This is a genomic window from Streptomyces sp. NPDC087428, assembly GCF_044744085.1.
Taxonomy (GTDB): domain Bacteria; phylum Actinomycetota; class Actinomycetes; order Streptomycetales; family Streptomycetaceae; genus Streptomyces.
Genome location: NZ_JBIUXR010000001.1, coordinates 230,687 through 344,322, shown reverse-complemented (window position 1 = coordinate 344,322; position 113,636 = coordinate 230,687). Strand labels below are relative to the sequence as shown.

Sequence of the window (113,636 nt, the reverse complement as noted above, 5' to 3'; positions counted from 1 at the left end):
CTGTGCCACGGTGAGAGCGCCAGTCATTGGCCGGCCTCCGTGTCGCGGGAGGTGCGGTATCCGGTGGTCGGATACTCGGCCAGCTTCTTGCGGAGGTAGTCGACGTTCCACTGGATGTCGGCCGGGTTCTCGGCGAGGGCGCCGCGGGCGGTGAGGACGGCGAGGCTGGCTCGTCGGTCGAGGAGCGCGCGGAACTTGTCGAGGTCGGCGCCGGTCGCCGGGAACGGGATGTCGATCGCGTCGAGGACTGCGTCGAGGAGTGCGCGGAGGTCGTCGGCGTTGCTCATTCGGCGCTCACCCCCTGGGCGGCGATGAGTCGGAGGGTGGCCGCGTACTGGCCGCGGGTCTGGTCGGGGCCGACGGGCGGGGCAGCGGCGAGGAGGTCCTGCTCTGCGTCGTAGGCCTCCTCGGTGTCGCCGAGCAGCTGTTCGGCGAGGACGAGGCAGCGGGCGGCGCGGATCGCCTCGTGCATCGGGGCGTTGGCGCGCTGGGTCTGCAGGGTGTCGGCGAGTCGGCCGAGGAGCAGGCGGGTGGTGTCGGTGAGGGGTGCCGGGGTGTCGGTGGCGCGGATACGATCGCGCATGGGTCGGTCCTCCTGGTTGAGTCAGGTGGTCGGCTGGGTCCCGGTCGGAGGTGCGAACTCCGGCCGGGGCCGTGTATCGGCGGTGCGTAATGCTTGCCCGTGACTGTAGGGGCCCCATACAGTCACGGGCAAGTGGTACGCAGAAATCAGAGAGGTGCGGCTGTGAGCGAGGGCGAGGCGCGGCGGGTGTCGGACGCCATCGACGCCGTGGAACGCATCGCGGACCCAGAGGTACGGGTGCGGGCCAAGAGCCGGATCATGGCCGAGCAGGTCAAGCGGAACCGGGCGTGGTCCCAGGAACGCAGCGACCTGATCCGGAAGTTGTGGGCCGACGGGGGCGGGCTGTCCTACCGGGAGATCGCCGCCCGGCTGGACATCAAGCTGAGCACGGTCCAGGACGCGTTCCGGGAGTACAAGGGCTCCGGCGTACACCGTCCCCGCGCGGACAAGCCGCCGGCCGACCAGTGAGCACCGCTGCGCCCCGCCCGTGGCAGTCGGGCGGGGCGCAGCTGCATCTACTGGTCAGGCGGCGGTCAGGCGTTCCTTGGCGGTCGCCGCGTACGCCGCTGACTGCTCGATGCCGATGAAGCGCCGGCCCTCCTGGAGGGCGGCCACGCCGGTGGTACCGGACCCGGTGAAGGGGTCGAGGACCAGGCCGCCCGCGGGCGCGATGCGGACCAGCTGGCGCATGACGCTGACCGGCTTCTGTGTGATGTGGACCCGGGCCTGCCCGCGCGGCTGTGAGCCCTCCAACCACCCCGGCAGGTAGATGGTGGGGGCGTGTCGCAGGGGGTCGCCGCGGGAGCCCCACAGGACGTATTCGCACTCGCGGCGGAACCCGTTCGCCGTCGGCCTGGAGATGGGCTTGCGCCAGGGGATGATGCCGCGCCACGTCCACCCGGCGGCCTGCAGGGCGTCGCTGGTGGCGGGGAGCTGCGCCCAGTCTGTGAACGTAAGCAGCGAACCCCCGGGCAGGGTCAGACGGTAGGCGTCACCGAGCACCAGGCCGAGCCAGTACGTGTACGCCCGTTGGTCGCGGGTGTCGCCGTCGAAGTCCACCAGGGCGTGCTGCGCGTCGCCGCTCACGTACTTGTCGCGCGCGCCCTGCGCCCGGCGCTCGGCGTTGGTCCGGCCTCCGGAGTTGTACGGCGGATCGCAGATGACGGCGGTCACTGGGGTGTCGAGTGTGGGGAGAATGGTCAGGGCGTCGCCGTGGTGCAGGGTCCAATCACTCATCTGGGGCCTCCTATGCGGGTCGCATACGCCGGATGGCGAGCGAGTCAGTGCACGTGCCACTGATCATTAACGCACAAGTGTTCTATTTTGTGACGGAGGTATGTCAGGCCGCCGCGGCCTGCTGCGCGCCGATGCGCAGGGCCAGGGCGGCGAGGGCGGGCATGACGGCCGCCCGGTGCGCGGCGTACTCGTCGGGGGTGAGCCGGTGCCCGCAGGCGTCGCAGGAGATGTGGAGCTCGTCTTCCTTCTCCACCAGGGCGAATGCCTGACAGTCCGAGGCAGAGCACGGCGCATCCATGAGGCGGCGCCGCGGCCTGGTGTGGGTGATGCGCCGGATCCGCCGCAGGACGGCCTCGAGCTGTTCGTACAGGTCGGCCGACCACGGCCGGGTCACCGCGTACGGCAGGTACGCGTCCAGCCAGGAGCACCAGGCCGTAATGCTGCTCCCACCCCGGGCGACCGGTCCGGTGCACGGCTCGATCCGGACCGTTCCGTGCTCGTCGCGCCATACGGACGGGAGCTCGGCGGCGAGGTAGCGGGCCCACCCGTACAGCAGCGGCGCGAGGGGCACGTCGGCGCACTGGTCGCCGTGCGGGTCGGCGAGCGGGACGACGTGCCCGGGGCCGAGGAGGTCGAGAACCTCGACGCGGACGGGCAGCGGGGAGTGGGCGCGGCCACTGCCGCCACGCTGCGCCGGGCCGGTGTCCGGGCGCAGCAGGTCCTGCAGGAGCGGAAGATGCCGGGGGATCTCCCGCAGCCAGGTGTGCATCCGATACGCGCAGCCGTCGCACAGGTAGCAGCCGGCGGGGGCGTGGCGGTGGCAGATGTCGCAGGTGTTGTCCATGGCGTCTCCGTGCAGTCGGTGCGGTGATGCAGGTGCCCGGCCGGGTGGGATCCGGCCGGGCGGCGGGTCAGGTGGTGGGGCGGCGGGGCCCGGGGTGGTTGCGGCCGCAGCGGCAGGCGGGTTTCCGTCGACGGGCTCGGTCGGATCGGTGGTGGGTCCGGAGCCGGTACAAGATGGCGCTCAGCACGGCGTGGGCTGCTGCGCCTCGTCGGCCAGGCGGCGGAGGCGCTCGGCGCCGTACATCAGGCCGCGCTCATGCTCGGAGCGGTTCCCGAAGATGGGGGTGCCAATTTCGGTCAGGAGGTCGGCGGCCTCGTTCAGCGCGGCAGCCCGGATCTCCGTGTCGCCCCGCAGCTCGAACTCCGTGGCCCGGTCAACGGGTGCGGCCACAGCGGCGCGCAGTTCGTCGATGTCCGCACGGACCAGCCGACCCCACGGCCCCCGATCGGACTCATCGAGCACATCCGCGAAGCCCGCGGCGTGAGCGGCGAGGCGGTCGACAAGCACCCGCAGGTCGGCAGGCGCGGTCTCGGGCTGCTGGCCGGTGGTGCCGAGGACCAGCCGGGCCGGGGCGGTGGCTTCGAGTTCGACGATGCGGCACCAGGGGCAGGCGTGGGTGTGCTCGGAGTCGACAAGCCAGTCGGCGTGCAGCCCCTTCGGGCACTGCTGCGGGTTCATCACCTCGTACTCGGCGAGCTGCGCTTCAAGCTGGGCGACGCGGTCGGTGGTGGGTGTGATGTTGAGCACGTGGGTCTCCTCGATGGCGGCCCGGTCCTGCTGGGGGGTACCGGGAGTGGTGGCGGTGATGCGGCGGGGGTGGGCAATGTGGCTGGTGATGAGCGCGGTCGTGATGACGACAAGGGCAACGGCAGCGAAGACAGGGATCACTGACCTCGCCTGTCCTTCCTGGCCTGGTGCTGGGCTGCGCCGACCGTGCTGTGTTCCCGGCTACAGGTGTCGCACCGGCAGTCCCAGTTCCCGTACGCGTTCGCGCCGTGGGTGAACTGGGCGGTGCCCGCGGCCCGGCGGGCGTACCGGTCGGTCTTCGCCGCGTTCAGGCGGGCGACGTTCCCGGCACGGCACTTCTTGCACCTGCAGCCGCGCTTGTAGGCGCCCGGCGTCCCGCACCCGCTCACCGGCGGCCGCCAGGTGCTCGGAATGCCGTGCCGGGCCCGAGCCCGCAGCACGGTCCGCCACGACACCCCCAGCTCCTCGGCGATCAAACGGTCCTGCAGACCGGCCGCGGCCAGGACGCGAACCCGGTCCACACGCTCGGGAGACATCAGCGGGCACCGCCGGTCTGCGACGCACGCCACGCCTCGACGACCGGGCCCGGGATCGACCCGCGGTCGGCCACGCTGTACCCGTTCGCGCGGGCCCACGCCCGGACGGTGGTCTGGTCGTAGCCGGTCGGCGACGACTTCCGCCGGGGCCTCAGCTGCTCCTTGCGGGCCCGCACTTCCTCGAGCTGCTTGAGCAGGCGCTGCTCCTCGGCGTCGGCCTCGGCGCGCTCCTCGTCCTTGGCGTACAGGCCGCGGAGCTCGCGCAGGAGCAGCCGGGCCTGCTGGGCCTTGCGGACCACGAACTTGGTGTCGTGCGCCTCGGCCCAGGCGAGGAGCTGGCCGACGGGGAGCGACACGGTGGCGCCGGCAGACGGGAGGGTGGGCGGCTGGGGCATGGGCTTCCTCTTTCTGGCGGTGGTCTGAGGGGGCGGGGCGGGGCATTCGTCATCGATGAGGCGGCGCAGGGCGGCGATCGTCATGCCGGCCGCCACTGCGGGCGCTTGGCCCGGTCGCCGAGCCGCCATCCGTCCAGGCCCTCGAGGAGATCCCGGACGTGCTCGTCTGCCTGCGGGTCCGGGGTCGTGCGCCGGGGGCCGCCGTAGGTGCCGTCCGGGAATTCCTCGAGGGCGGCCACCGCGGCGGCCAGCGTCACGGCGTCCTCGCTGGTCACGGCTGCCGTCCCTGCCACGGGACCGGACGCACCCCGGAACGGGCCCGCTGAGCGCTGCTGCTGCGCCTGGGCGGCGGGCTGCTGCAGGTGGCGTGGTGGGGCATGGCCTGCCACTCGCCCGGACGGATCTCGGGCCGGGCCGCGGTGACGGAGCGGACGTACAGCACCCCGTCCGCCGCCTGCATCACGGCCAAGTTCCCGGCGGCGGTGGGCTCGGCGTCGATCGGCTGCCGGCGCCCGTTCGCGGTGGTGAGCGCCCAGCAGATCCGGGCGTTGCAGCGACGGCAGATGGTGATGAGAGAGGTGCTCGGTTTCATGCTGGATTCCCTCCGGGGTCGATCTCGACGAGGTGGGGCAGGACCAGGGCGTGGCCGTAGGCGTACGTGGCACCGGCCCGCCCGTACGCGGTGATGGCCTGGCGGACGGTCTCGGGGGTGGCGGCCGCACGGAGCTCGGCGCGCTCGGCCCCGTCCAGCTCCGGCCACGGGGCGGCGGCCGCGCCCCGGACGGGCAGCACCGCCACGGGCGGGGCAGCAGGTGGCGCGGCCGGTACGGGCTGCGCCACCTGGTCCACGAACTGCTGCTGCGCCCCGGCGGCGCCCTGTAGGGCGTGCATGGTGTTGTCGTGGCAGACGGGGCAGGCCTGGCCGGTGTGCCAGGTGGTGCGGGACTCGCAGGCCTCGAGGCCGCAGCCGCGGCGGACCAGGCCGGAGCCGAGGATCCAGCGGCCGACGTCGCCGCGGCGCGGGTCCTCGGTGCTGGCCCAGCGGATCGTCAGGCGGGCGGTGAGGCGCTCGGTGCCGACCCCGGCCGAGAGCTGGCGGCCGATCTCGTGAGCGATGCGGCGCAGCATGTACGAGCGGATCGCCGGGAGTTCGTGCCGTACCGGCTCGAGGACCTGCCACACCCGGGGCGACAGCTGCAGCCCGGGGCCGGTGTAAGCCGAATCCGTGGCCCCGCTGGTGTTGCTGCGCTCTTCGCCGTGACCCGCAGCGCGGGACGTCGGCCCCGCCGGGTTTTCCACAGGGCGAGGCGCCTTACTACCTGCATCTCGCCTACGGCGGATCCCACCACCCACGCCGCTCTTTCGTCCGAGTCGGTCAGTCCTGAGGTCTTCCCTAGACGGGGACCCGTCAGCTGTGCGGGGAGCCGATCCGTCATGTATGTCAGGGATCGCGGCGGCCGGTTCGTCGGCGGCCGCGGGCTCGTCGGCGACGTCGTCGAGGACGGGGTGCAGCGGGCGCTGGTGGGCCTCGTAGACGTGCCGGCCGCGCGGGCCCTGGCGGCGGTGGACGGTCACCCAGCCCAGGTCCTCGAGCGAGTCGACGAGGCGCATCACCTGCCGTTCGCCGAGGGGCTGGCCGGCGCTGTCGCCGTACTGATGGCGGACGACGTCCTGCAGGTCGGAGAGGGCCAGGGGGATGCGGCGGATCTGGGCGTAGCTGATCGCGGCGTACAGGCGCAGCTGGCGGGGCGTGAGGGACGTTGCGGCGCGGGCGGGGAGCCAGACGAACAGCTCGCGGTCCGTGTCGACGGGCCGCACCGAGCGTTCGGCGGACTCCCCGTCACCATCGCGGGAGGTCTTTCGGACCGTGACGACCTCGGCGACGCTGTCAGCCCCGGCGGTGTTGAGCTGCGTCAGCGCGCGCTCCACGGCCGATTTGGACAGCCCGAGGTACTCGGCGAGCGTCGCGACTCGAGCACGGCAGCCCTCGGGCCGCATGCCCAACGCTGCGATCTTGATGTAGACGCTCAGGGCGGCATCGCCGTACTGAGCACCTACAACCAGGCGCAGGGGAACACAGACACGAAGACCACCGCCGGTGCGCGGCCGCGCCGAAGCGGCCGCGCGGGGCGGCTGCAGGCACGGCGCCGCAGCAGCTGCTGCGTACGCGACGGCGGTGGTCAACGAATTCTCCAGGGTGGGTCAGGCGGTGGGCTGGGACTGCTGGGCGGCCCGAGCGACGGCGATCTCCCGCTCCCGGGCGCGGCGCGGCTCCAACAGCACGAAGTTGAGGGCGCGCTGAGCGAGGAGCCCGTAGGCGTACGCGACGTCCGCCAGGCCACCCGCGACCTCGCCCGCGCGGAACATCTCTCCGGCCTCGTGGTCACTGACGTAGTCCCGGCCGGCCAAGTCCTCGGCGGCCGCGGCGGCGTGCGTGCAGCGCAGGACCGAGTCGTATGCGGCGTCCAGGGCCGGTCCACCGGAGTAGGTGTCGAGGCCCGGGATGTTCATGCCGCCCGAGACGGGGCGGCCGTCCTCGGTCTGGAACCGGACGTGCGCGGGTGTCCCGCCGTCCAGCACCGTCCGGATTGCCCAGGCCGCGCCGGACGCGAACAGGCAGGCGGCCTCCTCATAGCGGCGGCCGACCTCCGACTCGAGGTCGCCATAGAGACGGCTCAGGCCGAACAGGGCGTCCACGTGCGCCTCGCGGGTCAGCGGGTTGTTGTAGGCGGTGACCCGGCCCTCGATCGTGATGCGGCCCTCGTGGGCCTTGCGCCGGTCGATGTTCACCGTTTCGACGGCGACCTGCGCGGCACGGTGGGCGAGCTGGTACTCGTGGGCCGTCTCGTACAGCGCGTACACGCTGTCGAACAGCGACTCGATCCAGTGCTGGTTCTCAGGCATCGGTGGTGGTCCGTTCCATGGTGGCGGGATGGGACTGCTGGGCGGCGCGGCGACGCAGGCGGGGTTCGAGCTGCGCCGGGATGGTGAGGCGGAGTTCGGCGTTCTCGTAGCGGTCGCTGCGGCGGGTCTGCCGGATCCATCCGCGCTGGCGCAGCGTTGTGAGGGCGACGGCGACCTGCCCGGCGTGGAGGCCGGTGTCGTGGACCAGGCCGATCAGGCGGGGCTGGTCCTGGGGCTGGATCTCCCCGTCCGCGTCCGCGTGGATCGCGAGGCCGTACGCGACGAGCTGGTGGTGGGCGTGGAGGCTGGAGCTGTCGATGCCGAACAGGTACAGCTCCCGGAACGTGGTGACGGGGGCGGCAGGGCGGCGGGTGGGCATGTTCGCCGGGCTGGGGCGGCGGGGGTCTGCGGCAGTGCTCACGACTGCTCCTGTTCTGCAGGCGGTTCGCGGTCGAGCTGGTTGAGGTAGGACCCGGCGGGCCAGCCGGGGCCCGGCGGGGGCTCCGGCCGGCCCGCGAGGGCGGACGGTGTGTGGCGGTCGCACTTCCACCCGGTGACGTACCGGCGGGCGTAAGTGAGGCCGTGCGGCGGCACATCGCCGCACGGCCGTGCGGAACCGCTCACAGGGCGGTCCGGCCGCAGTTGCGGCAGACGAGGCGCCCGGACTCGGTGGTGTCGTGCGGCCGCTCCAGGTGAGCGCACGTCAGCGAGTGGCACGCCAGGTAGAGGCAGCTGTCCGGCGGGGCGCCCGACGGGTCGCCGTCGGGGCCGGCCGTCGGGGCGCGGTGCCCGCGGGCGTAGGTGCTGACCAGGACCAGGGTCGCGGCGGCCAGGAGCACGGGCACCCAGAGGAGTACGTCCTCAAGTTCGAACACTGGCGGCCTCCTGCTGCTGCGGGGCCGGGGTCACGCGGACCTCGGCGAGCGCGATGCCGTACGTCGCGCACAGGCCGGAGCACCACACCCGGTCCGGGTCGGTGGAGCCGTAGACCCCGGCGCGCACCCACCCGTTCTGCAGGTCGGACTCGGGCGTCTCGTCCGCGACGGCCCCGCACAGGGGCGTCGTGCACGTGCCGGGGGCCACGGGGTGGGTGCCGAGCCGCGGCAAGTTCTCCAGCAGGCTGGTCGGCTCGTTCCTCTTCTTCTTGCCCGTGGGCCGGTTCTTCGGCGGGGAGTTGAATTCGGGCGGGGGCGGGGAGGTGATTCCGGGCATTTCTCAGCCCTCCTTGCGGTGGCGTGCGGTGCGGGTGATGTGGCGGTCTGCGATCCAGCCGATGACGATGGCGGCCAGGTCGAGGACGCCGAGAGCGATGAGCGCGAGGAGCAAGACGTCCTCGCTGGTCACCACTCGGCGTCCGGGTCGATGTCCGCCTCGATGCGCAGCGCCTGGACGACGTAGCCGGTGGGCTGCTCGTCGCCGCCGTCGACCTGGACGACGAGCTCCCACGGCTCCTCGGGGTCGTCCTCGTCGCCCATCCAGTCGAAGAGCAGCACCGCGTCGTCCGGGTGCTCGTCGCTCAGCCAGGTCTCGCAGCGGCGGCGGGCAACATCGGCGGTGGTGTAGCGGCCGATGGCGATCGAGTCGTGGGACGCCCGGTAGTACGTCAGGCCGGTGTCGGCCGCCGCCGGCAGCCCCGCCAGGAGGCTGATGCCGTCGACCCAGGACCGGACCTCGGCCAGGTCCTCACAGATCAGCGCCTCGCCGAGCTCGTCCAGGCCCTGCAGAATGCGCGCCCCGGTGGGCTGCTCGCGCAGCGTCCGAGCCAGCGCGGACAGGACGACCGTGCGGGCCACGGCGACCACTGAAGTGACCTCGGCCTCGGCGTCCGCCGCGGTGGTCTTCTCCAGCTCGGCCGGGACGGACGGCGCCGCCAGCAGCCCCGCCATCTCGAGGGCAGCCGCCAGGCTGTACGGCTCAGCGTTACCGGCCTTCATCGCGAGGCCGAGTGTCACCGCTGCCCGCTCGATTCGCGCCGGGTCGATGCTCGCGGCGCTCATGCCGTTCCCCCGATCCGCCGGCCGGGCAGGACGCCGTAGGTGATGGCAAGCGCGATGGCCTGGCCGGCGGACCGGGCCTTGAGCCGCCGGTATGCCGCCTGCCGGTGAGTGCGCACGGTGTTGCTGCTGATGCACATGCGGCGAGCCGTGTCCGTCGGGGTGTCCCCGCGGGCCAGCCCGTCCAGGACGCTGATCTGCTGGGCGGTCAGCTGGACAGGAGACTGGGCGCGCTTCGCGTCCAGGACCGCGCCGTGGACAGACTCGGCCAGCGCGGTCACGTCCGCGACGGTGAGGGGGAGCTCCCGCTCGTCCGCGAAGGTGAGGATCTGGGTGCGGATCGCGTCGTGCAGCTGGGTCCTCATGCCGACCGCCCGCGCAGCCGGAGCCGGGCGACGACCCGGGCGAAGGCGAGCGGCGTGGGCGTCGGCTCCTCGGCCCTGGCCTCGGCGGCCGCGCACACCGGGGTGGCGATGGCGGCCAGGGCCTCGGCCTTGGTGACGGGGCGCGGCGCGGGGGCGAGCGGCCCGGACGTCAAGTAGACGTGGGAGAGGCGCTGCGGGGTGTCGTCCCCGGTCTGCATCAGCGCCGTGCCGGTGATGTCTCTCTCACCGGTCCAGGTCCACCGGCAGCCGTACGCGTCGATCCACGTCAGGGACAGGTCGAAGACGAGACCAGCGGCTTCGGCGGTCGCCGGGATGGTGGTCGTCATGCCGCCACCTGCCCGGGGACCGAGGACGTGTCGATCAGGGTGTACGCCTCGAACTGGATGCCGTCCACGGCGCCGACCGCCGACACGTAGGTGGTGGTGCCATCGTCGCCATGGGGGCGCTCGGTCACCGGCATACCGAAGCGGTCGGCGACTGCCGCCACCGCGGCCGCGTCATGGTGGAACCGCCAGTAGATCAGCGGCCCATCGGACCACGGCGACAGCGGGATCCTGGCCTTGACCGGGAGAACGGGGGCGGCGCTCATCATCTGTTCACAGACAGACAGGGCGGCCAGGTAGCCGTCCTGGCGGGCCAGTTCCTGGACGACGCGAGCTCGGGAGGCCTCGGCGCGGCACGTGGCCTCGTCCATGTCGGCGAGCTGACGCAGGCCGGGGTTCCGCTCGAGAGCAAGGGCGCTCCGCACGCCGGTGTACGTCGTCGGGGCCTTGGTGAGGAGCAGCCGCCAGGGGCGCTCGCCCTCGGGCTGCTGCGCGGCGGCGAGCGCAGCCGCGATACGGGACTGGGTAAGGTGCTGCACGGTGTCCTCGATTTCTTTGGGGTTGAGAGGTGCCGTTGGGGTCGTCCGGACCTGATCCGTCCGGCGGCCCCGCTGCGCGTTGTGGGTCAGGCGGCGGTGCGGCCGGCCTCGTACTCGGCGAGCTCGGCCGCCCGTGCTTTGCGCTGGGCTTCCCTCTTCGCCTCGCCCTTGCTGCGGCGGGCCTGCGCGCTCTTGATCCCGAGCTCGGTGTAGAAAGCGCTGCGGAGCGACTCGGCCACCTTCTGGATCTGCTCCTCGGTGGCGTCCGGGAAAGCGGTTCGGGCCTTCTCCAGGAAGCGGGTGTGGTGGCTAGCGCGGCGGGCGGCTGCGGTACGGCTCGCCCTGTCGGGGGTGTTGCTCCAGCTCTTGTGCGCTGCGTACCGCATGCGCATCGAGCGGTCGCTGGTGTTCATGGGTGGGGTCCCTTCGGAGTTCGCCCACGCCCATGGGCGTGGGCGGTGGGTCAAAAAAGAGAGCGCCCTGGTGGACGCCAAGGATGTCCGCGATGCGGTGCGCTACCTCGGGTGTCACGGTCGTGCGCTCTCCGCACAGCATGGCGGAGACCTTCTGCTTCGAGATCCCCGCGCGGGCCGCCAGGTCCTGTCCGGTAACTCCGCGACCTCCGGGGGCCCACTGCATGAGGGCCCGCAGGATGTCGGGGTTGGTCAGGTGAAGTCTGGCAGGGGGCATGCGGTTCCTCCGTGGTGCTGTCCACGTTCGTGGACGACCCCACTAAAGCACACCGTTCGGGCGGTGTCCACGAACGTGGGCGACCTGGCTTTCGGTCAAGTTTCAGAACAGTTCTCACCCAACGCTCGCGCGGTGCCCTTGATCGTGGACAATGTTGTGGAACGGGGGAAGGGTTGTGCGTCCTGACCTGCGATGTTGTGGCTATATGCGGTTGAAAGGTGTGGACTGTGACGCCCAGAGAGGCGGTAGTGATGCCCGAGCAGCGAGACGCGCTGACCGAATTGGTTACGCAGTACGTCGGCGATGGCAAGCGCTGGTCCACCCGCGAGTTCGCGCAACGCGCCGTGGACCCGGACACTGGTTGGTCACCCAGTAAATCCCTAGTAGGGAAGATCATCAACGGGCAGGGGTACACCATCACCCCCCAGTTCGTTTCCGCCCTCGCCGTCGGATTCGACCTGCCCCGCGAGGTGGTTGCCGCTGCTGCGCACTTCCAGGTGATCGGCTACACCGAGTCCGAGCTGACCGGCGAGGCGCCGGCGCGGCTTGTCCACGAGATCGGTCGTCACCCTGGCGACGTCCCCAAGTCGCGTGCCGTAGCGGAGCGTTGGGCTGCCGACGGGTAGATGTGTTGTGTATTTGTCTCGCGAGCTGATCGCCCCCGCACTGTCACGATGTGAGCGATCTCGGTCCGTTTGGCCGCGCAGCCTGCATGAATAGTCTCTGTAGTCGTATGGTTACGTGACCTCGCGCGGTTCGAACGCGTGTGCGATCCGGCGTGTCCGGAGCATTGCGGGACAGGGGGTCATGTGACGGATGTACTGACGGAACGTGCAGAGCTGGACAGGGGGATTCCCATGATGTATAGGGACTACGGAGATCGAGTCCGCATGGCGTACGACCCCGCCCAGATCAACGAAGCCGCAGCACTCGCGCTGCTCTGCACGCGCGTGCCACGGCTCCTCGGTCATCTCGCGCTCGCCCAGCCCCCACGCTGAGCCCATTCGGGCGACCGGCTACCCCCCAAGCCGGTCGCCAGGGCTCAGCCGCTTGTGCGCCAGTCGCGCCCGCTCCGACCCCGCAGACGCCGCATACCGGCTGAGCATCTGCCGGCTCTTCCACCCCGTGATCCGCATCAGGTCATCCTCGTTGCCGCCGCCGACCTTCCACTGATGTGCGAACGTGTGCCGGAACTGGTGAGGGTGCAGCGGTGCGATGCCTGCCTCGGCGCAACGGCGCTTCAGCATGGTCCCCACGCCCCACAGGGTGATGCGCTGCCCCTTGTTCCGGTCGCCCCACCACAGCCACATGTCTTTCTCCAGCGGCTTGCCCTTATGCTTCGCCGCGGCCCGCAGGTACCGGTCCAGGGCGGTTGCCGTGGCCCGGCCGAAGGGGACGGACCGCCATCTGTCGTTCTTCCCGAGGACCTGCAACACCATCAGGTCCAGGTCGAGGTCCTCCACCCGCCGGTCCGTGCACTCCGACAACCGCACCCCGGTGTCGAGGAACAGCATCAGCAGCGCCGTGTCCCGGCGGTCCGCATACGTCTTTCCCTTGCACGCCCTGAACAGCTTCGTCAGGTTCTCGTCGGAGATGACCGGCACCTCCGTCTCCGTGACGGTCGGCGCCTTCATCGTGCGCATGGGGGAGCGGTCGAGTTCTTCCTCGTCGACGAGCCAGTTGAACATCGTCTTCAGCGAGCGGAAGTGCTGGTTCGCGTTGCTCGCCGACGTCCGGGCGATCGTGGCGGTGATGTACGCCTCCACGTGCTCCCGGTGGATGTCCTCGATCTCGGCCGGCGCCGAACGCCCCACTGTCCCGTCCTCGTTTGATGCGGGGCGGTATCCACGTTCCGCGTCGAGGAGGAAGGCAGCGAAACTCTTCGCTGCCTGGCCGTAGATGCGGATCGTGTTGTCGGACAGGTTTCGGGATTTCAAGGAACGCAGCCAGGACGCTGACATCGGAGCGAGGTTGTACCGCATGTCTGTCATGGCAGCACGATGCGCCCACTATCGTGGACAGTCAAGGCGCTTGGCCCGTAAGCGATGTGCATCGGGCCAACAAGAAGCCTCACCGGCGTTTCCGCAGGTGAGGCTATGTTTGCGCCCCCGGCAGGACTCGAACCTGCGGCCAAGCGCTTAGAAGGCGCCTGCTCTATCCACTGAGCTACGGGGGCCGGGTGGTGGCCTCGGTGACCTGGAGCCCTGGGACCCGGGCGGTCCGTGACCTGCCGGGACAAGGATAGGGCTCCGATCGCCTGGACCCGGTTGCTTCACCTGCGTGGCACGATGTGGAGGTTCGGTGAAGCGAAACGATAATCGCAGGTAGGTGCGATTCACGCATCGCTTTTGGCGCCTCGCGCCCCGGGTGTTGTGCACTCGTTATGCCTGCGCCCCACTCGTCCCCTCTGTCCTGAGGAGGAACCGCCGCGCAGAGGGGTCTATACGCTTCAAAAAGGCGCCAAAATTGGGCATTCTTCGCATGTGGTGACCTTGGACGTACGGCCTCAGCTCATCGACGCACTCTCCGCCCTGCGCGACCGTGTCGCTGCCGTGCGTCTTCCACTCCCGCTGCCGGGTGCTCCACGCGCCAGGCAGACCAGGATCGAGCTGCTCGCCCAGCTCGACGACTATCTGCTGCCCCGCCTCAAGGACCCCGAGGCACCCCTGCTCGCCGTCATCGGCGGGTCCACCGGCGCCGGCAAGTCGACGCTCGTCAACTCCCTTGTGGGGCGCCGGGTCAGCGAGGCCGGGGTGCTGCGGCCGACCACACGGACCCCGGTGCTCGTCTGCCATCCGGATGATCACCACTGGTTCGCGGACATCCGGGTGCTCCCGCAGCTGACCCGCGTCTGGCTGCCGCCCGAGGAGTCCGCGAACCCCGGCCAGTGCGACGACCTCGACGGACTCGACGGGAACGCGGCCGAGGACGGGACCGCGCTGCGCGTCGAGACCGCCGCCGGTCTGCCGCGCGGGCTCGCCCTGCTGGACGCCCCCGACATCGACTCGCTGGTCGTGCGCAACCGGGTACTGGCCGCCGAACTCGTCTGCGCGGCGGACGTCTGGGTGATGGTGACCACCGCCGCCCGGTACGCCGACGCCGTGCCCTGGCATCTGCTGCGCACCGCGAAGGAGTACGACGCCTCGCTCGTCACCGTCCTGGACCGGGTACCGCACCAGGTGATCGCCGAGGTGTCGCGGCAGTACGGGGCGCTCCTCGCCAAGGCCGGTCTCGGCGAGGTGCCCCGCTTCACCATCCCCGAACTGCCCGAGTCCGCGGGCGGCGGCAGCGGACTGCTGCCCACCACGGCGGTCGCCCCGCTGCGCGCCTGGCTCGCCCACCGTGCACAGGATCCGGCGGCCCGTCAGCAGGCGGTCGGACGTACGGCCGCCGGGGTCATCGACTCGCTCGACGTCCGGATGCCGGCCCTGGCCGGGGCCGTCGCGGCCCAGTACGCGGCCGCCGTACGGCTGACCGGCGTGGTCGAGGACGCGTACCGCAAGGAGGGCGCACGCGTCCGGCGGCGGCTGCGGAACGGCGGCGCGCTCGCCGGGGACGCCCGGACCCGGTGGCGCGGATACCCGCTGTACAGCACCTCGGAAGAGGTCCTGGAAACCCTGGTGGAGAGCCTCGCCGCCCTCCTGGAGTGCGCGGTGGCGGCCGCCGACGAACAGATCCGGACGACCTGGCAGCGGGAGCCGGCGGCCGCGGTGTTCGGCTTCGAGACGGTGGGCCGGGAGGAGGGGGGATGGGGGCCGGCGGAAGACATCCGGGGCCGGATCGCCATGACCGTACGGCGCTGGCGCAGGGTCCTGGAGGAGCTGGCCGAGGAGGAGGTGCGCCTCATGGAACGCAGCGCCGCGCCCGATCCGGAGACCGTCGCCGCCCTGCTGGCCGCCGCTCTGCTGGGCGGCCGCCGGGCCCGCACCGCGGGCGAACAGCTCGCCGAACGCATCGGCGTCCAGGGCGCGGTGCGGCTGCGCGACAAGGGCGGGGCACTGCTCAGCAGCTATCTCGACCAGGTGCTGGGCGGCGAACGCGACCGGCGGCTCGCCCCACTGGACGCACTCGACGTGGCACCCGAGCCGCAAGCCGAACTGATCGCCGCGCTGTCCGTACTGCAGAAGGAGAGGTGGCAGCGATGACTGCCGTCACTGACGAAGGTCCGGGCCGGGGACAGGGACACGGACCGGAACCGGAGCGGAGCCCGGACGAGGGCCCGGCGAAGGACCGGGACCGGCCGGCCAGGGGCTGGGACGACGGGCTCATCGCCCGCCGCGCCGCCGAGACCGTACCCCAGGAGACCCCCGAAGCCGCCCCGGAGGACGACGTACGCCCCCAGGTCGAGGCGTACGTCCCCTCCGGGAGCCCGCTCGGCCCCCGCCTGGACGCACTGCGCGAACTCGTCGGACTCTCCAGGGCCCGGCTCGACCGGACCGACCTCGCGGAGGCGGGCCGGGTGCTCGACGAGGCCGCCGCCCGCCAGCGGCTCTCCTCCCGGCACACCGTCGTCGCCGTCGCCGGAGCGAGCGGCAGCGGCAAGTCGACACTCTTCAACGCCCTCGCGGGCGCGCAGATCTCCGAAGCCGGGCTGCGCAGGCCGACCACCGCCGCGCCCCTCGCCTGTTCGTGGACGGACGGCGCCGCGGGGCTGCTGGACCGGCTGGCGATCCCGGGACGGCTCAGGCGCCGGCCGCAGCAGGGCGGCGGCACGGCGGCCGACGAGGCGCTTCAGGGGCTCGTCCTGGTCGACCTGCCCGACCACGACTCGGCGGCGGCCGGCCACCGCGAACAGGTGGACCGGGTACTGGCGCTGGTCGACGCCGTGGTCTGGGTCGTGGACCCGGAGAAGTACGCGGACGCCGCACTGCACGAGCGCTATCTGCGGCCGCTCGCCGGACACGCGGAGGTCACCTTCGTCGTCCTCAACCAGATCGACCGGCTGCCGGGCGAGGCCGCCGACCAGGTCCTGGACGATCTGCGCCGGCTGCTCGACGAGGACGGCATGGCCCTGGGCGAACACGGCGAACCGGGCGCCACCGTCCTGGCCCTGTCCGCGCTCACCGGCGAAGGGGTGGGCGAACTGCGCGAACTCCTGGGCCGGTTCGTCCAGGAGCGCACGGCCGCGACGCGCCGGCTCTCCGCCGACGTGGACGCCGCCGCGGCCAGACTCCGTCCGGTGTACGTCGCCGAGGGGCGGCCCGGACTGGGGGAGCGGGCCCGGGAGGAGTTCGCCGACCGGCTCGCGGAGGCTGTCGGCGCCGCCGCGGCCGGCGAGGCGGCGGAACGCGAATGGCGCCGCAACGCGGGCCGGGCCTGCGGGACGCCGTGGCTGCGGCTGTGGCGCTGGTACGAGTCCACCAGGCAGCCCCGGAGCCTGGACCGGGCGGCGCTCACCGCACCGCCCGAGGAACAGCTCACCGCCCGCCAGCGGGTCGAACAGGCGGTACGCACGGTCGCGGACGACGCCGTCGACGGGCTGCCGGGACCCTGGGCACAAGCGGTGCGCGAGGCAGCGGTGCACGGGGCGCAGGGGCTGCCGGAGGCGCTCGACGAACTGGCCGAGCGGGCCGGCGCGGCGCCGGTGCGGGGCGCGGACCCCGACAGCGGCGAGCCGGCGGAATCCGGCGGGCGGACGGGGACGCACCGGGGGCGCGGCGGCAGGCCCCCGCGACCGGCCTGGTGGCCCGCGGCCGTCCTGGCACAGGTGGCGATGACGCTGCTTCAGATCTTCGGCGGCCTGTGGCTGATCGGCCAGATCATCGGCGTGCTCGAACCGGGACTGCTGACGCCCGCGCTGGTGATGCTGGCGGGGATCATCGGCGGCCCGCTGGTGGAGTGGTCGTGCGCGGCGGCGGCCCGGGGACCCGCACGACGGTACGGCCAGGAGGCGGAGCGCCGGCTGCGCGAGGCCGCGGCGGCCTGCGGGCGGGCCAGGGTGCTCGATCCGGTGTCGGCGGAACTGGTGCGCTATCGCGAGGTGCGGGAGCGCTATGTGGCGGTGACGGAGTTTTCCACAACGGGCCGTTAGTCCACAGGCCCCAGCAGGAATTCCGCCTCCTCTTCACCATGGGATCAGTGACCGGACGCGAGGGCTTCGGGTCACTGAATCCAGACCGAAGGGGAGGCGGAGCCATGAACGAGACCTTGGTGACGCTGGTGGGCAATGCGGCCACCGGTGTGGAGTTCCGGGAGACCGCGAGCGGGGGAATGGCGCGATTCCGGTTCGCGGTGACGCCCCGGCGGTGGGACCGGGAGAAACAGCTCTGGGCGGACGGGCACACCAGCTTCTACACCGTGTGGGCATGGCGGACTCTGGCATCGAATCTGACGGGTTCCGTCTCCGTCGGGGAACCCCTGGTGGTGCACGGCAGGCTGAAGGTGCGTGAGGAGGAACGGGAGGGGCAGCGACGGACGTTCGTGGACATCGAGGCGACGGCGGTGGGCCATGACCTGACCCGGGGCACGTCGGCGTTCCGACGGGTACTCAGGGGTGAACCGGGGCTGATGTCGCGTAGGGGCGGCCCGGGGGCGGCCGAGCCGGACCGATGGGCTGTGCGCGAGGCGCCCGGCCGGGACCAGCCGCCACCACAGACGGCACCGGAACGGCCGGAACAGCCGGACCAACTGGATCTACTGGATGAGTCAGATCAGCCAGATCAGCCGGATCAGCCAGGCGGGCCGAATCAGCCGGCGCGGACAGTCGATTCGGATCAACCGGACCGGGCGGACCGGGCGGAACGCCCAACGGCCAGGCGGCGGGCGGTCCGCAGGAAAAGCGGCCCGGAACTCGTGTCCGCACCCTGACCGGACGGACGCAACGGCCTCTGGCTCAGAGCGTTACCGGGGATAACGATTCCGAGTCAGAATGGTTATCCGATGGTATGACGGGGGACTGTGCTTCGCTTCGTCCTTAGGATTCCCCAGTACTCACAGGGCACTTGAGTCGGCAGGCGGGACATTCCCCACACGCGCACCAGGCGCGAGGGTCTCGCCCGGAGGGGAATTCTGTGTTTTTTGCTTCTTCAGCGACCGCCTCGTCATCAAGGACGACGGTCAGTTCCCGGCGGATGCGGGGCATATCCCGCCTGACGGCGTCGGTGGTGGCAGCCGGTCTGGTCATGGCCGGCACCCTCGCCGGCGCGGGCGGTGCGGCCGCCGACGAGGCGCCTCAGCACCAGGGCGGCGCGAGCGCGGTACTGGACGGGTTGAAGACGTACGACGTCGCGGTGCTCCACGCGGACGGCAAGGATCAGAGACTGCCCGCCGGGCTCTTCGAGATGACCGTCGACGGCGGCGGCAAGCTCAAGACGTACTGCATCGACATTCACAACCCCACCCAGGACCAGGCGAAGTACCTGGAGACCCCCTGGGCCCAGACCTCGCTGGGCGGCAACAAGAACGCCGGCCGGATCCGATGGATCCTTGAGCACTCCTACCCGCAGATCGACGACCTCTCGGCACTCGCGGAGGCGGCGGGCACCGGGCCGCTCACCGAGAAGACCGCGGCGGCGGGTACCCAGGTCGCCATCTGGCGCTTCTCGGACGACGCCGACGTCGACGCGTCGGACGGTCAGGCGGAGAAGCTCGCCGACTGGCTGGAGAAGTCCGCCACCGACACGGCGGAGCCCAAGGCGTCCCTCGCCCTGGACCCCGCCGCCGTGTCCGGCCGGTCCGGTGAGCGGCTGGGGCCGGTCACCGTCCGCACGAACGCCGGTCAGGTCTCGGTGGCCCCGCCCGCCGACTCCGCCAGCGGAATCAAGGTCACCGACAAGAAGGGCAAGGCCGTCACCACGGCGGCCAACGGCTCCGAGCTCTACTTCGACGTCCCGGCCGCTTCCGCCGACGGTTCGGCCTCGCTGACCGTCCAGGCGACCACCTCGGTACCGGTCGGCCGGGCCTTCGCCGGAGTGACCAGGAGCCAGACCCAGATCCTGGCCGGCTCCAGCGAGTCCACGGTCTCGGCGAGCGCCACCGCGACCTGGGCCAAGAAGGGCGCGATGCCCGCGGTCTCCGCGAAGAAGAACTGCGCCAAGGGCGGTGTGGACGTCACCGCGAGCAACAAGGGCGACGAGGCGTTCACCTTCGAGCTGGCCGGAGCGGAGCACACCGTCGAGGCGGGCAAGTCCGAGACGGTGACCGTACCGGTCGCCGAGGACCAGGCCTACGACGTCACGGTCACCGGGCCGGGCGGGTTCACGAAGACGTTCAAGGGCGTGCTGGACTGCAAGACCAGCGGCAGCACCACCACCGGCGGCCTCGACACCCAGACCGCCGACCAGCCCAGCACGACCACCGCCACGGCCGGCGGCGGCTCCGCGGGCGCCGAGGGAGACCTCGCCGAGACCGGCAGCTCCAACGCCACCCCGGTCATCGCGGGAATCGCGATCGCCCTGGTCGTCATCGGCGGCGGCGCGGTCTTCTTCCTCCGCCGACGCAAGGGCCAGACCTCCGGCGAGTGATGAACCGTAGGCACACGGTCACGGTGTGCTGACGACGGCCCCGGTACGCAGCCGCGTACCGGGGCCGTCGCGTATCGCGGGGCCGGACTCCGGGATCCCGGTCGGCCGAGGTCGATGCCGGTGGATGCCCGGCAGACGCAGAAGCGGTTTCCCGCCGGGCGGCAGGTGGGCGGCAGGTGGCCGGCGGCGACAGGCAGGGACGGATCACCCGCGCGTACGGACGGGCAGAGGGCCAGGTCACGGCCGCCCGCTGATACGGGTTTCCGTCCAGGGGTGGCCGTCAGGCAAGATGGGGTGTATCTGCCCACTCATCGATTGCCGGACGGTTTCTCTTGGCTGAGTACATCTACACGATGCGCAAGACACGCAAGGCGCACGGCGACAAGGTCATCCTTGACGACGTGACGCTGAGCTTCCTGCCCGGCGCGAAGATCGGTGTGGTGGGTCCCAACGGTGCCGGTAAGTCCACGGTGCTGAAGATCATGGCGGGACTGGAACAGCCGTCCAACGGTGATGCCTTCCTGTCGCCCGGGTTCAGCGTCGGCATCCTCATGCAGGAGCCCAAGCTCGACGAGTCGAAGACCGTGCTGGAGAACGTGCAGGACGGCGCCGCCGAGATCATGGGCAAGCTGAAGCGCTTCAACGAGGTCGCCGAGGAAATGGCGACCGACTACACCGAAGCGCTCATGGACGAGATGGGCAAGCTCCAGGAGGACCTGGACCACGCCAACGCGTGGGACCTGGACGCGCAGCTGGAGCAGGCCATGGACGCCCTGGGCTGCCCGCCCGGCGACTGGCCCGTCGTCAACCTCTCCGGTGGCGAGAAGCGCCGTGTCGCGCTCTGCAAGCTGCTCATCGAGGCCCCCGACCTGCTGCTGCTCGACGAGCCCACCAACCACCTCGACGCCGAGTCGGTGAACTGGCTGGAGCAGCACCTCTCGAAGTACGCGGGCGCCGTGGTCGCCGTCACCCACGACCGGTACTTCCTGAACAACGTCGCCGAGTGGATCCTCGAACTCGACCGCGGCCGCGCCATCCCCTACGAGGGCAACTACTCCACGTACCTGGAGAAGAAGTCCACCCGCCTCAAGGTCGAGGGCCGCAAGGACGAGAAGCGGCAGAAGCGGCTCAAGGAAGAGCTGGAGTGGGTCCGCTCCAACGCCAAGGGCCGGCAGACCAAGTCCAAGGCCCGTCTCGCTCGTTACGAGGAGATGGCGGCCGAGGCGGACAAGATGCGGAAGCTGGACTTCGAGGAGATCCAGATCCCGCCGGGCCCGCGCCTCGGTTCCATCGTCGTCGAGGTCGAGCACCTCTCCAAGGCCTTCGGCGACAAGGTCCTCATCGACGACCTGTCGTTCACGCTGCCGCGCAACGGCATCGTCGGTGTCATCGGTCCGAACGGTGCGGGCAAGACCACGCTGTTCAAGATGATCCAGGGCCTGGAGACGCCGGACTCCGGCGCCATCAAGGTCGGCGACACGGTGAAGATCTCCTACGTCGACCAGTCCCGCTCCAACATCGACCCGAAGAAGTCCCTCTGGGCCGTCGTGTCGGACGAGCTGGACTACATCAACGTCGGCCAGGTCGAGATGCCGTCGCGGGCGTACGTCTCCGCGTTCGGCTTCAAGGGCCCGGACCAGCAGAAGCCGGCCGGTGTGCTCTCCGGTGGTGAGCGCAACCGCCTCAACCTGGCGCTGACGCTCAAGGAGGGCGGCAACCTGCTGCTCCTCGACGAGCCCACCAACGACCTCGACGTCGAGACCCTCTCCTCGCTGGAGAACGCACTCCTGGAGTTCCCGGGTGCGGCCGTGGTCATCTCCCACGACCGCTGGTTCCTGGACCGCGTCGCCACGCACATCCTGGCGTACGAGGGCGACTCCAAGTGGTACTGGTTCGAGGGCAACTTCGAGTCGTACGAGAAGAACAAGGTCGAGCGTCTCGGTGCGGACGCGGCCCGTCCGCACCGCGCCACCTACAAGAAGCTCACGCGAGGCTGATCGTCTTGGCTCGTCACATCTACAGCTGCCCGCTGCGCTGGTCGGACATGGATGCCTTCGGCCACGTCAACAACGTGGTCTTCCTCCGCTATCTGGAGGAGGCGCGCATCGACTTCATGTTCCGGCTGGCGCCGGGTGACGGCTCGCCGTCGTTCGCGGGCGGCTCCGTCGTGGCCCGGCACGAGATCGACTACGTCCGTCCGCTGGTCCACCGGCACTCGCCGGTGACCGTCGAGTCCTGGGTCACGAAGATCGGCGCCGCGTCGCTGACGATCGCCTACGAGATCAAGGATCCCGAGCAGGTGTACGTACGGGCGTCGACGATCGTCGTGCCGTACGACCTGGCCGAGGAACGCCCCCGGCGGATCTCCGCCGAGGAGAAGCTCTTCCTCCAGAAGTACCTGGCCGAGGAGCCCGCGGCGGCATGACCGCGCCCGTGCAGTCGCTGCTGTTCGCCGACGCGAGGGAGGCCGCGGATCTCGCGGGCTTCCTCGGTCGGCTGCTCCACTACGACCGGGCCGCCGCCGTACGCCTTCAGGCGGGCGGCGGGGCGCTGGCCGTGTTCGGCCGGCCGCCGTCGTTCGAGGTCCTGGCGATCCGGGCGGTACGGCTCGCGGACAGGCATGACTTCGATGCCACCGTGTCGGCCGGTGAGCTCCTCGAATCGCTGGACGTAGAGGGCCCGGAAGCCGGTGCGGGCGCATTGCCCTCGCCGGTGACCGGGCCGCCGTGGACGGGCGTGCTGCCCCCGCGCGGCGGCTGGCAGGAGTGCGAGGGCCTGCCGGATCCCGTCTCCCTGCGCGCGGCGCTGACCGCCGCCGTGGCGGAGTTCCGGGCGCGCGACGAGAGCCTGCCCGAGGACCGGCGTACGCGGGCGGAGCGGGACCTCATCGGGCGCGACATCTGGTCGCGGACCGTCGGTGGCACGGAGCTGCCGTTGCGGGCCGTGCACGCCGCGCAGGCGCTGGGCTTCCTCCGGTCCGCACCGGACTTTCCCGTCGCGCTGCTCGCCTCGGGGGCGTGGCTGCGGCTGCGCACCCCGTTCGGCGCGATCGCCTTGCGGCGGGCCGGTGCCGGGCTGGGGATGCTCGATGTCTCGGTGGGCGGGTAGGAGCTCCGTTCCAGACGCGGCCGACGCGCCTACGGGCGCCCGGACCGGCCCGCACACGCGCGGACCGGTCGCGTCACCAGCGCATGTGGACGTCCTCGGCCCAGCCCAGCAGCCCTTCCACCACGATCTCCTTGCCGTCGTCGGTGCGGATGCTGCCGTCGTAATGGCCGAAGCACTGGTCGGTGCGGTTGGCGATCAGGCCGGCCTCCGTATGCGCCGACCGGTTGTGGAACGGGGTGAACGTCAGGTCGACCTGGCCGGACGACGGCGTACGGATGGTCCAGGGGGCGAGGAGGTCGGCCGTCGACCACTGCCAGTCCAGCTCCTCGCCGATCTTGGTGAGCCGGCCGTCCACACAGAGCCCGTTCTCCGTGGAGCCGGTGCCCGCCGTCCAGCGTCCGCCGAACTGGAGGCCCACCGTGTGCCCGCCGGTGCGTCCGGAGGCGGCGCCCCAGTTCCAGTCGACCGTGCGCGGCCAGCGGCCGCGTCCGTGGTCCAGCACGGCCCAGGTGTCGTCCCCGTCGAACTCCAGGAACTCCGTGCCGATCCTGACCCGGCCGGACGCCGGGAGCGCGGTGTGCTTGGAGGTGTACTGGAAGCGCCGATCGCTCCACGGCACCACGACGGACAGCGATTCGTGCCCCGGCGGCCGGGCGACCAGCAGGTCCACCTCCAGCGGCACCCGGTCCGCGGTCAGACAACGGGCCCTCAGCCGGGTGCCGGCGTTCTCGTCGCGGATCTCGATGCGCACCTTGCCGCCGGACGGCCGCGCGGGTCCGACCACCACGTCCTCGGATCCGGGGGCACCGGCCACGGTGTCGGGGAGCCCGACGCCGAAGCCGCCGGGGATGATCGCGGTGCGTTCCGACTCCAGGCCGCCCGGGGCGTATTCGAGCAGATAGACCGTGTTCAGGGCGAGGAAGTCGAGGTCACTGACGGTCAGCGCCACCAGATGGGTGGGCGTCGTCACGCACCAGTACTCCCAGCGCTTCGTCCGGCCCCAGCCGGACAGATTGGCGCGGTGCAGCGGTACCCGGGACCAGCCGACCGCCGCCGGATCGAGGCTGCCGTCGGGCAGGCAGAGATCGACGGGCTCGGTGATCTCGTGCTCGTGTGTCGCCATGCGCGGATCCTATAGCGGGCTTGGTGAGGCACCCGGGCAGGCCCGCTCACTCCGGCTCCGGGGCGTCGGGCCACACCCCGATGTGGTCCTGTTCCAGTTCCAGCAGCACGCGGTGCTCCATGCCCAGCGACTCCGTGTAGTCCGCGGGCAGTTGCAGCCTGCCCGCGCGGTCGAGCATCGCGTACTCGCGTGCCACCTGGGACTCCTGGCCCGTCGCCGCGTCGACCTCGGTGCGGCGCAGCACCTCGAACGACGTACGGCCGTCGCGGATGGCGACCGTGCGGCGGACCTCGTTCGCGACCGCCTGGTCGTGCGTGACGATCACGATCGTCGTGCCGAGTTCCTCGTTGGCGCGGCGGAAGGCGGCGAAGACCTGCTCGCCGGTGGCCGAGTCCAGCTCGCCGGTCGGCTCGTCCGCGAGCAGGACCGAGGGGGAGTTGGCCAGTGAGACCGCGATGGCCACCCGCTGCTGCTGGCCGCCCGACATCTGCTGCGGGCGCCGGTCGCGGCACTCCGCCACGTCCAGCATCGCGAGCAACGACTCGGCGCGTGCGGCCCGTTCACGGTTGCGTCCGCCGCCGCGCAGTTGCATCGGCAGCGTGATGTTCTGGATCGCGGTGAGATAGGGCAGGAGGTTGCGGGCGGTCTGCTGCCAGACGAACCCGACGACGTCCCGGCGGTAGCGGAGCCGTTCCTTCTGCCCCATGGACAGCAGATCGCAGCCCGCCACCTTCGCCGCCCCCGCCGTCGCCACGTCGAGGCCCGCCAGAATGTTCATCAGCGTCGACTTGCCGCTGCCGGACGCGCCGACCAGCGCCAGCAACTCGCCCTCGGCGACCAGCAGATCGAGCCCCTGGAGGGCCTGTACCTCCACTCCGTCCGTGGTGAAGATGCGCACCAGCCGGTCGCAGGAGATCAGCGCGTCGTGCCCGTAAGAGGGCCGGTCGCGGCGTGCGGCGGCCCGCTGTTCGAGCTCCGCCAGCGTGGAATCGGTCGGCTGCGTCGTCATCGGGAGTCTCCTGCCCTGAGTTCGGTGATCGATCCGCGGCGGCCGGTCCACCAGGCCTGTACGCCGGCCACCGCGGCGGTCAGGACGATCACGCCCAGCGCCGGCAGGACCATCGACCACGGGTCCGCCCGCAGCGGTGCGTTGTACAGCAGACCGGAGCCGGGGCCGGTCGAGAGCGCGAGGTGCACCAGATCGACGCCCGGTGCCAGCAGCGCGATGGTCGCGCGGCCGACGAGCAGCCCGCCCACGGCGGCGAGCAGCGCCTGGGGCATGGCCTCGAAGCCGAGGAGGCGTCCGCCCTGCCGGGTGCCGATGCCCATGGTGCGCAGCCGCGCCAGCAGGGTGGTGCGTTCCGGAGCGGTGCGGAGCAGGGAGAGGAGGACGGCCAGCAGGGCGTAGCCCGCGCCGGCCGCGATCGACGCCGTGTAGATCCGCTCGGCCCCCACCTGCATCGGGGTGTCCACATAGGCGGCGCGCACTTCGGAGCGGAGCTGGACGGTGAGGTCCTTGCTCGCGTGGTGGGCCGCCGCGCGCAGTTCCTTCGCGTCCAGCCGGTCGCCGGTGAGCAGCAGCGCGGTGGTCTGCCGGTGGGTGAGGGCGGCGGCGTCGACGACCATGAAGGAGGTGTCGGTGACGGCGGGCGTGTGCGCCACCGTGCCCGCCACCCGGATCCTGAAGTCCCCGGCCATCGACTGGAGGTCGCGCGGCCGGTCCCCGAGCCGCTGGGCGACGGACGGCGAGGCGAGGACCGGCACCACCCGGTCCGGCGACGGCAGCGTGCCCTTCGGCGTCGCAGGGCCGGTGTACTTCAGCCGGTCGGCGGGGAAGGTGCCGATGCCGGTGGAACGCGCCAGCCGGGCGTAGGTGACCGGGTCGACTCCGATCAGGGTGGCGCCCCGAGCGTCCTCGAAACCGTCCTCGGGCGGCGGCAGCGAGACGCCGTACTCGATCTGGACGCGCGCCGTCTCCTGTACGCCGTCCGCCCCGGACACCGTACGGACCAGGCCGTCCGAGAGCGGTGCGGAGTCGGCCCCGCCGCTGATCCGGGCGTCCGCGCCGGTCGCGAGCACCGCCGCGGTGTCCCGGGCGTCCGCGACCCCCGCGAGCACCGAGCCGCCGAACGCCGCGGTCGTCAGCGCGACCAGCAGCGCGAGCAGGGGCAGTGTGCCGGCGGCCGAGGAGCGTCCGGCACGGGCCAGTGCCAGGAATCCGACCGCGCCGCGCAGCCGCGCCACGGAGCGCAGCGCGAGCCGCAGCGGCAGCGGGTAGAGCCGGACGAGGACCAGGGCCGCGATCAGCCCGACCAGCACGGGGGCCGCGCTGACCAGGAGGTCGGTGCCCCCCGCGCCGCCCGTACCGCGCCTGCGCAGGGCGACGACCGCGCCGACGGCCAGTACCAGCACGGTGAGTTCGGCGACGGTGCGCCGCCGGGACGGCCGGACGCTCACCAGGTCCTCGCGGCCGCCGTGCAGCCGCGGCCTGCGGTGCAGCAGCACGGTACGGACCGGGAGCGCGGCACAGACCAGCGCACCGACGGCGGCGGCGCCGACGGCGGAGGGCCACATCCGGGTCCCGTCGATCACCAGCACCGCGAGCAGCAGGCCCAGCGCCGCGGCGGGCACGGCGGTCACCGCGGTCTCGGCGAGCAGCCTGCCCCCGAGGGAGCGCAGGGACCCGCCGCGGGCCCGGAGCAGGGCGAGTTCGGTGTGGCGCCGGCCGGCGATCAGCCCGCCCGTCATCAGCAGGACGATGGCGGCGACGGCCCCGATGCCGACGGCGGCGACGGTGACGACCGGGCGGATCGCCTGCCGCATCCCGTCGTACGCGCTCACGATCTCGTCCAGGTCGGTCGTCACCGTCGCGGTCTCGCCGACGGCCGTGCGCACCTTCAGCAGCCCGGGGCCGCCCTCCAGGGAGGCCACGGACGAGCGGAGCAGGGGCACGTCCGGCGCGGTCAGCCGCGAGACGTCCGGCATGATCCGCCAGTACGCCTCGGGCTGGCCGGTGGTGGAGAGCAGCGCCGGTGCGGCGTCCGGGGGCAGCAGCAGAGCGGCGGTCCAGTAGTAATGCGGCTCGGGCTTCGTCGGTTTGGCGACCAGGGAGGGGGTGCGCAGCAGCGGCTCGGCCGACCAGTAGGCGGCCTCGGGGCGCAGCGGGGCGACGATGCCGGTGATCCGTACCGTGAACTGCCCTCCCCTGACGGCCGGGACGGAGACGGTCGCACCGGTTCTGATCCGCAGTGCCTTCGCGGTCTCCTCGGTGACCGCGGCCTCCACCTCCTCAGTGGCGGCTGTGACCTCGCCCCGGGCGGCCGGCCACCTGCCCTCACGCAGGGTGGAGTGATCCGGCAGCGCCGACTGCGTCGTGTACGTCAGCTCCGGGTCGATGCCGTAGGGGCGGGGGAACCAGGACTCCACGGCAGGGATCGGGGTCGTGGTCCGGAGTCCGTACGCGGACTGGCCGGTGTCCGCCCGCAGCGGATCGGGCAGCCCGGCCAGCAGCTTCCGGTGCACGGAGGCCACGGACGGCTCCCGCACCGCTTTCTCGCGTGCCGCCTGTGGCACCTGCAGACCCGGCGGGGGGCTGCTGACCTCCAGCATGCTGAGCCGGGGGGCGGCGGCAGCGAGATCGTGGCGCAGTCCCTCGTCCTCGTAACGGTCGACGGCGCGCGGGAAGGCGGCGGCCAGGAACGCCGTCAGCAGCACCAGCAGTCCGAGCGCGCAGGCCGCGCCCGGGGCGGTGCGCAGCCGGGTCCTCACCCAGGGCGCGCAGGCGGCCGTTCCGCGGGAGAACTTCGGACGCGGGCTCATGTCAGTTGTCCCCCTGGTGGCGCAGCGAGATCGCGGGGTCGGTGCGGCGCAGGGCGAGGACCGCGACGATCACCAGCGGCAGTGCGGCGAAGCAGGCGAGGAGCACCGCTACGTGCCCGGCGGGCAGTTCCACCAGCACGGCCGGCACGGGCCGGGCGGCCTGTCCGGTCAGCACGACGAGCGGCACCACCGCCCGGGTCAGTACGGCCCCGAGGACCGCCCCCACCAGCAGCCCGATGGTGATCAGCACCCCCTGCTCGGCGGCGATCATGCGGGCCAGCCGGCGGCGCGGCGCCCCCAGCGCCCGCAGTACGGCGAATTCCGCGGACCGTTCACGCCGCGAGCCGACGGCCGCCACGGCGAAGCCGACCCCGGCCAGCGCCGCCGCCACGACCGCCACCGCGAGCAGCGCGGACTGCGGGCCCGCACCCAGCGGATCGCCCACCAGTTCGTCGGCGACCTCGTCGCGGACCTGCACCTGCGCGGGATCGGTGTCGGGCCGGGCCCGGAGCGCGGCCGCGACCTCCGCGGTCCGGCCGGGAGCGGTGCTCAGCCACCACTCGGTCGCGGTGAGCACGGAGTTCGGGCGCTGCGCGAAGATCCCGCCGAGGGCCCTGAGGTCGAGGAGCAGGGCGCCGCCGTCCCGGGCCGCCCGCGTCTGCCCGGAGGACAGGGAGGCGGTGGAGCCGGGTCCGGTCGTCGGGAGGGCGTGGACGGACCGCACGATCTTCACCCGGACCGTCTCACCGGCCAGCGTCACGTCCACGCTCTGGCCGGTCCGCGCACCGGACGCCTTCAGATAGGCGTCCGTGGCCACGCCGTTCAGGCCGGCCGCCGGGGCGCGCGCCACGGTGACCCGCACGTTGAGGGCCGGTACCGCCTTCGCCGCGTCCTCCTCCGTGACGGATCCGGTCCGGTAGTCGAGGGTCAGCGGCTGCGCGGCCGAGCCGGCCGGGTGCAGCGGACCGCCCGGCCGGACCTGCCCGAACTCGTCGGTGGTCAGGGCCGCTTGCCAGCGGAATCCGCCGGGCACCGGGACCGGTCGTTCGGTGCCGTCGGCGGTCACGGTCCGCAGCCCGCTCACGGTGAGCCGGTGCGACTCGTCCCGCCCGACCGGCTGGCTGCTGTCCAGCTCGAACCCGGTCACCGCCAGCTCACCGGCCGCGGCGACCTTCAGCGAGAGGGGATGCGCCTTCCCGTCCACCGGCACGGAACCGGCGACCACCCGGTACGGAATGCCGTAACGGTCCTCCAGCAACACGGTGACCAGCGGGCTCATAACGGAACGCGAGGGCGTCCCGGCCGTCGGCCCGGACGATATGCGCAGATCGAGGCGGAGTTCGGTGCTGTCGCGCGGCAGCAGCAGTCCCGCCCGTGCGGAGTGGGGCGGTGCGAGGGAGTCGAACAGCCGGCCCTGCGCCCCGTCCGCGAGGTCGCCGCGCATCAGCATCCGCTCGTCGGCGTGCGCGGTGTCCAGGGCCAGCACCTCGGCGGTGCGGCCGCCCGAGAGCTCCAGCGTCGTACGGAACGCGGGCGCGGCCTCCCGTACCCCCGGCAGTCGCGCGTACGTGCCCGACCGGGCCGGATCCGCGTTGACGCCGCCCAGCATCCGGACCGGGGCGCCGGACCTGAAGTCCGCCTGGTCCTTCTGCGAACGGTCCCACGACGCGCTCTGGCCGATGGCCAGCATGCCCATCGCGACCGACAGGACCAGCAGCAGCACCGGACCCGCGCCGCGCAGTGGCCGGCGGCTGAACTGCCAGCCGGCCAGCGCCGTGGCCAGTCCCCGGCCGCCGGCCGCCCGGCGCTCCGCGAGCCTGGCTGCGGGCGGCAGCAGCCGCAGCGTCAGCACGGTGCCCGCGAGCAGGGCCAGGGCGGGTGCGACGACGAGCAGTGGGTCGATGCCGAGGCCGCCCGCGCGGTCGTCGCTGAGCGCACCGCTGCCCGTGCCCCCGGTCTGCCGGTCGAGCTGCCAGTACGCCACCCCGGCGACCGCCAGCAGCCCGATGTCCGCCCCCGCGCGCACCGGCGCGGGCAGCGTGGCGGCGCGGGTGGACCGGCGCCCGCCGGCGCTCGCGGCGAGCGCGGGGGCCACCACGGCGAGCGCGCAGGCCAGCGCGGTGACGGCGGCCACCAGCCACACCGTTCCGGTGGCGGTCCCGCCGAGCCGCAGCCCGATCCGGGACAGCTCGCTGCGGTCCGCCAGGAGCCGGGTCAGCGGTCCGGCGAGCAGCGGGGCGAGGACGGCGGCGGGCAGCGCCAGCAGCAGCGCCTCGATCGCGGCGAACGAGGTGATCCGGCCGCGCGATCCGCCGCGCGCACGCAGCAGTTCGGTCTCCCCGCCGCGCTCGCTGCTCAGCAGCCGGGCCACCATGAGCAGGGTGTACCCGGCCAGCAGCACCAGCTGGACGGCCACGATCATCATCGTCGAGCGGGAGACGAGCAGCCCCCGGTCGATCTGGTCGAGAACGGTGGGCAACTGGGTCTGCGCGTTCGCCCCGTTCTTGAACTCGGGGGCGGCGAGCAGCTGTTTCGGGCCCTCGGTCGCCGCCTGGCGCAGCGCGGCCATCCGGTCCGTGGTGAGGCCGCGGAAGTCGGCCGATGCCAGATAGGAGAGCTCGCCGGAACTGGTCCGGCCTGAGCCGAGCACCGCGGGGTCGGTGAGCAGCGGCCCGTACGTGGTGAAGACGACGCGGCGCCCGCCGCGCCCGCCGGCCGCGTCCAGCTGCCAGTACGGGTCGGCCTGGTCCGCCGCCTCGTAGAGGCCGGTGATCTCGATCTTCAGGCGCTTGCCGCCGAGCCGGTCGGTGAGCGTCAGCCGGGCGCCGGGCTTCAGTGCGAGGGCCTGCGCGGCGGTGCCCGGCAGCGCGACCTGGACCGGGTCGCCGCTCTTCCCCGCCCCGGCGGCGGGCATCCGGCCCGCGGTGAGCCGGACGCGGCTGAGGTCGAGCGAGGCGAAGTGGGTGAGGTCGGGGTCGCCGCGGCGGGCGGCCGGGGTCTGCAGACTGCGCGGCAGCGCGTACGGGCCCGAGGCCTCCAGCTTCCGCACGGTCACCGGGAGCCCGTCGAACGTGGCGTGGGCGGCCTTGCGCGCGGAGGCGTCGGCCGCGTCCCGCTGTTCGGGCGCGACCTGCGCCGATATGAGCAGGGACGCGGCGGCTGCGGACCGGTGGGTGAGGGTGTGGCGCAGTGCGGCGTCGCCGATGGAGCCGGAGAAGGCGGTGAGCGCGGCCAGGACGGACGTGGTGAGCAGTACGGCCAGCACGGCCGCCGCGAGGAGGAGCCGATGCGCCCTCACCCGCAGAAAGACGAACCCCGTCACCCCTGCCCCCACCCTCATCTCATGAACACGCCCCCCGGCGATGTATGGATGCTTTCAGAGTGCACCGGTCGCGGTATACCGCCCATGGCCACACCTTGATGGGATCGTGACCGTTATCCGGCGGCGGAGTACCGGATTCCGCACAGGTGGGGGCCGGAGGACTCAGCCCTCGGTGTTCACCATCGAGGCGGCCGCGTAGGTGAGGTAGTCCCACAGCTGGCGCTCGTGCTCGGGGGCCAGCCCGAGTTCGTCGAGCGCCACCCGCATGTGGCTCAGCCAGGCGTCGTGCGCGGCCCTGTCCACCCGGAACGGTGCGTGCCGCATCCGCAGCCGGGGATGTCCGCGCTGGTCACTGTAGGTGCGCGGGCCGCCCCAGTACTGGATCAGGAACAGCGTGAACCGCTCCTCGGCCGGGCCCAGATCCTCTTCCGGGTACATCGGCCGCAGCAGCGGGTCCCCGGCCACGCCCTCGTAGAAGCGGTGGACCAGGCGCCGGAAGGTCTCCTCGCCGCCGACCAGCTCGTAGAAGGTCAGCTCCTGCACCGTGTCGCGCGGGTTCTCAGTCACCCGTCCATCGTCGCAGACGCCGCGGCGGGCGACCGGGGGCCGGGTGTGCCGAGCACGCCGGCCCGCACCGCAATCCGCGGGAAGCGGATCCCCGACCGGGCGCACCCATTTACAGTTCGTGATGCGAACTAGTATGGTTCGTATCGCGAATGAGATATGTCATGCCGTGGGGAGTGGGGAATCATGAATCGTACGGTTGTGGTCATTGGCGGGGGATACGGTGGCGCCGCGGTCGCGAAAGCGCTCGACGAGGAGACCGATGTCGTCCTCATCGATCCCAAGGACGCGTTCGTCCATGCGGCCGGGGCGCTCCGGGCGCTGGTCGAGCCCGACTGGGCGGGCCATATCTTCTTCCCCTACGACACCCTGCTCCGGCGCGGCACCGTCCGCCGCGAGCGGGCCGTCGCGGTGGATCCGGGCGGTGTCACGCTGGCCTCTGGGGAGCGGATCGCGGCCGACTACCTGGTCCTCGCCACCGGTTCCTACTATCCGTTCCCGGCCAAGATGGACACCGACCTCTCGGCGCGGGCGCTGGAGCGGATCCGCGAGGCCCATGCGGAACTCGCGGCCGCCGGGCGGGTGCTGATCGTCGGCGCGGGCCCGGTGGGGCTGGAGCTGTCCGGCGAGATCAAGGCGGTCTGGCCGGACAAGCACGTGATCATCACCGACCCGGCGGACCACCTGGTACCGGGCTTCCTCCCGGAGCTCCGGGAGGACCTGCACCGCCAGCTGGACGGACTCGGTGTGGAACTGCGCCTGGGCACCACCCTCACCGAGCAGCCGCCGGCCGAACCGGGGCGCACGAAATCCTTCACGGTGGCCACCGACGGCGGCGAGCTCTCCGCCGACATCTGGTTCCGCTGCTACGGAGCGCGCGTCAACGGCGACTACCTCGCCGACGGACGGGTCACCGTCCGGACGCCGCAGGGCCAGGTCCGGGTCACGGAGGCGCTCAACGTCGAGGGGCACGAGCGTGTCTACGCGCTCGGCGACCTCACGGATCTCGCCGAGGCCAAGATGGCCGCGCACGCGATGAAGCACGCGGAGGTGGTCGCGCGGAACATCCTGGCCCAGGTCCGCGGCGAGCGGCCCACGGCCGCCTACCGGCCGTCCCCCGTGCCCTCGGTCCTGCTCCCGCTCGGCCCCGGCGGCGGGGTGGGGCAGATGTCCACGCCCGACGGGCCGGCCGTTCTGCCGGCGTCGGCGGTCAGCGAGTACAAGGGCGTCGACCTGTTCACCGGCCGGTTCGCCGCGCTCTTCGCGATCGCCGACAGCCGCTGAGCGCTGCCCGTGATCCGCCGGGCGGGCCTCACCGCGGGGCGGGGGGCGCCTCGTCCGGCTCCATGAAGACCACCGGCACCTTGTTCTCCAGCACCAGCCGGCCGAGCAGCCGCGCGAGCAGCTCCCGGTCGGTCTCGTCGAGGCCGTCCGACAGCCTCGCCACCCGTCGGCAGGTCTCCGCGTAGAACGCGTCGGCCAGCTCGTCGCCCGTCGCGGTCAGCGCGACGCGCACCGCGCGCCCGTCCTCGGGGTCGGCCTCGCGCCGCACCAGACCGCGCTGGACGCTGCGGTCCACCAGGCCGGTCAGGCTGGACTTCGCCAGCCCCAGCATCGCCCCGAGCTCACGCATCCCGTACGGCCGCACCATCAGCACGCAGAGCAGCTGGCCCTGCTGTGCGGTGATTCCGTGCTCGCGACCGGACTCGGCATATACGGCGTTCACCAGAAATGAGGATCGCACCAGTGCGGTGACGCATCCCATCTGTTCACCCTCGGCCTTTCGCATTCGGCCAGAATACGGCAGAAGGCGACCGTACGGACCTGGCGCGAGGGTGCCTATTCGTACTGCGAACTACATGACTCCAGCAGTCGGCGACCGACGAGAGGCGGCCCGGAACAGCAGTGCGCGGCCGGTGAGGACTGTCCCTCACCGGCCGCGCACCGTGCGGAGCCGTCAGCCCCGGCGGATCGTGATCGTCGTCCACGCCCCGACGTGCACCTGGTCGCCGTCCTGGAGCGGAACGGGGACATAGGGCTGGATCGGGTCCTCGGCGCCGTTGAGCGTGGTGCCGTTGGTGGAGTTCTGGTCGACCACGGCCCAGCTGCTGTCCGGCTGCTGCACCAGCACCGCGTGCTGGTGCGAGACGCCCGGGTCCTCCGGCGGCACCGACAGGTCGATGTCGGGGGACTCGCCCGTGCTGTGCCGGCGGCGGCCGATGGTGATCTGGCTGCCGGTCAGCGGAAGGTGCTGCTCCGGGGAGTACGCGGGCAGGTTGAGCCCGGTGGCCTCCGGGCCGCTGCGCTGCATCATCGCCAGGAAGTACTCACGGTCCGGAGCGACGACCGCCGTCCAGCTCGTGGACGCCGGGGCCTGGCCCTGGTCCTGGCCCATGCCGGGCCCCTGGTTCTGACCGGGGTACGGCTGCTGCTGCATCGGGGACTGCGGGCCCTGGGCCTGCGACGGCGGCGACAGCAGCCAGTCGTCGTTGCCCGGCTGCGGGGCCTGCGGCTGCGGCGGGGCCGGCGGACCGGGCTGCTCGAAGACCGGGGGAGCCGTCTGCTGGAACGCGGGCGCGGCACTCTGCTGCTGGAACGACGGCGGCGGGGGCGAGCCCTGCGACGAACCCTGGTGCTGGGCGTGCTGCTGCCCCTGCGGGAAGCCCTGCGGACCCTGACCCTGGCCCTGCGGGAACGACGGCGGAGGCGGCGGGCCCTGCTGCCCTTGCTGTCCCTGCTGGAACGGCGGCTGTCCCTGACCGGGAGGGCCGGGCTGTCCGGGCCCCGAGGAGAGCGGCTCGGCCGGCCGGTTCACCTGCGAGGGACGCGAACTCTGGTACTCGAACGGATCGCGGGGCTGCGGCGCGCCGGGCGGCTGCTGCGCCTGGAAGCCCGGCGGCAGATTGAGCCCGGGGATGGGGCCGGGGCCGCCACCCGGTCCGCCGGGACCGGGCGGACCACCCGGTCCGCCGTGCTGCGGGGCCAGCGGTGTGTACGAGGTCGCGGTGTTCGTGAGGAAGTTCCAGCGGCACTCCTCGCAGAACGGCGCCATCGCCTCCCGCGGGGTGCGGCACTGCGGGCAGATCTCGGCGTGGGCGGTCGCGTCCGGGCCGGGGCCCTGCGGGTATCCGTAGCCGGGCGCGGGCGGCGGGGGAGGCGGCGGGGGAACGGCACCCGCAGGCCCGCCGGCCCCGGCCATGCGGTGGCCGCAGACCTCGCACCAGTCCTCGGAACCCGACTGGTGTCCGTTCGGGCAGGTCGGCATGTCGGCGCTTCCCCCTCTCCTCGTCCGGCCGCGGGGGCCGTCATTTTTTCTTGCTTCGCCGCCCGGCGGACCTGTCCGGCCGGGCGGCTCATCAGTGCGGATATGTGGTTACTTCTTCACGCGGACGGTCTTCGTGGAGCGCGTTTCGAGTGTCATCTCGTCCGCATCCGCGACCTTCGCCTTCAGTCGCACAGTACCGGTCGCCGCGTCGACGACGTCTACCACCTTCGAAAGCAGTTTCGCAGTGTCCTCGTTCCCGGACGCCGATGCCAACTGCACCGCGCGGCCGAGTTTGGCCGTCGCGCCGTCGAAGTCTCCCGACTTGCGGGCATCGAGCCCCTGCTGAATGACTTGTGCCAGTTCCGCCTGACCCGTGTAGTGCGCGACCTGCGGATTGATCGAGGTCGACGCCACCATGTCATCCGTCCACACCGCCCGCACGAGGCCCTGCGAAAGGGTCTGGGGCGCCCCGCCCGACGGGTCGGGAAGGATCAGCGAGACCCGGGCCGCCAGCATCTCCTGCCCGACGCCGGCCTCCGGCACCTGCACGCACACGTGGTAGTCACGGGACTCGTCGCCCCAGGAGCCGGTGGGGTAGTCCCCGGCGCGCGGGCCCGCCTCGGTGCGGCGGTCGGTCAGCTCGGCGACCGTCGGCGCGACCTGCTTCACGTACTTGATCTCCACGCCGACCGGGGTCCAGAGCCGCAGCGCGACGTCCGCGACCTCCTTGCCCATCGCGTTCTCCATCATCTGCGTGAAGTCCGCGGCCAGCCCCGCGGGATCGGCGACGATATCGGCGGTGCCGAGCAGCGCGGAGGCGATCGCTGTGACCTCTTTCACTTCCCAGTCGGTGCCGACACCGCGGGCGTCACAGGTGAACCGGCCCGCGCAGGCGTCGAGCGCGGCCCGCAGATCCTCCGGCGCCTCGTGCTCGTTGCGCCCGTCGGTCAGCAGGATGCCGTGCCGGATGTTCACCTCGGCGCCGCCCAGCAGCCGGTCGGCCAGCCGCAGCCAGGTCCCGATCGCCGTACCGCCGCCCGCACTGAGCCGGCGCAGGGCCCCCTTCGCCTGGGCCCTGGTCTGCGGATCGGCGGTCGCGAGCCGCCCGTTGCCCGGGTAGACCTCCTTGGCGACGTGCGTCCCGCCGATCACGGCGAAGGAGGTGCCGTCGCGCAGGGTGTCGATGGCCGCCGCCGTCGCGTCGCGGGCGTTGCGCATCTTCGTCGGCGGGTAGTCCATCGAACCCGAGCAGTCCACCATGATCACCACGGCGGCGTTCGGCGCCTGTCCCGCAGTGTGCGAGGGCGCGTGAGCGGCACTCGCCAGCGGAACGCCACCCGTGGTGCCACCGCCGGTCGAGGTGACGGTGATGATGCCGTTGACCTCACGGCCGCCCTCGGGCAGAAACTCGTTCTGGTACACCTCGACGGAGAACTGCGGCACGTTCGACTTGGAGAAGTTGGCCATCTGATCGGCTCCTTGAGGCTCCACGTGTCAGATGAAGACAGATCCACGGAAGACAGATTTACGGACAAAGGCAACGGAGTGGCGAGGGGCGGGCGGAACGGGACTCACCCGCCGCTGTAGGCGGATCCTGCCCCTTGCACCGGTACGGCGAACGGCAGCAGAGCCACTGTTACGTTGTCGTGGCCCCCGCCGTCGAGGGCGTGGCCCACCAGCACCTGGGCGCCGTGCAGCGGCCGTTCGTACGCGTCCGCCGGCACCGCGGCGGCCATCTCGGCCGCGGACTCCGCGTAGTTCCACAAGCCGTCCGTGCAGACCACCACGACGCCCGGCCGGTCCGGTTTGAACGAGGCGGTGTGCGGCTCCAGTTCGTAGGAGTCGGCGCCCAGCCAGCCCGTGATGGCGTGGGCCCGCTCGTCCGCGTACGCCTCCGCCTCGTTCATCAGGCCCGCCGCGACCATCTGCGCGGCCCAGGAGTCGTCCTCGGTGAGCCGGGCCGGCGGGCTGCTCCGGTCCTCGGGCACCCAGTACACACGGCTGTCACCGACCCAGCCGACGACCAGCAGCCCATTGGCCATGATCGCGCCGACCAGGGTGCACGCCGGGGCGTTCTGATGGCGGTGCGGATCCTGCTCCGCGGCCCGATCGGGCTCCTGGGCCAGCCGGTTGACCGACTCGGCGGCCGCCACGATCGCCTCGTGCATCGCCTGCTGCGGATGCGTGCCGCGCGGCAGCGATTCGAGGAGCGACTCGTTGGCGGTGGCCGTGGCGGCGGCGGACGCCTCGTCGGGGCGGCTGGCCGACGACACCCCGTCGCAGACGATCGCCAGGACTGCCGGGGTGCCGTCCGGGAGCGCGGTCGTCGAGATCGCGAACGAGTCCTCGTTGCGGTGGTGGCGCAGGCCGCGGTCGGTGACCGCGGCGACCGAGCCGAGCTCCTGCTCCATGTGGTCCCGCTCGCGGGGCTGGGCGTGACCGCAGTTCTCGCAGTAGCCGTCGTCGTCGACACGGCCGGCCCGGCAGGCCACGCACACCTTGGTCCCGGCCGGCGGGGCCGCGACGGGGTCCGCGGCGGCCCGGGGATCGGGCGCCGCGCCGTCGGCGGCCGTCACCGGCGCCGCCAGCTCGAAGTCGCCGGACGCGCCCGGCTCCTGGGGACCTGCCCCCGCCGGGGCGCCCGCCGCGGTGGCGATGGCGATCGTCGGACGGTCCCGCGGCGGCTCGGGCACGGCCGACAGGTCGTACCCGCACGCACCGCAGAACAGATCCCCCGGCTCCAGCGGCTCCTCGCAGCCGGGACACCTCGACAAGGCAGTCTCCTGGTCGTTCTGCGACATCTTCACACCCACGTTCGGGGGCGGAAACGGTTGGCCCGCTCCACCAGTTCGATCCTCTCGTCGCCGGGCTCCGCAAGCCGGGCGAGCATCCGGTACGAGCGCTCCAGCCCGAAACGCAGGCCGCGCTCGTCCAACTCACTGCCGAGCAGCGTCTTCGGCCCCTGCGTCTCGCCGTGCGCGGACGACTGCGGGGCCGAGGGGCGAGCCGTGGGACTCCCGGAGAGTACCCAGTCCAGCGCCGTCCCCAGCACCTCCGTCGACAACTGCTCCCGGCGCACCGCGTCCAGACCGAGACCGGCCAGCCCGGAGACCTGGGCGGAGGCCGCCATCAGATCGACGATCAGCGGGTCGTCGGGGGCCCGGCCGCGCAGCCGTGCCCGTACCGCGGCGACCCGGGCCGCCGTGAAGTGGATCGACGCCTCCGGCACGGACTCCAGCGACCGGACGGCCCCGTTCCGGTCCCCGGCGGCGATCTGCACCCGGGCCAGGCCGAACGCGGCACTCACGAAGCTCGGGTCGGTCGCCCACACCAGCCGGTAGTACTCGGCGGCGTTGTCCAGCTGGCCCAGCACCTCCGCGCAGACACCCAGCGCCAGCTTGGGCGCGGGCTCCCCGGGAAAGGCGTCGTAGACCGCGTCGAAGGACAGCGCCGCGTTCTCGTTGTCACCCGTCACCAGGGAGGTGATGCCGCGGTACCAGACCACCCGCCAGTCGTCCGGATGCTTCAGCTCAAGGGTGGCCAGGGTCTCCTGCGCGGCACCGAGGTCGCTCATCTCCAGGAAGGCGCGCAGCTCACGCAGCCTGGTCTCCAGCGAGGCGGCCGGCACGGCCTGGAGCGCGGCGATCAGTTCGGCGGGTGCCGACGCCATCACCCCGGCCAGGAAACCCGCGTTGGGGTCGTTCGCGTCGACCCGGGGAACCGGCAGCGCGAGCGACGTCCCCCGCACGTCGAGCCCGGCCAGCCGGGGCCCGCCCGCGCTGTCCGGGGCGTACGGCCCGGACGGGGGAGCGGTGTCCGGGAGCGGCGAGCGGGGAGCCGGAACGGCCGCCTGCGGCGGGTACGCGGGCGCGGCGCCGTACCCGGAGCCGCCGTTCGCGCCGCCGCTGACATGCGTGGCGGACGAGGGCAGCGGACCGGCGCCCGCGGCGAACGCGGGAGGCGGTCCGGCGGGCAGCGCGCCCGGGACACCGCCCGGCGGGGCCACCGCGGCGGGCGGCGGCGGGGCCGGCGCGAGCGCGACGGCCGCGACGCCCTTGCGCCGGCCGAAGAGCCCGGACCCGCGAGGTGCTGGGTTCCGCGCCCCGAGGCGGGACACCTCACCGGTCAGGAGGGTGAACAGCTCCGTGTCCGTGACCCGTACCTCCGCACCGAACAGCGTCGAGAGCGCCGGACGCGGACGCCCCGTCTGGAGCGACACCACCTCCCGCAGCACACCCATCAGCTGCTCCGCCATCTCCGAGGCCGAGGAGAACCGCCGCGCCGGATCGGGGTCGGTGGCCCGCACCAGCAGCCGGTAGAACGACTCGTACGTCCGGAACACCTCGATGTTGTCCGGGTCCGGCAGCGAGTCCACGAAGACGTTCGTGTAGCCCTGGAAGTCGAAGGTGAGCACCGCGAGCGTCCGCGCGACCGTGTACAGGTCGGAGGCGACCGACGGGCCGACCTCCGCGACCTCCGGCGCCTGGTACCCCACCGTGCCGTAGATGGCCGACTCGTCGTCGTCCATCCTGCGGACCGCGCCCATGTCGATCAGCTTCAGCTGGTCCTCGGTCTGGATCGCGTTGTCCACCTTGAAGTCGCAGTACAGCAGGTTGCGGCTGTGCAGATGGCCCAGTGCCTCCAGCGCCTCGATGCCGAACGCGCACGCCTGCTCGACCGGCAGCGGGTCCCGCTTCCCGGCCGGGGTGCGACGCTCGTTGGCGATCTCCTTGAGCGCCTTGCCGCCGACGTACTCCATGACTATGTAGCCGTCGAGCGAACCGGTCCGCTGGTCGAGGTGCTCGACGAAGTTGTAGATGCGGACGATGTTGGAGTGCTCGATCTCGGCGAGGAAGCGGCGCTCGGAGATGGCGGCCGCCATGGCGTCCTGGTCACCGGTGTCGAGCAGGCCCTTGAGCACCACCCAGCGGTCGGAGACCGCGCGGTCCACCGCGAGATAGACCCAGCCGAGCCCGCCGTGCGCCAGACAGCCCGCGACCTCGTACTGGCCGTGGACGATGTCGCCCTCCTGGAGCTTGGGCATGAAGGAGTACGGGTGGCCGCACTTGGTGCAGAACCCCTCCGTGCGCCCCGGCCGCTCGCCCCTGGCCCGGCCCACCGGCGCCCCGCAGTCCGAACGCGAACAGAACCGCTTCCGCTCGGGCACCTCCGGGTTCTCCATCACCGCGGTGCGCGGGTCGGGACGCGGTACGTCCGGCACGAGCACCAGCCCGGCACCCAGCCGGTTCCGGCCCGAGACACCGGTGGACGTCCCCGAGGAGCGCACCGAGACCGAACGCGACGCCCCGCTGCCGGACAGCGCCCGCGAGAGCCGCCCCGACACCGACCGCCGCGAGGTCGAAGAGCGCGAGGACGCCCTCGACGACGCCCTGGACGACGCCCGCGAACTGCTCCGCGCCGAGGAGCTGTTGCTGCCCCTGCCGCCGCCCGCGACGCCGGTGGGCGGCGAGCTCACCATGCCGTCCCCCTGCTCGGACGGGGAGGAGCCCTTCGCCGAGACGACCGGAGCGAGACCGCAGGTGTCGCAGTACAGCTCACCGCCGCCCATGTCCTCGTAACTGCCCTCGCACGCGGGGCGCTGGCACTGCGTACTCATGGTCGTTCCCCCTGTTCGCCCCGCCGCCGCTGCGGCCCCGTCTCTCCGTCACTGCCTGTCCCGCCCGGCGGGTGCCCCGAGGACACCGGGCGCCTCACGGCCGCCCCTGCCGGTCTTCTGGTCCGGACGCGCGTTGCTGCCCCAATAGTTCCAGCGCCGCGTCCTGATAACGCTGCACCGTCAGCGCGGCGACCCTCAGATCGCAGGGCGCGCTCCACAGCATCCGGCGCGCCGCGTCGTAGCGCTCGATGAGGACCGGGTCCTCCGCCAGGCCGTGCCGGGCCACCTTCGCCTTGTACGCGTCCAGCCGGCCGCGCAGCTCCGCCCGCACGGCGAGCGGGGCGGTGACCGCCGTCAGCTGCTCCCTGGCCCGCAGCAACTCCTCCTCGGCCTGCCGCTCCAGGGTCTCCAGGAGCGGGGAGAGCCGGTGCCACTGCGCGTGCCTGCGGTACTCGGAGGCCGCGGCGAGACGCTCCTGGAGCGCGGTCGGCGGACCGTTGACCGCCGGCACCTCGGAGGCGGCGATCTTCGCCAGCACCTCACCGCGGGCGGACCGGGCCTCTGCCAGTGTGCGGTCCGCGCGGGACAGCACGTCGCGCAGGTGGACCAGCCGCTGCTCGGCGTCCTGCCGGACCGCGAGCACCGCCTCGATCTCCCGCCGCACCTCGTCCAGCGCGCGGGCCGCCCGGTCGTAGCGCGCGGTGTCGGGGCGCCCGCCGCCGGGCGCGGAGCTGCCGGGCCCCGGCAGCCAGAACGCCAGCGGATCGGAGATCACCTGCACCCGCAGCGTGGTCAGTTCCTGGGTGATCGACTCCAGGTCGTCCCCCGAGGGGTGCTCGCCGGGCCGTACCCCGACCGAGTGCGCGAGCGAGCTGGTACGGCGCAGCTCGGCGGCGAGCAGATCTATCCGGGCGGGCATCGCCGACCACACGGAGTCGGAGGCCACGACCATGTCCAGCGAGCGCGCGTACAGCTCGTTCATCCGGTTGACCAGCTCCGCCAGCGTGAACCGCTCGGAGAGCCTGGCCGGGCCGGTGATCGACGGATCGGGCCGGGCGGCGGCATGGGCCACCGTGACGCCCTCGCCGCGCAGCAGTTCGGTGAGGGCCACGAGGTCCTCCCGGTTCGGGTGGCGCCGCCGGGCCCGCACCTCACGGGCCTCGTTCAGCACCCCCGCGTACGCGTCGAAGTAGCTCCACAGCAGCGTGATCGACTGCTCGGTGGCGCTCCAGCGCTCCCTGGTGACACCGGTGAGCTCGGCGCCCTCCAGGAGCCGGCGCCCGGCGTGGTCCTGGAGGGCGAGGAGCGAGGTCTCGATCGCCTCGTGCTCCGCACCGAGCCGGGCCAGCGCACGGTCCGCCTCGTCCCGGTCCATGACCGGGCCGGGGGGCCGGGCCGCGTAGCTGGGGAAGGGGCCCGCGACGCCCATCGATCACCTCTCCGATCTCCCTGCCGGACGGGGCCCGGCAGGATCCGCCTGATCCGAAGGACAGGCCTCAGTTGCTGCGGTACTTGGGCACCGGCGGCGCCTTGATTCCGGGCAGACCGTCCTCCAGCCACCTGCGGTACGACCGCATCCAGGGGCTGTCGTCGCCCCCGGCCCGGTAGTCGACCAGCACCTGGTTGACCCGCGCCACCAGGTCGTCGGCGCCCTTCTTGGTGGCCACGCCGTAGTACTCCGTGGTGAACGGCTTGTCGCCCTTCAGCTCCACGGCCGGGTCCTGGGCGGCCTGGCCGGCCGCGAGGGCGTTGTCCGTGACGATCGCGTCGACCTCGCCCATCTGGAGCCGCACCAGGCAGTCCAGCTGGTTGGGGACGGTGAGCAGATCCTCGTCCGCGTCGGTGCCGTCGTGCCTGTCCTTGAACACCGAGCCGAACGACTGCTTCTCCAGCGCCTCGTACGCCGTGGACCCCTCGGCCGTGCAGACCCGCTTGCCGGCCAGCGAGGAGTTGTATCCGGTGATCGCGGACTCCTTCGGCGCGAGGACCTGCTGCCCGGCCTGGAAGTAGGCCGTGGAGAACGAGACCTGGTCGAGCCGGGCGCAGTTGATCGTCATCGTCCGGACGACGACGTCGACCTTGTCGTTCTCCAGGGCGGCGATGCGCTGGTTGGTGGGGATCGCCCGGAAGATCACGTCGTTCTCGTCGCCCAGGATGTCCTTGGCGATGGCCCGCACCAGATCGATGTCGAAGCCTTCGAGATCCCGGGACTCCGGATTGCGGTACCCCCACTGGAAGCTGTTCTGGTCGACGCCCGCGATCAGCTTTCCGCGCGCCTTGATGCGGTCGATCGTCCTGCCGCCCGCGACCGAGGGTTCCAGGCTGGCGTCGGGATCGGTGCAGTCGTCGGCCCGGGTCTGTACGCCGTGCGCGGCGCCCGCCCCCGAGACCTCCTGGCCGAAGACGTCGTCGCCGCTGTGGGAGAGCGGCAGCAGGGTCAGCGCCGCCGTCACCGCGCAGGCCGCGGCCATGGCGGTCACACCGCCCCAGCCGCGCAGCCTGCGCAGCGGGCCCGTGGGCCCCGTCCTGGGCTCGTCCTTCCCTGTCATCGCTCCCCCTGTCACCGGAACTCCGAGAGCCTGCGGTTGACCCCGACGATCGCGGCGACCGCGCCCAGCACGGCGAGTGCCGCCGCGCCGATCGGCAGCCCGCCCAGCGCACCGCGCCCGTCCTTGGCGGCCCGGGTGAATTCGTCCTGTTCATGGGCGAGCGCCTGCCGCAGCGCCTTGTCCACCCGGTTGAACGACTCACCGGTCGAGCCCTTGGTCGAGTCACCGGACCCGATGATCTGCTCCAGCGCGGTCTCGTAGTCGCCGCTGTCGTCGGTCTTGCGGGCGGTCCGGTGGCGGCTCTGCCACTCGGTGACACTCTTGATGGCCTTCGCCACCGGCTCGCTTCCCGCGGTGTCGTGGGTGTCGGCGGCGAGCTTCGCGGCCTGGCCCAGCTCCTTGACGAGTGCCTTCATGCCCGTGCCGTAGTCGGTCTCGTACTTGTCGTTCTTGCCGTCAGCGGTGAGCACCGCGCCCCGGGCGACGACCGTGAGGTTCTCGTTGGCGCGCGCCTTCAGCGAGTTGATGCGCGCCCGGTTGAGCACGTCCAGGGACTGCTGCCCGCGCGTATTGGCGTCGGACAGGTCGGAGCGGGCCACCGAATGCCCCACCGCCAGCCACAGCAGGACCACGACCGCGGCCGCGGTCGCCGCCAGCAGGCCGTGGTTGAGCACCCGGTTCGTCCGGTGGAAGTTGCGCCGCTGGGCCCAGAACAGCACGGCCAGCGCGATCACACCGATGCCGAGCGAGAAGAACGGCCAGGTCCGCGCGGAGTCGTAGTCCTGGCCGAGCCGGCCGGTCTCCGCCGTGTACAGCCGCTCCGCGGCCGGGAGCATGTCCTTGGCCATCTTCTGGTTCGCGTACCGGAGATAGGCGCCGCCCAGCGGCAGCCCCTGCCGGTTGCTCGCGCGGGCGCGCTCGATCAGCCCGGTGTAACGCGGGAGTTCCTCGTTGAGCTTGGTGATCTCGTGGCCGGACTTCGTCGAGGAGTCCGTGTTGGCCGCGGCCTTCACCAGCAGTCGGGAGGCCTCCTGGATGTCCGTCACGTACTGGTCGTGGACGGCGCGCGGCTCCTGCGGACCGGCCAGGAAGCCGCTCGCCGCCGCGGCGTCGGCATCGGCCAGCGAGCGGTAGATGTTCGCCGCGTCCGCGCTGAGCGGCTGGCTGCGCTTCACCACGTCGTCGGCGGAGGTCGCCCGGTCGGAGATCTCGAAGGCCGTCACGGCCCCGAACGCGACGACGAGCAGCGCCAGTACGGCCCCGATGATCTGGAGCCGGCCCGGTTCGGTCGTCGCCGCGGCACGCAGCCGGTCGGTCACCACCGCGCGGCCACCGCGCTGCGGCGGTACGGGTACGGGCGCAGGCAGTTGCTCCGGCGCGCGTTGCGGCGGCGCCGGGCGCACATTCGGCGGGTATGTCACTTGACCTCCCCCTCGGTCACTGACGGCGGCCCGCCCCCCGGCCGATCGGGGGACTGGTACCCGGCCAGAAGTATGGCCGCAGGGAACGGTGTCCATACAGCGAACGCCTGGATCCTGCACCGGTCCGTGAACGCAATCAACTGCAGTCAACAGCATTCGATCAAGGCCGGCACCGCCGATCAAGACGATCGGCGGCGCAATCCCCCGAAGGCGAACCGATCTCCCCCACCAGGAACACGTCCGGGGCGGCTGATCGGTTCCCTTGCGGAAGGGGCGCCCCGCGGCACGAAGACCACGGGACGCCCCTGATACCCACTGATGTCACAGCATGTCAGGCGTACTGCGCCCGCAGTCTGCCGTGCACCTCGGGAGCGGCGCCCGTGTGGTCCAGGCCCAGCAGCCCGGCGCCCAGCACCGGGGACTCCTTCACCACCCGGACCACCGCCTTCGGTGCCCGTACCGCGAGGAGTTCGGTGATCCGGTCGTCCAGCTGCGGGTGCCGCGCCGCCAGCACGCTGCCGCCCAGCACCACCGGAGCCTCCTCGCCGAGCAGACCGAGCCGGGACAGCGCGACCGAGGCCATGGCCACGACCTCCTCCGCCAGCCGGTCCACGAGGCCGTGCGCCACCGCGTCGCCGGCCGCGCCCGTCGCGAAGAGCACCGGCGTCAGCTCGTGCCGCCGCTCGGACTCGATCCGGCCCAGATGAAGCGCCTCTATCAGCGCGTACATCGAGTCGAGCCCGAAGTGAGCGGGCAGCGTACGGGCCAGTGCGGTCGGCTCACCGCGGCCGTCCTCCGCCCGGGAGGCGAACCACATCGCCTCCTCCGCCAGGCCCGAACCACCGCCCCAGTCGCCGGATATCCGGCCTATGGCGGGGAAGCGCGCGGTGCGCCCGTCCGGCACCATGCCGACGCAGTTGATCCCCGCACCGCACACGACGGCCACGCCGCGCGGTTCGTCGACCCCGGCCCGCAGGATCGCGAAGGTGTCGTTGCGCACCTCCACCGTGCGGCCCCAGCCGCGGGCGCCCAGGGCCTCGGTCAGCTGCTCCTCCTCGACGGGCAGATCGGCGTTGGCGAGACAGGCCGACACATGGGCGACGGTCTCCGCGCCCGCACCGGCCGTGGCCAGCGCCCGTTCCACCGCGGCGCCCAGCGCGTCCACGGCGGTGCCGATGCCGACCACGGGCGGCTGGAAGCCGCCGCCGCGGGCCGTGGACAGCACGGTGCCGTCCGCGCCTATCAGCGCCACATCGGTCTTGCTGTTCCCCGCGTCGATCGCGAGGACCGAACCGTTCACGCCCACGCCAGGTGCTCCCGGTTGTGCGCGATCAGCTTGTCGGTGAGCGCCTCCGCGTACTCGAACTGGCCGATCAGCGGGTGCGCGAGCAGGGCCTTGAACACCCGGTCGCGGCCACCGCGCAGCGCGGCCTCCAGCGCGAGGTCCTCGTACGCCGTCACATTGCCGATCAGCCCGGCGTAGAGCGGGTCGAGCTCCGGCACGGCGAGCGGCGTCGCGCCCGTACCGTCGACCTTCGCCTGTACCTCGATCACCGCGTCGTCCGGCAGGAACGGCAGCGTCCCGTTGTTGTACGTGTTGACCACCTGGTGCGGGGAACCGCCGCCGCCCAGCAGCGAGGCGGCCAGGTCCACGGCGGCCTCCGAGTAGAAGGCCCCGCCGCGCTTGGCGAGCAGCGCGGGCTTCTCGTCGAGCGCCGGATCGCCGTACATGGCGAGCAGTTCCTTCTCCATCGCGGCGACCTCGGCCGCCCGCGAGGGCTTGGTGCCGAGCTCCCGCACGACCTCGTCGTGCGCGTAGAAGTAGCGCAGGTAGTACGAGGGGACGACGCCGAGGCGGTCCACGATCGCCCGCGGCATGTGCAGGTCGTCCGCGATCGCGTCGCCGTGCTCGGCGATCAGCCGCGGCAGTACGTTCTCGCCCTCGGGGCCGCCGAGGCGCACCCCGAGCTCCCAGGTCAGGTGGTTCAGCCCGACGTGGTCGAGGTGCACCTCACCCGGGGTCACGTCGAGCAGCCGGGCGAACTTGCGCTGGAAGCCGATCGCCACGTTGCACAGGCCGACGGCCTTGTGACCGGCCTGGAGCAGCGCCCGGGTCACGATGCCGACGGGGTTGGTGAAGTCGATGATCCACGCGTTCGGGTTGGTGCGCCGGACGCGCTCGGCGATGTCCAGGACGACCGGGACGGTGCGCAGGGCCTTGGCGAGGCCGCCGGCGCCGGTGGTCTCCTGGCCGATGCAGCCGCACTCCAGCGGCCATGTCTCGTCCTTGCCGCGGGCGGTCTGGCCGCCCACGCGGAGCTGGAGCAGCACCGCGTCGGCGTCGGCGACGCCCGCGTCGATGTCCGTGGTGGTGACGATCCGCCCCGGGTGGCCCTGCTTGGCGAAGATCCGCCGTGCGAGGCCCCCGACGAGTTCGAGGCGGTCGGCCGCCGGGTCGACGAGCACCAGCTCCTCGACCGGCAGGGTGTCCCGCAGGCGTGCGAAACCGTCGATCAGTTCAGGTGTGTAGGTGGACCCGCCACCCACTACTGCGAGCTTCATGAATCAGCCCTTTACTCCGGTCAGTGTGACGCCTTCGACGAAAGCCTTCTGTGCGAAGAAGAAGACGACGATCACAGGGGCCATGACCAGAACGGTCGCGGCCATGGTCAGGTTCCAGTCGGTGTGGTGTGCGCCCTTGAAGGACTCCAGTCCATAACTCAGCGTCCACGCCCCCGGGTTCTCGGAGGCGTAGATCTGCGGTCCGAAGTAGTCGTTCCAGGCGTAGAAGAACTGGAAGAGTGCGACGGCGGCGATACCCGGCTTGGCCATCGGTATCACGACGCGGAGCAGGGTGCGGAACTCGCCGCAGCCGTCCACCTTCGCCGCGTCCAGGTACTCGTTCGGAATGGTCAGCAGGAACTGCCGCAGCAGGAAGATGGAGAACGCGTCGCCGAACGCCATCGGGATGATCAGCGGCCAGAGCGTGCCGGACATGTCCAGCTGCTTGGCCCAGAACAGGTACATCGGGATGACGACGACCTGCGGCGGCAGCATCATCATCGAGATGACGAGCATCAGCGACAGATGCCGGCCGCGGAAGCGGAACTTGGCGAGCGCGTACGCCACGGGCAGCGAGGACACCACCGTGAGGACGGTGCCCAGACCCGCGTACAGCAGGGTGTTCCTCCACCAGGTCAGGAAGCCCGGGGTGTGGAACACCTCCTTGTAGTTGCTCCACTCGAAGGGGTGCGGCCACAGGTCACGGGTCAGTGCCTGCTGGTCGCTCATCAGTGAGGTGAGGAGGAGGAAGACGAACGGCAGCACGAAGAAGAGCGCGGCCGCGACGCCGAGCGAGTGCACGCCGATCCAGTGCAGCAGCGCCTTGCGGCGCGCCACGCGCTCGGCCGGGGTGACCGGGTCGCTCACCGGCCCGCCGGCCTTCGGGGTGTCGAGAACCTGCGCCACGTCACTCACCTGCCTGGATCAGTCCGCTGCGGCGCCGCATCAGCAGTGCGGTGAACGCCATGGCGAGGACGAAGAGAACGAGCGCGACCACACAGGCGGAGCCGTAGTCGAAGCGCTGGAAACCGAGGTTGTACACGAGCTGCGGAAGCGTCAGTGTCGACTTGTCGGGATAACCCGGTTCGAACTGCTGCCCGGAGCCGCCCATGACACCCGAGGCGACTTTCCCCGCCACCAGTGGCTGGGTGTAGTACTGCATCGTCTGGATGATGCCGGTGACCACGGCGAACATGATGATCGGCGAGATGTTCGGCAGCGTGACGAAGCGGAACCGCTGGTACGAGGACGCCCCGTCCAGCTCCGCCGCCTCGTACTGCTCCTTGGGGACGTCCAGGAGCGCGGCCATGAAGATCACCATCAGGTCGCCCACCCCCCAGACCGCGAGCGCGGTCAGCGCGGGCTTGGACCAGGCGGCGTCGGTGAACCAGCCCGGGGTCGGCAGCCCGAGCTCGCCGAGGATCGAGTTGACCGGTCCGGTACCCGGGTTGAGCAGGAAGACGAAGCCCAGCGTGGCGGCGACCGGCGGCGCGAGGTAGGGCAGGTAGAAGAGCGTCCGGAAGACTCCGGTACCCGTCTTGATCTTGGTGATCAGCATGCCGATGCCGAGTCCGAACACCACCCGGCAGGTCACCATGACCAGGACCAGCCACAGCGTGTTGCGCAGGGCGGGCCAGAACAGCGGGTACTCGTTGAAGACGAACGACCAGTTCTTCAGCCCGCTGAACTCCGGGGCCGAGAAGCCGTCGTAGCTGGTGAAGGAGAAATAGAGCGTGGAGATCAGCGGGTAGGCGAAGAAGACGCAGAACCCGATCAGCCACGGCGACATGAAGGCCGCGGTCCGAAGCGCCGAACGGCGGCGCTTCGAGCGGAGTGTGTACGTGCTCATCGTGGTGCTACTTCGCCTGTGCGATCGCGGCGTCGATCTCCTTGGCGGTCTTTTCCAGACCCGCCTTGATGTCCTTCTGGTTGCCCTTCTCGATGTCGAAACCGAGGTTCTGAAGGGACACCAGGTACGCGCCGCCGTTCACCGAGGGCGGGGTGGTGGTGCTCTTCGGGTTGGCGGCGATGTCCAGGAAGGTCTTGAAGCGCGGGTCGTACTTCAGCTTCGGCGACTTCAGCGCGGCCAGCGTGGACGGCACGTTGTGAATGGCGTTGGCGAAGTTCACCACCGCGTCGGTGTCGGTCGTCATGAACTTCACCAGCTCCCAGGCGGCGTTCTGCTTGGACGAGGTGGCGGCGATACCGGCGATGGTCCCGGTCAGATAGCCCTTGCCGTACGTGTCGGCCTGGTCGTCCGCGACGGGCATCGGGGCCACGCCGATCTCGAACTTCGGCTTGGTCTCCTCGGCCATGCCCAGACGCCATTCGCCGTCCAGCTGCATGGCCACCTGGCCGGTGTGGAACGGGTGCTTGGCGCCCCACTCGTCACCGAAGCCGGTGCGGAACTTCTCCAGCTTCTGATAGCCGCCCAGCGAGTCGACCAGCTTCTTCTGGTTGCCGAGCATGGCGGCGAACGCCGGGTCCTCGGCGATGTTCGACTTGCCGTCCGCGTCGAAGTACTCCGGGTCCCAGCCGCCGAGGTAGTGCTCGGTGGTCGACTCGTAGCCGTGGTAGTTCGGCATGAAGCCGAGCTGCTCGTACGAGTCGCCCTTCGTCTTCGTCAGCGTCTTGGCGTCGGCGGCCAGCTCGGACCAGGTCTTGGGCGGGCTCGTGATGCCGGCCGCCTTGAACGCGTCCTTGTTGTAGTAGAGGCCGTACGCGTCACCGAGCAGCGGGACCGTGCAGCGCACGCCCTCGAACTGGGTGTACTCGTTCATCGCCTTGGGGAAGGTCGCGTCCGCGTCGATCCCGTCCTTCTTCAGGAACGGGTTGAGGTCGACGAAGGCCTTCGACTTGCAGAACTTGCCCACGTTGTTCGTGGTGAAGGACGAGACGACGTCCGGAGCCTTCGAACCGCCCGCGCGGAGCGCCTGGTTGATCTTGTCGTCGGTCATGTTGCCGACGACCTTCACATGGATGTTGGGGTGCGCCTTCTCGAAGGCGTCGACCGTGTCCTGAATTCCCTTGACCTCGTTCGGGGCACTCCAGCCGTGCCAGAAGTTGATGGTCGTCTCCTTGGACGCATCATCCTTGGCACCGGAGCTGCTCTGCCCGGTACAGGCGGAGGCGAACAGGGCTATCGCGGCGGTCGCGGCGAGTGCGACGGCCGGCTTCCGGCGGTTTCCGGACATGGTGGTGTCTCCCGATGAAGGGTTGGGACAGGGAAGGGAAGGCGGGGTACGTCAGGGGGGTGGCGGAGGGGGTCAGCGCGAGGTGTCGAACACTTCGTCGCGGGTGGTGGCGAGCGCGCTCTCCAGCGCGCCGCGCAGTACGGGCCGCTGGGTGACCTCACCGGCGATCAGCCGGGGCCGGGACGCCGCGAGCTCGGCGAGCTCGGCCGCCACCCGGCCGCGCAGCGGTTCCCCGCCGCGCGAGATCAGTTCTCCCGACAGCACGACGACCTCGGGGTCCAGCACGGCGAGCATGGAGGCGAGGCCGGTCGCCAGGCCGGTGGCGAACTGGTCGAGCAGCCGGCCGTACGGCCCGCCCTCGCCCCGCTCCACGGCCTCGGCCGCCCGGCCCACCAGCGCGGCGGCGATCTCGTGGTGGGTGCCGGGACCGCGGACCGCATCGTCGTCGATGCCCAGCTCACGGGCGAGCCTGGCGAGCACCTGGGCACCGGCCAGCTCCTGGAAGCCGCCCGAGTTGGCCTTGGTGACCTGCCGGACCAGTGGCGCGCCCGGCACCGGCAGGAACCCGACCTCACCGGCGCCACCGGTGAAGCCCCGGTGCAGCCGGCCGTTGATGACGAGGGCGGCGCCGAGGCCCTCCTCGTTCCACAGCAGGACGAAGTCGTCGTGGCCCCGGGCCGCGCCGAGCCGTTGTTCGGCCACCGCGACGAGGTTCACGTCGTTCTCGTACTCGACCGGCATCGGCAGGAAGGCGGCCAGTTCGTCCAGCAGGGTCGGGGAGTGCCAGCCGGGCAGGTGCGAGGCGTACCGCAGCCTGCCCGTGCCCGGGTCGAAGGCGCCCGGCGTGCCGATGACGAGCCGGTGCACGTCCGAGCGGGTCAGCCCGGCGTCCTTGACCGCCCCGTCCAGCGCGTCCGCCACCTGCCGCACCACGCTGTCGGCGCGCCGCCCCGGGGTCCGCAGCTCGAACTCCCCGACCGTCTCACCCGTCACATCGGCGACGGCGGCGACGATCCGCTGGGCGTTCACGTCGAGCCCCGCCACATGGGCGGCCGAGGCGTTGACGGCGTAGAGCTGTGCGTTGGGCCCCGGCCGCCCGGCCGCGGTCCCGGTGGCGACGACCAGACCGGCTGCCTCCAGTCGGGCCAGCAACTGGGAGGCGGTGGGCTTCGAGAGGCCCGTCAGCTTCCCGATCCGGGTCCGCGAGAGGGGGCCGTGCTCCAGCAGCAGGTCGAGGGCGGCCCGGTCGTTCATGGCCCGCAGAACGCGGGGGGTACCCGGCGTGGTTCCGGCCATGATCACTGCACCTGCCCTCTGTTAGGAAAGTTTCCTATTCGGTGAGAGGACCGTAGGGCGCACGTCACCTGGGCGTCAATGGTCTGCACCGCTGTGGCAACCAAAGCGTTACCTGGGCGGGGGCCGGTGGTGCGGGCGGCGGCCCGGCGCCCCGCGGGTGCCCTGTCGGAGTGCATTCCCAACAGGGCGGTCGGTGAACCGAGTTGGCCCGGATCCATCGCAGGCGGGCCGGTCGGCCGGGAACGGGTGAGGGGCGCCCCGCAGACCTCGCGGGACGCCCCTCACCCGTACGGCGTACGGTCGCCGGCTACTTGGATATGTTCGGCGGCGGGACGATCGGGGTCGCCGCCAGGGACTGGGGCGAGGTGGCGGAGGCGTACGCCGAGGGGGCGGCCATGGCGGCCGTCGGGTCGGCGGCCGAGGGCTCGTCGGGCGGGGCCGGGACGCCGCCGACCAGGCGGATGCCCGCCTCGTCGAAGGCGCGCTTGATCCGCCAGCGCAGCTCGCGCTCCACGCCCAGGGCCTTGCCCGGCATCGTCTTGGCGGTCACCTGGACGGTCATCGAGTCCAGCAGCACGCTGTCCAGGCCCAGGATCTCCACCGGACCCCACAGGCGCTCGGTCCACGGGTCCTCCTTGGCCATCTGCTGGGCGGCCTCCGTGATGACCGTACCGACCTGTTCGAGGTCCTCCGTGGGGCGCACCTGCACATCGACGCCCGCGGTGGACCAGCCCTGGCTGAGGTTGCCGATCCGTTTCACCTCGCCGTTGCGGACGTACCAGATCGCGCCGTTGTCGCCGCGCAGCTTGGTGACCCGCAGACCGACCTCGATGACCTCGCCGGAGGCGACGCCCGCGTCGATGGTGTCGCCGACGCCGTACTGGTCCTCCAGGATCATGAAGACGCCGGAGAGGAAGTCGGTGACCAGATTGCGCGCACCGAAGCCGAGCGCCACCCCGGCGACCCCGGCGGAGGCCAGCAGCGGGGCCAGATTGATCTGGAACGCGCCCAGGATCATCAGGGCCGCAGTGCCGAGGATCAGGAACGAGGCCACCGAACGGAGTACCGAACCGATCGCCTCCGAGCGCTGGCGGCGGCGCTCCGCGTTGACCAGCAGACCGCCCAGCGCGGTGCCCTCCACCGCCTGCGCGCTGCGGTTCATGCGTTCGATGAGCTTGGTCAGGGCACGGCGGACCGCTGTGCGCAACACGATCGCGATGGCGGCGATGAGCACGATCCGCAGACCGGTGTTCAGCCAGGTGGACCAGTTCTGCTCCACCCAGCCCGCGGCGTTGCCTGCCTGCTTCGCGGCTTCGTCCAGCGAGCCACCGGGCTCGGGCGACTGGGCCGCTGCCAACAGGGCGGACAGGGACACGGTGAAACCTCCAGTTGGGCGAGCGCTGACCAACCACACTAACGGGGCATCCGGCGTGCTCCGTTGTCGTGATCCCCGGGAGAGACGCGTCTCACCCGGGGATATGGAGCAGGTAAAGGACCAGGCCGGCAGCCCGCGTGTGGCCGATCGCACATCGGGCGCGGGGCCCCGGCGGCAGGGCCCCCGAAGGGCCTGTTCCGGCCCGTTCCCGTCGTTCGGACGGCACGGGCCGGGAGGAAAATCCTCCCGGCCCGTTACCCGGACGTGGTGGCGCTTCGACCAGGCCAGAGGGGAGACTGAAATCAGATCGTCCCGGCGCGAGCCACGCGTCGCCGGCGTACAAGGAGGCATCAACCGTGCCGCATGTCCTGGTTCTCAATGCGTCGTACGAGCCGCTCGGCGTCGTACCGCTCCGCCGCGCGCTCGTCCTCGTCCTGGAGAACAAGGCCATCTGCCTCGAGGAGTCCGGCGCCTTCATGCACAGTGCCACCCGTGCCGTCCCGGCACCCAGCGTCGTCCGCCTGAAGCGGTTCGTGCGCGTTCCCTACCGGGGCCCCGTCCCGCTGACCCGCCGGGCGCTCTTCGCCAGGGACGGCGGGCGCTGCATGTACTGCGGCGCCGCCGCGACCAGCGTCGACCACGTCATTCCGCGCAGCCGCGGCGGACAGCACGCCTGGGAGAACGTGGTGGCGGCCTGCCGCCGCTGCAACCACGTCAAGGCCGACCGGCACCTGCCGGAGCTCGGCTGGCGGCTCCACCAGCCGCCCGCCCCGCCGACCGGGCTCGCCTGGCGGATCATCGGCACGGGCCACCGCGACCCGCGCTGGCTGCCCTATCTGCAACCGTTCGGAGCGGACGACGCGATGGCCCGGATCGATGGCATCTCCGCCTGAGCCCCCGGCCCCTCGTGGTCCGGGAGGGTGCCTGCGCGCACCACCGCGCGGCCCTACGTGAAGCGCAGCTCCGCGGGGTTCGCCATGCGCCGCAGCAGCGGCAGTGACGTCGCGGCGGCCAGCAGGCAGGCGGCGTACACCCCCACGGGCACCAGGAGCGGGAGCATCGACGGAAAGCTGCCCGGGGCGACGAGTGCGGAGTACGCGAGGTGCACCGTCATGCCGCCGGTACCCGCCAGCAGCATCGCCGGGGCCAGCGGGAGCGCGGTCTCCAGGAGCAGCGCCCTGGTCAGCACCGCTCGCGGCACCCCTGCCGCGGCCTGGGCGGCGAGCCCCCGGCGGCGGGTGGCGAGGGACTCCGCGGCGCCCACGGCCAGACCGCAGAGGCCGACGAAGAGGGCCACCAGGACGGCTGCCCCGGTGAGGTCGAGACCGGTGGTGTAGAAGTCGAGGTCCACCGGTGCGTAGCCGCCCCGCACGCGCAGAACGGCGAGCATGACCTCCCGCACTCCCACGAAGCCCGTTCCGACGACGGTCACCAGCAGCAACGCGGAGTGGGTACGCACGGCCGCCCACGGGTCCTCCCGCAGGCGGCCGGCGGCGATCAGTACCGCGGGACTCCTCGCGCCGGCCGCCAGACGGCGGCCCATGAAGGCGGCCGAGGCCCCGGCCGCCCAGAGCGCGCCCGCCGAGGTGAGGAGCACCAGGGAGATCACCAGCGGCGGGAACGGGTTGGCGCCGGAGCCGTTGTCCGAGAGGAGGAGGGCCGCCGCGGCGAGCACGATCCCCGGAAGCAGGAGCGCGAACGCCGTCCGCCGGTCGGGCTCCGACCGCACCCGGCGCAACCGGCCGAGCGGCGCGGCGATCACCTTGCGCAGCGCGAACCCGCTCACCAGCGCGGCGACCACCGGTATGCCGAGCACGACCACCGCGAAGCCGGCCCAGGCCGGGGGCGGCGGCGTGCGGCCGGAGCCCGCGAGGACCGCGGCGAACACGGCGAAGCCGGCGAGGACACCCGCCAGGCACGCCGGCCCGGATTCCAGAGCGGCGATGCGCCGCACCTGCCGGGGTGACGCCCCGGCGAGCCGCAGCGCCGCCGTCCGCCGGTCCCGGTGGACGGCGCCGATCCGGGCGCACTGGCCCAGGAAGCCGAACACGGGGACGAGCAGGAGCAGGAGCGTGGCCACCACACCGGTGCGCTGACCGGGCTGGTTCAGCAGGCCGTGTCCGAACCCGATGGACACCTGCCCCGAGACCGCGGACACCGTGACCGCCGCGAGAGCCAGGCCGGTGGCGAGCAGTGCGCCGATCGCGGTGAGCGCGATCCGCCACCACTCACGGCGGTCCGAACCACGGATCAGGGTCCAGGCGATGCGTGCGTCAGTTCTCATGGCAGGCCGCCTCCTGGACGGTGAACCGCGTAGCGCCGGAGTGGACGGCCCCGTCACGCAGCCACACCTCCCGGTCCGCGTACGCCGCGATCTGGGCGTCGTGCGTGATGAGCAGCACCGCGGTGCCGGACTCGCGGGAGGCGTGCACCAGAGCGGTCATCACCTGTTCGCCGGCGAGGGAGTCGAGCGCGCCCGTCGGCTCGTCCGCGAAGACGGCCTTCGGCCCGGTGACCAAGGCCCTTGCCAGTGCGATCCGTTGGCTCTGCCCGCCGCTCAGCTCGCCCGGCCGCAGGTCGGCCTGCCCCCGTACGCCGAAGCGCTCCAGCCAGGAGTCCGCGCGCCGCTGCGCCTCGGCGCGCCCGGATCCGGCGAGCAGGAGGGGCAGGGCCACGTTGTCGAGCGCGGTGAGTTCGGGGATCAGCTGCCCGAACTGGAACACCATGCCGAAGTCGGTACGCCGCAGCTCGCTGAGGCGCGCCTCGGGCAGCAGGCCGAGTTGCTCGTCTCCGTAGGTGACCGCCCCCTCGTCGGGGCGGACGATGCCCGCGAGGCAGTGCAGCAGCGTGGACTTCCCGCTGCCGCTGGCACCGGTGACGGCGAGGATCTCGCCGGCGTGGAGGTCGACGGAGGCGCCGCGCAGCGCCTCCGTCCGCCCGTACCGTTTCGTCAGGCCGGTGGCGGTGATCAGCGGCGGCGATGACTGGGTGTGCTGATCGGCTTGCGTTCTCATAAGGGCTGGACCTCCGTGGTCAGGGTGGCGAGACGGGTCGCCGTGGTGGCCATCCACCGCACGTCGGCGTCCAGATGGTTCAGGGCGTAGTCGGCCGAGAGGACCGTGCTGAGGCCGGCCCCGGGCGTGGTCTTGAGCTGGGTCAGTTCGTGCATCCGCGCCATGTGCGCGGCGCGCTGGGCCCGGAGGTAGGCGGCCGCGTCCGTGGTGCGGTCACCGCCGGCGGCCGCCGCGACGAGGATCGAGGTGACGACCTTGGCGAAGATCTCGTTCGTCACGAAGGGCGCGGGCGGCGCGATCTCGCCGGCCCATCGGGCGAGTTCGCGTGCGCCTTCGTCCGTGGAGCGGTAGAGGGTGCGCTCGGGGCCGCCGTCGGAATCGGTGCCCTCGACCGCGGCCAGACCGTCCCGCACCAGGCGTTGCAGGGTCGTGTAGACCTGCGCGTACGCCAGGGGGCGGGCCTGCGGGAAGAGTTCGTCGTACCGCCCTTTCAGTTCGTAGCCATGGCTGGAGTCCCCGGCAAGCAGCCCGAGGAGGACGTGGCGGATACTCATGGACGCGACTATATACTCGGTATATGTACTGAGTGAATAGCGAAGTGCGGGAAGTGGTGGGGGAGAGCGCGGAAAGGGCGGACTTCCCCCTTCGGGGGCCTACGGAAGCGGCACCGGACCGGTGTCGCTACTCCGCCACGGCGTACGCCTGGACCGACCAGAGCGAGTAGCCGTACTCGGTGGCCCGCCCGTCGCCCTGGACCCTGATGAACCGGGTGTCCTTCGCGTCCATCCGGAGCGACTCGTGCCCGCCCCTGCCCTCCCGGACGGTGGCCGCCGTGCGCCAGGTGCGGCCGTCCGCGGAGACCTGTACGCGGTAGCGGGAGGCGTACGCGTCCTGCCAGTCCAGCACCACCTGCCCGAGCCGGACCGGCGCGGGCAGTTCGGCCTGCCACCAGGCGCCGTCCTCGGCCGGTGAGGACCAGCGGGTCTCCGGGTCGCCGTCCGACGCGGCGGACGCGGGGAAGTCCGCCGTCTCGTCGCCCGACGAGGACGCGGTGGCCGTGCGCAGCAGATCGGGGCCCGCGGTGCGCGGGAAGGCCCGGACGGTGAGGGTGGTCTCCTCCGCGCCGAAGGAGAACGGCACCTGGTACTCGCCCGCCGGGGTGTCCGCGGGGACGGTGATCTCCACGGGCACGTCGGTGCGGGAGCCGCGCTGGACGGTCGTCTCCTTGGGCACCCGCACCTTGATGCCCTTGGGGGCCTTCGCGGTGAGCGCGCCCCGTACCTCGGCCGGACGGCCGGCGGAGAGCCGTGCCTCGACCCGCTGCGGCTCGCCGCCGATCTCGGCGTCCGTCTCCCCGTGCGCGAGGTCGAGCCGGGCGGCGGGCTCGTCGCCGAACCACGGCACCAGCGAGCGCACCCGGGGCGCCGTTCCGGCGGACGGGGCCGCGCCCGCGAGCGGCGGGATGATCAGGGGCGGCGCACCGGTGACCGACGGGACGGCGGTCGGCCAGCTGATCCGGACCGCGTCGGCCCGCAGGCCCCGCCCTCCCGTCTGGGTCCAGCCGCTCGCAGACAGGGCGCCGAGGCTGTGCCAGCCCTCACCGGGGACATGGGCCTGGACCGTCGCGTCCGCCGCGGTGGCGCCGTCGCCCGGGACGGCCGTCGCGGTGACGGCCTCCAGCGGACGCGCCCGGTTCAGCCGCACCGTGTAGCTGCCCTGCGCCTCGGTCACCGTGCCGTTGTCGCGGTTCGTCCCGGTCCAGGTGTCGGCCTCCTTGCGCGCCCGGTCCAGGAACGGGCCGAGCACCCCCTTGCCGACCGTCGCGCCGCCCGCCTTCACGGCCCTGCGCACCGGCTCCAGGGCCAGCGACGCCTGCCAGGCGGCCGCCCCGTCACCGCGTGCCTGGGCCTGGAGCAGATCGACGGCCAGCTCACCCGCCCTGCCGTACCGGGACAACTGTTCCGTCCACGGGCGCACTTCGTCGTCGAGCCGCCCGTCCGCCAGTCCGGCCAGCCGCTGCGGGGTCTCGCGCATCACGGTGAACGCGGACCGCAGCCGGTCCGCCGCCTTGTCGCGCGCCGCGGCGTCCGTCCCCGCCCGGGACTTCCAGAACGAGTCGAGCAGCGGCCGCAGATACGCCGATTCGGCACCGCCCAGCACGGAGGCCGCGCTGTTGCCGGCCAGGGCGCGCAGCGCGTCCCGGCTGCCGGTGTCCCCGCCCGCGAGGTCGTCGATGGCCGCCTGCCAGGACTCCTGCGGCTGGTACCCCTTCGGGTTCCAGGCGAAGTCGGCGGCGGTGAACAGCGGGATCCGGGAGGCGGACGGCTGCTCCATCGCGTTGGCCAGCAGCGCCGCGGAGCCGATGGCGACCGCCGGATCGCGGCCGGTGTACGGACCGAGGAAGATCCGGTCCTGCGCGTAGTCGTTGACCGGGTAGTTGTCCATCGTGACCAGCGGATGGCGGAACGTGGCGCGCGCGCCGGCCAGCTCGCCGCCGGTGATGGTCCTCGGCACGACCCCGACGCCGGTCCAGGCGACCTGCACCCGGTCGTCGAGCTCCTTGGCGAGCGCCGTGCGGTAGGCGGTCGCCCCGTCCTGGTAGAACTCCGTCGGCATCATCGACAGCGGCTGCGCGCCCGGATGACGGTCCGCGAGGTGCTGGGCCACGCTGCTCACGACGCGGGCCTGCGCCCTGGCCGCCGCCTCCGGACCGTCACCGAAGGTGTCGGCGTCGGCCGAGCAGTGCCATTCGCTGTAGCTGACGTCCTGGAACTGCACCTGGAAGACCCGCACCCCCAGCGCCCACATCGCGTCGATCTTCTTCGTCAGCGCCTTCACGTCGCGGTCCGAGGACAGGCACATCGACTGGCCGGGTGCCACGGCCCAGCCGAGCGTCACGTGCTCCGCGGCGGCCCGTTCGGCCAGCGCGCGGAAGTCGGCGCGCCGCTCCGCGGGGTACGGATCGCGCCAGCGGGTCGTCCGGTAGGGGTCGTCGCCCGCCGCGTACAGATACCGGTTCTGCTTGGTGCGCCCCATGAAGCCGAGCTGGGAGAGCCGTTCCTCCTGCGTCCAGGGCTGCCCGTAGAACCCCTCGGTCATCCCGCGCACGGCGCTGGACGGCCAGTCCCGGACGGTGGCCCCGGCGACGCTGCCGCCCCGGATCAGCTGACGCAGCGTCTGCACCGCGTGGAACAGCCCGTCGTCGCCGAGGCCGTCCACGGCGACGGTGTCCCGGCCCGCGACCGGGCCGGCCGCGATCCGGTAGCCGCCGGCCGGGAGATCGTCACGGTCGGGGGCGCGCAGCGTGCGCAGCGCGTCCAGGGCCCCGTCGCCGCCGAGCCTGATGACGGGCCCGCGGCCCGGCAGGGCTTCGTGGACGGTCCGCACTCCCGCGGCGCGCAGGACCTCACGGAGCGCGGTGACGGCGTACGGGTCGGCCTGCGCGCCGACGAGGAGGGTGACCTCGCCGGAGAGGGGGACCGAGGCGCCGGACGCCTTGATGCTCTGCGGCCGGGGCCACACGGTGGGCAGCGCGCCGTCGTCCGTGCGGTCGGGGGTGCTGGCGGCGGGGTGACCGGGTACCTGGGGGGCGGCGAGGGCGGCCGGGGCTCCCGCGGAGAGCAGCCCGCCGAGCACGGCCACGGCGACCGCTGCCGCCTGCTTCCTGCGCCTGAGCTGCATGCCCGTTCTCCCTCGCTCCCACCGGTGGGCTCCGAGCCCACCACCCGCGCGCGAGGGTGTCAATGCGCGTGGTCGTTGTGGTGCAAATGCCCGATGTGGCGGATGGGGTGGGACGGGTGCGCCTGACGTCGTGTCACGCGAAAGATGACGCCGAATGGCCTAAAACAGCGGACGTCTTACGGGGAATCGGCCCCCGGGGAACGGATTGTGACCCAGAGCACGTTGAACTCGTTGTCATAACGTCTACGTCTGCGGACGCGTCCGCTGGGTAGGCCTGCTGTGTCCTGCTCTCGACGGCCAGGAGGCCACCATGCCCGCTGCCGCGCAGCTCCTGCTCTCCGCCCTGACCAAACCGGTGCCGGGGCCCGCCCCGCTGATCAGCGCGTGCCCCGCCACCACCCCCGGCCCGCTCACCAGCGAGGCCCCGCTGGCCGACGCCATACCTCTGACCAGTGAGCCCCCGCTCGCCGACGCCACGCCACTGACCAGCGAGCCCCCGCTCGCCGTTCTCGCCCCGCTGACCAGCGAGCCGGCCACCTCCGGCAGCGCGTGGGGCATGGAGTCCCCAGGAGTCTGAATGGGCTTGTCCCGGCTCGCCGCACTGCACGGCGTCGCCACCTCCTACTCCCCGTCCGCCGACGTCACGGTGCCCGTCCCCGACGGCACGGTCGTCGCGGTGCTCGCCGCGCTCGGTGTCGACGCCGCCACGCCGGAGGCGGTACGGGAGGCGCTCGCCGCCGCCGAGTCCGCGGCCGGCTCCCGGCTGCTCCCGCCCACCGTGGTCGTGTGGACGGGCGAGCCACTGCCCGCGGCCCTGGCCGCTCTGCCGCCCGGCACGGAGCTGACCGTCCGGCCCGAGGAGGCCGGTTCACCGCCGCCGCCCCCGATGCGGACCCCCGACGGGGATACGGATCCGGCCGTTTCCGGCCCAGCGGGCGGCTCGGCACGGGATACGGCACCCGGCTCAGTGCCCGGCTCAGTGCCCGGCCCGGTGCCCGGTGCGACGGACCCCGTGCCCGCGCCCGGCTGGTGGGCCGAACCCCCGCTCGGCGTGCACCGGCTGACCGTCCGGGCGCCGGAGCGGCCGGCCGAGTCCTGCACGCTCGTCGTCGCCCCGGCCCGCGTCCCGCAGCCGCCCGCCCGCAGCCACGGCTTCCTGGTACAGCTCTACTCGCTGCTCTCCGCCCGCTCCTGGGGCATGGGTGATCTCGGTGACCTCGCCGATCTCGCCTCCTGGTCCGGGCGGTGCCTCGGCGCCGGCTTTGTCCAGGTCAACCCGCTGCACGCGGCGGTCCTGGGCAGCCCCACCGACCCGTCGCCCTACCGTCCGTCCTCACGGCGCTTCCCCGACCCCGTGCACCTGCGCGTCGAGTCCGTCCCCGAGTACGGGCACGCGCCCGACCGGGCCGCACTGGACGCCCTGCGCCGCAGGGCCGCGGAGCTCAGCGACGGAGTCCTGAACAAGGGCGCCCTCATTGACCGCGACGCCGTCTGGGAGCTCAAGCGGCAGGCCCTCGCCGTCCTCGTCGACGTCCCCCTCACGCCCGGCCGCCGCGCCGCCTACTGCGACTTCCTCGCGGAACAGGGACAGGCCCTGGAGGACCACGCCCTGTGGTGCGCCCTCGCGGAGGTGCACGGCTCCGACTGGCACACCTGGCCGGCGGGCCTGCGCGACCCCCGCTCCCGGGAGACCGCCCGCGCCCGCGGCGAACTGCTCGACCGGGTCGACTTCCACTGCCGGCTCGCCTGGCTGACCGACACTCAGCTCGCCGACGCCCAGCGGGCCGCCCGGGACGCCGGGATGGCCGTCGGGATCGTCCACGACCTCGCCGTCGGCGTGCACCCCGGCGGCGCCGACACCTGGGCCCAGCAGGACGCCTTCGCGCACGGCATGTCCGTCGGCGCGCCCCCGGACGCCTTCAACGCACGCGGCCAGGACTGGGGGCTGCCGCCCTGGCGCCCCGACGCCCTCGCCGCGTCCGGCTACGCCCCGTTCCGCGGTCTGCTGCGCGGGATCCTCGGCCGGGCCGGCGCCCTGCGCATCGACCACGTCATGGGCCTGTTCCGCCTCTGGTGGGTGCCCGAGGGGCGCCCGCCCGATGAGGGCACCTATGTCAGCCAGGACGCGGAGGCGATGCTCGCCGTCCTCGTCCTGGAGGCCCACCGCGCGGGCGCCGTCGTCATGGGGGAGGACCTCGGCACCGTCGAACCCGGCGTCCGCGAGGCGCTCGCCCGCCGCGGCGTCCTCGGCACCTCCGTGCTCTGGTTCGAGCGGGACTGGTCGGGCACCGGCCGCCCGCTGGCCCCCGAGAAGTGGCGCGAGGGCTGCCTGGCGACCGCCACCACCCACGATCTGCCCTCCACCGCGGCCCGGCTGACCGGTGACCACGTGACGCTGCGCCACCGCCTCGGCCTGCTGACCCGCCCGCTCGACCAGGAGCGCACCGAGGACGGCGCCGACACCGCGGAGTGGCTCCGGCTGCTCTCCCGGCTCGGCCTGCTCCCGGAGGGCGGCGGCGACGAGGAGGCGGCCGTCCGCGCCGTCCACCGCTTCCTGCTGCGCACCCCCGCCCGGATGACCGGGGTCTGGCTGCCCGACACGATCGGCGACCGCCGCCCGCAGAACCTGCCGGGCACCTGGGACGAGTACCCCAACTGGCGGCTGCCCGTCGCCGATGCGGAGGGCCACCCGGTCACCCTGGAGGAGCTTGCCGCCTCGCCCCGGCTGCACCGGCTGATGGAGGTCCTCCACCCCCGTCAGGAGCCCCCGGGGGCCCGTACGGCACCCCCGGGCGCGCGGCCCTCGTAGCCGTTCGCTACGTTTGCACCGTGGACAAGAAGAACGCTATGCGCGCCGGCGCGGTCGCCGCCGGAACGACGCTGATGATGCTGCTCATGACGTCCCCCGCGCTCGCGCTCACCCGCGACGACGGCGACGACCCCGGTCCGGGCCTGAGCGTGATCGACACGATCGGCCTGTTCGTCGTGGCACCCCTGGTGCTGTTCGGGGTCATCGCCGGTCTGGTCATGGTCCTCGACAAGTCCAAGAAGCAGGCCTGACACCCGGCTGCGCGGCGCGCAGGGCCGCGCAGCTCCCGGTCCGTCCCAGGGCGTCCCGACGTGCGCGAGCACATCGGGACGCCCTGTCCGCGTCGGTGCGCCGGCCACCCGCCCCTCGTCGGCTTCTGCTTCAGAGGATCATCGGAAGTATTCGACGGACCGGAACGCTCTCCCGGCGTGACGCGACGGGTCCCCGGCCCCGCACCTCGCGCCCGGACGGCGGCTAATGTGCGGACATGACCGAGTGGGACATCAAGAAGCTCCGCATTCTGCGGGTGCTGAGCGAGCGCGGGACCGTCACGGCGACGGCCGAGGCGCTGCTGATGACCCCCTCCGCGGTGTCCCAGCAGCTGTCGAACCTGGGCCGGCAGCTCGGTGTGCCGCTGCTGGAGGCGCAGGGCAGGCGGGTCCGGCTCACCGACGCCGCCCACCTCGTACTCCGCCACGCGGAAGTGGTCTTCGCCCAGCTCGAACGCGCCGACGCCGAGCTGACCGGCTATCTGCGCGGTGAGGCGGGGGAGGTGCGGGTCGGGGCGTTCTCGACCGCCGTGCCCGCCCTCGTCGTACCGGCGGTCCAACTGCTGCGCGCCGACGGCCGGCCGGGGCCCGAGGTGCGGGTGCGGGAGGCGGAGGCCGCGGAGGCGTACGAACTCCTCGCGGCCGGTGACGTCGACCTCGCGCTCTCGCTCGCCGCGCACGCCCCGACGGTGCGCGACACCCGGTTCGCCCTGCGGCCACTGCTCGCCGACCCGCTCGACGTCGCCCTCCCCGTCGGGCACCGGCTCGCCGGCGCCCCCGGGCTCCGGCTGGCCGACCTCGCCGCCGAGCCCTGGATCTTCGGCGGCTCCGGACCGTGGTCGGAGATCACCACCGCCGCCTGCGAGGCCGCCGGGTTCGTCCCCGAGCAGGCCCACAGCGCCTCCGGATGGACCGCGATCCTGGCCATGGTGGAGGCCGGCATGGGCGTCGCGCTGATCCCCCGCATGGCGTCGGCGGAACGCCGCCAGGGTGTGGTCCTGCGCGTCCTCGACGCCGACCTGCCCCGCCGCCATGTCGTGGCGGCGGTGCGGCAGGGGGCCGAGGCGGGCCCGGCGGTGGCCCGGGTCCTGGCCGCGCTCAAGGAGGTCAGCGCCGTACGCGAGGAATCGTTCAGCTGAGCTGAAAGAAGTGTGCGAAAACTTTCGATGGACCTGATGGATGAGTCTGTACGACAGTGGGGCACATGACCTTCGACGCGAGCGAGACCCCCGCCCTGGACAACGACGCCCATGCCGACGACCCCCATGCCAATGACGCGGCCCCGTACGGCGGCGGCGACCCGTACGCCGACTACCGCACCACAGCGCTCCCCTTCACCGAACTGGTCGACCTCGCCGACCGGCGCCTCGGCGCGGGCGTGATCGCCGCCAACGACGAGTTCTTCGCCCAGCGCGAGAACCTCCTGCTCAGGGAGCGGGCGGTCTTCGACCCCGAGCACTTCGGCCACAAGGGCAAGATCATGGACGGCTGGGAGACCCGCCGCCGCCGCGGCGCGGACGCCGCCCATCCCTTCCCGGCCCCCGACGAGCACGACTGGGCCCTGATCCGCCTCGGCGCCCCCGGCATCATCCGCGGGCTCGTCGTCGACACCGCTCACTTCCGCGGCAACTACCCGCAGCGCGTCTCGGTCCAGGCCACCTCGGTCCAGGGCTCGCCCGGCCCCGAGGCACTCCTCGCCGACGACGTCACATGGGACGAGATCGTCCCGCCGACCCCCGTACGCGGCCACGCCGCCAACGGCTTCGAGATCACCGGCGGCCGCCGCTACACCCACCTCCGCCTCTGCCAGCACCCCGACGGCGGCATCGCCCGCCTCCGCGTGCACGGCGAGGTCGTCCCGGACCCGTCCTGGCTCGCGGCACTCGGCACCTTCGACCTGATCTCGGTCCTGAACGGCGGCAGCTACGAGGACGCCTCCGACCGCTTCTACTCCTCGCCGACCCAGATCATCCTGCCCGGCACCTCCCGCAAGATGGACGACGGCTGGGAGAACCGCCGCCGCCGGGTCCGCGACACCAACGACTGGGTGCGCTTCCGGCTGCCCGCCCAGGGCGCGGTCCGCGCCATCGAGATCGACACGGCCTACCTCAAGGGGAACGCGGCCGGCTGGATCGCCCTCCAGGGCCGCAACGGCGAGACGGGCGAGTGGTTCGAGATCATCCCCCGCACCCGGCTCCAGCCCGACACCCCGCACCGCTTCCCGCTCCGCGCCCAGGCCGTGGTCACCCACGTCCGCCTCGACGCCTTCCCCGACGGCGGCGTGGCGCGGATGCGCCTGCACGGCTCGCTGACGGAGTCCGGCACCGCCGAACTCGCCGCCCGCTACGAGGCGTCGGGCGCGTAGTTCCGCCCGGCACCCCCGGTTCCCGCCCGGCGGACGGCTGCGCCGCGGCGCCTGCCCGCCGGGCGGGTCTCCACGCCCCGGACGGCCGCGGGGGACGCCCGGGGCAGGCCTCGGAGGACGGACTAGTCTGCCCACGACCGGTCCCGTTGCTTCGCTCCCGTGGGGATGACAGATGGCAGAGCTCGTACTGTGCACCGGACTGAATCCGGACGATCCGGACTCCGTGACGCCCGTCGTGATCGTCGCCGAGGGAAGGGCCGCGGACGAGGACGCCGTAGCGAGGCTCGGACTGCACGGGCACGAGGGCGACGGCTGCCTCTACTTCGTCCGGACCGACGGCTGGGCCGAGCGCCGGCTGGAGGGCGGGCTGCTGACCGTGGACATCGTCGCGTACCCCGTCGTGCTGAAGGGGCTGGACGCTGCCGCGGACCGGTTCCCCGAACGGTCGGCGGCCGATCCGGAGGCGCTGCGGCTCCTGCGGGTGAGCGCACAGGTCGGCCCCGGTACGTACGCACGGGCCACGGACATCACCGCCGTGCTGACGGCACCCGCCGGGATGCCGGCCGAACAGGTCGTGGCCAAGGCCCGGTCGGGCGGGATCCTGCCGCTCGTCCTGGCGCCGCGGCCGGAGTGATCCGGCAGCCGGCCCGCACCGGGGCCCGAACGCGAAGGGGCGCCTCCCGAAGGAGGCGCCCCTCACGTGTGTGGCGAGCGGTTACGCGGTGGCCGCCGCCGCGTCGGCCGCGCGGGCCTTCAGCGCCCGCTCCACACCGGAACGGGACTCCGACATCAGCCGGCGCAGGGCCGCGCTCGGCTCGGCGGAGGCCAGCCAGGCGTCCGTGGCGTCCAGGGTCTCCTGCGAGACCTGGAGCGACGGGTACAGACCGACGGCGATCTGCTGGGCCATCTCGTGGCTGCGCGAGCCCCAGACGTCCTTCACCGCGCTGAAGAACCTCTCCGCGTACGGTGCCAGCAGCTCGTGCTGGTCGGTCTGGACGAAGCCGCTGATGACCGCCTCCTGGAGGGAGTTCGGCAGCTTGTCGGACTCGACGACCGAGGCCCACGCCTCCGCCTTCGCCTCCTCGGAGGGACGCGCCGCGCGGGCGGACGCCGCGTGGCGCTCGCCCGCCGCCGTCCGGTCGCGCTCGTACTCGGCGGCGATCTCGTCCTCGTCGAGCAGCCCCGTCGCGGCCAGCCGCTGGACGAAGGCCCAGCGCAGCTCGGTGTCGACGGCCAGGCCCTCGATCGCCTCGGTGCCGTCGAGCAGCGACTGGAGCAGATCGAGCTGCTGGGGGTTGCGGGCCGTGGCCGCGAAGGCACGGGCCCAGGCCAGCTGGTGGTCGCTGCCCGGCTCCGCCGCGCGCAGGTGCGCGAGCGTCGCCTCGGTCCACTGGGTCAGCCCCGCCTCGCGCCACTCCGGCGCCGCGTACAGGTCGAGCGCCATCTTCGCCTGGCGGTGCAGCGACTGGACGACGCCGATGTCCGACTCCTTGCTGACACCGGACAGCACGAGCGACAGGTAGTCCCGGGTGGCCAGCTCGCCGTCCCGGGTCATGTCCCAGGCGGCGGACCAGCACAGGGCGCGCGGGAGGGACTCGGTGAAGTCGCCCAGGTGCTCGGTGACGACCCGCAGCGACTCCTCGTCGAGCCGGACCTTCGCGTACGACAGGTCGTCGTCGTTGAGCAGGATCACGGCGGGACGGGCGGCGCCGGCCGGGAACGGCACGGTGGTGCGCTCCCCGTCGACGTCCAGCTCGATCCGGTCCGTCCGGACCAGCTTCCCGGCCTCGTCCAGGTCGTAGCACCCGATGGCGATCCGGTGCGGCCGCAGCGTCGGCTCGCCCTTCGCCCCCGCGGGCAGGGCGGGCGCCTCCTGGAGCACGGCGAATGAGGTGACACGGCCGTCGCCGTCCGTCTCGATCTCCGGGCGCAGGATGTTGATGCCGGCCGTCTCCAGCCACGCCGTGGACCAGGCCCGCAGATCGCGGCCGGAGGTCTTCTCCAGCGCGCCCAGCAGGTCGGAGAGCTGGGTGTTGCCGAAGGCGTGCGCCTTGAAGTAGGCCTGGACACCCTTGAAGAACTCGTCCTGGCCGACGTACGCCACCAGCTGCTTCAGGACCGAGGCGCCCTTGGCGTACGTGATGCCGTCGAAGTTGACCAGGACGTCGTCCAGGTCACGGATGTCGGCCATGATCGGGTGCGTCGAGGGCAGCTGGTCCTGCCGGTACGCCCAGGTCTTCTCCGAGTTGGCGAACGTGGTCCAGGAGTGCGGCCACCGCGAGCCCTCGGCGTACGCCAGGCAGGCGACCGAGGTGTAGGTGGCGAACGACTCGTTCAGCCACAGGTCGTTCCACCACTCCATGGTGACGAGGTCGCCGAACCACATGTGGGCCAGCTCGTGCAGAATCGTCTCGGCCCGCGTCTCGTACGCCGCGTCCGTGACCTTGGAGCGGAACACGTACTGGTCGCGGATGGTGACCGCGCCCGCGTTCTCCATCGCACCCGCGTTGAACTCCGGGACGAACAGCTGGTCGTACTTGGCGAAGGGGTACGCGTAGTCGAACTTCTCCTGGAACCAGTCGAAGCCCATCCGGGTCACGTCGAAGATCGCGTCGGCGTCGAGGTACTCCGCGAGCGACGGGCGGCAGTAGATGCCCAGCGGGACGGACTGGCCGTCCTTCTCGTAGCTGCTGTGCACCGAGTGGTACGGGCCGGCGATCAGCGCGGTGATGTACGTGGAGACCCGCGGCGTCGGCTCGAAGGACCAGACGTCGTCCCTGGGCTCCGGCGTCGGGGAGTTGGAGATCACGGTCCAGCCGGACGGGGCCTTCACGGTGAACCGGAACGTCGCCTTGAGGTCGGGCTGTTCGAAGCTCGCGAAGACCCGGCGCGCGTCCGGCACCTCGAACTGGGTGTAGAGGTACGCCTGCTGGTCGACCGGGTCGACGAACCGGTGCAGCCCCTCGCCCGTGTTGGTGTACGAGCAGTCGGCGACGACCCGCAGCTCGTTGGAGCCCGCCGCCAGGTGCGGCAGCGTGATCCGCGACTCGCGGAACACGGCGGCGACATCGAGGGCCTTACCGTTCAGCTCGACCTCGTGCACGGCCGGGGCGACCAGGTCGATGAAGGTCTCCGCACCGGCTTCGGCGGAGTCGAAGCGCACGGTGGTGACGGACCTGTAGGTCCCGCCCTCCTGCGCTCCGGAGAGGTCGAGATCGATCTCGTACGCGTCCACGGTCAGCAGGCGCGCCCGCTCCTGTGCCTCTTCGCGGGTCAGATTCGTGCCAGGCACGCGGTCATCTCCTTGGTATGTGATGTTTCCGGTCATCCTTCCACGTGACCCGCACCCAGGGCGATGTCCGTTTTCCGCCGGACCGCACGGGTGGGACGGGCCATCCTCGGCGTATGACCAGTTACCAGGCACGCGCGATCGACCCGGACGCGCTCAAGGAACTCCGGCAGACCGACGACGCGGGACGCCCCTGCGTCCCGTACACCGCCACGGACGCGGGCAGCCCGCTGCGCTGCTGCCTGCGGGGCGGCGAGGCGGGGGAGCGCATCGCGCTCGTCTCCTACGCGCCGCTGCGCCGCTGGGCGGCCGCGGCCTGGGCGAAGCCGGGGGCGTACGACGAGCAGGGCCCGGTCTTCATCCACGCCGAGGAGTGCGCGGGTCCGGACGCAGGGCGGACCGGTTACCCGTTCTCGCGGGCGGGGGCGCTGCGGACGGTGCGGCGCTACAACGGGGACGGGCACATCGTGGGCGGCCGGCTGCTTCAGATTCCGGCGGACGAGGAGCGGGGCTTCGACGAGGCCTTCGGGGAGGCGTTCGCGGATCCTGAGGTGGCGTTGGTGCACGTCAGGGCGGTGGAGTACGGCTGCCTGCACTTCGAGGTGCGGCGCGGCTGAGCCATCCCCGGGGCCAGGGCCCGGGGATGGCTCCTCAATCGCCGGAGGGGCTTGGTCTCTCAGCCCGCGAGCTCCGCCGCGACCAGCTCCGCGATCTGCACCGCGTTCAGCGCGGCGCCCTTGCGCAGGTTGTCGTTGGAGACGAACAGCGCGAGACCGTGCTCGACGGTCTCGTCGGCCCTGATCCGCCCGACGAAGGACGCGTCCTGGCCGGCCGCCTGGAGCGGGGTGGGGATCTCCGAGATCTCGACGCCCGGGGCGTCCTTCAGCAGCGCGTACGCGCGCTCCACGCCGATCGGACGCGCGAACCGGGCGTTGATCTGGAGGGAGTGGCCGGAGAAGACCGGGACCCGGACACAGGTGCCGGACACCTTCAGTTCCGGGATCTCCAGGATCTTGCGGGACTCGTTGCGGAGCTTCTGCTCCTCGTCCGTCTCGAAGGAGCCGTCGTCGACGATCGCGCCGGCCAGCGGCAGCACGTTGAAGGCGATCGGACGCTTGTAGACGTCCGGCTCGGGGAAGTCGACGGCGCCGCCGTCGTGGGTGAGCCTGTCGGCCTCGGCGACGACCTTGGACACCTGGCCGTGCAGCTCGGCGACGCCGGCCAGACCCGAGCCGGACACCGCCTGGTACGTGGCGACGGTCAGCGCCTCCAGGCCGGCCTCGTCGTGCAGCGGGCGCAGCACCGGCATGGCGGCCATCGTGGTGCAGTTCGGGTTGGCGATGATGCCCTTGGGGCGGTCCGCGATCGCGTGCGGGTTGACCTCGGAGACGACCAGCGGGACCAGGGGGTCCTTGCGCCAGGCGGAGGAGTTGTCGATCACGACGGCACCCTGGGCGGCGACCTTCTCGGCGAGCGCCTTCGACGTCGCGCCACCGGCCGAGAACAGCACGATGTCCAGGCCGCTGTAGTCGGCCGCCGAGGCGTCCTCGACGGTGATGTTCCGGCCCTGCCACTCGATCGTGGAGCCCGCGGAGCGCGCGGAGGCGAACAGCCGCAGCTCGTCGGCCGGGAACTTCCGCTCGGCCAGGATCCTGCGCATGACTGTGCCGACCTGACCGGTGGCGCCGACGATTCCGACCTTCACAGGAACTCCTTCAAGCGTACGAACGGCACGGTTGCCGCTCCATGATGCGTATGTCCACGGCTCCCTTGTCCAATCCATTGTCCGGGGAGCGGACAGCGCGCGCACAGCGCAGTGGGGCGGGCGCTCGGTGAGCACCCGCCCCACTGTCGTACGGATCACATGGCGGTTACGGCGCGACCTTCTCGATCACGACGCTGCCGGTGCCCGCGGCGGTGCCCCGCGCGTTCACCAGCTGGACCTCGCCGAAGAACTGCCGGCCCTCGGGGGCCGCCCCGGCGACCGCGACCTCGGCACCGACCTGCGCGGATGCGCCGGCGGCCAGGTTCACGGCCTTCGACTCGTCGACGGAGATCCTGCCGAGCGACGGCGAGTAGTACACGTCGCGGTAGGCGAACTCGGTGGTCCCGGCGGGGACGTCGTAGCCCTCGACGACGACCGTGTACGTGCCGGCCGCGGGCTTCACCAGACTGACCGACTCCTCGGAGCCGGCCGTGGTGGAGGAGCCCACCTGGGCGGCACCCTTGTAGACGTACAGGTCGAGGTCGGCGTTGGCGTCCGTGGTGGAGCCGATGGCGACGTCCAGCTTCTCGACGCCCTCACCGATGGTGACCTCCTGGGTGTACTCGCCACCCGTGGAGATCGACGGACGCTGGACGTCGGCCGAGCCCAGCGAGCCGCCCTTGAGCTTGCCCTCCAGGGGACCCGCGTTGTTGGTGACGGTCCAGTCCACCGCGGCCGGGGTGCCGATCTTCGCCTCGGCGATGGTCTGCACGGCCGGGTCGAAGGACACCCCGAGCAGCGAGACGTCCAGCTTGTACGGGTTGTCCAGCAGCGGCGACGTACGCCGGGCCTCGACCTCGATCTCCCAGACACCGGCCTGCGGGTCGGCGTACGAGCGCACGTCGGGGCGGCAGGTGTTGGCCGGGTTCTCGTAGTTCGGGTAGCAGAACGGCGTCCCGCTGTCCTCCACCGCGACCCCGTACGGGTGGATGGAGATGAAGCGGGTCTGGCTGCCCGAGCGCAGGGCGCTCATCGCGACCTCAAGGGTCTTGGCGCCCTCCGGCACGTTCACGAAGTACGACGTGGTGCTGTTGCGCTGCACCGAACCGGACGCCTTGAACGCGTAACCCGGCTTCACCAGGTCCTTGGCGACGACGACCGTGGTGAGGATCTGCTGGTCCACCCCGGAGGTCTTCGCGTCGTCGAGCTGGAGGATCGCGCTGTGCACGCCCGCGCTGCCCGGCTTCGCCTGGACCTTGACCGTCACCGGCTTGCCGAGCGGCAGCGAGACGGTCTTGTCGCCGGTCAGCTTGAAGGTGCCGTCGTTGTACTTCCACGACAGCTTGTGCTTGACGTTCTTGTCCGGGCCCGTGGTGCGGGTGACCGTGACGTCGTACGACTTCTTCTGGCCGGCCTTGAGGCCGCCCTCGCGGTCGTACAGACCGGTGCCGAAGCCCGGGGTCTTCAGCGCGAAGTCGATCGCGGTGTCGACCGGCGCCTTGACCGTGTACTCGTGCGCCGGGGCGCCCTTCTTCTGGATCTGCTTCCAGGCGGCGATGATGTCGATCAGACCGGCACCCTGGGCGTGCGCGGGCACTCCCTTGATCTGGGTGGCGGTGCTGGTCAGCGCGGTGCGCAGATCGGCCGGGGGCAGCTCGATGTGCTTCTGCTTCGCGGCGGAGAGCAGCAGCGCCGTCGCGCCGGCGGCCTGCGGGGAGGCCATCGACGTGCCCTGGAGCATGGAGTAACCGGCCGGAAGCGAGTAGCCCGCCTCGGCGACCGGCGAACCGGGCAGCCAGGTCTGCGTCGAGTTGATCGACGCACCGGGCGCCGTCAGCGTCGGCGTGAAGCCGCCGTCCTCACGCGGACCGCGCGAGGAGAACGGCAGCATGTCGTACTTCTTGGTGACGCCGGAGCCGTAGTTGGCGGCCCAGGTCTCCTTGGAGATGGACGCGCCGACCGAGATGACGTGGTCGGCCAGGCCGGGGTCACCGATGGTGTTGACGCCCGGACCGTCGTTGCCGGCCGAGATGACCAGCTGGACGCCGTAGATGTCGACGAGCCGCTTGTACAGCTCCGCGCGGGCGTTGTTGCCGTCGTTCAGCGGCGGCAGGCCGCCGATCGACATGTTGACGACATCGACACCGCGGTTCACGACGAGGTCGATCATGCCCTCGGTGAGCGCGATGTTGGTGCAGCCGCCGGACCAGGTGCAGGCGCGCGAGGAGACGATCTTCGCGCCGGGCGCGGCACCGTTCATCTTGCCGCCGAACAGGCCGTTCGCGGCGGTGATGCCCGCGACGTGCGTGCCGTGCTCGGACTCGATGACACCGATGCTGACGTAGTCGGAGGTGTCCCCGGCGGCGTTGTACACGACGCTCTTACGGGTCTCGACGACGAACGGGATGCGCTCGACGACATCGGTGCGCGGGTCGTCCTTGCCGAAGTAGGAGACCTGGTGCTTCTCCTTGTACGGCTTCAGGACGGTGTCGTCGGTGAAGTCGGCGTTGTTGTTCAGGTCCACCCGGGTGGTGCCGGTGACCGGGTCGTACAGCACGGCCCACACGTCGGTGGTGTCACCGTCGCGGTTCAGGTCGCCCGCCATGTCGCCGCCCTTGGTGGCGGCCTCGGCGAACAGGCTGATCCGGTACGAGCCCTTGGGCGCGGAGTAGGTGCGGCCCTTGTAGGTGAACGTCGGGCCGGACACGGCGTCCGTCATCCGCAGCCAGGTGCCGTCGCCGTCACTGACCGGGTCGGTGGCCGTCACCCAGTCGGTGACCTTGCGCTCGCCGGTGGTGGTCTTCTGGAGGGCGGGGTGACCGAGGTCGACGCCCGCGTCCAGGACGCCGATGGTGATGCCCCGGCCGTCGGCCTTCGGGTGCTGCTTGACGAAGTCGACCGCACCCGTCTCGAACGACGGGTTGTACGGGTTCTTCGCCGGAGTCTTCTTGTTCGGGGCCGCGTAGCTGCCCGTCGACTTCGCCTTGGCCTTGGTGCCGGTCGCCCGGTCGGCCGCGGGGGTCGGGTCGTCCAGCATGATCTCCTGCTTGAGATCGATGCCGTGGACGGAGCTGAGCTTCGACGCCGCCTTGATGGTGGCCTCGGCGCTCGCGGTCGGCACGGTCACCCGTACGTACCCGAGCTTGTCGTAGGCACGTCCCAGCACGGAGCCCTTGACGGCGTCCAGTTGCTTGGTGACCTGCTCGGTCGCACCGGGGGCGGTGGCGACCATCATCGTGATGTTCTTCTCGCCCTTGGCCCGCGCCTTGGCGAGCACGGCGGCGTCGGCGCTGCCGAGCTTGTCCGCCGTGGCGTTGCCGGCGGCGGCCTTGACGGGGGCGGTCGCCGGGTCGTCGGCGGCGAAGACGGGGGCGACACCGGTGGCGGCCAGTGCGGCCACCAGACCGGCGGCGGCCGCCACTCGGGCCGCGCGTCTCGCTCCGGGTATGTAACCGGGGGATTCGGAGGTCATCAGCATCCCTGTATGTGAAAGTGAAAGTCCGGAAATCGGTACCGGATGACCGCTCACCCTTTCGTAAATGACAGGGGTTTGTGGAGAGTTGTGGTGCGCAAGTTGTGAACATGGCGGACTTCCGCCACCGGTGCCGAAGTGCCACACGGGACGAAGCGGTGGTTACGTGGCGATCCCGCACCGGGAACCTCACCGGGGCAGGATCACCACGTGCGCGGCCGGCTCGCGGGCGGCCGCCGCCGTCAGCGCCGTCCGCACCACGACCGCCTGCTGCTCCAGGGCGTCGCGCAGCTTCCTCGGGGAGAGGTGGACGACGGTGACCCCGAGCCGTTCCAGGTGCTCGCGCCGGGCGGCGTACCCGGCCCACTCCGCGTCGTGCTCCTCCTGCCGGCGGTCGTCGCCGATCCGGCCGTACCGCGGGGCCCTGGTGTCCAGTTCGAGGGCGACCGCCTCCTCGGGCCAGTAGGCGTCGACCCCGCCCAGATGCGGACCGCCGGGCAGGCGCAGGTCCACGTTCCACAGCGGTTCCGGGAGCTCGTACCCCCGCACCAGGTCGTACAGCCGGCCCTCCGCCAGCGCCCGGCTCTCGGCGAGCAGCGACTCCACCGCGTTCACCACCTGGGGGCGGCCGAGGACCTTGGCGCGGTTCAGCTCACCCACCACGACGGCCGGTTCGCAGTGACCTTCACGGACCGCCTCGGTGAGCAGCCGGCGCACGACGAACGCGTCGGCGAGCCCGGCGACCGCGTCCGCCAGCGCGCGGGCCACCGGGGCCACCGGCAGCCCGTCCAGCAGCTCGGGCTCCGGCAGCTCGGACGTCCGCACCAGGCGGACGTACCGGACCGACCGCAGCCGCCGGACCCGCGGCACCAGCACGTCGATCCGGTCCAGGGAGACGGCGGGCGGCGCCGCGGCGAACCCGTGCAGCGAGAGCGCGGCGAGCCCGGTGACCATCGCCTCGCCGTACGCGGGATCGGTGCCGGCGGTCCGCTCCGGCACGGCCCGCCGGCCGGAGACCGCCGGGCGTCCCGCGTGCAGCAGCGCGGACCGCAGCCGCTCCGGGCCGGTGAGCGGCCCCGGGTGCAGCACATAGACACCGGGCAGCGGCTGCTGCCACGGGCCACCGGTACGGCACTGCCCGGTGGCCTGCGCGGCGGAGACGCCGCAGTCCTTCAACTGGGCGGCGGACAGCACGCGTTGCCGTACATCGGAGGTGGTACGGAGGTGGCAGGGAGGGAGCGGGGTGTTCTGGGTCATGCTCCGGGGTATCCCGCGCGCCGCCGGGGCCGTAACCCCTGTTACAGGCCCGTCGACATTCCAGGACAACGCCGTCCAGAAGTACGGGCGTTCGGCAGTCGAAAAGGCCCGTCCCGGCAGGGATTGCGAACCGTCCGCGGGGGCGCGCCCGCCCCCGCCGGGCGCCCCTCCCGCGCTCCTCCGCCCGTCCGGCGGCGGGGGTGCGAACCCCTCGCCGGACGGGCCGGGGAACCGTCAGGCCGTCGCGGCGTCGCACTCCTGCGCCCGCAGCCCCCGGGCGAGGTCGTCCCGGGCCTCCAGCACCAGCCGCCGCAGCGCGGGCGCCGCGTCCGCGTGCGCCGCCAGCCACGCGTCCGTCGCGTCCAGCGTCGAGGGATCGTCCTGGAGCGCCGGGAACAGGCCCTTCACCACGGCCATCCCGATCTGGATCGACCGCTCGGCCCACACCCGCTCGATCACCTCGAAGTACCGGGCCGCGTAGGGCGCCAGCAGCTCCCGCTGCGACGGCTGCGCGAAGCCCAGGATGGTGGCCTCCACCAGCGCGTTGGACAGCGCGTCCGACTCCACGACACCCGCCCAGGCCTGCGCCTTGACCGCGGCCGACGGCCGCGAGGCCAGGCACCGCACCTGGTGGCGCTTGCCGGACGCCGTGTCGTCGCGGGCCAGCTCGGCACCGATCACCGACTCGTCGGCCAGCCCGTGCGAGGCCAGCGGGGACAGGAACGCCCAGCGGAGCTCCTGGTCGACGTCGAGCCCGTCGATCCTGGCCGTCGCGCCGAGCAGCCCGGACAGCAGCTGGAAGTCCGTGTCCGACGCGGCGACCGCCGCGAAGAACCGGGCCCAGGCCAGCTGGTGCTCACTGCCCGGCACCGCGAGCCGCAGCTCGCGCAGCGCGCCCTCGGCCAGCGCCCGGCCGCCCTCCTCGCGCCACCCGGGCGCCGCGTAGTGCACCAGCGCGGTCCGGGTCCAGGCGTGCAGCATCTGCAGGACGCCGATGTCCGTCTCGCGGCCGGAGAAGTCCAGCACCAGCGAGAGGAAGTCGCGGGCCGGCATCAGCCCGTCCCGGGTCAGGTTCCACAGCGCGGACCAGCACAGCGCCCGCGCGAGCGGGTCCGTGATGTCACCGAGGTGCGAGCGGAGCGTGGTCAGCGACACCTCGTCGAAGCGGACCTTGCAGTACGTCAGGTCGTCGTCGTTGACGAGGATCAGCTCGGGACGCCCGGCCCCGGCCAGCTCCGCGATCACGGTGCGCGGCCCCGCCACGTCGACCTCGGCCCGCGCGTAACGCACCAGGGCGCCGTCCGTGTCGCGCCGGTACAGACCGACCGCGACGCGGTGCGGGCGCAGCTCCGGGTGCGAGTCGGCCGCCTCCTGGAGGACGGCGAGCTCGGTGATCCGGTCCGCGGCGTCGTACGTCACCAGCGGGGTGAGCGAGTTGACGCCCGCGGTCTGCAGCCAGGAGCGCGACCAGCCGGTCATGTCCCGCCCGGACGTCTCGGCCAGCACCGACAGCAGGTCGCCCAGCTGGGTGTTGCCGTACGCGTGCTTCTTGAAGTAGCGCCGGGCGCCCTCCAGGAACGCGTCCCGTCCGACGTAGGCCACCAGCTGCTTGAGCACCGAGGCGCCCTTGGCGTAGGTGATGCCGTCGAAGTTCAGCTTGGCGTCCTCCAGGTCACGGATGTCGGCCGTGATCGGGTGGGTGGACGGCAGCTGGTCGGCGCGGTAGGCCCAGGACTTGCGGTTGTTCGCGAAGGTGATCCAGCCGTCCTTGAACCGGGTCGACTCCACCATGGCGAAGACCCCCATGAAGTCGGCGAACGACTCCTTGAGCCACAGGTCGTCCCACCACTGCATGGTGACGAGGTCGCCGAACCACATGTGCGCCATCTCGTGCAGGATGACGTTGGCCCGGCCCTCGTACGCCGCCTGCGTCACCTTCCCGCGGAAGATGTACTCCTCGCGGAACGTGACACAGCCCGGGTTCTCCATCGCGCCGAGGTTGTACTCGGGCACGAACGCCTGGTCGTACTTCCCGAACGGGTACGGGTAGTCGAAGTTGTCGTGGAAGAAGTCCAGGCCCTGCTTGGTGATCAGGAAGACGTCGTCGGCGTCGAAGTGCCGGGCGAGCCCCTTGCGGCACAGCGCGCCGAGCGGGATCTCCAGCTTCGTGCCGTCGTCGAAGGTACGGGTGTAGGAGTCGGTCACGTAGTGGTACGGGCCGGCCACGACCGCCGTGATGTACGTCGAGATCGGCTTCGTCTCGGCGAACCGCCAGACCCCGCCCTCCCGCGACTCCTCGGCCCCGTTGCTCCAGACCGTCCACGCCTCCGGCGCCGTCACCCGGAAGCGGAAGGGCGCCTTGAGATCGGGCTGCTCGAAGTTGGCGAAGACGCGCCGCGAGTCCGCCGGCTCGTACTGCGTGTAGAGGTAGACCTCGCCGTCCTCCGGGTCGACGAAGCGGTGCATCCCCTCGCCGGTCCGGCTGTAGGCGCACCGCGCGTCCACCACCAGGACGTGGTCGCCCTCCGGCAGGTCCGTCAGCGCCACCCGGTTCCCGTCGAAGACGGCCGCCGGGTCCAGCGCCGTGCCGTTCAGCGTCACCGCGTCCACGGCCGGCGCGATCAGGTCGGCGAAGGTCGACGCACCGGCGCGCGCCGTGCGGAACCGGATCGTGGTCACCGAGCGGAATGTCCGCGGACCGGAGGCCGGGCCGCCGTCCCCGTCGGGCTCACCGACGGCGGAGCGGACGTCGAGCTCGACGTCGTAACCGTCGACGGTCAGCAGCTCGGCCCGCTCGCGGGCCTCGTCGCGGGACAGGTTTTCACCGGGCACGAGCACACTCCTTTGTGTCACGTTCGAATACTTTGATCCTCCCATGCCGCTTCCCGCCCCGGCATGCGGGAATGGCCGGAGCGTCCCGCGGTGTTCTCGCGCACAGATGGAGATCGGTCCGCCTGAGGAGAGACATGTCTGAGAACAGCACGGCAACCCGCAAGATCCCCGCCGATTTCTGGTTCGACCCGCTCTGCCCCTGGGCCTGGATGACCTCCCGCTGGATGCTGGAGGTGGAGAAGGTCCGCGACGTCGAGGTCCGCTGGCACGTGATGAGCCTGGCCGTACTCAACGAGGACCGGATCGACGAACTGCCCGAGGAGTACCGCGACCTCCTGGAGAACAAGGCCTGGGGCCCGGTCCGCGTGGTGATCGCCGCCCAGCAGAAGCACGGCGACGACGTCGTCGGCCCCCTCTACACGGCGCTCGGCACCCGCTTCCACAACCAGGGCGAGGGCCCGACCCGCGAGGCGATCGTGGGCGCCCTGGAAGACGTCGGCCTGCCCGCCGAGCTCGCGGACCACGCGGACTCCGACGCGTACGACACCGAGCTGCGCGCCTCCCACAAGGAGGGCATCGACAAGGTCGGCCAGGACGTCGGCACCCCGGTCATCGCCGTGCCCGGCTCCGACGGCGAGCAGATCGCCTTCTTCGGCCCGGTCGTCACCCCCGCCCCGAAGGGTGAGGAGGCGGCGAAGCTGTGGGACGGCACGCTGCTGGTCGCGTCGATCCCCGGCTTCTACGAGATCAAGCGGACCCGGACGGCCGGGCCCGACTTCAGCTGATCCCCGGGGGTGCGGGCACCGTGCGTCACGGAGCCCGCACCCTGCTGTCCCACCCGGACGGCGCGTCCTCACCCGTACAGCGCGTCCAGCTTCGGCAGCCGCCCCGCCATCTCCTCCTCGTCGTCGAAGTCGAAGTCCCACTCCGGGTCCAGGGCGGGGAACTCGACCGTGAACGAGCCCGGGGGCAGCTCCTCGCCCGTCACCCGGCGGTACGCGGCCCACGCGACCCCGAGCATCCGCTCGCACTCCAGCTCCTCGAAATCGGCCGCGACCTCCTTGACCGACGGCAGCTCCGCCAGCGTGTCCGGATCCGCGACCACCCGCTCGAACACGTCACGGCCCTGGCCGATCAGCCAGCCCCGGAAGTAGTCGAACCCGTCGTCGGAGCATCCGCCGTTTATCGTGTACGCCGCGGCCCAGAGCGGGGCCCGGTAGGAGGCGGCCATCAGACCCCACAGCAGTTGCTGAGCGGCGACGATGCCGTGCGCCGGCCGTTGGGCGAGCAGGTCCGAGATCCGCTCGGCCACGGCCTCCGTGTCCGCCGGGTCCGTGACCAGGGCGCGGGCGTCGTCGATCAGCTTCCAGAAGTCCTTGGTGTCCATGGAGGTGAAGCATGCCGGAGGGGTCTGACAGCGCACCCGCCGAGCGAACGGAGAACCGTATGAGGGTCCGTCCCGGACGCCCGTCGGAGGCCGCGGAACTGACCGCGCTCGCCCTGCGCTCCAAGGCGCACTGGGGTTACGACGAGGCGTTCATCGCCGCCTGCCGCGACGAACTGACCATGGTTCCCGCCGACATCGGCCCCCGCCGGACCGCGGTCGCGGAGGAGGACGGCCGGGTCCTCGGCTTCACCACCCTGGAGGGGAATCCGCCCGTCGGCGTGCTCGGCATGATGTTCGCCGAACCGGACGCGCTGGGGCGCGGGGTGGGCCGCCTGCTCTTCGGACACGTCGTCGAGGAGGCCGGGCGGATCGGCCTCGCACGCTTCACGATCGACGCCGATCCGAACGCAGAGGGGTTCTACCTCGGCATGGGCGCGGTCCGCGTCGGAGTGACACCGTCCGGCTCGGTCCCGGGCCGCGAGCTGCCACTGCTGGAGTTCACCCTCACGTCGCGCTGAGCCCTTGCCGGGGGCTCGAACTCTCGTTCATGATCGGCGGCATGGCAGCCGACGTCCGTACGGACGTGACTCCGGAACCGGACTGACCCCGCTCCACCTCCCAGGAAGAGCCCGCCATGCCGAACGAGCCCGCACCCGCCGTCCCCGCCGCCGACGTACTCGCCGAACTCGGCGCCCTGCGCGGCGCCGACGCCCCCACCCGGGGCGGCCGGACCTTCGCCTACGTCTACGACGCGGGGCTGGAGGGCCTCGACGAGCTGGCGGCCGCCGCGTACTCGGCGTACGCGACCGTCAACGGCCTGGACCCCACGGTCTTCCCGAGCGTCGCCCGGCTGGAGAACGACGTGGTGGGCGCGGCGGCCGCGCTGCTCGGCGGGCCCGGCGCGCAGGGCACGTTCACCAGCGGCGGTACGGAGTCGATCCTGCTGGCGGTGAAGACCGCCCGTGACCACGCGAAAGCCGAACGCGGTGTGACCGAGCCCCAGTTGGTCCTGCCGTCCACCGCCCACGCGGCCTTCCACAAGGCCGCCGCCTACCTGGGCCTGGAACCCGTCGTGGTGCCCGTGGACCGCTCGACGTACCGGGCCGACGCCACCGCCGTGGCCGCCGCGATCACCCCGCGCACCGCTCTCGTGGTCGCCTCGGCACCCTCGTACGCCCACGGCGTGATCGACCCGGTCCCCGAGATCGCCGCGGCCGCGGCGGAACGGGGCGTCCTGTGCCATGTGGACGCCTGCATCGGCGGCTGGCTGCTGCCCCATCTGCGGCGCGCGGGACAGGAGATACCGCCGTTCGACCTCTCCGTCCCCGGCGTCACCTCGCTCTCCGTGGACCTGCACAAGTACGGCTACGCGGACAAGGGCGCCTCCGTGGTGCTCTACCGGGACGCCGGACTCCGCCGCCACCAGTACTTCGCCCACGCGGGCTGGCCCGGCTACCCGGTCGTCAACCCGACCGTCCAGGGCACCAAGTCGGCGGGGCTGCTGGCCCAGGCGTGGGCGGTCCTCCGGTACGTCGGCGAGGACGGCTACACCGCACTGGCCGCCCGGGTCGCCGAGGCGTCGGGCCGGCTGCTCGCGGGGCTGCGCGCGACGGCGGACGTACGGGTGCTCGGCGACCCCTCTGCGGGGCTCGTCGCCTTCACGGTCGTGGACGGGCCGGACGGCGAGCCCGGACTGAGCCTGCTGCTGCACCTCGCGGACGAGATGCGCGAGCGAGGCTGGTACCTCCAGCCGCAGCTCTCCTTCGACGGACTGCCGCCCAACCTCCACCTCACCCTGACCCCGGCCACGGTCGGCCAGGTGGACGCCCTGCTCACCGACCTCCACACGGCACTGGACGCGGCCCGCGCCCTGCCCCCGGTCGAGGTGGACCCCGCCCTCGCCGAACTGGCCGCCGGGCTGGACCCGTCGAGGCTCGGCCCGGACGAGATCGAAGCGGTCCTGGCCTTCGCGGGCCTCACCGGCGACGGCGGCCTGCCCGCCCGGATGGCCCCGGTCCTGATCCTGCTGGACGCCCTGCCCGGCCCGCTGAAGGAACGGCTGCTCGCGGAGTTCGTGGGGTCGGTGTTCCGGATCTGACGGGCGGATCCGGAACACCGGAATCCGGAACGCCGGGACCGGCCGGACGGCTCAGGCGTAGAAGTTCCGCTCCCACCGGTGCCCGGCCAGCACACCGAGCTGGTCCGCGGTGAGCGGGCGCCCGTCGCTCAGCGCGGTGTTCCGCTCCACGTTGCGCACGCTGCGCATTCCGGGGATGACGGTGGAGACCGCGGGCGAACTCAGTACGAACCGCAGCGCGTGCTCCGCCACGGCGTCCGGCCCGATGCCCAGGTCCGCGACGATCGCCGCCACCCGCCGCTCGACCTGGGCCGGGCGGTCGTCACGGAAGTAGCGGTTGCGCCAGTCGCCCTCGGGGAACGTCGTGCCGGCGGTGATCCGGCCGGTCAGCCCGCCCTCGTCCAGGGCGACCCGGACGATGACCCCGACGCCGTGCTCCTCGCAGGCCGGCAGCAGTTCGTCGGCCGGTGACTGGTCGAACACGTTGTAGATGACCTGGACGCTGTCCACCGCGCCGCTGCGGACCAGCGCGAGCGCGCTCTCGGGCCGGTGGTCGTTGACCGAGACCCCGAACAGGCGGATCTTCCCCTCGCGCTTCAGCTCGGCGACCGTCTCCAGCCAGTCCCCGCGCCCCACCCACTCGTCGTGCCAGACGTGGAACTGGAGCACGTCGAAGTGGTCCAGGCCGGAGGCGCGCAGACTGGTCTCCAGGCTCGTCCGGATGTACTCGCCCGGGAACGCCTCCGCCGGGTCCGTGCCGTCCGCCGGGGGCCACACCCCGTTCTTCGGCGGCACCTTGGTCGCGACCAGTACGTCGTCACCGGTCCGCTCCCGCACGACCCGACCGACGATGCGCTCGCTCTCGCCGTAGCCGCGCGCCGTGTCGATGAAGTTCACGCCGAGGTCGACGGCCCGGTGGAGGGCGCGCACGGATTCGTCCTCCGTCGCGCCCACCCAGCTGGACTCGCCGATGCCCCACGCGCCGTAGCCGATCTCGGACACCCGCAGTCCACTGCGTCCCAGCTCGCGGTAGCGCACAATCAACCTCCACGTCATCGTCCCCGGCCGGCGGCGCATCAGGCTACGCACCGGCAAATGACGTTGACGATAGGTGACGCGCGCGCCGGGGTCAGGTGGTTTTCGGCGCACCGGCCGAGGGGGCGGGCGCGCTCACCGGCCGACCAGGCCCTGGACCGTGACCGGGTCGCCGACGCTCACCACGCCCTCGCGGACCACCGCGTTCTTCACGCCGAAACTGACCCGGTTCCCGTACTCCGCCTCGCGCCGGTACGTCGCCAGGGTCCTGACCGGTTCCGGACCCCTGCGGAGGCCGGTGAGCTGGTCGACGAGCGGGACGCTGCACCGCGTCGCCCGTACCGAGTGGGCGAGCTCGACGGAGCCCAGGGTCATCCGGCGCACCCGGTCCTCGAAGTGCGGTTCGTCCTTGCCGGTCAGGACGATGTTGGGGCGGAAGCGGTCCATCGGGACGGCGTCGGCGTCGCCCCGCGCGGCGATCCGGGCGTTCAGGTCGTCCAGGGAGGCCGTCGAGGTCACGAGCACCGCGTGCGCGTCCGCGAAGTTGACCTTGCCGGGGGTGTCGCCCCAGCCGTCCCGGTCGAAGCCGGGGACGGCCCGCACCAGGCGGGACTTGGCGCCCAGCACGTCGGAGAACCATTCGGCGACCGCGTCCCCCTGGTCGACGGCCGCGCCGAGGGGGCGGTCGAACATGCTGACGTCGCGGCGCGGGCCGTCCGGGGCGACGTCCAGGCGCAGGGGTTCGACGCCCTCGGCGGAGAGCGCCAGCACCGCCCCGGACCGCAGGATCCCGACCTTGACCGCGGCCATCGCGGGGTGTGTGCGCTGACTGCGGAAGGCGCCCTCCGCGGCGTCCACCACCATGAAGGTCCGGTCGTGTTCGAGGCCGGTCCCGATGACCCGCGCGGAGTCGGCGGAGGTCCCCGCACAGCCCTTGACCGGGTAGTACACCAGCTCTCGCACGGTGATCGTCATGATGTCCTCTCCGGAGAATACGCTGAGGCCGCCATCATCCCATTTACCTCGTATCAGGTAAGTTCCTTTAAGGAACTCAATCGGTGCCGAGAGGGGAACATGCCATGACGCAGGCGCGGTGGGCCGAGGTCGACGACTACTTCAACGCTCTGCTGCTGGGCCCGGACGATGCCCTGGAAGCGGCCGTGGAGGCCAGTGACAGGGCCGGGCTGCCGGCGATCCAGGTCGCGGCCAACCAGGGGAAGCTGCTGCATCTGCTGGCCCGGCTCCAGGGGGCGCGCACGGTTCTGGAGATCGGCACCCTGGGCGGGTACAGCACCATCTGGCTGGCCCGCGCGCTGCCCGCGGGCGGCAGGGTCGTCACGCTCGAAGCCGATCCGGAGTGCGCCGAGGTGGCGCGCCGGAACATCGAGCGCGCCGGCCTGGCGGATGTCGTGGAGATCCGGGTCGGCCCGGCCCTCGACACGCTGCCGGGGCTCGCGGAGCAGGGGTACGGGCCGTTCGACGTCGTCTTCATCGACGCCGACAAGCCGAGCAACCCCGAGTACCTGGCCTGGTCGCTGAAGCTGACCCGGCCCGGGAGCCTGATCGTCGCCGACAACGTCGTGCGCGACGGCGAGGTGGCCGACGCCGGGAGCCAGGACCCGAAGGTGCGGGGGGTGCGCCGGTTCACCGAACTCGTCGCGGCCGAGCCGACCCTGACCGCGACCGCTCTGCAGACCGTCGGCAGCAAGGGGTACGACGGGCTGCTGATGGCGCTGGTCACCGAGTAGGCGGCGCCGGCCCGGTGCGCGGGCATGGAAGGGCCCCCGCGAGTCATGTCCTCGCGGGGGCCCTTCGTTCATCCGCCTGCCCGGCGAAGGCTGAGAAGACGATCACGAGGCAGGACGTTCACGGCGCTCCTCGGTCAGGGGGCGAGCAGCAGTACGTTCGCGCGCTCCTTGGCGGCCGCGTACCGCTTCGCCACGTCCTGCCAGTTGACGACGCGCCACATCGCCTCGATGAAGTCGACCTTCTGGTTCTTGTACTGAAGGTAGAAGGCGTGCTCCCAGGCGTCGAAGACGAGGACCGGGACCGAGCCCTGGCCCACGTTGCCCTGGTGGTCGTAGACCTGCTCGACGATCAGCCTGCCGCTGACCGGCTCGTACGCGAGGACGCCCCAGCCGGAGCCCTGCGTGGTGGCCGCGGCCTTCGTCAGCTGGGACTTGAAGCCCGCGAAGGAGCCGAAGGATTCGGTGATCGCGTCCGCGAGGCCGCCGACACCGTCCGCGGCCAGCGGCTCGCCGCCGCCGTCGCCGGTCATGTTGTGCCAGTAGATCGAGTGCAGGATGTGGCCGGAGAGGTGGAACGCGAGGTTCTTCTGGAGCCCGTTGATCGCTCCCCAGGCCTCCTTGTCGCGCGCCTCCTCCAGCTGCTCCAGGGTGTCGTTCGCGCCCTTCACGTACGCGGCGTGGTGCTTGTCGTGGTGGAGCTCGACGATCTGCGGATTGATGACCGGTTCGAGCGCCGCGTAGTCGTACGGGAGTTCCGGGAGCGTGTACGTGGCCATGGTTCGAACCCTCCAGCTGCTGTCCTGTTGTTATTGCAACCTATATGCAAGAGCAGGCTAACAGCAGCAGTGGCTGAGGGGAGGTCAGCCCTTCGGCGTAGGACCCGGGTCTCCCGCGGCCGATTCCGGCGCACGCTCCGGCATACGGAAAACGCCGGGCGGGCCGGAGTGATCCGGCCCGCCCGGCGTTTTCGTGTACCGGGGTCACGCGTCCGCGGCTCCCGGGGGCGGGGCCGCGGAGCGCCGCTGGCGCACGACGCCGATGGCGATCAGGACCGCAGTCAGCCCGCCCGTCGCCAGTAGCTGGTCACGGGTGTCGGGCTGGCGGAGCATCAGGAAGAAGATGCCGGCCATGCCCGCCAGGGCCACCACGGTCAAGCCCGGGAACAGCCACATCCGGACCACCAGTTTCTGCGGCTCCTCGCGCTCCAGCCGGGCGCGCAGGATCAGCTGGGAGACGGCGATGAAGATCCAGACGACCAGGATCACCGCGCCGGTCATGTTGAGCAGCCAGGGGAAGACGTCGTCCGGGCGCCAGTAGCTCAGCAGCACGCACAGGAAGCCGAACACCGACGAGACCAGGACCGCGCGGCGCGGCACGCCGGACGAGACCCTGCCGAGCCGCTTCGGGCCCTGGCCGCGGGCGACCAGGGAGCAGGCCATGCGCGAGGCGCCGTAGATGTTGGCGTTCATCGCGGAGAGCAGCGCCACCAGGATGACCACGTTCATGATCTCGGCGGCGCCGCTGATGCCGAGGTGGTCCAGGGCCGCGTAGAAGGGGCCGACCCCCACGACCTCCGGGTCGTCCCACGGGACCAGCGTGACGATGACCGCCATCGAGCCGACGTAGAAGAGCGCGATCCGCCACATCGCCGTCCGCACGGCCTTCGCGACCCCGCGCACCGGGTTCTCGGACTCGGCCGCGGCGATGGTCACGGTCTCCAGACCGCCGTACGCGAAGACGGAGGCGAGCAGCCCGATGACCAGCCCCTCGGAGCCGTTCGGCATGAAGCCGCCCTCGCCACTGAGGTTGGCGGTGCCGGGGGCGTCCGTGTCCGGGAGCACGCCGAGGATCGCCAGCACGCCGAGCACCAGGAACAGCGTGATCGCGACGACCTTGAGCGCGGCGAACCAGAACTCGAACTCGCCGAACTTCGTCACCGAGGCCAGGTTCGTCCCCAGGAACACCACCATGAACAGCGCCACCCAGGCCCACTCCGGAGTTCCGGGCAGCCAGCCGGTGACGATCTTCGCCGCACCGATCCCTTCGAGGCCCACGGCGACACAGAGCAGCACCCAGAACGCCCAGCCCGCCGTGAACCCCGCCCACGGCCCGATCGCCCGCTCGGCGTGCACGGAGAAGGAGCCGGACGCCGGATTGGCCGCCGACATCTCGCCGAGCATCCGCATCACGAGCATGACCAGCAGTCCGGAGCAGGCGTACGCGATGACGATCGAGGGGCCGGCCGCGGCGATTCCCGCGCCGGAGCCGACGAACAGCCCGGCGCCGATGACACCGCCGAGGGCGATCATCGAGAGGTGGCGCTGCTTGAGTCCGTGGGTGAGGGCCGAGTCGGCCCCGTGGTCGGAGGTGGTGGCCGGGGTGCCGGTGGGGGGAGGCACGGAGGTCCGAGGCATGGACGAACTCTGTTCGTTCGGTGAGGTGGGGGGACGTGTTCCAGTCTGGACGCGGGCACCGTTCAGGTGGAACGGATGTCCGCTGTACGGGCACCATGCTCACACAGGGCGCACACCCCGCTCCGTGGAGCGGGTCTCCGGCACGGGCCGGCCGTTTGGAGGGAGTCAACAGTCGACTCCCCGCGCCCTTCCTGGTCCACCGGGAGTTGATCCGCTCCCACCTCCGTGATGAGCATCACGTCCAGGGATGATTGTGTGCCGCACTTTGTGCGAATCCCACCAATCCCTCAACCACCCCTTTGTGGGCCGCTGATGGTGATCGGGCATGGCCGGTCGGATAGCGTCGGGCTCAGCCCTGTCCCCACCTGCCCTCACCTCGCGGAGTCCCGATGAGCATTGCTGCCGCCGCCCCCGTCCGCACCGGAGCGGTCCTCGCCGACCTGCTGCCCGCCGCCCGGCACCGTTACGCCGTGGACACCGCCCTGGTGCTCGGCGGCGCCGCGCTCACCGGCATAGCCGCCCAGATCGCCGTGCCGGTCCCCGGCTCCCCGGTCCCGGTCACCGGCCAGACCTTCGCCGCGCTCCTGGTCGGCACCGCGCTCGGCGCCCGCCGCGGCTTCCTCGCCCTCGCCGTGTACGCGCTCGTCGGCATGGCGGGCATGCCGTGGTTCTCGGCCGGCAGCTCCGGTCCGGGCGGTGCCTCGTTCGGCTACGTGCTCGGGATGCTGCTCGCCGCGACCGTGGTCGGCGGCCTCGCCCGCCGCGGCGGCGACCGCTCCGTGCTGCGGACGGCGGGCACCATGGTGCTCGGTTCCGCGCTCATCTACGCGGTCGGCGTGCCCTATCTGGCGCTGTCCACCGGCATGTCGGCGAGCGCCGCGATCGCGGCCGGCCTGACGCCGTTCCTGCTCGGCGACGCGCTCAAGGCGGCGCTCGCGATGGGCGCGCTGCCCGCGTCCTGGAAGCTCATCGGCCGTCGCGGCTGATGCCGTAACTCCCTCCGAAGAGGCTCGCCGGGTCGTACCGCGACACCAGACCGGCGAGCCTCTTCTGTGTCCGCGCGTCGTGGAAGCCGCCGGTGCGGTCCCCGCCGCCGAAGGAGAAGTTCAGCGAACGGCCCAGGGCGAGCGGCGCGACGACGGCGCCCACCTCCTCGTACAGGGCCCGGACGGAGGCCACGTCCGTACCGTCGAGCGGTGACAGCAGCCGCAACAGGAATCCGGCCTCGCGGAACGGCACCGCGTTCTCCGCCGCCGGGCCGGTGGCCAGCGCGCCGCCCAGGTGGTTGAGCTGGACCACCGTCATCATCGGGGCCTTCCGGCCGGTCAGCTCCAGCACCCGCAGCGCGCGCCCGGCGTCCAGCCCGCTCAGCATCAGCCCGTCCCCGTAGTACGCGTGCGGGAACGGCGGATCGTTGTGGATGGTGGGGCTGTCGGCGTACGGCATCTCCCGCAGCGAGTCCGCCGACGCGGGCCCGATCGCCCGCAGCGGCGCGACGAGGCGTTCGCCTTCGGCCGCACTGCCGGTGTACGCGACGCGCACGGAGATGACGTACCGGCCCCGCATCGCCTCCGGCATCTGCGGCACGTCCGGGTACCCGAGCGCGGACAGCGACGACGTCAGCGCGTCGGGCACGGTCCTGGTCCACTCCAGCCAGCGCCGGAGCACCCGCGCGCCGGCCTCCCCGTCCCCGTCGAAGGCGAGCGAGCCGCCGTACAGCCGGGCCACCGGGACGAGGCCGGTCTCCAGCCCCGTCACCACGCCCAGCCGGTGCCCGCCGCCGCGCAGCCCCCAGAACAGCTCGGGCTCGTCCTCGGGGCTGACATGGCGCCGCACCCCGTCGCCCGTCACCACGTCGAGTGAGCGCACCCGGTCGGCGGCGTACCCGAACTCCCGGGCCAGGATGCCCAGCCCGCCGCCCAGCGTGTAGGAGACGGCGCCCACTCCGGGGGCGGAGCCGTTCAGCGGGGCGAGCCCGTGCGGCGCCGCCGCCTCGATCACCTGCCCCCAGGTGGTGCCCGCCCCGACGGCGGCGGTGCGGCGCACCGGGTCGATCCGTACGGAGTCCATCCGGGCGGTACTGATCAGGACCCCGCCGTCGACGGCGCCCGGCAGCCCGTGCCCGGTGGCGTGGACGGCGACCCGGAGCCCGTCCGCGGCGGCGCGTGCGACGGCGTCACGTACGTCGTCGGGCCCGACGGCCTCGACGACGAGGTCCGGGCGGATCGGGAAGCCGGTCTGGAAGCCGGCCGGGAAGTCGTTCACGGATCCGGCGGGGTCGGCAGTCATGGGGGAGGCTCTCCGGTCGCTCGCTCGATGGGCTGACGAAGGAGAGCCTCCCCGGTATACCTGACAGGGGCCGTCAGGTATGGGTGATCAGTTGTCGACGGTCTCCGCCGGGGCCTCCGCGCGGCGCCGGCGCGCCTCACGCACCAGGGAGAAGGCCACCACCAGGACCGCGACCAGCAGCGAGAGCAGCACCTGCTCGCGGCCCGCGTCATCGGTCAGCATGTAGACCAGCACGAACGAGATCATCGCGATGGTCGCCCAGGTCAGATACGGGAAGAGCCACATCCGTACGACCAGCTTCTCGGGCGACTCGCGCAGGATGATGCCGCGCATCCGCAGCTGGGTGAAGCAGATGACCAGCCAGACGAACAGGGCGACCGCGCCCGAGGAGTTCAGCAGGAACGCGAAGACGGTGTCCGGCCACTGGTAGTTGAAGAAGACGGCGACGAACCCGAAGACGACCGACGACAGGATGGCCGCCTGCGGCACACCCCGCTTGTTGGTCCGGGCGAACGCCTTCGGGGCGTCACCGCGGCCGCCGAGCGAGAAGGCCATCCGGGAGGCCGTGTAGAGGCCGGAGTTGAGGCAGGACAGCACGGCCGTCAGCACGATGACGTCCATCACCTGGCCGGCGTGCGGGATGCCGATCGAGTCGAGCGCGGCGACGTAGCTGCCCTTCTCCATGATCGAGGCGTCGTTCCACGGCAGCAGGGTCAGCACGACGAAGATCGAGCCCAGGTAGAAGACCGCGATCCGCCAGATGACGCTGTTGGTGGCCTTCTGGACGGCGCGCTGCGGGTTCTCCGACTCGCCGGCCGCCAGCGTCACGATCTCACTGCCCATGAAGGAGAAGACCACCATCAGCACCCCGGTGAGGATGGCGCCCGGCCCCTTGGGGAAGAAACCGCCGGCGTCGGTGAGATGGGCCAGCCCCGAGCCGGCGTTGTCCGACCCCGGCAGTACGCCGAAGACGGCGAGCAGGCCGACGATCACGAAGGCGCCGATCGCCACCACCTTGATCCCGGCGAACCAGAACTCGAACTCGCCGTACGAACCGACCGAGACCAGGTTCGTCGCGGTCAGCACCAGCATCACGATCAGCGCCCAGGCCCACTGCGGGACGCCCGGCACCCAGTTCTCCAGGATCTTGGCACCCGCCGTGGCCTCGACGGCGAGCACCACGACCCAGAAGAACCAGTAGAGCCAGCCGATCGAGAAACCGGCCCAGCGGCCCAGCGCCTGGTCGGCGTAGGCGGAGAAGGAGCCCGACGCCGGACGGGCGGCGGCCATCTCGCCGAGCATCCGCATCACGAACACGACCATCAGGCCGACCAGCGCGTACGACAGCAGGATGGCCGGTCCGGCGGCGGCGATGCCCGCGCTCGAACCCACGAAGAGGCCCGCGCCGATCACCCCGCCGATCGCGATCATCGAGAGGTGACGGTTCTTGAGACCGGCCTGGAGCCCGCCCTCGGGGCCCTTGCCGTCCGAAGGGTCCGGCCCCTCCGGCTGCTGGCCCGGTCCGGCCAGAGTCGTCTGCGACGTCATGGATCGAATCCTTACGTTTTCGGATCACTCGGTTGCGCGCCCGCCGCGGCACGGTGGTGAGCGGCGAGCGTTGCATTCAAGCCCGGTGAACCCTGAAAGCGGAACCCCCACATCCGCATCGTTGACACGATCATCGCTTCAGTGGCTGCGCGCACACAGGGTCCGCACATCAGGGCCACACCGCACCCCGTCGTCGGTTACCCGGCGAAGCTCGTGTCACACTCCTCCCATGCGCGTGTACCTCGGCTCCGACCATGCCGGTTTCGAACTCAAGAACCACCTCGTCGAGTGGCTCAAGGCCCAAGGCCACGAGGCCGTCGACTGTGGTCCCCACATCTACGACGCCCAGGACGACTATCCGCCGTTCTGCCTGCGTGCCGCCGAGAAGACGGCCGCGGACCCGGACAGCCTCGGGATCGTCATCGGCGGCTCCGGCAACGGCGAGCAGATGGCCGCGAACAAGGTCAAGGGCGTCCGCGCCGCACTCGCCTGGAGCGAGCAGACCGCCGCGCTGGGCCGCGAGCACAACGACGCCAACGTGATCTCCATCGGCGGCCGGATGCACACCGAGGAGGAGTGCACGAAGTTCGTCGAGATCTTCCTCACCACCCCGTACTCCGGCGAGGAGCGGCACAGCCGCCGCATCGCGATGCTCACGGCGTACGAGAACACCGGCGAGCTCCCCCCGGTCCCGGCCCACCACCCGCAGCAGGGCTGACCGCCTCACACCCTCCCGCTGTGCCGCCGGCGCCCCCGGCGGCACAGCCATGTCCGCACCCCACCGCCCCGACCAGGAGAGCCGCCGTGCCCGAGGGACACACGATCCACCGCCTCGCGGCGGACCACCGGGACAGGTTCGCCGGCCGGCCGGTGCGGGTGAGCAGCCCGCAGGGCAAGTTCTCCGACAGCGCCGCCCTGCTCGACGGCCGGGTGCTCGGCGAGGTGGACGCGCACGGCAAGCACCTCTTCCTCGGCTTCGAGGGAACCGGCTGGGTCCATATCCACCTCGGCCTGTTCGGCAAGCTCGGATTCGGCACGGCCCCGGCCCCGCCGCCCACCGACACGGTCCGGCTCCGCCTGCTGACCGAGGAGCACCACGCGGATCTGCGCGGCCCCACCACCTGCGCCCTGGTCACCGACGCGGAGAAGCAGGCGATACACGACCGTCTCGGGCCCGACCCGCTGCGCTCCGACGAGGACGGCGAGCGCGCGTGGCTGCGGATCTCCCGGAGCCGGATCACCGTGGCCGCCCTGCTGCTGGACCAGAAGGTCATCGCGGGCGTGGGCAACGTGTACCGCGCGGAGGTGCTGTTCCGGCACGGCATCGACCCGTACCGGCCCGGCAGGGACCTCACCCGCCGCGAGTGGGACGCGATCTGGGCGGACCTGGGCGAGCTGATGCGCGAGGGCGTACGCAACAACCGCATCGACACGGTCCGTCCCGCGCACCTGCCCGAGGCCATGGGACGCCCGCCGCGGGTGGACGACCACGGCGGCGAGGTGTACGTCTACCGGCGCGCCCGTCAGGCGTGCCACATCTGCGGCACGGAGATCCGCACGGCGGACCTGTCCGCCCGGAACCTCTTCTGGTGCCCGGGATGCCAGTCCCGCTGACCGGCCGAACCCGTCCGGCGGTCGGCGACCGAGGACAAGGCCCGGCGCCGACGGACCCGATACAGGCCCTAGAACCCCCGGGGCAGCCACGGCGCCACGTCGGACAGGAATGCCGACGACACCTCCGCCACCGCCCCCGCCCGCGACTCCCGTACCCGACCGGCCAGGGCCAGCGACCCCAGCGACTCGCCGCCCAGGTACACCGTCCCCAACTCCCGTACCGACAGCTCCAGATCCGCCGCGTCATCCGTGCGCTTGCACGACGCGCCCCCCTTCGCGTCGGCCGTCAGCCGCCAACGCCCCGCGTTCCAGGGGCAGAACGCGTCCTCGACCTCGAACACCACGTCCACCGGCGCCCGGTAGCTCCGCGCCTCCAGCGCCGCGCCCACGTCCACCAGCCGCACATGGAGCGAATCGCGGACCCGGACCTCGCACCGCCGCACGTCCGACACCAGATGCAGCACCGCGTCGTCCACCGGCCGGTTCCGCGCCTCGACCGTCGACGTCAGGTCGATCCCGAAGAGGAACCGCCACAGCGCCGCGTACGCCGCCGGGTCCAGCGCCGCCAGATCGCTCACCGAGACCCGGCCCCTGGGTCCCGACATGGTCCAGTCCGGCTTGATGTAGTACGTCGTGTAACCCACCACCTCGCCGTCCCGCTCGGCCAGCAGGCACTGCAACGCCGAACCGCCCTGCCGCGCACTCGCCGGATCGGTGAGCGACTTGCGCTCCCAGCCCGGACCGTGGGCCGGAGTGCCGGGCCGGCCCGCCACCAGGCGCGCGTACACGCTCTCGCACGCCGCGACCGCCTCGTCCCCCTTCGCGTACCGCAGCCGGATCGCGTCCGTACCCTCGGGGACGTCCAGCCGCACCCGGTCCGTGTCGATCTCCAGGGACATCTGGCGGGTCGCCGCCCCGTACCCGTACCGGCCGTAGATCACCGGCTCCGACGCCGTGAGCACGGCGATCGGCTCACCCAGTGCCCGTACGTCGTCGAGCTGGCGGCGCATCATCGAGGTCAGCAGCCCACGCCTGCGGTGGGTGGCCGCGACGCTCACCATCGTCACACCCGCGGCCGGCACCAGCGCCCCGCCAGGAACGGCGAGCCGGAAGCTGAACGCCCCTGCCGTGGCGACCACATCGCTGCCGTCCCAGATCCCGACCGAGCGCTCGTGCTCGGTCAGCGCCTCCTCCAGCTCGCGCTGCTCCGGCGACTCGGGGACTCCTCCGAAGGCGAGCTCCAGGCACTCGAACCATTCGTTCCATTCCGACGGCCGCAATACGCGGAGCTCTGTAGTCATATGCCATGACTACCAGGGGGGACGGCGGACGGGCGACCCGATTTCGAACGCATTGTCACAGGGGTCCCCCTGCACCGGAGGCCGTCGGGTGGATAAGGTCCCCGCAATGGCCCGACGCGCAGGAGCAGAGACCTACCCGGCCCGATTGAGGAAATCGGCGCACCGGGTACGCAGCACGCTGCGCAGATCCGGCGTCGACTACTTCCGCGGTGACGGCTCCGACTGGATCGCCCTGGCCGCCCTGCTGCTGGTCATCCCGGCCATCACCTGCGGCACCCTCCTGAACCCCGTGTGGTGCTCACCGACCGCCCTCGTCCTGCCGATCGTCGCGGGCGGCCTGCTGCTGCGGCCCGCCAGTCTGCTCGGCCTGTACGCGGCGGCGGCCGCCGCCCTGATCGTCGAGTCCATCTCGCTCGGCCCGTTCAAGGACGGCACGATCGGGGTCACCCCCGGAACCGTGCTGACGGTCGCGGCCTGCGGTTTCTTCGGGCTGGTGCTCGCCCAGTTCCGGGCCAGGGTCGGCGTGCCGTGGCGGCGCGGCGGCACCATGCTCTTCGACCTGCGCGAACGCATCCGGGTCCAGAGCGCGCTGCCCCGCCTCCCGCAGGGCTGGCACCGCGAGATGTCGCTGCGCCCGGCGGGCGGGCAGTCCTTCTCCGGCGACTTCGTCGTCGCGGCCCGCACCAACGGCGGCCGCACCCTGGAGGCCGTCCTCACCGACGTCTCCGGCAAGGGCATGGACGCGGGCTCCCGCGCCCTGCTGCTGTCCGGCGCGTTCGGCGGGCTCCTCGGATCGCTGCCGCCGCACGGCTTCCTGCCCGCCGCCAACGGCTATCTGCTGCGCCAGGACTGGGACGAGGGCTTCGCCACGTCGATCCATCTGGTCCTGGACCTGGAATCGGGCGACTACGAACTCCTCTCGGCGGGCCATCCGCCCGCCCTCCAGCTCCACGCCGGCAGCGGCCGGTGGGAGGAGAAGGCCGCGGAGGGCCCCCTGCTCGGGGTGTACGACGGGGCGGAGTTCGACGCCGTGAAGGGCTCGCTGGCCCCCGGGGACGTACTGATGCTGTTCACCGACGGACTGGTGGAGACGTCCGAACGGGACATGGCGGAGGGCATCGACCGGCTGACCGGCGAGGCCGACCGCTATGTCTCGACGGGCTTCGAGGGCGCTGCCTGGCACCTCATCGAGGCGTGCGCCAAGGACGTCAACGACGACCGGGCGCTGCTGCTTCTCTCACGTAAATCCTGAACCGTACGCAACCGTCCCGAACCGGACATACGTCAACGGCTTTCCGCCCGTCACTGGATCGGGGCGAGTGTGCCTCCGCGTCCGCCCGGAAGGATCCGGGCCAGCCAGTGCGAGCGTCCGGCCACCAGGGGTGCGAGGACCGCGAGGACGAGTACGTATCCGGCGATGAACGGCGCCAGCCGCTCGTCGAGTCCCGCGCCCGCCGCCATGGTGGCGAGGATGAGCGCGAACTCGCCGCGCGCCACCAGGGTGGTGGAGATGTTCGCCGTGGCCTGTGGGCCGAACCCGTAGAGCTTGGCGGTGGCTATTCCCGCGAGGACGTTCATGGCGAGCGTCACGGCGACGGCGGCCAGTACCGCCCACAGCACGACCGGCAGATCGCCGGGGTTGATGGAGAGGCCGAAGGCGAAGAAGAAGATCGCGCCGAAGGCGTCACGCAGCGGGTGGACCAGCTTGAGGATGCGTTCCCCCGAGGTGGTGCTGCCGAGCATCAGGCCGACCATGAAGGCGCCGATGGCGTCCGCGACCCCGAACCACTCCGAGATGCCGGCCACCAGGACCGCGGCACCGAGGAAGGAGATGACGAGGAGTTCGTCGTCCCGGGTGTTGATCAGCTTGCTGATGAGCTTGGTGCCGAACCGGGCGGCCAGGGCCAGCACCAGCAGGAAGCCGAAGGCCTTGCCGCCGTCGACCGCCGCCGCCGCGAGGCTGTCGGCGCCCGAGAGGATCGGCTGGAGGGCGGCCAGGTACAGCGCGAGGAACACGTCCTCGACGACGATGATGCCCAGGATCGGCTTGGTCTCCGGATTGCCGATCCGCCCCAGGTCGACCAGGACCTTGGTGACGATGGCCGACGACGAGATGCCGAGCACCCCGGCGAGCACCAGCGCCTCCGACGTGCCCCAGCCCAGCGCGAAGCCGAATCCGAGCCCGGCGCCGACGTTCAGGACGAGATAGGCGCCCCCGGCGAGCGCCATCTTGCGCCCGCCCGCCTTGAGGTCGTCGAGGTGGAACTCCAGGCCGAGGTAGAAGAGCAGCAGCACCAGGCCGAGCGCGGAGAGCATCTCCAGGTCGTGCGGGTCGGCGACGAGGACGATGCCGGGGGTGTGCGGGCCGAGCAGGATTCCGGCCAGGATGAACAGGGGGATGGTCGGCAGTCCGATACGGCTGCCGACGCGGGCGAGAACGGCGGCGGCGAGGAAGGCGCCGCCCATGGCGATGAGCGTGTCTGCGTGTCCGATGAGCCCAGTCCTTCGCTTGGTCAAGATAGCGTCAAGAAATCGTCAGTAATTAGTTTACCGAATGATTGACGTTGCAAGTATCGCCGCTCCGGCGGGCGCCCCCGAGAGCCCTCGGCCGCACCCTGGTCGGCAGCCCCGCCGGACCCCCCGGAAGGCACCCCCGGAGGGCACCCCCGGGAGCACCCTGGGGTTTCCCCCACCCCCGATCCGCCAGCAGCCGCCATGGCCCCGGACCAGGGCCGATCCGTAACTTCGGGGTATCGATCACGGATGGCTACGGAAGGCGGACACCATGGGGCTTCGGCGCACCGGAAAAGGCGCGCGGGAGAGCGTGCGGACAGCACGTGAGGCCCGGACGGCGCAGCCTCACGGGGGGCCCGACCCCGCGGGCCCGGCCGTCGAACTGCGCGGTGTCCGCAGGCAGTACGGCCGAGGCGGCGCCGCCGTCCACGCCCTGCGCGGCATCGACCTCACCCTGCCGCGCGGCAGCTTCACCGCCGTGATGGGACCCTCCGGCTCCGGCAAGTCGACCTTCCTCCAGTGCGCGGCCGGACTCGACCGGCCCACGGCGGGATCGGTCGGCCTCGGCGGCACGGAGATCACCGGCATGAGCGAGAACAAGCTCACGGAACTGCGCCGGACCAGGCTCGGCTTCGTCTTCCAGGCGTTCAACCTGCTCCCGTCCCTCACGGTCGAGCAGAACGTCGTCCTGCCCATGCGCCTGGCCGGACAGCGCACCGGCTCCGCCCGCGGCCGCCGCGAGGCCGCCGAGATGCTCGACCGGGTCGGCCTCGGCGACAAGGGGAAGCGGCGCCCCGGCGAGCTCTCCGGCGGACAGCAGCAACGCGTCGCCGTGGCCCGCGCCCTGGTCACCCGGCCCGACGTGATCTTCGCCGACGAACCGACCGGCGCCCTCGACACCACCACCGCCGGCGAGATCCTCCAACTGCTCCGGCACGCGGTCGACACCCTCGGCGCGACCGTCGTGATGGTCACCCACGACCCGGCGGCCGCCGCCTACGCGGACCACGTGCTCTTCCTCGCCGACGGTGAGATCGCGGACAGCCTGCCCCGCGCCGGCGCCGACCGGATCGCCGCCCGGATGACCGCCCTGACCGCCCCCGCCCACGCGAGGGCCGCCGCCTGATGTTCACGCCACACCTGCCGAACGGCCTCGCCCGCGCGGCCGTCCGCTTCAAACCCTCCTCTTTCGTGGGCACCTTCGTCGCCCTCCTGCTCGCCGCGGCCATCGTCTCCGCCTGCGGCATCCTGCTGGAGACCGGCCTGCGCGCGTCCGTACCGCCCGACCGCTACGCGAAGGCGCCGGTGATCGTCGCCGCCGACCAGCGGGCCCGGCTGACCGTCGGCAGCGGGGAGGACCGGCACGAGGAGGCCAGTGCGCTGCCGGACACCGCCCGGCTGCCCGCCGCACTGGTCGCGAAGGCCGCCGCCGCTCCCGGCGCCGCGGCCGCGATCGGTGACGTCGGCTACCCGGTGCACCAGGGCTCCGCCCCGCTCACCGCGCACGGCTGGGGCTCCACCGCCCTCACCGGCACCCGGCTCGCGTCCGGCCACGCCCCGCGCACCGGCGAGGCCGTCGTCCCGGCCGGCGGCCGGGCCCGGACCGGTGACCGCGTCACCCTGGACACCCCGGCGGGCGCGAAGGAGTTCCGGGTCTCCGGCACCACCACCGCCGACGCCACCGTCTGGTTCACCGACCGCCAGGCCGTGGCGCTCTCCGGCCACCCCGGCCGGGTCGACGCCATCGCCGTGCTCGCCGCCGACGGCACCGCCACGGACACCCTCGCCCGCCGGGTCACCGACGCCGTCGGCCACCCCTCCGGGATCAGGGTCAGCACCGGGAACGACCGCGGCGCGGTCGAGGACCCGGGCCTCGCGGAGGCCAGGGAACTCCTGACCGGGCTCGGCGGCTCCTTCGGCGGCGTCGCCACGATGGTCGCCGTCTTCACCGCCGCCGGTACCGTCGCACTCTCCGTCGGCCAGCGCAGCCGCGAATTCGCGCTGCTGCGCGCGATCGGCGCCACCCCGCGCCAACTGCGCCGCACCGTCGCCACCGAGTCCCTGCTCGTCGCCCCGCTCGCCGGGGCGATCGGCTGCCTGCCCGGAATCGCCCTGGCCTCCTGGTGGTTCGGCCAGCTCAAGGAGAAGGGCGCCGTCCCCGAGGCCGTGGCGCTGCGGGTCTCCTGGCTGCCGCTGACGATCGCCGTCGCCGCCACGATGCTCACCGCACTGGCCGCCGGCTACACCGCCGCACGCCGCCCGGCGAGGACGAAGCCGGGCCTCGCCCTCGCCCAGTCCGCCGTGGAACGCCCCCCGTTCGGCTGGATCCGTACGCCGCTGGGGATCGCCGCACTGGCCGGCGGCGGCGTGTTCGCGGGCGTCGCCGCCTCGCAGACCGGCGAGGACGCGGCCAACGCCGCGCTCGGTGTCGTCATGCTCTTCATGCTCGCGGTCGGCCTGCTCGGCCCGCTCATCGCCCGGATCTGCGCCGCGGTCCTCGGACTCCCGCTGCGGGCCGGCGGCGCGTCGGCCTCACTGGCCGCGGCCAACTCCCGCGCCAACTCCCGGCGGATGGCATCCGCGATCACGCCGATCGTCCTCGCCATGGCCTTCTCCTCGACCCTCGTCTTCATGCACACCAGCGAGGACCGGGCGATCGAGCACCAGCAGCGCGACGGCATCACCGCCGACCACATCGTCTCCGCGCCGGCCGGTCTCGCCTCCGACGCCACCGAGCGCGCCGCCGCGACCCCCGGCGTCTCCACCGCCGTCGGCCTGCTCCGCACCTCCGTCCTGGTGCCCGCCGGATCGGGCGGCGACAGGTGGCTGGAGAGCGCCCCCGCGCAGGGAGTCATCGGCTCCGGCCGTGAACTGGCCGAGGTCCAGGACCTCGACGTGCGTACGGGATCGCTCGACGCCCTCGCCCCCGGCACCGTCGCGATCGACACCACGCTCGCCGGCTCGGTGGGGCTGCGCACCGGTGACCGCCTCGCGCTGCACCTGCCGGACGGCACAGAGGCGTCCCCGAGGATCGTCGCCGTCTACGGCCGGGGCCTGGGCACCGGACTCGTCACCCTGCCCGCCACCGATCTGCGGGGCCACGTCACCTCGCCGTACGCCTCCGACGTGCTCGTACGGGCCACCCCGGCGGCCGCGGAACGGCTCGCCGTACTCGGCACCGTCACCGACGCGTCCGGCTACGCCACCGCGCAGAGCCGGGACCGTGAGCTCAACGCCTGGGCCAACACCGTCATGGCCGCGGTCCTCGGCGGATTCGCCGCCGTCGCGGCGGTCAACACACTGGTGATGACCGTCCTGGACCGGCGCAGGGAACTGACCATGCTCCGGCTCGTCGGCTCCACCCGCCGCCAGGTCATGGGCATGATCCGCTGGGAGGCACTGCTGGTCACCGTGGCCGGGGCCGCACTCGGCACGGCCATCGCGCTGGCCACCCTCACCCCGATGATGCGCGGCCTGACCGGCGAATCCCCGTACATCCCTCCGGTGCTGTACGGATCGTTCCTGGCCGCGACCGTGGGCCTCGGCCTCACCGCCGCCCTCGTGCCGGCCCGCGCCGCCCTGAGCCGGGCCGCGGCCCGTCCGTAGAGTCGGCCCATGACAGCACCCCGCGCACAGCTGACCCTGGCCGAAGTCGAGCGCGTCGCCCGCGAGGCCCACGCGGGACAACGGGACAAGGCGGGCCGGCCGTACGCCGAACATCTCGCGGCCGTCGCGGAGGGCGTACGGGCCAGGGGCGGCAGCGACGACCAGATCGCCGCGGCCTGGCTGCACGACGCGGTCGAGGACGACGCGCTGTCGGCGCGGTGGCTGGCCGGGGCCGCGCTGCCGCAGGAGGTCAAGGACATGGTCCTCGCCGTCAGCAAGCGGGATGGCGAGGACCTGCCGTCGTACACCCGCCGCATCCTGGCCACCCCGGGCGCGCTGCTGGTCAAGGAGGCCGATCTCGCGCACAACGCGGACCCGGCCCGCCTCGCGGTGCTGGAACCGGCCACCCGTACCCGGCTGGCCGAGAAGTATGCGCAGGTACGGAGCCTGCTCGGGATCACCGCACCGAAATCGCCCACCGAACAGCAGATTTGAGCCAACACGGCGAGGCCCGGCCCGGACGCGGGCCGGGCCTCGCCGGATTCAGATCTTGGCGGCGTCCCGCCGGAACGCCCAGTTCATGTCCGGCTCGGTCACACAGCGCATGACCCGCCGCACCGGAGGCGTGCACAGCAGGGTCACGCCGGCCGCCGCGGCCAGGGTGACGAGCACCAGACCGGTCGGCGAGATCAGCCAGTCGTAGCGGTCGAAGAGGCCCGCGTAGTCGGCGCCCTTCACCAGGAACCCGTGCAGCAGATAGCCGCAGATCGTCCCGGTGCCCAGCACCGTGAACCACATGTGACGGCGCGGGACCAACGCCAGGAACCCGATGGTGAGCAGCGTCGCGCAGCCGAACAGCGCGAGGGTCATCACCGCGCCGGACCACCACGGGGCGTTCATGTCCTGGGCGCTGGAGTCCCGCAGGAACCAGCCCAGCTGCATCCGGGGCGCCGCCCAGTAGGCGAAGACGGCCGCACCGGCGAACAGCGGCAGGGTCAGCAGCTGCACCTCACGGCGCTTGACCATCCGGAAGTGCTCGGGCCTGAGCTGGAGCCCGAGCACGAAGAACGGCAGGAACTGCAGGACGCGCGGCAGGTCGAGATCGTCGCCGATGCTGGGCGCGAACGAGGCGAGGACGGCGATCACGAGCGAGACCGCCAGCGGGTGCCGCAGGTTCTGCCAGATCGGTGTGGTGAGCCGCCAGATGAACAGGGCGGCCAGGAACCAGGTGAGGTACCAGGGCTCCAGCAGGCTGATCGCCGTATCGGGTGAGTCGTTCGCGTACCGCCGGAACAGCGAGTACGCCGTCTCGAACACCACATACGGCACGGCGACCCCCGTGACCAGGCGCTTCACCTTGGCGGGGGTCATGCTGAACGAACGGGAGAAATAGCCGGAAATGATGATGAAGGCCGGCATGTGGAACGTGTACGTCACCATGTACAGCGCGCGGGCCGCCCGGCTTCCCTCCATGACCGGCACCCATGAGTGCGCCACCGCGACCAGCACGATGGCGAGGTACTTGGCGTTGTCGAAGTAGGCGTCACGCTTCTTGGCGGGTGCGCTCCGCGCGGGCCGTTCGGCCACCGCCACCGCGGAGGGGGAGTCCGGGGTGCTCGCGGGCGTTTGGGGTCTGGGCTCCGACTCCCGGGTCGCCGGGGGGTGCGGGGCCCTCTGGAATACGTTCGGAGCGTGGAACATCTCAAGCACCCTAGACGTCTCGATTGCATTTCGTAAAACCGCCATCGGATATCGCGTGTGCCCGATCGATCAAAAGCCAAACCTTCGATTTTTGACCGGTTTGGGAGTGTTAATCCTCCTTAAATGGTGCATAACGGGCGGCAGTTGGGGAGGGTGAATTACGTCGCATTCGGCCCGCGGAATTCCATGTGAATAAACTGTGTGGGTAAGGAAACGATCACCGTTGCAGATCATTCCCGGCCATCCTTCACTGCCGCCCGCGCCGCCCCGCGCCGCCGTGCGGCTGCTGGGTCGGCGGCCGCGCCCGGCTGCCGGGCACCGGCGCGCGACCGGCGCAAGATGGCGCGATACCGACCGGTCCAAGCGTCACCTGGCAGCGACCACAGGGGAGTTGGTGGCACGATGGACGCCAACGGAGGTGTGCGCGGACGCACACTTCTGGGCCGGCAAGGCGGACCGACCGAGGGTGTGATCAGTCGTGGCCATTTCACTGTCTGTGGTGCTTCTTTTTGCGATCATCCTGGTGGTCCTGATCCGAGGCGGCTCCATCAAGGCCGGACCCGCGATCGTCGCGGTGCTCTTCGGCTTCTTCCTGGCATCGACCGGCATGGCGCCGTCGATCCAGAAGTTCATGGACTCCATAGCGCAGAGCATCAACCAGATCAGCTTCTGATCAGGGGCCGCGGATGAGCAGTTGATCCGCGGCAGCTCCGTACCCCGGGAACGCGGAAGGCCCGGTCCGGCAGCCATCCGGGAAGGATGTCGCCGGGCCGGGCCCGAGGCATGGAGCGGGCGACGGGAATCGAACCCGCGTAGCTAGTTTGGAAGACTAGTGCTCTACCATTGAGCTACGCCCGCATGCAACGCACCGCAGGTCACGGGGACCGCGGCACGAGAAGCATCGTAGCGGGTCGAGGGCGCTGCCCGCACACCCGATCGCCGCACCCGGTGTCGCGTTGCGCGACGCCGGAGGAAAAGCGGCCGATGCACCGCCGCTCTGCATGTACCCTACGTGTCGCACCGACGGGGTGTGGCGCAGCTTGGTAGCGCGTCCGCTTTGGGAGCGGAAGGTCGTCGGTTCGAATCCGGCCACCCCGACCACCGGCAGGCTCGCATTGTGGGAGTTCTACCCCTTGCCGTTACTATGCAAAATGCGTGCCCGTGTGTCTGATGTACCGGGCTCGGTCCGCGAAGCCGCCACGTGTGCGGTGGAGCAGAACCCCAAGAAGTCAGCCACAAGGAGACCGAACCGTGAAGAGCGCCGTGGAGACCCTGAACCCGACCCGGGTTCGGCTCAGCATTGAGGTGCCCTTCGAGGAGCTCAAGGACAGCCTCGACGCGGCGTACAAGAAGATCAACCAGCAGGTCACGGTGAAGGGGTTCCGCAAGGGCAAGATCCCCAACCGGGTCATCGACCAGCGGTTCGGCCGTGGTGCTGTGCTGGAGGAGGCCGTCAACGACGCGCTCCCGAAGTTCTACACCGAGGCCGTCAACGAGGGAGAGCTCAACGTCCTCGGACAGCCTGAGGTCGACATCACGGAGCTGAAGGACGGCGAACTGCTGGCCTTCACCGCCGAGGTTGACGTACGCCCCGAGATCGAGATCCCGGACTACTCCGGCATCGAGGTCACCGTCGACGCCCTCGAGGTCAGCGACGAGGACGTCGAGAAGGCCGTGGAGCAGCTCCGCGAGCGCTTCGCCTCGACCAACCCGGTCGAGCGCGCCGCCGCCGACGGCGACGTCGTGACGATCGACCTGACCGCCAAGGTCGAGGGCGAGGTCCTGGAGGACGGCGTGGCCGAGGGTGTCTCGTACACCATCGGTTCCGGCGAACTCCTCGAAGGCATCGACGACGCCGTCACCGGCCTGGAGGCGGGTGGCGAGACCACCTTCACCTCCGAGCTGAAGGGCGGCTCCGCCGAGGGCAAGGAGGCCGAGGTCACCGTCAAGGTCACCGCGGTCGCCGCCCGTGAGCTTCCCGAGCTGGACGACGAGTTCGCCCAGATGGCGAGCGAGTTCGACACGCTCGACGAGCTCAAGGCCGACAGCCGCAAGCGGCTGGAGAGCACCAAGCAGTACGACCAGGCCACCCAGGCCCAGGAGCGGGTCCTGGAGGAGCTGCTCAAGCTCGCCGAGGTCCCGATCCCCGAGAAGCTGCTCGCGGACGAGGTCCAGACCCGCAAGCACAACCTGGAGCACCACCAGCTCGGCCAGATGGGTCTCGACCTGGAGAAGTACCTGGAGATCCAGGGCAAGACCCTTGAGGAGTTCGAGGCGGAGACGTCCGAGCAGGCCGTCAAGGGCATCAAGACCCAGTTCATCCTTGACGAGCTCGTCAACAAGGAGAAGCTGAACGTCAACCAGGAGGAGCTCACCGAGCACCTCATGCGGCGCGCGCAGTCCTCCGGCATGAGCCCCGACCAGTTTGCCCAGGCCGTCGTCGAGGGTGGCCAGGTGCCGATGCTCGTCGGCGAGGTCGCCCGCGGCAAGGCGCTGGCCGTGGTCGTCGAGGCCGCCAAGGTCGTCGACACCAACGGTGAGGTCGTCGACCTGGAGGACGACGAGGACGTGGCGGAGGAGGCCACCGAGGCGGTCGAGGCCGCCGAGGGCACCACCGAGGCCGTGGCCGACGCGGCCGAGGAGAAGACCGAGGCCTGAGCCCCGCTCTGAACCCGTACGACGGGCTCCGGACGCAACCGCGTCCGGAGCCCGTCGTCGTATCCGCCGGCGTCCCCCACAACCCGTGTGCGGACTGCGGAGCTTGCGCTCCCAGCGAACAGTTGCGGAAGCGGGATGGCGTTGTCCCACCTGCGCGTTAGGGTCCATGAATAGGAAGGGTCGGGGAGTCCCGGCCCACCCGGTACGAAGACGCTGAGACGGCCGGAGCCGTCAGAGACGAGCAGGTGGATACGTGACGAATCTGATGCCCTACGCCGCCGGAGAGCCGTCCCTCGGTGGAGGCCTCGGTGACCAGGTCTACAGCCGACTGCTCGGCGAGCGCATCATCTTCCTCGGTCAGCAGGTCGACGATGACATCGCCAACAAGATCACCGCGCAGCTGCTTCTCCTTGCCGCCGACCCGGACAAGGACATCTACCTCTACATCAACAGCCCCGGCGGCTCGGTGACGGCCGGCATGGCGGTCTACGACACCATGCAGTACATCCCGAACGACGTGGTCACCATCGGTATGGGCATGGCCGCCTCGATGGGCCAGTTCCTGCTCACCGGCGGCAGCGCCGGCAAGCGCTTCGCGCTCCCGAACACCGACATCCTCATGCACCAGGGTTCGGCCGGCATCGGCGGTACGGCCTCGGACATCAAGATCCAGGCCCAGTACCTGCTGCGCACCAAGCAGCGGATGGCGGAGATCACCGCCCGCCACTCCGGCCAGACCGTGGAGACGATCATCCGCGACGGCGACCGCGACCGCTGGTACACCGCGGAGGAGGCCAAGGACTACGGCCTCATCGACGAGATCATCACGATCGCGTCGGGCGTTCCGGGCGGCGGCGGCACCGGCGCCTGATCCGGTACCCACCGGACCGCGTCGCACCGCACCGCATCTCTCGTACGCCGAGACACCCAGGGCCTGCTCCGAGCCGGCCCGCGGCGTCGCGGCGCCCGGCACGCACGCTCGCCGCACCGGACGAACGTCCGAGTGGCTCCGCTACGAGAACACTCGTCCGGCGCGCAGATCGCACGCACCGAACGCCGCTCCTTCTTCCACGGGCCGACTCAGAACAGGCCCTGGCCCACAGAACGCCACCAGGATGGTGAACACCCACATGAACAACTTCCCCGGCGCCTCCGCGAGCGGCCTCTACACCGGCCCGCAGGTGGACAACCGTTACATCGTGCCGCGCTTCGTGGAGCGCACCTCGCAGGGCGTGCGTGAGTACGACCCGTACGCGAAGCTCTTCGAGGAGCGCGTGATCTTCCTCGGGGTGCAGATCGACGACGCCTCCGCCAACGACGTCATGGCGCAGCTGCTGTGCCTGGAGTCGATGGACCCGGACCGGGACATCTCGATCTACATCAACAGCCCCGGCGGCTCGTTCACCGCGCTCACCGCGATCTACGACACGATGCAGTTCGTGAAGCCGGACATCCAGACGGTCTGCATGGGCCAGGCGGCCTCCGCCGCGGCCGTGCTGCTCGCCGCGGGCACGCCGGGCAAGCGCCTGGCGCTGCCGAACGCGCGTATCCTGATCCACCAGCCGTCCTCGCAGACCGGCCGTGAGCAGCTCTCCGACCTGGAGATCGCGGCCAACGAGATCCTGCGGATGCGGAGTCAGCTGGAGGAGCTGCTGGCCAAGCACTCCACCACGCCGATCGAGAAGATCCGTGACGACATCGAGCGGGACAAGATCCTGACCGCCGATGACGCCCTGGCCTACGGCCTGGTCGACCAGATCGTCGCGACCCGCAAGACCGCGGCCGGAGCGGCCGCCTGACGTCGGCCTTTACCCCTTGGTACGGCAGGGTCACCCGGCCCCGGCCGTGTGAACCGTGCCAAGGGGGGCCCGAACGGGGGGCCAGGCAAGGTACCGTCGGATAGAGGCACCAGGAGCCGCTGAACCAGGCGTCTCCCAGGCGAAGGGGAAGCACCTCGTGGCACGCATCGGTGATGGCGGCGACCTGCTCAAGTGCTCGTTCTGCGGAAAGAGCCAGAAGCAGGTGAAGAAGCTCATTGCGGGACCCGGTGTGTACATCTGCGACGAGTGCATCGATCTCTGCAACGAGATCATCGAGGAGGAGCTCGCGGAGACCTCCGAGGTGCGGTGGGAGGAACTTCCCAAGCCGCGCGAGATCTACGAGTTCCTCGAGGGGTACGTCGTAGGGCAGGAGCCCGCGAAGAAGGCTCTCTCGGTCGCTGTGTACAACCACTACAAGCGGGTCCAGGCCGGGGAGAACGGCGGCGGTACGAGCCGTGACGACGCGATCGAGCTCGCCAAGTCGAACATCCTGCTGCTGGGCCCCACGGGCTCGGGCAAGACCCTCCTCGCGCAGACACTGGCCCGCATGCTCAACGTCCCGTTCGCCATCGCCGACGCGACGGCGCTGACGGAGGCCGGCTATGTCGGCGAGGACGTCGAGAACATCCTGCTGAAGCTGATCCAGGCCGCTGACTACGACGTCAAGAAGGCCGAGACCGGGATCATCTACATCGACGAGATCGACAAGGTCGCCCGCAAGAGCGAGAACCCGTCGATCACCCGCGATGTCTCCGGCGAGGGCGTCCAGCAGGCCCTGCTGAAGATCCTGGAGGGCACCACCGCCTCCGTACCGCCGCAGGGCGGCCGGAAGCACCCGCACCAGGAGTTCATCCAGATCGACACGACGAACGTGCTGTTCATCGTGGGCGGCGCGTTCTCCGGCCTGGAGAAGATCATCGAGTCCCGGGCCGGCGCGAAGGGCATCGGCTTCGGCGCCACGATCCGCTCCAAGCTGGAGATCCAGGCGAGCGACCAGTTCCAGGAAGTCATGCCGGAGGACCTGGTGAAGTTCGGGATGATCCCCGAGTTCATCGGCCGCCTCCCGGTCCTGACCTCGGTCCACAACCTGGACCGCGAGGCCCTGCTCCAGATTCTCATCGAGCCGCGCAACGCCCTGGTGAAGCAGTACCAGCGGCTGTTCGAACTCGACGGTGTGGAGCTGGACTTCGAGCGCGAGGCGCTGGAGGCCATCGCCGACCAGGCGATCCTGCGCCAGACCGGTGCGCGTGGTCTGCGCGCGATCATGGAAGAGGTCCTCCAGTCGGTGATGTACGAGGTGCCGTCCCGCAAGGACGTCGCCCGGGTCGTCATCACCTCGGACGTGGTCCGCAACAACGTCAACCCGACCTTGGTCCCGCGCGAGCCGCGGACGATCGGGAAGAACGACGACGGCCGCCACGAGAAGTCCGCGTAGCGGTGGCGTAGAGACGTACGCGAAGGGGCGCCCGGCCAGGTGAACTGGCTGGGCGCCCCTTCGCGTTGCGGTGTGCCGGGTCAGATCTTGGTGCGGGAGGTGTTGTAGAGCTTGGCGGCGAGCGCGGCCACGTCCTCCTGCGGCATGGGCTTGTTGGTCATGGCGAGTCCCATGTCGATGCCCGTGACGATGCCCACCGTGCTGTAGTCGGCCCAGATGCAGATGGGGGCCTCGATTGTGTCGGGGCCGTTCTTCGCCGTCCCGTCCGCTTCGCTGTTCTTCACCTTGACGTTCTGGCACTTCATCAGGGCGCCCTTGAAGCCCGGCGGGGTGACTGCCTTCGGTGAGCCGACCAGCTCAGCCTTGGAATCGCTCTCACCCTTGGTCATGTTCAGCTTGGCCCGGTCGAAGGAGTTGTTGAGCACCGCGGCCGGGTCGCTGACCTCTCCCCAGAAGCCCTGCAGGTTCAAGACCTTCAGGCTCATGTCCTCCTGGGAGCCGCCCTGATAGTTGGCACCGGCTCCGTTGGGGTTCTTGATACCGCTGGCTTCGGCCTTCGTCTTGTCCGAGCCGCTCAGCGGTCCGCTGCTGTCGCCGGAGGACGCGGCCCCCTTCTTGTAGCTGTCCACCGAATCGGCCGGCGTCAGCTTGTAGCCCTTGGTGCTTTCCGCGACATCGCTGTTACTGACCTTGTCGCCGCCCGACGTCAGCGCGTACACCCCGCCACCGATGACCACCAGCGCCACGATCACGCCGCCGATGATCAGGCCGGTCTTCTTCTTTTTCGGCTCGCCGGCCGGGGGGAACGGGGGCTGCTGGCCGTAGACCGGCTGGCCGCCGTACGGGGGAGTGGGGGGCTGCTGTCCGTACGGGCCGGGCTGCTGGGCCTGCGGGTAGCCGTAGCCCGGCTGCGGGGGCTGCTGCGGCGGGACGCCCTGGGGGGCCTGCTGCGGGTACCCGTAACCGGGCTGGCCCTGCGGCTGGCCCTGCGGCGGCGGGCCGCCGTAGGGGCCCGGCTGCTGTCCGTACGGTCCGGGCTGGCCCTGGGGCTGCTGTCCGTCGTACGGGCCCGGCTGGTTGAAGCTCATCTGCGGTTTCCCCTGTTCGTCATACTTACGCGTTCCGAACATCCTGACGGAAGGCCCGCGGGGGTGGGGCACCGGGAGGCACACCGTTACTCAACAAACCGGTTTCAGTGCATGACTGTGACGGCCCTAAACTGTGGGGCGTGACCGAGAACGCAGCGCCGCAGCCAGCCAGCAACCCCGAACTGCCGACCCAGTACACGCCGGCCGAGGTAGAGGGGAAGCTGTACGAGCGCTGGGTGGAGCGCGGCTACTTCGAGGCCGACGAGCACAGCGAGAAGCCCCCGTACTCCATCGTCATCCCGCCGCCCAACGTCACCGGCTCCCTGCACCTCGGGCACGCCTTCGAGCACACGCTGATCGACGCGCTGGTCCGCCGCAAGCGGATGCAGGGCTTCGAGGCGCTGTACCAGCCCGGTATGGACCACGCCGGCATCGCCACCCAGAACGTCGTCGAGCGCGAGCTCGCCAAGGAGGGCAAGTCCCGCCACGACCTGGGCCGCGAGGCCTTCGTCGAGCGCGTCTGGCAGTGGAAGAACGAGTCCGGCGGCCAGATCTCCGGCCAGATGCGCCGCCTCGGCGAGGGCGTCGACTGGTCCCGCGAGCGGTTCACCATGGACGAGGGCCTGTCCAAGGCCGTCCAGACCGTCTTCAAGCGGATGTACGACGACGGGCTGATCTACCGCGCCGAGCGCATCATCAACTGGTGCCCGCGCTGTCTCACCGCGATCTCCGACATCGAGGTCGAGTACCAGGAGGACGACGGCGAGCTCGTCTCCATGACGTACGGGGAGGGTGACGAGACCATCGTCGTCGCCACCACCCGCGCCGAGACGATGCTCGGTGACACCGCCGTCGCCGTCCACCCCGACGACGAGCGCTACCGGCACCTGGTCGGCAAGCAGATCAAGCTGCCGCTGACCGACCGCACGATCCCGGTCGTCGCCGACCACCACGTCGACCCCGAGTTCGGCACCGGCGCCGTCAAGGTGACCCCGGCGCACGACCCGAACGACTTCGAGATCGGCAAGCGCCACGACCTGCCCTTCCTCACCGTCCTGGACGAGCGGGCCGTCATCACCGTCCCCGGCCCCTTCCAGGGCCTGGACCGGCTGGAAGCCCGCTCCGCGATCGTCGCCGCCCTGCGCGCCGAGGGCCGGATCGTGGCCGAGAAGCGTCCGTACGTCCACTCCGTCGGGCACTGCTCGCGCTGCAAGACCACCATCGAGCCGCGCCTCTCCCTCCAGTGGTGGGTCAAGGTCGAGCCGCTCGCCAAGGCGGCCGGTGACGCCGTCCGCGACGGCAAGGTCAAGATCCATCCGCAGGAGATGGAGAAGCGGTACTTCGACTGGGTCGACAACCTCCACGACTGGACGATCTCGCGCCAGCTCTGGTGGGGCCACCGCATCCCCGTCTGGTACGGCCCGAACGGCGAGGTCGTCTGCGTCGGACCGGACGACGAGGCGCCCACCGGCGAGGGCTGGACGCAGGACAGCGATGTCCTGGACACCTGGTTCTCCTCCGGCCTGTGGCCCTTCTCCACGCTCGGCTGGCCCGAACAGACCGACAGCCTCGCGAAGTTCTACCCGAACTCCGTCCTGGTCACCGGCTACGACATCCTCTTCTTCTGGGTCGCCCGGATGATGATGTTCGGCCTGTACGTCAACGACGGCGTTCCGCCGTTCGAGACGATCGTGCTGCACGGCATGGTCCGCGACGAGCACGGCAAGAAGATGTCGAAGTCCTTCGGGAACGTGGTCAACCCGCTGGACTGGATGGACAAGTACGGCTCCGACGCGCTCCGTTTCACCCTGGCGCGCGGCGCCAACCCCGGTGTCGACGTCCCGATCGGCGAGGAGTGGGTCCAGGGTTCCGCCAAGTTCTCCAACAAGATCTGGAACGCCACCCGCTTCGCCCTGATGAACGGCGCCACCATCGAGGGCGAGCTGCCTGCCGCCGACGAGATGTCGGTCACCGACCGCTGGATTCTGTCCCGGCTGGGCAAAACCGTCGCCGAAGTCGACGCGTACTACGACGACTTCCAGTTCTCCAAGCTCAGTGAGGCGCTCCGGCACTTCGCCTGGGACGAGGTCTTCGACTGGTACGTCGAGCTGTCCAAGACCACGTTCTTCGGCGGCGGCCGGCCGGCCGAGGTCTCGGGCCGGGTCCTGGGCGAGGTCCTCGACGTGATGCTGCGCCTCCTGCACCCGGTCGTCCCGTTCGTCACGGAGACGCTGTGGACCGCGCTCACCGGCCGCGAGTCCGTCGTCATCGCGGACTGGCCGCAGGACAGCGGCTTCCGGGACGACGCGGCCGAGAAGGAGATCGAGCTCGTCCAGCAGGTCGTCACCGAGGTCCGCCGCTTCCGCTCCGACCAGGGCCTCCAGCCCGGCCAGAAGGTCCCGGCCGAGCTGGACCTGACCGGTACGCCGCTCGCCGCGCACGAGGCGGCCATCCGCCAGCTGCTGCGCCTGCAGCCCGCCGGCGACGGCTTCCACGCCACCGCGTCGCTGCCGGTCGCGGGCGCCACGGTCGCGCTCGACCTGTCCGGCACGATCGACATCGAGGCCGAGCGCAAGCGCCTGACGAAGGACCTGGGCGCCGCCGAGAAGGAGAAGGCGCAGGCCAACGGCAAGCTGAACAACGAGGCGTTCCTCGGCAAGGCCCCGGACAACGTGGTCGACAAGATCCGTGGCCGGCTCGCCAAGGCCGAGACCGACATCGAGCGCATCACCAGCCAGCTGGCGGCCCTGCCGCAGGCCTGACCAGGCCCGCCGCACGGAGCCCCCGTACCCCTCGGCCGAGGGGTACGGGGGCTCCGTCGTACCCCTGCCGCCGGGCGCTGCGCGCGATGTCGGTGCTCATCCGTAGACTGGTCCTGTGAGTGAGCCCCGCCCTTCCGACCGGCACGACGCGTCCGACTCCGACGAGACCTTCGCGGAGATCGTCGACGAAGCGACCCAGCGCGACCCCGACCTGGCGGTGATCGAGGCCGGGAGCCGGACGCTGCGCGCCGCCTCCGGGCGCCCCCAGGCCGACGAGGTCCCCGCCCGCCCCGCCGATCCGGAGGTGGACAGGGCGCTGCGCGCGGTGGAGCGCGAGCTCGCCGGGCGCTGGGGGGAGACCAAGCTGGAGCCGTCCGTGGCGCGCATCGCCGCGCTGATGGACGTCCTCGGTGACCCGCAGCGCGCGTACCCCTCCATCCACATCACCGGTACCAACGGCAAGACGAGCACGGCCCGCATGATCGAGGGCCTGCTCGGCGCGTTCGACCTGCGTACCGGCCGCTACACCTCGCCGCACGTCCAGTCGATCACCGAGCGGATCAGCCTGGACGGCGCCCCGATGGACGCCGAGCGGTTCGTCGAGGCGTACCAGGACATCAAGCCGTACATCGAGATGGTCGACGAGCAGCAGCCCTACCGGCTCTCCTTCTTCGAGGTGCTCACCGGCATGGCGTACGCGGCGTTCGCCGACACGCCGGTCGATGTCGCCGTCGTCGAGGTCGGCATGGGCGGCAGCTGGGACGCGACCAACGTCATCGACTCCACGGTCGCGGTCGTCACCCCGATCTCCCTGGACCACACCGACCGGCTGGGCTCCACGCCCGGCGAGATCGCGGTGGAGAAGGCCGGGATCATCAAGCAGGGTGCGACGGTCATCCTGGCCCAGCAGCCGGTCGATGCGGCCCAGGTGATGCTGAAGAAGGCCGTCGCGGCCGACGCGACGGTGGCCCGTGAGGGCATGGAGTTCGGTGTCGTCTCCCGGGAGGTCGCGGTCGGCGGGCAGCTGCTGACGCTGCGCGGTCTCGGCGGCGAGTACGACAACATCTTCCTTCCGCTGTACGGGGCCCACCAGGCGCACAACGCCGTGGTGGCGCTCTGTGCCGTGGAGGCGTTCTTCGGGATCGGCGCCGAGCAGGCCGGATCGCTCGACGCCGACATCGTCCGCAAGGCCTTCGCCGCGGTGCTCTCGCCCGGCCGTCTCGAAGTCGTCCGCTCCAGCCCGACCGTCGTCCTGGACGCCGCCCACAACCCGGCCGGCGCCCGCGCCGCCTCCGAGGGGATCTCCGAGGCGTTCGGCTTCTCCCGGCTGATCGGTGTGGTCGGTGCCAGCGCCGACAAGGACGTCCGGGGGCTCCTGGAGGCCTTCGAGCCGATCTTCGCGGAGGTCGTGATCACCCAGAACTCCAGCGGCCGCGCGATGGACGCGGACGCCCTGGCGACCGTCGCCGTCGAGGTCTTCGGCAATGAGCGGGTCCAGGTCGAACCCCGTCTCGACGACGCGCTGGAGGCGGCGATCACCCTCGCGGAGGAAGAGGACGAGTACGCGGGCGCCGGGGTGCTGGTGACCGGATCCGTGATCACGGTCGGCGAGGCCCGGCTGCTTCTGGGAAGGAGCTGACCCACGTGCGTACGCTCTGTGCATCGACCCTGATCGGTGAGTTCTTCGTGATCGGCTTCGCCGGACTCGTCGCGATGAAGTCCGACGACCTGTCGTCCGCGACGGTGTGGACGGTCTGCGGCATCGGCATGCTGCTCTCCGTGCTGCTCTGCGGGGTGATCACCCGCCCCGGCGGGGTACAGCTCGGCTGGGCGCTCCAGGTCGTGCTGGTCGCCAGTGGCTTCGTGGTGCCGACGATGTTCATCCTCGGTCTGGTCTTCGGCGGCCTGTGGTGGGCCTCGGTGCACTACGGCCGCAAGATCGACGAGGCGAAGGCCCGCTGGGCCGCGCAGGAGGCGGCGCAGGCCCCCGCCGCGGGCTGACCCGGCGCGCGGCCGGTGCACGCCCCCTTGCCCGGCGGGCAAACCCGGCCGCCGGGCCGTCAAGGCACCCCTGTAATCTCGCTTCACCGCACCCGTATGCCTGCAAGGAGCCGCACATGACTCAGCGCACCCTCGTTCTTCTCAAGCCCGACGCCGTCCGTCGCGGTCTGGTCGGCGAGATCGTCGGCCGCATCGAGCGCAAGGCCGGCTGGAAGATCACCGCGCTGGAGCTGCGTACCCTCGACCGGGCGACGCTGGAGCAGCACTACGCCGAGCACGTCGGCCGCCCGTTCTACGAGCCGCTCGTCGAGTTCATGCTGTCCGGTCCGATCGTCGCCCTGGTGGCCGAGGGCGAGCGGGTGATCGAGGGCGTCCGTGCCCTGGCGGGCCCCACCGACCCGATCGCCGCCGCGCCCGGATCGATCCGTGGCGATCTCGGCACGATCACCCGGGAGAACCTCATCCACGCCTCGGACTCCGAGGAGTCCGCAGAGCGAGAAATGAAGCTGTTCTTCCCGGGACTTTCCTGACCTCCGCTCCGCCAAACAGCGCTCATGACCTGGGGCGACCGAAGTAATTCGGTCGCCCTTCGGCATAGGGTCACCGATCGCGGGAACGCATCCCTCCGACGTAACGTCACCATGAGTGGGACGGCCACCCGTTCTGCTCAACAAGGCGAAGGACCCTCGCGCTGTGTCGGTGTATCCGGCACTACGATGGAAGCTTCCACGCCCGCAGCGCTCATCTCGCCTACCAAAACAAGCCATCACCGCTTTCGCTTGGGAAGGCCCGACGCATCCTCATGGGGAACAAGGGGAACTCAATGTCGTTCATCGGCCGTGACATGGCTATCGACCTCGGGACTGCCAACACGCTGGTGTACGTCAGGGGGCGCGGCATCGTTCTGAACGAGCCGTCCGTCGTGGCCATCAACACCAACACCGGCGGCATCCTGGCGGTCGGCGCCGAGGCCAAGAAGATGATCGGCCGTACACCGGGCAACATCGTTGCCGTACGGCCACTGAAGGACGGCGTGATCGCCGACTTCGAGATCACGGAGCGGATGCTCCGCTACTTCATCCTGAAGATCC

At 71.6% G+C, this 113,636-nt stretch carries 101 protein-coding genes, 3 tRNA genes and 1 pseudogene (2 of these 105 running past the window's edge); 40 read left to right on the top strand and 65 right to left on the bottom strand.

Annotation, left to right across the window (positions count from 1 at the left end; genetic code table 11):
• The 3 genes in view from ACIO3R_RS01540 to ACIO3R_RS01530 are tightly spaced (each overlapping or abutting the next) and all read right to left on the bottom strand, a layout consistent with a single transcriptional unit that may run on beyond the window.
• Nucleotides 1-27 carry the 5' portion of a hypothetical protein gene (locus tag ACIO3R_RS01540; RefSeq protein ID WP_402102125.1) on the bottom strand. 390 nt of this gene lie to the left of the window's left edge, so the window shows 27 of its 417 coding nt (coding positions 1-27); its start codon is at nt 25-27; the stop codon falls past the left edge of the window.
• Nucleotides 24-287, bottom strand: a complete 264-nt coding sequence (locus ACIO3R_RS01535) for a hypothetical protein (protein ID WP_402102122.1) — start codon at nt 285-287, stop codon at nt 24-26. The genes ACIO3R_RS01540 and ACIO3R_RS01535 overlap by 4 nt, the downstream gene beginning before the upstream one ends.
• The gene (locus ACIO3R_RS01530; protein WP_402102119.1) at nt 284-583 is read right to left on the bottom strand and encodes a hypothetical protein; all 300 of its coding nucleotides are present in this window, start codon (nt 581-583) and stop codon (nt 284-286) included. Before ACIO3R_RS01530 ends, ACIO3R_RS01535 begins: the two co-directional genes overlap by 4 nt.
• Nucleotides 584-745: 162 nt before the next feature.
• Between ACIO3R_RS01530 and ACIO3R_RS01525 the strand changes: the two genes are divergently transcribed.
• Nucleotides 746-1,051: a helix-turn-helix domain-containing protein gene (locus tag ACIO3R_RS01525; protein WP_402102116.1), complete on the top strand. Its 306-nt coding sequence runs from the start codon at nt 746-748 to the stop codon at nt 1,049-1,051.
• A 54-nt stretch (nt 1,052-1,105) separates the two neighbouring features.
• Here the strand turns inward: ACIO3R_RS01525 and ACIO3R_RS01520 are convergent, their stop codons facing one another.
• From ACIO3R_RS01520 to ACIO3R_RS01430, 19 genes are all read right to left on the bottom strand, one after another.
• The gene (locus tag ACIO3R_RS01520; protein ID WP_402102113.1) at nt 1,106-1,819 is read right to left on the bottom strand and encodes a DNA-methyltransferase; all 714 of its coding nucleotides are present in this window, start codon (nt 1,817-1,819) and stop codon (nt 1,106-1,108) included.
• Between the two features lie 103 nt (nt 1,820-1,922).
• Nucleotides 1,923-2,663: a hypothetical protein gene (locus ACIO3R_RS01515; protein ID WP_402102110.1), complete on the bottom strand. Its 741-nt coding sequence runs from the start codon at nt 2,661-2,663 to the stop codon at nt 1,923-1,925.
• A gap of 180 nt (nt 2,664-2,843) precedes the next feature.
• Entirely contained in the window at nt 2,844-3,551 is a 708-nt protein-coding gene (locus tag ACIO3R_RS01510; RefSeq protein ID WP_402102107.1) for a hypothetical protein, read from the bottom strand.
• Complete coding sequence (locus ACIO3R_RS01505) at nt 3,548-3,946, bottom strand: hypothetical protein (protein WP_402102104.1); 399 nt, start codon at nt 3,944-3,946, stop codon at nt 3,548-3,550. The genes ACIO3R_RS01510 and ACIO3R_RS01505 overlap by 4 nt, the downstream gene beginning before the upstream one ends.
• On the bottom strand, nt 3,946-4,341 hold the full coding sequence (locus tag ACIO3R_RS01500; protein ID WP_402102101.1) for a histone-like nucleoid-structuring protein Lsr2: 396 nt from the start codon (nt 4,339-4,341) through the stop codon (nt 3,946-3,948). Before ACIO3R_RS01500 ends, ACIO3R_RS01505 begins: the two co-directional genes overlap by 1 nt.
• A gap of 80 nt (nt 4,342-4,421) precedes the next feature.
• Entirely contained in the window at nt 4,422-4,616 is a 195-nt protein-coding gene (locus ACIO3R_RS01495; RefSeq protein WP_402102098.1) for a hypothetical protein, read from the bottom strand.
• The gene (locus ACIO3R_RS01490; protein WP_402102095.1) at nt 4,613-4,933 is read right to left on the bottom strand and encodes a hypothetical protein; all 321 of its coding nucleotides are present in this window, start codon (nt 4,931-4,933) and stop codon (nt 4,613-4,615) included. Before ACIO3R_RS01490 ends, ACIO3R_RS01495 begins: the two co-directional genes overlap by 4 nt.
• The gene (locus ACIO3R_RS01485; RefSeq protein WP_402102092.1) at nt 4,930-6,345 is read right to left on the bottom strand and encodes a hypothetical protein; all 1,416 of its coding nucleotides are present in this window, start codon (nt 6,343-6,345) and stop codon (nt 4,930-4,932) included. The genes ACIO3R_RS01490 and ACIO3R_RS01485 overlap by 4 nt, the downstream gene beginning before the upstream one ends.
• Before the next feature lie 198 nt (nt 6,346-6,543).
• The gene (locus ACIO3R_RS01480; protein ID WP_402102089.1) at nt 6,544-7,245 is read right to left on the bottom strand and encodes a hypothetical protein; all 702 of its coding nucleotides are present in this window, start codon (nt 7,243-7,245) and stop codon (nt 6,544-6,546) included.
• Nucleotides 7,238-7,666 carry a hypothetical protein gene (locus ACIO3R_RS01475; RefSeq protein ID WP_402102086.1) on the bottom strand — a complete coding sequence of 143 codons (429 nt, stop codon included), beginning with the start codon at nt 7,664-7,666 and terminating at the stop codon, nt 7,238-7,240. The genes ACIO3R_RS01480 and ACIO3R_RS01475 overlap by 8 nt, the downstream gene beginning before the upstream one ends.
• Before the next feature lie 199 nt (nt 7,667-7,865).
• The gene (locus tag ACIO3R_RS01470; protein WP_402102083.1) at nt 7,866-8,120 is read right to left on the bottom strand and encodes a hypothetical protein; all 255 of its coding nucleotides are present in this window, start codon (nt 8,118-8,120) and stop codon (nt 7,866-7,868) included.
• Nucleotides 8,107-8,457 (bottom strand): hypothetical protein, encoded by a 351-nt coding sequence (locus tag ACIO3R_RS01465; RefSeq protein WP_402102080.1) that lies wholly within the window; start codon nt 8,455-8,457, stop codon nt 8,107-8,109. Before ACIO3R_RS01465 ends, ACIO3R_RS01470 begins: the two co-directional genes overlap by 14 nt.
• Before the next feature lie 3 nt (nt 8,458-8,460).
• Complete coding sequence (locus ACIO3R_RS01460; protein ID WP_402102077.1) at nt 8,461-8,589, bottom strand: hypothetical protein; 129 nt, start codon at nt 8,587-8,589, stop codon at nt 8,461-8,463.
• Nucleotides 8,586-9,242, bottom strand: a complete 657-nt coding sequence (locus ACIO3R_RS01455; RefSeq protein WP_402102074.1) for a hypothetical protein — start codon at nt 9,240-9,242, stop codon at nt 8,586-8,588. The genes ACIO3R_RS01460 and ACIO3R_RS01455 overlap by 4 nt, the downstream gene beginning before the upstream one ends.
• Nucleotides 9,239-9,604: a response regulator transcription factor gene (locus ACIO3R_RS01450; protein ID WP_402102071.1), complete on the bottom strand. Its 366-nt coding sequence runs from the start codon at nt 9,602-9,604 to the stop codon at nt 9,239-9,241. The genes ACIO3R_RS01455 and ACIO3R_RS01450 overlap by 4 nt, the downstream gene beginning before the upstream one ends.
• A complete protein-coding gene (locus ACIO3R_RS01445) occupies nt 9,601-9,951 on the bottom strand; it encodes a phiSA1p31-related protein (protein WP_402102068.1) in 351 nt (116 codons plus the stop codon). Before ACIO3R_RS01445 ends, ACIO3R_RS01450 begins: the two co-directional genes overlap by 4 nt.
• Complete coding sequence (locus ACIO3R_RS01440; RefSeq protein WP_402102065.1) at nt 9,948-10,487, bottom strand: hypothetical protein; 540 nt, start codon at nt 10,485-10,487, stop codon at nt 9,948-9,950. The genes ACIO3R_RS01445 and ACIO3R_RS01440 overlap by 4 nt, the downstream gene beginning before the upstream one ends.
• Nucleotides 10,488-10,573: 86 nt before the next feature.
• The gene (locus tag ACIO3R_RS01435; protein WP_402102062.1) at nt 10,574-10,900 is read right to left on the bottom strand and encodes a hypothetical protein; all 327 of its coding nucleotides are present in this window, start codon (nt 10,898-10,900) and stop codon (nt 10,574-10,576) included.
• Complete coding sequence (locus ACIO3R_RS01430) at nt 10,797-11,126, bottom strand: helix-turn-helix domain-containing protein (protein ID WP_402102936.1); 330 nt, start codon at nt 11,124-11,126, stop codon at nt 10,797-10,799. The genes ACIO3R_RS01435 and ACIO3R_RS01430 overlap by 104 nt, the downstream gene beginning before the upstream one ends.
• Nucleotides 11,127-11,428: 302 nt before the next feature.
• Here ACIO3R_RS01430 and ACIO3R_RS01425 point away from each other — a divergent pair, with 302 nt between their 5' ends.
• Nucleotides 11,429-11,803: a hypothetical protein gene (locus ACIO3R_RS01425; protein WP_402102059.1), complete on the top strand. Its 375-nt coding sequence runs from the start codon at nt 11,429-11,431 to the stop codon at nt 11,801-11,803.
• Nucleotides 11,804-12,193: 390 nt separating this feature from the next.
• Here ACIO3R_RS01425 and ACIO3R_RS01420 read toward each other — a convergent pair whose 3' ends face one another.
• Both ACIO3R_RS01420 and ACIO3R_RS01415 read right to left on the bottom strand, forming a co-directional pair.
• Nucleotides 12,194-13,168 carry a tyrosine-type recombinase/integrase gene (locus ACIO3R_RS01420; RefSeq protein ID WP_402102056.1) on the bottom strand — a complete coding sequence of 325 codons (975 nt, stop codon included), beginning with the start codon at nt 13,166-13,168 and terminating at the stop codon, nt 12,194-12,196.
• 112 nt (nt 13,169-13,280) lie between these two features.
• A tRNA-Arg gene (locus tag ACIO3R_RS01415) sits at nt 13,281-13,353 on the bottom strand.
• A gap of 316 nt (nt 13,354-13,669) precedes the next feature.
• Between ACIO3R_RS01415 and ACIO3R_RS01410 the strand changes: the two genes are divergently transcribed.
• From ACIO3R_RS01410 to ACIO3R_RS01380, 7 genes and pseudogenes are all read left to right on the top strand, one after another.
• Nucleotides 13,670-15,322 carry a dynamin family protein gene (locus tag ACIO3R_RS01410; protein ID WP_402102934.1) on the top strand — a complete coding sequence of 551 codons (1,653 nt, stop codon included), beginning with the start codon at nt 13,670-13,672 and terminating at the stop codon, nt 15,320-15,322.
• On the top strand, nt 15,319-17,208 hold the full coding sequence (locus ACIO3R_RS01405) for a GTP-binding protein (protein ID WP_385032306.1): 1,890 nt from the start codon (nt 15,319-15,321) through the stop codon (nt 17,206-17,208). Before ACIO3R_RS01410 ends, ACIO3R_RS01405 begins: the two co-directional genes overlap by 4 nt.
• Before the next feature lie 104 nt (nt 17,209-17,312).
• Nucleotides 17,313-17,693: pseudogene (locus tag ACIO3R_RS01400) on the top strand (single-stranded DNA-binding protein); the annotation flags it as partial.
• A gap of 494 nt (nt 17,694-18,187) precedes the next feature.
• Nucleotides 18,188-19,639: an LAETG motif-containing sortase-dependent surface protein gene (locus tag ACIO3R_RS01395; RefSeq protein WP_402102053.1), complete on the top strand. Its 1,452-nt coding sequence runs from the start codon at nt 18,188-18,190 to the stop codon at nt 19,637-19,639.
• A gap of 332 nt (nt 19,640-19,971) precedes the next feature.
• Nucleotides 19,972-21,636 carry an energy-dependent translational throttle protein EttA gene (ettA, locus tag ACIO3R_RS01390; RefSeq protein ID WP_385039624.1) on the top strand — a complete coding sequence of 555 codons (1,665 nt, stop codon included), beginning with the start codon at nt 19,972-19,974 and terminating at the stop codon, nt 21,634-21,636.
• A 5-nt stretch (nt 21,637-21,641) separates the two neighbouring features.
• Nucleotides 21,642-22,064: a thioesterase family protein gene (locus tag ACIO3R_RS01385; protein WP_207317066.1), complete on the top strand. Its 423-nt coding sequence runs from the start codon at nt 21,642-21,644 to the stop codon at nt 22,062-22,064.
• Nucleotides 22,061-22,747: a hypothetical protein gene (locus ACIO3R_RS01380; RefSeq protein WP_402102050.1), complete on the top strand. Its 687-nt coding sequence runs from the start codon at nt 22,061-22,063 to the stop codon at nt 22,745-22,747. The genes ACIO3R_RS01385 and ACIO3R_RS01380 overlap by 4 nt, the downstream gene beginning before the upstream one ends.
• Before the next feature lie 73 nt (nt 22,748-22,820).
• Here ACIO3R_RS01380 and ACIO3R_RS01375 read toward each other — a convergent pair whose 3' ends face one another.
• From ACIO3R_RS01375 to ACIO3R_RS01355, 5 genes are all read right to left on the bottom strand, one after another.
• Nucleotides 22,821-23,870: a DUF2804 domain-containing protein gene (locus tag ACIO3R_RS01375; RefSeq protein WP_385039630.1), complete on the bottom strand. Its 1,050-nt coding sequence runs from the start codon at nt 23,868-23,870 to the stop codon at nt 22,821-22,823.
• Nucleotides 23,871-23,916: 46 nt separating this feature from the next.
• Entirely contained in the window at nt 23,917-24,879 is a 963-nt protein-coding gene (locus tag ACIO3R_RS01370; RefSeq protein ID WP_402102047.1) for an ABC transporter ATP-binding protein, read from the bottom strand.
• The gene (locus ACIO3R_RS01365; RefSeq protein WP_402102044.1) at nt 24,876-27,689 is read right to left on the bottom strand and encodes an ABC transporter permease; all 2,814 of its coding nucleotides are present in this window, start codon (nt 27,687-27,689) and stop codon (nt 24,876-24,878) included. The genes ACIO3R_RS01370 and ACIO3R_RS01365 overlap by 4 nt, the downstream gene beginning before the upstream one ends.
• 1 nt (nt 27,690) lies before the next feature.
• Nucleotides 27,691-31,011 carry an ABC transporter permease gene (locus ACIO3R_RS01360; protein ID WP_402102041.1) on the bottom strand — a complete coding sequence of 1,107 codons (3,321 nt, stop codon included), beginning with the start codon at nt 31,009-31,011 and terminating at the stop codon, nt 27,691-27,693.
• Between the two features lie 162 nt (nt 31,012-31,173).
• Complete coding sequence (locus tag ACIO3R_RS01355) at nt 31,174-31,578, bottom strand: globin (RefSeq protein WP_363029710.1); 405 nt, start codon at nt 31,576-31,578, stop codon at nt 31,174-31,176.
• 183 nt (nt 31,579-31,761) lie between these two features.
• Between ACIO3R_RS01355 and ACIO3R_RS01350 the strand changes: the two genes are divergently transcribed.
• Entirely contained in the window at nt 31,762-32,859 is a 1,098-nt protein-coding gene (locus ACIO3R_RS01350; RefSeq protein ID WP_385039642.1) for an NAD(P)/FAD-dependent oxidoreductase, read from the top strand.
• Nucleotides 32,860-32,887: 28 nt separating this feature from the next.
• Here ACIO3R_RS01350 and ACIO3R_RS01345 read toward each other — a convergent pair whose 3' ends face one another.
• From ACIO3R_RS01345 to ACIO3R_RS01275, 15 genes are all read right to left on the bottom strand, one after another.
• On the bottom strand, nt 32,888-33,340 hold the full coding sequence (locus ACIO3R_RS01345) for a MarR family winged helix-turn-helix transcriptional regulator (RefSeq protein ID WP_385039645.1): 453 nt from the start codon (nt 33,338-33,340) through the stop codon (nt 32,888-32,890).
• Between the two features lie 192 nt (nt 33,341-33,532).
• Entirely contained in the window at nt 33,533-34,840 is a 1,308-nt protein-coding gene (locus tag ACIO3R_RS01340) for an FHA domain-containing protein (RefSeq protein WP_385031663.1), read from the bottom strand.
• Nucleotides 34,841-34,948: 108 nt separating this feature from the next.
• The gene (locus ACIO3R_RS01335) at nt 34,949-36,307 is read right to left on the bottom strand and encodes a VWA domain-containing protein (protein WP_402102036.1); all 1,359 of its coding nucleotides are present in this window, start codon (nt 36,305-36,307) and stop codon (nt 34,949-34,951) included.
• A gap of 104 nt (nt 36,308-36,411) precedes the next feature.
• Entirely contained in the window at nt 36,412-37,641 is a 1,230-nt protein-coding gene (locus ACIO3R_RS01330) for a PP2C family serine/threonine-protein phosphatase (protein ID WP_402102033.1), read from the bottom strand.
• 2 nt (nt 37,642-37,643) lie between these two features.
• Nucleotides 37,644-40,457: a tetratricopeptide repeat protein gene (locus ACIO3R_RS01325; RefSeq protein ID WP_402102030.1), complete on the bottom strand. Its 2,814-nt coding sequence runs from the start codon at nt 40,455-40,457 to the stop codon at nt 37,644-37,646.
• Nucleotides 40,458-40,551: 94 nt separating this feature from the next.
• On the bottom strand, nt 40,552-41,886 hold the full coding sequence (locus ACIO3R_RS01320; protein WP_385031675.1) for a hypothetical protein: 1,335 nt from the start codon (nt 41,884-41,886) through the stop codon (nt 40,552-40,554).
• A gap of 67 nt (nt 41,887-41,953) precedes the next feature.
• On the bottom strand, nt 41,954-43,006 hold the full coding sequence (locus tag ACIO3R_RS01315) for a glutamate ABC transporter substrate-binding protein (protein WP_385031678.1): 1,053 nt from the start codon (nt 43,004-43,006) through the stop codon (nt 41,954-41,956).
• An 11-nt stretch (nt 43,007-43,017) separates the two neighbouring features.
• On the bottom strand, nt 43,018-44,427 hold the full coding sequence (locus tag ACIO3R_RS01310) for a hypothetical protein (RefSeq protein ID WP_385031681.1): 1,410 nt from the start codon (nt 44,425-44,427) through the stop codon (nt 43,018-43,020).
• Nucleotides 44,428-44,758: 331 nt separating this feature from the next.
• Complete coding sequence (locus ACIO3R_RS01305; RefSeq protein ID WP_385031683.1) at nt 44,759-45,733, bottom strand: N-acetylglucosamine kinase; 975 nt, start codon at nt 45,731-45,733, stop codon at nt 44,759-44,761.
• Nucleotides 45,724-46,989, bottom strand: a complete 1,266-nt coding sequence (locus tag ACIO3R_RS01300) for a 6-phospho-beta-glucosidase (RefSeq protein WP_385344887.1) — start codon at nt 46,987-46,989, stop codon at nt 45,724-45,726. Before ACIO3R_RS01300 ends, ACIO3R_RS01305 begins: the two co-directional genes overlap by 10 nt.
• Before the next feature lie 3 nt (nt 46,990-46,992).
• Entirely contained in the window at nt 46,993-47,895 is a 903-nt protein-coding gene (locus tag ACIO3R_RS01295; protein ID WP_385031689.1) for a carbohydrate ABC transporter permease, read from the bottom strand.
• A gap of 1 nt (nt 47,896) precedes the next feature.
• On the bottom strand, nt 47,897-48,838 hold the full coding sequence (locus ACIO3R_RS01290) for a carbohydrate ABC transporter permease (RefSeq protein WP_123471115.1): 942 nt from the start codon (nt 48,836-48,838) through the stop codon (nt 47,897-47,899).
• 7 nt (nt 48,839-48,845) lie between these two features.
• The gene (locus tag ACIO3R_RS01285) at nt 48,846-50,183 is read right to left on the bottom strand and encodes an ABC transporter substrate-binding protein (RefSeq protein ID WP_385031692.1); all 1,338 of its coding nucleotides are present in this window, start codon (nt 50,181-50,183) and stop codon (nt 48,846-48,848) included.
• 72 nt (nt 50,184-50,255) lie between these two features.
• On the bottom strand, nt 50,256-51,479 hold the full coding sequence (locus ACIO3R_RS01280; RefSeq protein WP_385031695.1) for an ROK family protein: 1,224 nt from the start codon (nt 51,477-51,479) through the stop codon (nt 50,256-50,258).
• Nucleotides 51,480-51,786: 307 nt separating this feature from the next.
• The gene (locus ACIO3R_RS01275; RefSeq protein WP_402102021.1) at nt 51,787-52,854 is read right to left on the bottom strand and encodes a mechanosensitive ion channel family protein; all 1,068 of its coding nucleotides are present in this window, start codon (nt 52,852-52,854) and stop codon (nt 51,787-51,789) included.
• A gap of 356 nt (nt 52,855-53,210) precedes the next feature.
• Between ACIO3R_RS01275 and ACIO3R_RS01270 the strand changes: the two genes are divergently transcribed.
• Nucleotides 53,211-53,747, top strand: a complete 537-nt coding sequence (locus ACIO3R_RS01270; protein WP_123471109.1) for an HNH endonuclease — start codon at nt 53,211-53,213, stop codon at nt 53,745-53,747.
• Between the two features lie 53 nt (nt 53,748-53,800).
• Here ACIO3R_RS01270 and ACIO3R_RS01265 read toward each other — a convergent pair whose 3' ends face one another.
• From ACIO3R_RS01265 to ACIO3R_RS01250, 4 genes are all read right to left on the bottom strand, one after another.
• Nucleotides 53,801-55,138, bottom strand: coding sequence for an FtsX-like permease family protein (locus tag ACIO3R_RS01265; protein ID WP_385031701.1), 1,338 nt, complete (start codon nt 55,136-55,138; stop codon nt 53,801-53,803).
• Complete coding sequence (locus ACIO3R_RS01260; protein ID WP_385031704.1) at nt 55,128-55,868, bottom strand: ABC transporter ATP-binding protein; 741 nt, start codon at nt 55,866-55,868, stop codon at nt 55,128-55,130. The genes ACIO3R_RS01265 and ACIO3R_RS01260 overlap by 11 nt, the downstream gene beginning before the upstream one ends.
• Complete coding sequence (locus ACIO3R_RS01255) at nt 55,865-56,422, bottom strand: PadR family transcriptional regulator (RefSeq protein WP_385031707.1); 558 nt, start codon at nt 56,420-56,422, stop codon at nt 55,865-55,867. Before ACIO3R_RS01255 ends, ACIO3R_RS01260 begins: the two co-directional genes overlap by 4 nt.
• Before the next feature lie 127 nt (nt 56,423-56,549).
• Nucleotides 56,550-59,549 carry a beta-N-acetylglucosaminidase domain-containing protein gene (locus tag ACIO3R_RS01250; RefSeq protein WP_402102013.1) on the bottom strand — a complete coding sequence of 1,000 codons (3,000 nt, stop codon included), beginning with the start codon at nt 59,547-59,549 and terminating at the stop codon, nt 56,550-56,552.
• A gap of 310 nt (nt 59,550-59,859) precedes the next feature.
• On the opposite strand from ACIO3R_RS01250, the gene ACIO3R_RS01245 reads away from it, so the two are divergent.
• The 6 genes from ACIO3R_RS01245 (at nt 59,860) to ACIO3R_RS01220 (ending at nt 65,626) form a co-directional block, all read left to right on the top strand.
• Nucleotides 59,860-60,126 carry a hypothetical protein gene (locus ACIO3R_RS01245; RefSeq protein WP_385031713.1) on the top strand — a complete coding sequence of 89 codons (267 nt, stop codon included), beginning with the start codon at nt 59,860-59,862 and terminating at the stop codon, nt 60,124-60,126.
• On the top strand, nt 60,127-62,358 hold the full coding sequence (malQ, locus tag ACIO3R_RS01240; protein ID WP_402102010.1) for a 4-alpha-glucanotransferase: 2,232 nt from the start codon (nt 60,127-60,129) through the stop codon (nt 62,356-62,358).
• A gap of 38 nt (nt 62,359-62,396) precedes the next feature.
• Nucleotides 62,397-62,609: a hypothetical protein gene (locus ACIO3R_RS01235; RefSeq protein WP_363029758.1), complete on the top strand. Its 213-nt coding sequence runs from the start codon at nt 62,397-62,399 to the stop codon at nt 62,607-62,609.
• A gap of 236 nt (nt 62,610-62,845) precedes the next feature.
• Nucleotides 62,846-63,766, top strand: a complete 921-nt coding sequence (locus ACIO3R_RS01230; RefSeq protein WP_385031719.1) for a LysR substrate-binding domain-containing protein — start codon at nt 62,846-62,848, stop codon at nt 63,764-63,766.
• Between the two features lie 65 nt (nt 63,767-63,831).
• The gene (gene alc / locus ACIO3R_RS01225) at nt 63,832-64,992 is read left to right on the top strand and encodes an allantoicase (protein WP_402102006.1); all 1,161 of its coding nucleotides are present in this window, start codon (nt 63,832-63,834) and stop codon (nt 64,990-64,992) included.
• Nucleotides 64,993-65,164: 172 nt separating this feature from the next.
• Nucleotides 65,165-65,626 (top strand): hypothetical protein, encoded by a 462-nt coding sequence (locus tag ACIO3R_RS01220; RefSeq protein WP_385031725.1) that lies wholly within the window; start codon nt 65,165-65,167, stop codon nt 65,624-65,626.
• An 81-nt stretch (nt 65,627-65,707) separates the two neighbouring features.
• Here ACIO3R_RS01220 and pepN (ACIO3R_RS01215) read toward each other — a convergent pair whose 3' ends face one another.
• Nucleotides 65,708-68,284 (bottom strand): aminopeptidase N, encoded by a 2,577-nt coding sequence (gene pepN, locus ACIO3R_RS01215; RefSeq protein ID WP_402102002.1) that lies wholly within the window; start codon nt 68,282-68,284, stop codon nt 65,708-65,710.
• 113 nt (nt 68,285-68,397) lie between these two features.
• Here pepN (ACIO3R_RS01215) and ACIO3R_RS01210 point away from each other — a divergent pair, with 113 nt between their 5' ends.
• Nucleotides 68,398-68,898, top strand: a complete 501-nt coding sequence (locus ACIO3R_RS01210) for a DUF1203 domain-containing protein (RefSeq protein ID WP_402101999.1) — start codon at nt 68,398-68,400, stop codon at nt 68,896-68,898.
• A gap of 59 nt (nt 68,899-68,957) precedes the next feature.
• Here the strand turns inward: ACIO3R_RS01210 and ACIO3R_RS01205 are convergent, their stop codons facing one another.
• From ACIO3R_RS01205 to pepN (ACIO3R_RS01190), 4 genes are all read right to left on the bottom strand, one after another.
• Nucleotides 68,958-69,986, bottom strand: a complete 1,029-nt coding sequence (locus tag ACIO3R_RS01205; protein WP_402101997.1) for an aspartate-semialdehyde dehydrogenase — start codon at nt 69,984-69,986, stop codon at nt 68,958-68,960.
• A gap of 166 nt (nt 69,987-70,152) precedes the next feature.
• Nucleotides 70,153-73,464 carry a S8 family serine peptidase gene (locus tag ACIO3R_RS01200; RefSeq protein WP_402101995.1) on the bottom strand — a complete coding sequence of 1,104 codons (3,312 nt, stop codon included), beginning with the start codon at nt 73,462-73,464 and terminating at the stop codon, nt 70,153-70,155.
• A gap of 183 nt (nt 73,465-73,647) precedes the next feature.
• Nucleotides 73,648-74,715, bottom strand: a complete 1,068-nt coding sequence (locus ACIO3R_RS01195; RefSeq protein ID WP_385031741.1) for a hypothetical protein — start codon at nt 74,713-74,715, stop codon at nt 73,648-73,650.
• 234 nt (nt 74,716-74,949) lie between these two features.
• A complete protein-coding gene (gene pepN / locus ACIO3R_RS01190; protein ID WP_402101993.1) occupies nt 74,950-77,547 on the bottom strand; it encodes an aminopeptidase N in 2,598 nt (865 codons plus the stop codon).
• A gap of 134 nt (nt 77,548-77,681) precedes the next feature.
• On the opposite strand from pepN (ACIO3R_RS01190), the gene ACIO3R_RS01185 reads away from it, so the two are divergent.
• The gene (locus ACIO3R_RS01185; RefSeq protein ID WP_385344916.1) at nt 77,682-78,332 is read left to right on the top strand and encodes a DsbA family protein; all 651 of its coding nucleotides are present in this window, start codon (nt 77,682-77,684) and stop codon (nt 78,330-78,332) included.
• Nucleotides 78,333-78,400: 68 nt separating this feature from the next.
• Here ACIO3R_RS01185 and ACIO3R_RS01180 read toward each other — a convergent pair whose 3' ends face one another.
• On the bottom strand, nt 78,401-78,934 hold the full coding sequence (locus tag ACIO3R_RS01180) for a DUF4240 domain-containing protein (RefSeq protein WP_402101990.1): 534 nt from the start codon (nt 78,932-78,934) through the stop codon (nt 78,401-78,403).
• A gap of 59 nt (nt 78,935-78,993) precedes the next feature.
• Between ACIO3R_RS01180 and ACIO3R_RS01175 the strand changes: the two genes are divergently transcribed.
• Nucleotides 78,994-79,452: a GNAT family N-acetyltransferase gene (locus tag ACIO3R_RS01175; RefSeq protein ID WP_402101988.1), complete on the top strand. Its 459-nt coding sequence runs from the start codon at nt 78,994-78,996 to the stop codon at nt 79,450-79,452.
• A 116-nt stretch (nt 79,453-79,568) separates the two neighbouring features.
• Nucleotides 79,569-81,032 carry a pyridoxal phosphate-dependent decarboxylase family protein gene (locus ACIO3R_RS01170; protein ID WP_402101986.1) on the top strand — a complete coding sequence of 488 codons (1,464 nt, stop codon included), beginning with the start codon at nt 79,569-79,571 and terminating at the stop codon, nt 81,030-81,032.
• A gap of 51 nt (nt 81,033-81,083) precedes the next feature.
• Here the strand turns inward: ACIO3R_RS01170 and ACIO3R_RS01165 are convergent, their stop codons facing one another.
• Nucleotides 81,084-82,049, bottom strand: a complete 966-nt coding sequence (locus tag ACIO3R_RS01165) for an aldo/keto reductase (RefSeq protein WP_402101985.1) — start codon at nt 82,047-82,049, stop codon at nt 81,084-81,086.
• Between the two features lie 132 nt (nt 82,050-82,181).
• On the bottom strand, nt 82,182-83,021 hold the full coding sequence (locus ACIO3R_RS01160) for an MOSC domain-containing protein (RefSeq protein ID WP_385344927.1): 840 nt from the start codon (nt 83,019-83,021) through the stop codon (nt 82,182-82,184).
• Nucleotides 83,022-83,125: 104 nt separating this feature from the next.
• Between ACIO3R_RS01160 and ACIO3R_RS01155 the strand changes: the two genes are divergently transcribed.
• On the top strand, nt 83,126-83,794 hold the full coding sequence (locus tag ACIO3R_RS01155) for an O-methyltransferase (protein ID WP_402101982.1): 669 nt from the start codon (nt 83,126-83,128) through the stop codon (nt 83,792-83,794).
• A 134-nt stretch (nt 83,795-83,928) separates the two neighbouring features.
• On the opposite strand, the gene ACIO3R_RS01150 is transcribed toward ACIO3R_RS01155, so the two are convergent.
• Entirely contained in the window at nt 83,929-84,570 is a 642-nt protein-coding gene (locus tag ACIO3R_RS01150; RefSeq protein WP_385031766.1) for a superoxide dismutase, read from the bottom strand.
• Between the two features lie 204 nt (nt 84,571-84,774).
• Nucleotides 84,775-86,208 (bottom strand): amino acid permease, encoded by a 1,434-nt coding sequence (locus tag ACIO3R_RS01145; RefSeq protein WP_385037851.1) that lies wholly within the window; start codon nt 86,206-86,208, stop codon nt 84,775-84,777.
• Between the two features lie 389 nt (nt 86,209-86,597).
• Here ACIO3R_RS01145 and ACIO3R_RS01140 point away from each other — a divergent pair, with 389 nt between their 5' ends.
• The gene (locus ACIO3R_RS01140) at nt 86,598-87,194 is read left to right on the top strand and encodes a biotin transporter BioY (protein WP_385037854.1); all 597 of its coding nucleotides are present in this window, start codon (nt 86,598-86,600) and stop codon (nt 87,192-87,194) included.
• Here ACIO3R_RS01140 and ACIO3R_RS01135 read toward each other — a convergent pair.
• Both ACIO3R_RS01135 and ACIO3R_RS01130 read right to left on the bottom strand, forming a co-directional pair.
• Nucleotides 87,175-88,497: an FAD-binding oxidoreductase gene (locus ACIO3R_RS01135; protein ID WP_402101980.1), complete on the bottom strand. Its 1,323-nt coding sequence runs from the start codon at nt 88,495-88,497 to the stop codon at nt 87,175-87,177. The two genes, ACIO3R_RS01140 and ACIO3R_RS01135, sit on opposite strands and share 20 nt — an antisense overlap.
• A gap of 87 nt (nt 88,498-88,584) precedes the next feature.
• Nucleotides 88,585-90,045 (bottom strand): amino acid permease, encoded by a 1,461-nt coding sequence (locus ACIO3R_RS01130; RefSeq protein ID WP_385037860.1) that lies wholly within the window; start codon nt 90,043-90,045, stop codon nt 88,585-88,587.
• Between the two features lie 229 nt (nt 90,046-90,274).
• Here ACIO3R_RS01130 and ACIO3R_RS01125 point away from each other — a divergent pair, with 229 nt between their 5' ends.
• Nucleotides 90,275-90,763, top strand: coding sequence for a ribose-5-phosphate isomerase (locus ACIO3R_RS01125; protein WP_363030866.1), 489 nt, complete (start codon nt 90,275-90,277; stop codon nt 90,761-90,763).
• Between the two features lie 86 nt (nt 90,764-90,849).
• The gene (locus ACIO3R_RS01120) at nt 90,850-91,659 is read left to right on the top strand and encodes an Fpg/Nei family DNA glycosylase (protein WP_402101977.1); all 810 of its coding nucleotides are present in this window, start codon (nt 90,850-90,852) and stop codon (nt 91,657-91,659) included.
• Between the two features lie 68 nt (nt 91,660-91,727).
• Here the strand turns inward: ACIO3R_RS01120 and ACIO3R_RS01115 are convergent, their stop codons facing one another.
• Complete coding sequence (locus ACIO3R_RS01115) at nt 91,728-92,960, bottom strand: GNAT family N-acetyltransferase (protein WP_402101975.1); 1,233 nt, start codon at nt 92,958-92,960, stop codon at nt 91,728-91,730.
• A 106-nt stretch (nt 92,961-93,066) separates the two neighbouring features.
• On the opposite strand from ACIO3R_RS01115, the gene ACIO3R_RS01110 reads away from it, so the two are divergent.
• Nucleotides 93,067-94,212, top strand: coding sequence for a PP2C family protein-serine/threonine phosphatase (locus ACIO3R_RS01110; protein WP_363073958.1), 1,146 nt, complete (start codon nt 93,067-93,069; stop codon nt 94,210-94,212).
• A 50-nt stretch (nt 94,213-94,262) separates the two neighbouring features.
• Here ACIO3R_RS01110 and ACIO3R_RS01105 read toward each other — a convergent pair whose 3' ends face one another.
• Nucleotides 94,263-95,426, bottom strand: a complete 1,164-nt coding sequence (locus ACIO3R_RS01105) for a cation:proton antiporter (protein ID WP_385037870.1) — start codon at nt 95,424-95,426, stop codon at nt 94,263-94,265.
• Between the two features lie 319 nt (nt 95,427-95,745).
• Here ACIO3R_RS01105 and ACIO3R_RS01100 point away from each other — a divergent pair, with 319 nt between their 5' ends.
• From ACIO3R_RS01100 to ACIO3R_RS01090, 3 genes are read left to right on the top strand one after another with little or no spacing between them, the layout of a single operon-like run.
• A complete protein-coding gene (locus ACIO3R_RS01100; RefSeq protein ID WP_385037873.1) occupies nt 95,746-96,600 on the top strand; it encodes an ABC transporter ATP-binding protein in 855 nt (284 codons plus the stop codon).
• Entirely contained in the window at nt 96,600-99,080 is a 2,481-nt protein-coding gene (locus tag ACIO3R_RS01095; protein WP_402101972.1) for an FtsX-like permease family protein, read from the top strand. Before ACIO3R_RS01100 ends, ACIO3R_RS01095 begins: the two co-directional genes overlap by 1 nt.
• Nucleotides 99,081-99,089: 9 nt before the next feature.
• A complete protein-coding gene (locus ACIO3R_RS01090) occupies nt 99,090-99,575 on the top strand; it encodes an HD domain-containing protein (protein ID WP_385037879.1) in 486 nt (161 codons plus the stop codon).
• A gap of 48 nt (nt 99,576-99,623) precedes the next feature.
• On the opposite strand, the gene ACIO3R_RS01085 is transcribed toward ACIO3R_RS01090, so the two are convergent.
• The gene (locus tag ACIO3R_RS01085; protein WP_402101969.1) at nt 99,624-100,781 is read right to left on the bottom strand and encodes an acyltransferase family protein; all 1,158 of its coding nucleotides are present in this window, start codon (nt 100,779-100,781) and stop codon (nt 99,624-99,626) included.
• Between the two features lie 478 nt (nt 100,782-101,259).
• On the opposite strand from ACIO3R_RS01085, the gene ACIO3R_RS01080 reads away from it, so the two are divergent.
• A complete protein-coding gene (locus ACIO3R_RS01080; RefSeq protein WP_385037885.1) occupies nt 101,260-101,454 on the top strand; it encodes a hypothetical protein in 195 nt (64 codons plus the stop codon).
• A gap of 111 nt (nt 101,455-101,565) precedes the next feature.
• On the opposite strand, the gene ACIO3R_RS01075 is transcribed toward ACIO3R_RS01080, so the two are convergent.
• Nucleotides 101,566-101,639: transfer RNA gene (locus tag ACIO3R_RS01075), tRNA-Gly, on the bottom strand.
• A gap of 166 nt (nt 101,640-101,805) precedes the next feature.
• On the opposite strand from ACIO3R_RS01075, the gene ACIO3R_RS01070 reads away from it, so the two are divergent.
• The 5 genes from ACIO3R_RS01070 (at nt 101,806) to clpX (ending at nt 106,694) form a co-directional block, all read left to right on the top strand.
• A tRNA-Pro gene (locus tag ACIO3R_RS01070) sits at nt 101,806-101,882 on the top strand.
• Nucleotides 101,883-102,032: 150 nt separating this feature from the next.
• Complete coding sequence (tig, locus tag ACIO3R_RS01065; RefSeq protein ID WP_385037888.1) at nt 102,033-103,439, top strand: trigger factor; 1,407 nt, start codon at nt 102,033-102,035, stop codon at nt 103,437-103,439.
• Between the two features lie 265 nt (nt 103,440-103,704).
• The gene (locus ACIO3R_RS01060; protein WP_362964028.1) at nt 103,705-104,310 is read left to right on the top strand and encodes an ATP-dependent Clp protease proteolytic subunit; all 606 of its coding nucleotides are present in this window, start codon (nt 103,705-103,707) and stop codon (nt 104,308-104,310) included.
• Between the two features lie 244 nt (nt 104,311-104,554).
• Nucleotides 104,555-105,238: an ATP-dependent Clp protease proteolytic subunit gene (locus tag ACIO3R_RS01055; RefSeq protein ID WP_363030857.1), complete on the top strand. Its 684-nt coding sequence runs from the start codon at nt 104,555-104,557 to the stop codon at nt 105,236-105,238.
• Nucleotides 105,239-105,395: 157 nt separating this feature from the next.
• On the top strand, nt 105,396-106,694 hold the full coding sequence (gene clpX, locus ACIO3R_RS01050; protein ID WP_362963982.1) for an ATP-dependent Clp protease ATP-binding subunit ClpX: 1,299 nt from the start codon (nt 105,396-105,398) through the stop codon (nt 106,692-106,694).
• A gap of 80 nt (nt 106,695-106,774) precedes the next feature.
• Here the strand turns inward: clpX and ACIO3R_RS01045 are convergent, their stop codons facing one another.
• On the bottom strand, nt 106,775-107,782 hold the full coding sequence (locus ACIO3R_RS01045; RefSeq protein WP_402101965.1) for a hypothetical protein: 1,008 nt from the start codon (nt 107,780-107,782) through the stop codon (nt 106,775-106,777).
• A gap of 140 nt (nt 107,783-107,922) precedes the next feature.
• Here ACIO3R_RS01045 and ACIO3R_RS01040 point away from each other — a divergent pair, with 140 nt between their 5' ends.
• From ACIO3R_RS01040 to ACIO3R_RS01020, 5 genes are all read left to right on the top strand, one after another.
• Nucleotides 107,923-110,544 (top strand): valine--tRNA ligase, encoded by a 2,622-nt coding sequence (locus tag ACIO3R_RS01040; RefSeq protein ID WP_385041280.1) that lies wholly within the window; start codon nt 107,923-107,925, stop codon nt 110,542-110,544.
• A 115-nt stretch (nt 110,545-110,659) separates the two neighbouring features.
• A complete protein-coding gene (locus tag ACIO3R_RS01035) occupies nt 110,660-112,183 on the top strand; it encodes a bifunctional folylpolyglutamate synthase/dihydrofolate synthase (protein WP_385344962.1) in 1,524 nt (507 codons plus the stop codon).
• A 5-nt stretch (nt 112,184-112,188) separates the two neighbouring features.
• Nucleotides 112,189-112,545, top strand: a complete 357-nt coding sequence (locus ACIO3R_RS01030) for a DUF4233 domain-containing protein (protein ID WP_385038568.1) — start codon at nt 112,189-112,191, stop codon at nt 112,543-112,545.
• 116 nt (nt 112,546-112,661) lie between these two features.
• Nucleotides 112,662-113,075, top strand: coding sequence for a nucleoside-diphosphate kinase (gene ndk, locus ACIO3R_RS01025; RefSeq protein WP_363030852.1), 414 nt, complete (start codon nt 112,662-112,664; stop codon nt 113,073-113,075).
• A 293-nt stretch (nt 113,076-113,368) separates the two neighbouring features.
• Nucleotides 113,369-113,636 carry the 5' portion of a rod shape-determining protein gene (locus ACIO3R_RS01020; RefSeq protein ID WP_024492993.1) on the top strand. The gene runs 752 nt beyond the window's last position, so the window shows 268 of its 1,020 coding nt (coding positions 1-268); its start codon is at nt 113,369-113,371; its stop codon lies beyond the right edge, outside the window.

Coding starts and splice junctions, on each gene's coding strand:
- ACIO3R_RS01375 (WP_385039630.1), bottom strand. CDS start 23,870: ATGGCGACACACGAGCACGAGATCACCGAGCCCGTCGATCTCTGCCTG.
- ACIO3R_RS01435 (WP_402102062.1), bottom strand. CDS start 10,900: ATGAACACCAGCGACCGCTCGATGCGCATGCGGTACGCAGCGCACAAG.
- ACIO3R_RS01290 (WP_123471115.1), bottom strand. CDS start 48,838: ATGAGCACGTACACACTCCGCTCGAAGCGCCGCCGTTCGGCGCTTCGG.
- ACIO3R_RS01420 (WP_402102056.1), bottom strand. CDS start 13,168: ATGACAGACATGCGGTACAACCTCGCTCCGATGTCAGCGTCCTGGCTG.
- ACIO3R_RS01235 (WP_363029758.1), top strand. CDS start 62,397: ATGCGCGCCGGCGCGGTCGCCGCCGGAACGACGCTGATGATGCTGCTC.
- ACIO3R_RS01180 (WP_402101990.1), bottom strand. CDS start 78,934: ATGGACACCAAGGACTTCTGGAAGCTGATCGACGACGCCCGCGCCCTG.
- ACIO3R_RS01315 (WP_385031678.1), bottom strand. CDS start 43,006: ATGACAGGGAAGGACGAGCCCAGGACGGGGCCCACGGGCCCGCTGCGC.
- ACIO3R_RS01135 (WP_402101980.1), bottom strand. CDS start 88,497: ATGACTGCCGACCCCGCCGGATCCGTGAACGACTTCCCGGCCGGCTTC.
- ACIO3R_RS01340 (WP_385031663.1), bottom strand. CDS start 34,840: ATGCCGACCTGCCCGAACGGACACCAGTCGGGTTCCGAGGACTGGTGC.
- malQ (WP_402102010.1), top strand. CDS start 60,127: ATGGGCTTGTCCCGGCTCGCCGCACTGCACGGCGTCGCCACCTCCTAC.
- ACIO3R_RS01100 (WP_385037873.1), top strand. CDS start 95,746: ATGGGGCTTCGGCGCACCGGAAAAGGCGCGCGGGAGAGCGTGCGGACA.
- ACIO3R_RS01125 (WP_363030866.1), top strand. CDS start 90,275: ATGCGCGTGTACCTCGGCTCCGACCATGCCGGTTTCGAACTCAAGAAC.
- ACIO3R_RS01265 (WP_385031701.1), bottom strand. CDS start 55,138: ATGAGAACTGACGCACGCATCGCCTGGACCCTGATCCGTGGTTCGGAC.
- ACIO3R_RS01335 (WP_402102036.1), bottom strand. CDS start 36,307: ATGGCCAACTTCTCCAAGTCGAACGTGCCGCAGTTCTCCGTCGAGGTG.
- ACIO3R_RS01045 (WP_402101965.1), bottom strand. CDS start 107,782: ATGAGCTTCAACCAGCCGGGCCCGTACGACGGACAGCAGCCCCAGGGC.
- ACIO3R_RS01230 (WP_385031719.1), top strand. CDS start 62,846: ATGACCGAGTGGGACATCAAGAAGCTCCGCATTCTGCGGGTGCTGAGC.
- ACIO3R_RS01245 (WP_385031713.1), top strand. CDS start 59,860: ATGCCCGCTGCCGCGCAGCTCCTGCTCTCCGCCCTGACCAAACCGGTG.
- ACIO3R_RS01200 (WP_402101995.1), bottom strand. CDS start 73,464: ATGCTGATGACCTCCGAATCCCCCGGTTACATACCCGGAGCGAGACGC.
- ACIO3R_RS01380 (WP_402102050.1), top strand. CDS start 22,061: ATGACCGCGCCCGTGCAGTCGCTGCTGTTCGCCGACGCGAGGGAGGCC.
- ACIO3R_RS01505 (WP_402102104.1), bottom strand. CDS start 3,946: ATGTCTCCCGAGCGTGTGGACCGGGTTCGCGTCCTGGCCGCGGCCGGT.
- ACIO3R_RS01255 (WP_385031707.1), bottom strand. CDS start 56,422: ATGAGTATCCGCCACGTCCTCCTCGGGCTGCTTGCCGGGGACTCCAGC.
- ACIO3R_RS01345 (WP_385039645.1), bottom strand. CDS start 33,340: ATGGGATGCGTCACCGCACTGGTGCGATCCTCATTTCTGGTGAACGCC.
- ACIO3R_RS01455 (WP_402102074.1), bottom strand. CDS start 9,242: ATGAGCGCCGCGAGCATCGACCCGGCGCGAATCGAGCGGGCAGCGGTG.
- ACIO3R_RS01250 (WP_402102013.1), bottom strand. CDS start 59,549: ATGCAGCTCAGGCGCAGGAAGCAGGCGGCAGCGGTCGCCGTGGCCGTG.
- ACIO3R_RS01160 (WP_385344927.1), bottom strand. CDS start 83,021: ATGACGATCACCGTGCGAGAGCTGGTGTACTACCCGGTCAAGGGCTGT.
- ACIO3R_RS01535 (WP_402102122.1), bottom strand. CDS start 287: ATGAGCAACGCCGACGACCTCCGCGCACTCCTCGACGCAGTCCTCGAC.
- ACIO3R_RS01150 (WP_385031766.1), bottom strand. CDS start 84,570: ATGGCCACGTACACGCTCCCGGAACTCCCGTACGACTACGCGGCGCTC.
- ACIO3R_RS01060 (WP_362964028.1), top strand. CDS start 103,705: ATGCCCTACGCCGCCGGAGAGCCGTCCCTCGGTGGAGGCCTCGGTGAC.
- ACIO3R_RS01350 (WP_385039642.1), top strand. CDS start 31,762: ATGAATCGTACGGTTGTGGTCATTGGCGGGGGATACGGTGGCGCCGCG.
- ACIO3R_RS01500 (WP_402102101.1), bottom strand. CDS start 4,341: ATGCCCCAGCCGCCCACCCTCCCGTCTGCCGGCGCCACCGTGTCGCTC.
- ACIO3R_RS01450 (WP_402102071.1), bottom strand. CDS start 9,604: ATGAGGACCCAGCTGCACGACGCGATCCGCACCCAGATCCTCACCTTC.
- ACIO3R_RS01055 (WP_363030857.1), top strand. CDS start 104,555: ATGGTGAACACCCACATGAACAACTTCCCCGGCGCCTCCGCGAGCGGC.
- ACIO3R_RS01090 (WP_385037879.1), top strand. CDS start 99,090: ATGACAGCACCCCGCGCACAGCTGACCCTGGCCGAAGTCGAGCGCGTC.
- ACIO3R_RS01210 (WP_402101999.1), top strand. CDS start 68,398: ATGACCAGTTACCAGGCACGCGCGATCGACCCGGACGCGCTCAAGGAA.
- ACIO3R_RS01095 (WP_402101972.1), top strand. CDS start 96,600: ATGTTCACGCCACACCTGCCGAACGGCCTCGCCCGCGCGGCCGTCCGC.
- ACIO3R_RS01365 (WP_402102044.1), bottom strand. CDS start 27,689: ATGAGCCCGCGTCCGAAGTTCTCCCGCGGAACGGCCGCCTGCGCGCCC.
- ACIO3R_RS01170 (WP_402101986.1), top strand. CDS start 79,569: ATGCCGAACGAGCCCGCACCCGCCGTCCCCGCCGCCGACGTACTCGCC.
- ACIO3R_RS01145 (WP_385037851.1), bottom strand. CDS start 86,208: ATGCCTCGGACCTCCGTGCCTCCCCCCACCGGCACCCCGGCCACCACC.
- ACIO3R_RS01320 (WP_385031675.1), bottom strand. CDS start 41,886: ATGGGCGTCGCGGGCCCCTTCCCCAGCTACGCGGCCCGGCCCCCCGGC.
- ACIO3R_RS01425 (WP_402102059.1), top strand. CDS start 11,429: ATGCCCGAGCAGCGAGACGCGCTGACCGAATTGGTTACGCAGTACGTC.
- ACIO3R_RS01140 (WP_385037854.1), top strand. CDS start 86,598: ATGAGCATTGCTGCCGCCGCCCCCGTCCGCACCGGAGCGGTCCTCGCC.
- ACIO3R_RS01285 (WP_385031692.1), bottom strand. CDS start 50,183: ATGTCCGGAAACCGCCGGAAGCCGGCCGTCGCACTCGCCGCGACCGCC.
- ACIO3R_RS01520 (WP_402102113.1), bottom strand. CDS start 1,819: ATGAGTGATTGGACCCTGCACCACGGCGACGCCCTGACCATTCTCCCC.
- ACIO3R_RS01430 (WP_402102936.1), bottom strand. CDS start 11,126: ATGCAGTGGGCCCCCGGAGGTCGCGGAGTTACCGGACAGGACCTGGCG.
- ACIO3R_RS01220 (WP_385031725.1), top strand. CDS start 65,165: ATGGCAGAGCTCGTACTGTGCACCGGACTGAATCCGGACGATCCGGAC.
- ACIO3R_RS01330 (WP_402102033.1), bottom strand. CDS start 37,641: ATGTCGCAGAACGACCAGGAGACTGCCTTGTCGAGGTGTCCCGGCTGC.
- ACIO3R_RS01115 (WP_402101975.1), bottom strand. CDS start 92,960: ATGACTACAGAGCTCCGCGTATTGCGGCCGTCGGAATGGAACGAATGG.
- ACIO3R_RS01085 (WP_402101969.1), bottom strand. CDS start 100,781: ATGTTCCACGCTCCGAACGTATTCCAGAGGGCCCCGCACCCCCCGGCG.
- ACIO3R_RS01195 (WP_385031741.1), bottom strand. CDS start 74,715: ATGACCCAGAACACCCCGCTCCCTCCCTGCCACCTCCGTACCACCTCC.
- ACIO3R_RS01280 (WP_385031695.1), bottom strand. CDS start 51,479: ATGGCCGGAACCACGCCGGGTACCCCCCGCGTTCTGCGGGCCATGAAC.
- ACIO3R_RS01130 (WP_385037860.1), bottom strand. CDS start 90,045: ATGACGTCGCAGACGACTCTGGCCGGACCGGGCCAGCAGCCGGAGGGG.
- ACIO3R_RS01490 (WP_402102095.1), bottom strand. CDS start 4,933: ATGAAACCGAGCACCTCTCTCATCACCATCTGCCGTCGCTGCAACGCC.
- ACIO3R_RS01155 (WP_402101982.1), top strand. CDS start 83,126: ATGACGCAGGCGCGGTGGGCCGAGGTCGACGACTACTTCAACGCTCTG.
- ACIO3R_RS01185 (WP_385344916.1), top strand. CDS start 77,682: ATGTCTGAGAACAGCACGGCAACCCGCAAGATCCCCGCCGATTTCTGG.
- ACIO3R_RS01110 (WP_363073958.1), top strand. CDS start 93,067: ATGGCCCGACGCGCAGGAGCAGAGACCTACCCGGCCCGATTGAGGAAA.
- ACIO3R_RS01445 (WP_402102068.1), bottom strand. CDS start 9,951: ATGACGACCACCATCCCGGCGACCGCCGAAGCCGCTGGTCTCGTCTTC.
- ACIO3R_RS01370 (WP_402102047.1), bottom strand. CDS start 24,879: ATGACGACGCAGCCGACCGATTCCACGCTGGCGGAGCTCGAACAGCGG.
- ACIO3R_RS01480 (WP_402102089.1), bottom strand. CDS start 7,245: ATGCCTGAGAACCAGCACTGGATCGAGTCGCTGTTCGACAGCGTGTAC.
- ACIO3R_RS01325 (WP_402102030.1), bottom strand. CDS start 40,457: ATGAGTACGCAGTGCCAGCGCCCCGCGTGCGAGGGCAGTTACGAGGAC.
- ACIO3R_RS01465 (WP_402102080.1), bottom strand. CDS start 8,457: ATGCCCGGAATCACCTCCCCGCCCCCGCCCGAATTCAACTCCCCGCCG.
- ACIO3R_RS01405 (WP_385032306.1), top strand. CDS start 15,319: ATGACTGCCGTCACTGACGAAGGTCCGGGCCGGGGACAGGGACACGGA.
- ACIO3R_RS01260 (WP_385031704.1), bottom strand. CDS start 55,868: ATGAGAACGCAAGCCGATCAGCACACCCAGTCATCGCCGCCGCTGATC.
- alc (WP_402102006.1), top strand. CDS start 63,832: ATGACCTTCGACGCGAGCGAGACCCCCGCCCTGGACAACGACGCCCAT.
- ACIO3R_RS01105 (WP_385037870.1), bottom strand. CDS start 95,426: ATGGGCGGCGCCTTCCTCGCCGCCGCCGTTCTCGCCCGCGTCGGCAGC.
- ACIO3R_RS01175 (WP_402101988.1), top strand. CDS start 78,994: ATGAGGGTCCGTCCCGGACGCCCGTCGGAGGCCGCGGAACTGACCGCG.
- ACIO3R_RS01530 (WP_402102119.1), bottom strand. CDS start 583: ATGCGCGATCGTATCCGCGCCACCGACACCCCGGCACCCCTCACCGAC.
- ACIO3R_RS01515 (WP_402102110.1), bottom strand. CDS start 2,663: ATGGACAACACCTGCGACATCTGCCACCGCCACGCCCCCGCCGGCTGC.
- ACIO3R_RS01300 (WP_385344887.1), bottom strand. CDS start 46,989: ATGAAGCTCGCAGTAGTGGGTGGCGGGTCCACCTACACACCTGAACTG.
- ndk (WP_363030852.1), top strand. CDS start 112,662: ATGACTCAGCGCACCCTCGTTCTTCTCAAGCCCGACGCCGTCCGTCGC.